Source organism: Caballeronia sp. J97, from assembly GCF_905220305.1.
Classification (GTDB): domain Bacteria; phylum Pseudomonadota; class Gammaproteobacteria; order Burkholderiales; family Burkholderiaceae; genus Caballeronia.
The window spans coordinates 113,990-226,766 of sequence record NZ_CAJMZL010000006.1; the positions used below are offsets into that span (position 1 = coordinate 113,990).

Sequence of the window (112,777 nt, forward strand, 5' to 3'; positions counted from 1 at the left end):
TCGTTCGTCATCTGTTTGTCCTCAGTGGTGAGCAATGGATGCATCCTGATCACCGGCTGGCTACTGGCTTCGCCGATGTACTGTGGAAGTCGCTTTCCAACGTGTAACGCTCATATTCGGCGACTGACATGGGGGTGGCGTTTGGATCTCCGAGCTTTTCGAGCGGAATGCGCGAGGTCTCCTTCGCCGTCCATGCTCCGATCGCGGCGAGCACACAACTGACCATGCAGATTGAGCCGACGGTCAGCGGAACGGCGTCGACGGAACCTTTGGTGGCAATCATGCTGCTGAGGGCAGGGAAGAACGCCGTGAGTGCATAGCCCACCTGGGTCGGGAATGCGACCGCACTGACTCGCACGCTCGTCGGGAACAATTCCTGAAAGAACGCGGGGAAGACGGCGTTATAGCCCTGATAAATAACCCCCCACATCACCACAGCCGTCGCCAGAGCCATATATGGCAGGCGTGCGTTGATGAAGTAGAGGAATGCGTACATGAAAAGGCCCGAGCCAAGAGCACCCGCAACAAATACGGGCCTGCGACCGACGACATCGGACAGTCGTCCCACGAACGGGATGATCAGCACCGCAACGGCGTTTCCGATCACCGGAATCCAGAGAAAAGTCGTTTTGTCGAGATTCAAGCCGTACGTCGGTTGTGTTGCATACGCAGTTCCGAACACGGTCACCGTCACGAACACCGCGCTCACGAAGATCATCAGGAAAACGCGGCCCATGTTCGCTTTGTGAGTACGGAATGCCTCGCGCAACGGACTAGCTGGAACGTCGTGACGTGATTGTTCCTCTTGGAATGCGGGAGTTTCATCAACGCTGCGGCGGATGAGATACCCGATCAATACGACGACAGCACTGAACATAAAGGGGATACGCCAGCCCCAGCTTTGCAGCGCAGCCTCTCCGAGGAGTTTGGGCATAGGAAGAAACGCGGCTGCGGCAAGCAACTGCCCGGCGATGTTGCCCTGGATGGTGAAGCTGCAGAAGTAACCACGCCTTCCGAACGGTGAATGCTCAAGCACCATCGCGGCTGCTCCTGATTGCTCACCGGCGACCGCAATGCCCTGGATCAGACGCAGAAGGACAAGCAGAACGGGAGCCCAGAGGCCGATTTGGTTATATGTAGGCAGACAGCCAACAAGGAAGGTTGCTGTGCCCATCATCAACATCGAGATGACAAGCACGCTCTTTCGTCCATGTTTGTCACCCCACTGACCCATGATGATTGCACCGATCGGACGTGCAAGGTATGCGACACCAAACGTGCCGAGGGAGGCAGCAACAGAAACCACGGGGTTACCCGTAGGGAAAAACTGCTGTGGGAAAATCAATGCAGTCGCGGTGGCATAGATGAAGAAGTCGTAGTATTCGAGCACACTACCAATCCAACCACTCCATGCCGCTTTTCGCGGATTTTTTTCAACGGTGGCGGCCGACATGGAACGCGCGGCCGATGGGAAATTGCGATTGTTTGGCACAAGCTGTCTCCTGTAACTGCTGACGGTGTGTATCGTTCCGGTATCGGACGAGGCACTTATTTTCTGCTTCGTTTTCGTGTATTCGAGTTTTTACGATAGCATTGGGCCGAGTGCGCCGACTTACCCAAAACGCCTCAAGTTCGCCTCAACACAAATCGTTGCCGTCGACGTGTCCGTTTAATGGACGTTCCCCTCCCGGGCGACCAGACAAACTTCCCGGTGCACCCACTCGATAAACGGGTCCAGACTTAATTTCGTCTGAGCCGGTGCTTTGTCCGTTATACCGCCAAACGCCTAAAGAACGCCTCATGCGACGCAAGTCCCGTTTTTCGGCAGATCCGGCTGATACCATCCCTATCAATTCGATTCGTTCGGACAACATGGGAGATGCTGTGATGCAGGAGCTGGTCGGTAACACGTTTGGATATTTACACCTCGCGTCTTTGACGAGCGCGTTCGATGCGCTCGCGGCTGCCGGATTCTCAAAAACGGAAATCGTCGTGTCGGAGCCCCACTTCGATATGTTGCGAGCCAGCGACGCGGAAATGTCCGCTTTGAAGCATTACGCGGACGACGCGGGGATCAAGGTGGTGTCGATTAATCCCGGGGGACAAGACCTCGTGAGTGCAAACCGCGACATTCGTGCGCTCGCGGCACAGACCTACGACAAGGGTCTCGATTTTGCTGCGACCATGGGGGCGGATGTCCTAGTCGTCGTGCCGGGGCGACGTAGTCCACTGTCTCCGATGCCGCTTGATCGTGCAATGGGCTACTTTGACGAGACGCTTGATCGGTTATTGCAGCGATCAAGGTTAATGGGCATCACGTTGGCGCTTGAAACATGCCCGTTCGATTTCCTTAGTTCCATTCAGGAGTTGCGTGTTGTGCTCGAACGCCACGGTAACACCGGCCTCGGATTGACACTCGACGTCGCGAATGTGTATTTCTCAAAGTTGGATGTAGCCGACCAGGTCGCCGCATCGGTTGGTGCCCTCAAGATGGTTCACGTCAGTGACACGACGAAAACGAGGTGGTCACATTCTGCGATCGGAGACGGGGAGATCGACTTTGCTGCGGTATCGCAAGCTCTGACGCGGATAGGCTACACGGGTGTCTCATCGTACGAACTCGCAGACGGGAAAAATCCCACCAGTCGGCTTGAGGGCGACCTTCAGGCATGGCGCGAAGCGGGTTTCGCACCGGTACGCTAAGCCGCCCTGTTCTTAAATACCCAGACATTTCCCCGATCTCAGCGAGGTTGGCGCCGACTAATCGTGCCCGGCAACGAAGGTCGGGGGAATATTGAAGGGTGTGACCACCTGTACCTGTGATAGGACCGTCTGAGGGGTTCCCGGCAAAATTCCCTTGGCTTGTAGCAGCATTCTGCATGCGCGGCGCAGATCGGCGTGCAGATCGTAGTGGAGAACCGCTGACAGTCGCCGTGTGCGCAGCGACTGTCGGCTATAGTCATCTAACTCATGCGAAACGAAGGCCACAGGCTTTCGACCAATCCGTTCGAAGGCAGTGAGCGGTCCAATATATTGCCCGCCGGGGCAATATACGGACTGGAGCTCTGGACGGGCCTTTAGAATCTCGGCGACTTTAACCTGAGCTGCGTCATCGCGACCCTCCGTGTCCATGAACTCGACAACTTCCCGCTTGGGGCTCAGTGACGCGAGGGTTTCTCGAAACCCCGATGTGCGCTCCTTTTGACCCAACATGTACGGCTTGCTGAGGACTACCAGCACTGGGGTCGCACATGCAGACCAGCCGCTGACGAGGTAGGCAGCTGTAGCGCCGGCCGAACGATTGTCGAGTCCTACAAATGCGATACGGTTACTGGTCGGCAAATCCGTAACGAAGGTCACGGTGGGAATTTTCGCGGCCGCCAGCCGCTGCACAGCTTCGTGCACGGCTGGCTCGTCGGGTGCCTTGAGAATCACACCGGCTGATCCGTGCTTTGCGATGCGGTTGAGATGCTCGATCGAACTGGCTGCCTCGTTCTGCTCGCTTAAGTGAGTGCGTGCGCGCAGATTACCCGGCTTCAGCAGCCGTAGTTCGGCCTCCAGGATTGCCTGCGACGCGTGCGCAAACCGACTGGACGATTGAATTACCAGATCAAAGATGACTGGCTTACGCGACAGTTGGATTTGCGACCGTTGTCGGTCAAGCTCTGCGATAGCGCACTCGACCTGCGCGACAGTTTCCGGTCGGACACCCTCCCGAGTGTGGAGAACCCGATCGACCGTCGCCCGGCTAAGCCCGGATTGGGTTGCGATGTCTGAGATCCGATGTCGATGAAGTCCGGCGGTCATAGCGTGCTAGCGGGTCGTCACAAATGATGAGGCTGTCGGATCGTACGTTCGTTGCGGAACCCGGGCTATCCGGCAATACACCAGTCCCTCCACACACACACACACACACACACACACACAGCGTGATAAAACGGGGCCAGAGCGATTGACTCCAAACCAGATGGTTACTGCAGTCTGGGCTCTTATGCCATGCGCTCGCCCCCGTTCAGCCGGAGTTAGATGATGTTTGTTCGTTGAGCCGTCTACCGGCTCAGTCGATCGATTTCGCCATATCTTCGATGATCTTCTTGGCATCGCCGAACACCATCATCGTCTTGTCCATATAGAACAGGTCGTTGTCGAGACCAGCGTAGCCCGCCGCCATCGAGCGCTTGTTGACGATCACGGTGCGCGACTTGTATGCCTCGATGATCGGCATGCCCGCGATCGGCGACTTCGGATCGTTCTTCGCAGCCGGGTTCACCACGTCGTTCGCGCCGAGCACCAGCACCACGTCGACCTGACCGAACTCGCCGTTGATGTCCTCCATTTCATGGACAATCTCGTACGGCACTTCGGCTTCCGCGAGCAGCACGTTCATGTGACCCGGCATGCGGCCCGCGACGGGGTGGATCGCGTACTTCACGTCCACGCCCTTTTCGATCAGCAGATCGGTTAGTTCCTTCAGCGCGTGCTGCGCGCGTGCGACGGCCAGACCGTAGCCCGGTACGATCACGACCGTTTCCGCGTTGCCGAGCATGAACGACGCGTCTTCCGCCGAGCCCGACTTCACCGGCTTCTGTTCGCCCGAGCCCGCCGCCGCTGCCGCGCCCGCCTCGCCGCCGAACCCGCCCAGAATCACGTTGAAGAACGAGCGGTTCATCGCCTTGCACATGATGTACGACAGGATCGCACCGGATGAGCCGACCAGCGAGCCCGCGATAATCAGCATCGCGTTGTTCAGCGAAAAGCCGATGCCCGCCGCCGCCCAGCCCGAGTACGAGTTCAGCATCGACACCACGACAGGCATGTCCGCTCCGCCGATCGGGATGATGATCAGTACGCCGAGCGCGAACGCGATCAGCGTCATGATAATGAACGGCAGGCACGATTGCGTGAGGAAGAAGATCACGCCGAAGCCGATCATCGCGAGCGCGAGCAGCAGGTTGATCAGATGCTGGCCGGGATAAACGACGGGCGCGCCCTGGAACAGCCGGAACTTGTACTTGCCCGACAACTTGCCGAACGCGATCACCGAGCCGCTGAACGTGATCGCGCCGACGAACGTGCCGATGAACAGCTCGATCCGGTTGCCGTACGGCAGGAAGCCGGGAACGCCTTCCTCGACGCCGAGGCCGAACGCGGCCGGTTCCGACACCACCGCATACGCGATACACACGGCCGCCATACCGATCAGCGAGTGCATCGCCGCGACTAGTTCAGGCATCTTCGTCATCTCGACGCGTGCCGCGACAAAGGCACCGATCCCGCCACCGACCACCAGCGCGACGAACACCAGCGAAAGACCCAGCGACAGATTCGACCCGAGCGCGGCCGTCTGCTCCGCGATCAGCGCGACGGTCGTGAGGATCGCGATCGCCATGCCGACCATGCCGAACATGTTGCCCGTGCGTGCTGTCTTCGGATTCGACAGGCCCTTGAGCGCCTGGATGAAGCAGACGGAGGCGATCAGATAAAGAAGCGTAACGACGTTCAGGCTCATTTACGCACCCTCCTTCGAGCCGCCCGGCGCCGCGACCTTCTTCGGCTCCTTCTTCTTGAACATCTCCAGCATTCGTCTCGTCACGAGGAATCCGCCGAACACGTTCACGGCGGCCAGCGTGACGGCGACCGTGCCGAAGAACTTGCCCGTGCCGCCGACCGTCAGGCCCGCCGCCAGCATCGCGCCGACGATGACGATCGCGGAAATCGCGTTCGTCACGGCCATCAGCGGCGTATGCAGCGCCGGAGTCACGTTCCAGACGACGTGGTAGCCGACGTAGATCGCCAGCACGAAAATGATCAGGTTGATCACGGTATGGGTGATGACTTCCATGATGCGTGTCCCTCAAGCCTTGCGCGTGACTTCGCCGTCACGGGCCAACAGCGTGGCCGCGACGATGTCGTCCGCGAGATCGATATTGAGCGTGCCTTCCTTCGTGATGATCAGCTTCAGGAAGTCGAGCAGATTGCGCGCGTACAGCGCCGAAGCGTCCGACGCGACCATTGCGGCCAGATTCGTATGACCCGCGATCGTCACGCCGTGCTTGACGACGACCCTGTCCGCTTCCGTCAGCGGACAGTTGCCGCCGCGCTGACCCTCGTACTCGGCGCCACGTCCCGCCGCGAGGTCGATCAGCACGGAGCCCAGCTTCATCGACTGCACGGTTTCGACCGATAGCAAGGTCGGCGCCGCGCGGCCCGGAATCAGCGCTGTGGAAATCACGATGTCGGCCTGTTTCGCCCGCTCGTGGACGAGCGCCGACTGGCGTGTGAGCCATGACGGGGGCATCTGCCGCGCGTAACCGCCTACACCCAAGGCTGCTTCGCGTTCCTCATCGGTCTCGTAAGGTACATCGAGGAATTTCGCGCCGAGCGATTCGATCTGCTCTTTCACGGCGGGCCGCACGTCCGACGCCTCGACCACGGCGCCGAGGCGCTTGGCCGTTGCGATCGCCTGCAAGCCCGCGACGCCCGCGCCCAGAATCAGTACGCGCGCAGCTTTCACCGTGCCCGCTGCTGTCATCAGCATCGGCATGAAGCGCGGGTACAGATCGGCGGCAAGCAGCACCGCTTTATAGCCCGCAATGTTGGCTTGAGACGACAGTACATCGAGACTTTGCGCACGCGTGGTGCGCGGCGCGGCTTCGAGCGCGAACGCGGTTATGCCTGCAGCTGCTAGCTTCGATGCGTTGTCCGCATTAAACGGCTCGAGCATGCCGACCAGTACCGTGCCTCGTTTAAGAAGCGCGAGTTCTGAATTAGTCGGGCTTTGAAGCTTGAGAACGAGCTCTGCGCCAAACGCGGCAGCCGCATCGACCATCTCTGCGCCTGCTGCTGTGTACGCGTCGTCCGGATAACTGGCGGGCGTTCCTGCCCCGCTCTGTACGCTAACCCTGTGGCCCTGCGACACGCACTTCCTGACCGTCTCGGGCGTCGCGGCGACGCGTGTTTCGTACGGCCGCGTCTCGGCTGGCACTCCAATGTGCATTTGACTCTCGTGATGACTTTATGGGAATTCGGCCCCCAAAGGCGTCCTCTGTTCGAGGCATATTTTCCACAACACATTAGGGGCGTGCGAGGAGCGCGGCGCGATTGAGGGGTATGCGGTGCTCGTTGAAAGACGTTCTAGTCGTCCGCCGAAACCAGATCCGAGGCTAGTGGGGCATGCTGTCCGTCATTAAATAGAGCAGAATGCTCAGCAATAAACCGTTCAGCCTCAAGAGCCGCCATGCAACCCATTGCTGAAGCCACCGTTGCCTGCCGAAACACCGAATCAGCACAGTCGCCGGCTGCAAAGACGCGCTCCACTGAGGTAGCGGTCGACCACGGAGCCACTTTGATGTAACCACCTTCGTGCATATCAAGAATGTCTTTGAATAGGCTCGTTGCTGGATCATGACCCACAGCAACGAAGATTCCATCGGTTGTCAGATCGGACGCTTCGCCGGTAACTGTGTCACGTAGCCGCAGACCTGTGACCGCCGGATTCGGCTGCTGATCGCCGACAACTTCCTCTACGACGGTATTCCAACAAACCGTCACCGCAGGGTGCGCGAGCAGGCGCTTCTGCATGATCGGTTCGGCACGCAATCGATCACGACGATGAATCAGAGTGACTTTAGACGCGTGATTGGTTAGGTAAAGAGCTTCTTCGACAGCTGTATTTCCTCCGCCCACCACAACAACTTCCTTACCGCGGAAAAAGAAGCCGTCGCACGTTGCGCAGGCAGAGACACCATAACCACCAAACTCTCTCTCCCCGGGAATCCCGAGCCACCTGGCCTGTGCACCGGTGGCGATGACGAGAGTATCCGACTCATACGCATCACCCGATTCCCCCCCGGCTTTAACACCATCACTTGAAACCTTCACGGACTTGATAGTGTCGTAAATGATACGGGTTCCGACGCGCTCGGCTTGGAGGCGCATCTCCTCCATCAACTGCGGTCCTTGGACGCCCTCCGAAAATCCCGGATAGTTTTCGACATCCGTGGTGATGGTGAGTTGTCCGCCCGGTTGCAAGCCAGTGACGAGGATGGGTTCGAGATTAGCCCTTGCAGCATAAATTGCTGCCGTGTAGCCGGCAGGACCGGCACCGATGATCAGTACTTTGGTTCGATGAAGTGTCATGTTGTCCCCACGTTTTACTTTGAAAAAAACTGGCCGGATCGGACCGACCGGGCTTCCGTGCACAAATACAGGCCGCTCTCGGGTTACCTTGATTAATGCCTCGCACGAGGCATTAATGGCTTATAGATTCCCGTCGATTAGCGCAGTTACCTGAGACTTTGTAAGAGCTCCGGATTTCTGCGCGACGATTTTTCCATCCTTGAAGAGAAACAGGGCGGGAATGCCTCGTACACCAAGCTTCATTGCCATACCCTGGTTTTTGTCCACGTTGATCTTTGCGATCTGCACCCGGCCTTCGTATGCTGTTGCAAGCTCGTCAAGGACGGGAGACAGCATCTTGCATGGACCGCACCATTCGGCCCAAAAATCAACCAGCACTGGATTTTGCGACTGAATAACGTCTTGTTCGAAAGAAGAGTCAGTTACCTGTTTGATCTGTTCAATCATCTCCGATCACCGTTTTGGTTTGTGTAAGTCAATTGCTTCAGTTAAACGACGCATGCCCCCGACAGAAGGGCCACGTCCCATCGTTCTGGCTGATCTAGGCTAACAGCAAACCGATGCCTGCCATCCCCCGGAATTGCCTAAAGAACGCATCAGAGGCGCATGGAAAAAATGTTGCGTGTGCGGATCTGAGTTTTCTTGGGGTAAATCGCCTAAAGAACGCCTCAGACCACTCCGACGCGTTTACGGCAGGTGAGGGCGCTGCTATCGTGAAATCGTTGATTGAGCGATTCGCTTGTTACTCACATAACGCTAAATCCTGAGACATGAACCAAACTCTTTCGATTCCGACGGAAGATGCCGTCGAATACATGTTTGAGCGCGGCTGGACTGATGGGCTGCCCGTAATTCCACCGACCCGAGACAAGGTGTCAGCGATGCTTGCCGCGGGCGGGCGGGAAGCCGACGAACTGCTTGGCAGTGTCCCTGCACGCCGCAGGTCGGTGAGCGCAGAGATACTGGCGGCGAACGCCGTGATGGCGGGCTGTCGGCCGGAATACTTTCCTATAGTTGTGACGGCGATGGAAGCTGTGCTCGATCCTGCATTCAACGTAAATGCAGTAGCAACAAGCACAGGCGGCGCTACGGTCTGCATGATGGTAAGCGGCCCGATGGTGTCGCAAATTGGGATGAATGGCGGTCACAATGCAATGGGGCCAGGAAATCGGGCGAACGCGACGATTGGACGGGCGATTCGCCTCACCATGGCAAATGCGCTCGGCGCAAAGTCAGGCATGCTGGACGCGTCATCGCTCGGGCATCCAGGTAAATACACATTCTGCTTCGCCGAACGCGCGCCTGTTGATCCCTGGCTGCCACTCAACGTTCGGATGGGCTACACGGCAGACGATACGACCGTGACGATTCTTGCCGCCGAGGGCCCGCGGCAGGTATCAAACCATCTCAATGAGGACCCCGAGAGCGTCCTGCTCACTTTCGTTGCCGCAATGAAGGCACCTTCCAATTTCATTGTCGGCAAAGGCGGCCAGGTCGCAATAGTGATGGGGTACGAGCACGAGCTCGCGCTTCGACAAGCTGGCTGGACGCAGGACAAAGCCGTCGATTTTCTCGTGGAACACAGCCGAGTTACTCTGGCTGAGCTTGAGGGCGGGGGGATCGCGCTCGACACAGCACAGCACAACATGCAGCCGGGGCCCGACGGTAAGTATCCGGTCGTTAAAAGTGCCGAAGACATCATCCTCGTCAGCGCAGGCGGCCCCGGCTCTGGCTGGTCAGCGATGATTCCTACATGGGCGCCGACAATTCATACGCGTGCACTGACGCGTCGCGTCCGACCAGTCGGTGAAGCGCAGCCGGACTGTGGTGAAGCTGGGTGTGAGGTTCCCTGGCTGCGGAACAGTACGCTTACGTCAAAGGAGAACGAGCATGACAATGATTGAAATCGTGGTGCCGGAAGTGACTGATGCGCCACCAGAGACACAACACAAGTTGGCTGCACGCGCAAAGGGTTTAAGCGAAGCAAGGCTTACGCTCATTGTTAATGGGAAGCCTAAGTCGAAGGAAATGCTGGAGATGATTGCTGAGCGACTTAAGAACAAGGTTAGTATCGCGGCCGTGAACTTCTATCAAAAACCGGCCGCCACGCATGTGATCGACGAAGAGGAAGTGGCTACTATCGTTGAATCATCGGATATTGTCATCGCAGGCCTCGGCGATTGCGGTGCTTGTTCTGCAAGCAGCCTCGCGGACGCAGTAAAGATGGAGATCGCGGGCGTCCCGGCGACGGTGCTCATTACCGATGTCTTCACGGGAAACGTGGCTTCGTTCGCAGCGGCAATGGGTATGCCTGGCTATCACACTGTTACCGTGCCGCATCCGGTGTCGTCGAAATCAGATAAACAGCTCGAGCAATACGCGAATGCCGTCGTCGATCAGGTCGTGACACAGTTGACTAACTTTGCTGACCGCGTAGAGATTGTGTAAACGTGAGGCGCTGGTCAGACGTCTCCGTTAATGAGACGTCGTTGTGGTTTTGCACGGTCACCGGTGCGATATATTGATAAATATACCTAGTAAATGGTTTTGCGAAATTAAAGGTGAGGACAATGGAGACAGGCTTGAAACGATTTGAGGGTTCGGTGGTTGCGATCACTGGCGCGGCTGGGGGACTGGGCAGTCAAATAGCGGAAGCATTTCGCGCTGAAGGTGCACGCGTATCGTGTACAGACATTCGCAAACCTGATTCGGTCGATCCAGCAGACTTGTGGACGGTCGGTAATATCGTTCAAACTAGCGACGCAAATGCCTTTGTTGAATCCACTCGAGAGAGATTCGGAGCATTACACGTCCTCGTGAACTGCGCGGGAGCAGTAGGGCGCTCAATGGTGCATGCGATCGAAGACGATGACTGGGACCGCGTGGTCGGGGTAAATCTCACGGCAACGTTCAAATGTACGAGAGCGGCACTCAAGATCATGCGCAGCCAAGAGGGCGGAGTAATTGTGAATGTGGCCTCTCAAGCTGGTGTTCGCGTCCAGCCTAATATGGCGCACTACAGCGCCTCGAAGGCGGCTGTGCTCCAGTTCACAAAGAGCGTAGCATTAGAATATGCGCCAAAGATACGATGCAACTCCGTCACGCCAGGCCTGATTGAAACTCCGCTCGTTCGGCAAGCATGGATCGAATTTGCCAATCAGGTTGGCATTACCTTTGAAGAAGCGCGGGCGCAACGACTGAGCGTTATACCGCTGCAGCGGTTTCAGACAGCGCAAAATGTCTCTGACGGCATCCTTTTCCTCGCATCGAAAGAGGCTTGCACAATCACAGGCACGAATCTCGATGTGAGCGCCGGAGAATTGATTCCTCGGTGAACAGATTTTCTCGAAAGTTTTCTTACGACAGTTAACTTTGTGCAAAACTCGCGATCTACGAGACCCATCCCGCCTATTGTTGCGTTGCAGCCGTGAATAGAGCACGCACTGACCCGACATGGGTCGTGTCAATCATGCGCTATCCCCGTCTTCACTGACGAAGCCTGTTACGGGCTGCATTATCGGCGGGGCTGACGATCCGGTGTGCAGCAAGGGGTCACCTTGATTTTGGCGCACTTTTTCGGTTAGAAGGAGCCCGGCTACGTGCGGTTTTGCGGGCTGATATCGGAGTTTAATCAAGGGTCTGCTGTCTGCCCCGAACCGTCCCGAGATGGGGTCGCCTTGATTTCGGTGTCAGAATCGGGTTAAGACGAGGACCGTCTGACAAGGGTTCGCCTTGGGGCCCCAAATAAATGTGATTTATAATCAGTGACTTGCTGTCTCCCCCTTTCCACGGGCACTTACCTTCGCAGCATGTCCGGCCGACGAGTGCGATTCGCCTCGCCTGTCACTCTCCCGATTGACTCGAGGACGGCTCCGAAATCGTAACGGCTTGCAGTCGACCATCTCAGCGCGGTTGAACGATGTGCCAGACCGTGTTGAGACCGTCACCTCCGTGATCACCGGGCTTCTTATCCATGAGGCCGCGATATAGCGGTTTTCCTTCAAACGCCCATTGCCGTTCCCCATGACCATTGTTGAGCAACTGTAGCGAGCCAGAAGGCACGTCACCTGGCGCTGCGAGGGCCGGAGGAAAATTTCTCGCGCAGTCTCCTTCGCAAGACTTTGAATCGGGGAATCCACTGCCATTGAAGACATACAACGTCATGTTGTGCTCGTCGACAAGCCTTCCATCGCGCTCGTGCGGAGGCGCCGCCCAACTTGCGGTGATGGTAAGGAATATTAAAAATGCAACGAGTGCTTTCATGTTGATGCTCCTGGTGTCAACATGGCGTCGGATCGATTGCGCCGACGGTTGGGGCGAAGATCATTGCCGGTCACTGCGGCGCCATGATGCGCAATACCGGATGGCCGGCCATGTTCTTGAGAGGAAAGTAGGATCGACGGGATTTTGCGTCGACATACAACACATGGGCATTCGAGCCGACTCGGCCGTCGCCCAGCTTCGAAACACGTGTTCCTTCGATTCGAAACATCGACACGACGCCTGCCTCGCCGGCCACATAGACGATCTTCGATGTAGGATCGAACGCAAGTACGTCCGGATCGCGGCCTAGATCGAAGAACTCCACGACCTTCATGGTTCGCATATCGAGCACGATCAGACGACTGTTACCCTCACAGGCGATGAACGCGAGGCGAGATTCAGGCACGATGAGCAGACCGTGATTGCCTTTTGCTCCAGGTAGATCTATGCGCGAAGCGATGGTGTCAGTGGCCGGGTCAATCTCGACCAATTGTCTACGTGTCTGAACGTTGACGAAGACATGTCGCGAGACGGGATCGTATTGGCTGTTACCCGCCTCGCCACCCAGCGCAATCGTGGCGATGCGCTTGTTCGTCGAAACGTCGATGACTGTCTCGGTGTTGCCGGTCTCGTCGGAGACGTAGAGCTTGTGGGCGCACGGTACATAAGCCATACCGTCCGGATAGACGCCCCCCGGTATGCGTGCCACAACATCAAATGTCTCTTCGTCGATAACGACGATCTCGTTCGTCCCCGTGGCCGATGCGTACACACGACCCAATTCCGGCACCACGAAAACACCATGCACGGATGAGATATGTGGGATCGTTGTGATCACGCGTGCGCTTCGGGTATTGACCACGACGATCTCACTGTCGCCGAGATGGGCGATGAAGAGGAGATCTGTCTGCGGGTCACCGCTCGCATAGTCCCAGCGGGTCGGTCGGCCTGGTAACGGCAGATCGACGACATGTCGAAGGGGTAGGGTGGCCAACTCGAGATCATCTGCCGCTGAAGCGCCTCTCGAAAACAGCGCCGCCGCTCCGCAGACGGCAAAGAGCGACAGCGTCGTCAAAATCACTGCGCGAGTGAGCGGCAGGACGAAGCGTAGCCTTATGCGCCTTGTCTTCATGATGAGCCGGCGTTGATTTCGACATGACGAAAAGCACTCAGCAGCGAGAGGTCGTAGATGATCTTGAGCGCCCCACATGCGATCAACGGTGCGCCAAGCCAGCCAAGTCCGATCAACCCGCCCGCAAGCGTCGGGGCGATGGCCGCGGCGAGGCTACGCGGCACGGCGGTAAAGCCAGCGGCCGCAGGGCGTTCCGCTGGAGTGACGACAGCCATGACGTATGCGCTGCGAGTGAGCACGTCGAGCTGCGAAAGTGCGCTGCGCATCAGCAGCATGAGAAGCGCGAGCGGCAGCGATGGCATGAATGCCGCGGCAATGAGGCACAGACTCGATGGAATGTGCGTGAAAACCATCGTATTCAGCAGGCCGATTCTGCGTGCCGGCGGCGCCGCCGCCAACTGTGAACCTGCGCTCAGCAAGCCGTCGCAGAATCCGCGCAGGCTGCGCGCCACGAGCAATCGCCAAACATGTGGATCGACGCCTTCCGGCGCAAGCCATGTCGAAGGGCGGGTGATGATCGAAAGCATCGCTGCACGCGCGTTTGACCTGGTTACATCCGGGTAGTGGTGGAGAGCATGGCGGAATTCAATCTCATCGCTGCGTCGTCCCAATTCACGATGTTGAAAAGCTGATTGACATACTCGGGCCGGCGATTCTGATATTTCAGATAGTAGGCGTGCTCGAAGACATCAAGCACAAGAATCGGCTCGATGCCCCCTGCGGTGAGTTTCTGATGGTTTTCACACTGGAGGATCATGAGCTTGCCCGTCGCCGGCAGGTAGCCGACGATGCCCCAACCCGACGCTTCGATTGCGATCGTTGCAGCGATGAGTTGAGCCGCGAATCGCGCGTACGATCCGAAATTCTTGTCGATGGCCTTCGCGAGTTCATTGCGTGGCTCGCCCCCCTTTCCGGACACGCTCGTCCAATAGACCGTGTGCAGGATGTGGCTGGACAGCTGAAACGCAAGCTCTCTTTCATGGTATTTGACGAGCGCGAAATCACTGGTATCGCGCGCCTTCGCCAAAGCGTCCTCGGCCTTGTTCGCGGCCGCGACTGCAGGTTTATGGTGGAAGTTGTAGTGAAGCTCGACCGTGCGCGCGTCGATGACCGGTTCGAGCGCGTCGTATGGGAAGGGAAGCGGCGCGGCCGCATACTTGCCGTCCGAATCGGTCAGCTTGTCCCTATACGCGCCCTGATCGGCGGCTTGGGCTAACCGCGTCTGCGCCAACATCATGCCTGTGCCGACGGCAGCGGAACTCTGTATAAAAGTACGACGGGTTGCCATGGTTTTCTCCTCGCAACGTCGCTCATGCGCGCCTTCACTGCGTGTACAGGTGAACCAGCGGATAGACGCCAAGCCCGATCAAGGCTGCAGCGGCCACGATGACAGGCTCTTGCAGCTTCTTCACTCGCCACAGCAGGAGGACGGTCGCCAGGGCCAGTAAAGCGGTGGGCCAGTCGACGATCGAACGCTTCGCAATGACAATGACTGATCCCGTGATGGCGCCGACCGCCGCAGCGGTAATGCCGTCGACAAATGCCTTGACAGCGGGAAGCCGCCCATACTTCTTGAAATATGGTGCGGGCAACACGGTGAAGAGGTAGCAGGGCAGGAAAGTCCCGGCTGCAGCGACGCAGGCGCCGGACAGGCCTGCGACCAGATACCCAATGAAGCCAACCGTGATGACGACCGGCCCTGGTGTGATCATGGCGACGGCTACCGCGTCGACGAACTGCTTCTCGTTGAGCCAGTGGTGCTCGGTGACCACTCCGCCATACAGAAACGGGACGATCGCCAGGCCTGAGCCGAATACGAAGGCGCCCGACTTGGCAAAAAAGACACCGATCTGCGCCAACAACGACAGGTCGATACCGCTCAGCACACCGCCCAACGCTGGTGCCTGTGCCGAAGCCAGCGCGTTGACTCCGCCCCTGCCCAGCCAATGCGGCGGGGACTTACGCAACCAGTTCACGACTCCGCCAGCAATGAAAAGCCAGGCAATCTCCGATTCGGTGATGACGGTAACAGCCGCGAGCACGACGAAGATGCACCACAACAGCTTGTCAGATCCAAGCGTCTTTTTCGTGAGCTTGTAGGCGCTCATGGCAATAATGCCTACGACAGCGGCTCCGACGCCGTAGAACACGGCCTGCATCCAGGACAATCCGCCGAAGCGCGAGTACGCCCAACCCAGTGCTACCACCATCAGAAACGAAGGCAGCACGAAGGCAATTCCGGCAATCGTTGCGCCCAAAATCCGGTAGTGAACGTAGCCCAGATACATTCCCAACTGAGCGGCGAGCGGACCAGGCATCATCTGGGCGAGCGCGAGACCTTCCCGATAGTCCGTATCGCTGATCCATCCGCGCCGCTCGACCAGATCACGGTGCATGTAGCCCACGAGCGCGACCGGGCCACCAAAGCCGAACGTGCCGAGCTTCAGCATGTAGAGCATCAATTGGCCAAGGGAATAGGAAGGCGCGGTCGCTGCGGTCGTGCTCATGCGCTGCCTCCGGATTCCGTGGTCTTCGCATTTGCCGCGAAGTGCGTGTACATCGAGTCGAGCACGCGACTCATCTCCTCGAGCAGCACGTCGTCGTCCGCCGAGCGCTCGCGGGCGCCCGACAGGATAGCTTCGAATCCCACCGCTTCAGGCACGGCAGGCCCACCCACGTCGAGCGCATGTACCATCGCGGCGAGTCGCAGCAAGCCGGTGTCACGCTCCAGATCGAAGCTCGCGAGCAACACCTCGAAGGTGACGCGCTCGCCGATGTGTGTGAATGCCGCGCCATCGAAATCGAAGCCGAGCGCATTGGGTGGACAGGCCTCGGGGGAGGTCACCCAGATGAAGCGGGCGTCCGGGTCGATGAAGCGCCGAATCAGCCATGCGCTCGCCACGCGATCGACCCACAGGCGACGGCGCGTCGCCCATGTGCGCCCTCGATAGTCCGTCCGAGACAAAACCCGAATCACGCGCTCCGACGAATGCGGTTCGCCGGGAGACAGCACGGTATCGACGTGCGCCATGAAATCCTGCCAGGCTGCCTCGGCGCGTGTGGTGGCCTCATTCGGAAAGTAGTCGATTGCAACGAGGGTCTCGTAATCCTTGCGCAAGCGGCGAAGCAGGCGCGCAAGCTCCGCTTCGGACTGGCTGGTCACCGATTTACGGGCATCTGCGAGGCTGCGAATCAGCTCCGCGTAGTCATCGGAGCGGTCGAACAGTCCACGAAACTCCTGCTCCTGCGTCAGATCGAGGCTCGGTGCGCGCAGCAGATGCGCGGTGCCCCCGCTTTCGCCTATCGCGGTTGCCAACTCTCGGAGCATGGCCTCCCGTTCAGGCGTATGCGGCAGAACGTAAATGCCGTCGCGAAGCACCGCGCATCCCTTGGCTTTGAGCGCGCGCCAGAAGCGCATGCGGGCCGTGGCGTTCTCGGTGGGCAGCGTCAGGACAAGAAGGGACCAAGTCGAAAATTCGCTCATGTAGACTATGTTACGAAACAGTTGCGTACTCTACAAGTTAATTTTCACTTGATCTTTTCTCACATGGGTCGATTCGCGATCTGCAGACGGTGAGAGAAAAACAGCGTTTGACGCACCGCATCTATCCATAGATAGATGAAAAGATGAGCCTACGTGGGCTAACTTCAACGTCGATTGCTGGGGATCTGAGACGGCGATCCCGATGTCACCCTCTGTTCTGGCAGGCGGAATGAAGTCATCGAAGCGACGGCGTCCTCGAGAACGGGAGCACTTCCACGAAAAGTCGAGAAGCGTGCTTTCCATTGCGCGATCCATGGCTGCAAACCGATACAGTCACGCCCGGACGCGGCCACAAAGCCAGAATCGCGGGTTGAAATTCGCTGCGGATCTAACGTGTCGATCATCTCGATGCCCGCGAACTTCCCCTGCGACGCGTGGAGACTCTCCTCGCCCACAGCGGCTTTCAGCGCAACGACACGGGGCGTCGATCGAACGGCTGGCCGCGAATGTTCATTTGCTACGCGGCCACTTCGGATGCTTCTCATCGATATTGAATGCATGCGAATGCTCCCGTGAGCCTCGTCTCTGACCCGACGCGAGATGTGCGTCATCCTCGGTGCTTGGATGCTCATGCGCGACGACGTCCGGATCGTTGGCGGGCCAGAGCCACCAAGCTGCACTCACACCCACCGCCGTCAGCACCGCCAGCACGACGAATGTCAATGGCATCCCGAGTCTCGCGCCGACAAACCCTGCGATCGGGTACGCGATCAGCCAGCCAACATGGGACAGCGAAAACTGTGCTGCGAACACGGCAGGGCGATCGGAAGCCGCAGCCGATCGCCGCAGCAGGCGACCACTCGGCGTCAGTGTCATCGAATATCCAACTCCAATGACAAACCACGCGACCAGAAACGCCGGCCATTCAATGCGTCCGCCGATGCTGGACACGATCGAACCGGCACCCAGCGCGACGGCCATCAACGACGAGCCAAAGAGCATCGCGGGTCGGTCGGGGCGCTGATCCAGAAGCCGAGGAAGCAGAAGCGCCATCAACATCGAACCGAAGCCAAAGGCTGCGAGAGCGAAGGGCACGTCCGAACTCGGCCGCCGGAGCTTGTCCTCGACGTAGACCACCGTATTGACGATAACCATGGAGCTTGCCGCCGCCGCGGAGAGATTCAGGCCCAACAGACCGAGGAGGCGGGGCGTTCGTAGATAGATGGAAATCCCACGGAACGTCTTCGCATAGATGCCACCTGCGATCTGCGCCGCGCGCGATTGCGGCAGCCGAACGGACACCACGAGCGCGGCGGAGCAAAGAAAGCCAATCACGGTACCGCCGAACAACCAGTGAAAGCCGATCACCGTCAACAAGGCGGCTGCCAGCATCGGGCTCACGAGACTTTCCATGTCGTAGGCGAGCCGGGAGAGCGAGAGCGCACGCGTATAGTCCTTCTCGTCAGGTAACACGTCCGGAATGGTCGCCTGGAATGTCGGTGTGAACGCGGCCGATGCCGACTGCAGGAGAAAGATCAAGATGTAGATCTGCCAGGTCTGCGTGACGAATGGCAGGGTGATGGCGACACCCGCGCGCACCAGATCCATGGCAACCAGGAACGTCCGACGCGGTAGGCGGTTCGCGAACGCGCCCACCACGGGAGCGATCACGACGTACGCCACCATCTTGATGGCGAGCGCGGTGCCCAACACACTGCCGGCTTGCGCGCCCGCGAGGTTGTAGGCGAGCAAACCGAGCGCTACGGTTGCAAGCCCGGTGCCGACGAGCGCGATGATCTGCGCGAGAAAAAGATGCCTGTATGTCCGGTTCGATAAGACGTCTAACACTTGTGGCTCCAGATTTTGCGTTGCGACGCGAGCGACGAAGTCATCCCGTTTCAGGCAGTCCGTCTTCCACGATCTTCGATGCGGCGAGCGTGCCGCAATGCGGATGGCGGAAGGATAGTGTATCCTCCCCCATAGGTTAGTTTGAGCATGCTGCTCGAAGGTTTCATAGACGCGTCGCATGAGGCCACCGGCGGAGCCGCGTGAATGCGGGGCACACCGAGCACCGTTTGTCCTTTCGAGTGAAGAGAAGGACTGGACACCAATAGAGCGGCCGGGTCACTCCGGACGCGAGCAAGCAGAGAACGATTCATGGGCATTCATACATCACATCCGGACATCGTGAAGCGTTTGAAGCGCGCCGAGGGTCATCTGCGTAGCGTGATTGCGATGATTGAGGAGGGTAGGGCATGCGTCGACATAGCCCAACAACTCCAGGCCGTCGAGAGCGCGATCAGCAACGCGAAGGCCACGCTCATTCACGACCATATTGATCACTGTCTAGAGCACTCCCTGCGCAACGAGGAGCAAACACCCGCCAGTGCAATCAAGGAGCTCAAATCGATCACGAAATATCTTTGAGTTTCTCGACGGCCGCGTTCGGGTCGTCGCATGCGGAGTTGGGTGCTGGTCGGACAGTCGAACGCGACGGGCCCGGCGTCATCTGGACTGCGAGTCGGCATTCCTCTACTCGTCTCAAATCGTCGACATGTTGACGTTCTCGGTCTACGGAGGGCTATTCCTTGCAGCCTTCGGTGCGGCCACGCTTCTTCCCCTGCAATCTGAAGCGGTGCTGGTTGGATTGCTGCTGAGCAACCAGTATTCGGTGAGCGCGTTGCTTGCCGTCTCCACGATTGGCAATGTGCTTGGATCGATCGTCAACTGGCTGCTCGGCCGCTACATCGAACGTTGGAAAACAAAACGCTGGTTCCCGGTTTCTGACGAGAGGCTCGAGAAAGCTCAACGGACCTATCAGCGTTTTGGACGGTGGTCTCTTCTTCTCAGTTGGGCGCCCGTGATCGGTGACCCACTCACGCTGCTTGCTGGAGTGATGCGTGAACCTTTCATGCGCTTCGCGGTGCTCGTCACGATCGCAAAACTTGGCCGATACCTCGTTTTAGTCGCAGTGACCGCCTCGTTTGTCTGAACTGCATCCACAGGGAGATCGCAGTTTGCTCTCCCGACGAGACCCCCGAATGTCGTCGTCGAACTTCGGGCTCGACGAATGCTGGAACCCCTACAGGCTTTGTTGAACCCGCCGCAACGCCGTTCACCAGGCTCTAATCTGCGTAGGCATGAGCGACGTAGTAAGCGACTGCTGCGCCTCCGATCGCTACGATCAGGATTGCGGCGATGATGATGGTGACGATCCCGCGGCATTTCATGAATGTGCGCCACGCGTAGGGGGAATCGCGGTGCCCGTCGGCCGAACGTGCTTCCACTCTAGTGTCGATTGCAAGGATCGGCAAGAAGAAAATCTACATACTATCCTCCTGGAGGGGAAAGACGTCCGACAGGGCTGGCACGTGTCTGCGTGTTTCCAGACGTCAGCTGATAGAGCCAAGTTTGGCCTTTTCGGCGCGATATTGTGACTAAGTGACGTTCAGACGAACACTTGGAGTAATGCCACGCGAAGACTCCGGAACGCGGAGATCGTGTATCATCCTATCCAGGGGGGGAGGTTATTGTATTTATGCTGAGATCGCAGAGAGCGTGGCCCAGTCGCCATTGCCTTCCAAGGCGCCCCCCCGCCGAGTCCAAAGCAACTTCCAAGACAGATGGGCATCTCATGACTGATTTTTCCGCCTTGCTGCAGCAGGGCGCCTCGAGTGCATGGCTTTTCATGCCGAGCGCCGTCTTCCTCGGCGCCTTGCACGGACTGGAGCCAGGTCACTCGAAGACGATGATGGCGGCATTCATTGTCGCCATCCGCGGTACGGTCGGACAGGCAATCCTGCTTGGCCTGTCCGCGACGCTTTCACATACTGCGGTGGTGTGGGCGGTCGCGCTTGCGGGGATGTATTTCGGCAGAAACCTGAATCCCGAGACGACTGAGCCCTACTTCCAACTCGCCTCAGCTGTGTTGGTTGTCTGCGTGGCCGTCTGGATGATCTGGCGCACCTGGCGGGATCAGCGATTGGCACTCGACCACGGTGATGCCCACCACCATCACCATGATCACGGCGATGAGACGAAGCGCATCGACACGGGGCACGGATTCATCCGCCTGGAAATTTTCGAGGAAGGCGTCCCGCCGCGTTTCCGCCTGTTTCAAGAAGGTCACCACCACGACAAAATTGGCCCCTATCAGGTGACTTTCGAGACAACGCGTTCTGACGGCACTATCCAGGGATTCAGTTTTGCTCAGCGCGACGGATACCTCGAATCGGTGCAGCAGATTCCCGAGCCTCACGAATTCAAGGCCCGATTGCAGATCGCTCATGGTCATCACAGCCACGACTACGAATTGGAGTACGTCGAGCACGATCATCACCACCACGACCATAGTGAAACGGTCGGACTGGACGTGTCCTCGGCAGACTATCAGGATGCGCACGAGCGCGCGCATGCAAACGACATCAAGCGGCGTTTCGCAAACAAGGACGTGACAACCGGGCAGATCGTCATGTTCGGTCTTACGGGCGGCTTCGTACCGTGCCCCGCTTCGATTACCGTGCTTTTACTATGCCTGCAACTCAAACAATTCGCACTGGGAGCGAGCCTCGTACTCTGTTTCAGCATTGGATTGGCGCTCACCATGGTGGCCTCGGGGACACTCGCCGCGCTCAGCGTGAGGCAGGTATCCCGGAGGTGGAGCGGCTTCGGCGAGTTTGCGAGAAAGGCGCCTTACTTCTCGAGCGCGCTCATCCTGCTCGTGGGCTTCTACATGGCCTACCAAGGGGCCAGCGCACTGAACTGGGTGTAACTCAAACATCCTCCCAAAAGGATGGCGCGAACGTGCCCCACCTGGGTGGGTTCGCGCGGTCTGCTTCGACAAACGCGCAGGCAGTTGAGTCGATGACGCCGGGCGCGATCGCCGATCATCGCACAGCAAGTGAGACACGTTCCGGGCGTGGCTCTTTGGCATTCGCCCCACTTTTCTAAGCCGCCCCTCGGCTCACGTGCCTGTTCGAGATCACCCGCTGTTGTGAGAAAAGCGTTCATCGCCTCGATGAGCGCCAAGTTACCGGTTTTTCTTCGCCAGCACCAACTTCTCTATCGCTAGCAGATAGCTGAAACCACGGGTCCCTAATGCGTCGTGGCGACGAAATCCATCCGCGACTAGCTCGAGTTCCCCGAAAGGTATAGGACGATTCTGCTGAAATAGGGGAAATCACATCGATCGGGATTCCTGATCGCGAATCGATTCTGCATGCAGTAGTCTAAATTCTCTCTGCGATCCTTGCCTCATGCTGGAGCCCTGAACTGCGCGCCGGCCCCTTTCTCGTGCATCGCCTGTCCATCTTGAAGCGGGCGTGCTCGGACCATTCAGGGTGCAGCACAATCTCCTGTTTGGACCACCAAAACGGCACTTCCAAATTGATTGCGCAGTGGCTTTAGTTATTTTTACCGTCCGTCTACTGTTGTAATCCATTCGACATCGACGCGAGTGGATAACGCAATATCTCGGTCGGTGCTCACGAGCGCGGGGTTCGATCAGAGCTCCATGCTGCTCGATACGGATACCTAACTGCATGCCACGACGGTGATGGCCCACGTATTCGATAAGCATCTGCGCCGCAGCATCAGCCGTGTCCGTTTCGCCAAATGACTCTTCAAAGGGACGACATGCAATGAACACCACAAACGGCAAGAAACTTCTGGCATCGCTCGCGATCGGCTTGGGAACCTTGTTCTCTGCAGTTCATGTGCAGGCGCATCAGATCTGGTTCGAGCCGACCCCGGATCGCACGTTCAAGCTGTACTACGGCGAGTACGACAAAAACATGCTGGAAGTCACGCCGGGCGGCATGGACCGGTTCAAGGCTTTGCAAGGCGCGTGGGTCAGCCAAAAAGGGGAGCAGCCGCTCGACCTCAAGCTGCACCGCGATTTCTTTTCGGTGGGGCAGGTGCCCGCCAAGGGCGACAGCCTGATAGCGGTCGACGAAAAATACCCGATCTTCAAGGTGCGCGATGAAGGCGCGGTGGTCGACACGCACTGGACCGTCGCGACGCGCTGGGTCGGCGATCTGCGCAAGCGTGATCCGGAACTCCTGCTCGACATTGTGCCGACTGGCGTGGTCGACGGTAAGCGCGTGCAGTTCCAGGTCTTCTACGACAAAGAGCCGCTCACCAACAAGCCGGTGACTTTGTCCTCCCGCGCGGGCTGGGACTATCTCGGGACGACCGACGGTGAGGGCAAGGTGTCGTTTCCTCTGCCGTGGAAGGGCATTTACGTGCTCGGCGTCGAATTCCGCGACCGCGTGGCGGGCGAGCGCGTCAACACGGAAAACGTGACGGAAAAATATGCCATCAAGAGCTTCAGCTCGACGCTCTCGTTCTACCAGCCCACGGGTCTGAAGCCGATGCCGCAGGCACCGTCGACACTTCCCGCATCGGAAATCGCGCGTCTGAACAAGAAGGAAGGAAGCTGACATGAAACCCATCACGCGAATCCTCGCCATTTCTGCAGTGGCGTTTCTGTCCAGCCAGGCTTGGGCCCACGGTGTTCCGATGCCGCAGCACGGCGGACTCGTCGACGATGCGGGTCTGGTCGCCGTCGAAATGGTGGCCAAGGGCAACACGGTCGAGCTTTATCTGACCGATGACGATGCGCCCGTGGACGCGCAGAACGTCAAAGGGACGCTCACCGTGACCGGACCCGACGCGAAGCAACAGTCGTCGATCGCGCCACTGAGCGGCAATCAGTTGCAATCCAAGGGCGTCACAGTGAAACCGGGCTCGAAGGTGACCGCATTGTTGACGATGGCCGACGGCGTCACGAAGGTCAGCGCACGATTCGTCGTCAGATGACATAGCGGAGGAGATGACTGACATGAGAGGCTTGATACGTCGCGCCACCGGATGGGCCGTTTCCCGGATCGACGCGAGACTGGTCGTTCTTTTGGGCCTGTTGTCTCTGACGGGCCTGGCGCTCGCGCACGGCGTGTCCGATGACGACAAGGCGTTCATCGAAGGCAGCAGCGGCCTGAACCTGATTCCGTACATCTACCTCGGCGCGAAGCACATGGTCACGGGTTACGACCACCTGCTGTTTCTCGTCGGCGTGATCTTCTTCCTGTACCGGATGAAGGATGTCGGAAAGTACGTGACGCTCTTTGCCATTGGGCACAGCACCACGCTGCTTCTGGGCGTGATCGGCAATATCCACGCGAATCCGTATCTGGTGGACGCGGTGATCGGCCTGTCGGTCGTCTACAAGGCGCTGGACAATCTCGGCGCCCTGCGCAGGGTGCTGGGTTTCCAACCTAATCCCAAGGCCGCTGTGCTCGTATTCGGCTTCTGCCACGGCTTCGGCCTGGCGACGAAGCTGCAGGAGCTGTCGCTGTCGAAGGAGGGCATGGTGCCGAACATCGTGGCGTTCAACGTCGGTGTCGAGATCGGGCAACTGCTGGCGCTGAGCCTGATACTGCTCGTGATGAACATCTGGCGTCGCTCGGCGTCGTTCGAGCGCACGGCGGTCGCGGCCAATGCTGCACTGATGGCGGCCGGCTTCGTGCTGATCGGCTTTCAACTCACGCAGTTCTTCGTTCCCATCGGGGCATGACATGAACCAACTCGAAGTGTCCAATCAGACGCTCGCCAAGGCTACTGCCGGTGCAGTGGCGACGGCCGCGGTCATCCTGACGCTGTTCGTGCTGCCTGCGGAACGCGGCATCGACGTGACGGGCATCGGCCGCGCGCTCGGGCTGACCGGCATGGCGGCGGGCGCGGCGCGTGCGGAGCCTGCAGCGCCCTCCTTGACTCCGCTGCCGGCAGCTGCGGGGGCGATGCCGAACAAGCTGAGCATCAGCAAGGCGACGCCATATCGCAGCGACGAAATGGAGCTCGTACTGCCGCCGAATGCAGGAGCGGAAATCAAGGCGCAGATGCACGAGGGCGATCATCTCGTGTTCCGGTGGGAAGCCACGGGCGGACCGGTCAACGTCGACATGCACGGCGAACGACCCAACGCTGGCAAGGCCTACACGAGCTACTGGAAGGCTGTCGAGCAGACCGGCGCGCAGGGCGCATTCAACGCGCCCTTCGATGGCACGCACGGCTGGTACTGGAGAAATCGCGGCGATCGGGACGTCGTGATCAAGGTCCGCACCGACGGGTTCTACGCAAAGCTCTTCCGTCCCGAGCATTGATCCACGCGCCCGCGCTCGCGGGCGTGATCGCAGTACAGCACTACCCACAGCAACAGCACGCCGGCAGGCGGACCCGAAAGGGCCCGCCGCGGGCGGAGCCATGTCTTTTACAAACGGATGTCCCCTTTTGCCGATTGCGTGAGGATCTCATGAGCCTTTCATCCGGAATATCCACTCGCGGGAGCGCGGTGTCCGCGTCAGCCGCCGCCAGCCAGCCCGTCAGTCTTTCGCGAACCCGCATGCTGTCGATCGATGCGCTGCGCGGCTTTGTCATGCTATGCATGCTCGTCGATCATGTCCGCGAGACGTTCTTCCTGCATCGCCAGGTGACCGATCCGATGGATCCGTTCACCATCGCACCGGAGTTGTTCCTGACGCGGATGGTGAGCGAGATCTGCGCGCCGGTCTTCATTTTCTTGACCGGTCTCTCCGCGTGGCTCTACGGTCAGTCGCACAGTCCCCGCGAGACATCCGCGTTTCTGCTCAAGCGCGGCATCTTCATGGTGTTCCTCGAACTGACGTTCGTCTGCTTCGCGTGGACCGCCGAGTTTCCGCCCAAGACCTTGTGGCTGCAGGTGATCTGGTGCATCGGCCTGTGCATGATGGCGCTCGCGCTGTTGCTGCATCTGCCGCGCAAATGGCTGCTTGGGATCGGCGTCGCAATCATTGCTGGCCATAACCTGCTGGACGGTGTGGTGCTGGGGCCTGACTCGTTCCTCTTCGTGCCATGGTCGATCCTGCATCAGCGCGTGTTCATTGACCTGGGCGGCATCACGCGGGCGCGCACGACCTATCCCGTGCTGCCATGGATCGGCGTGATTGCGCTGGGCTACGCGATGGGTCCGTGGTTCGCGAAGACGTTCGATTCCGAGCGTCGCACCAGCCTGCTGCTGAAAACCGGCATCGGGCTGCTGGTGGCGTTTTTCGTCATCCGCTATCTGAACTTCTACGGTGAAAAGCCGTGGGTGCACACGGGCGATACGGCGCGCACGTTGATGAGCTTCTTCAGCGCCCGCAAGTATCCGCCTTCGCTGATGTTCCTGCTTCCGACGCTTGGCCTCGGTCTCGTCCTTCTTGCATGGTTCGAAAAGCTTCAAGACGCGCGCGCCATTCCCATGCTCGCGACGCTGGGCGGCGCACCGATGTTCTTCTACCTGCTGCACCTGTACGTGCTCAAGGCGCTCTATCTGATCGCCTTCCATATCTGGGGAGCGAATCAGGGGCAATTCTTCGGCTTCGATCACCTCGCTGGAATTTGGCTGTGGTGGCTGCTGCTCGCGGTGCTGCTTTACTTTCCGGCGTGCTGGTTCGCAAAGCTCAAGCAGCGCCGCAAGGACGTCTGGTGGCTCAAATACCTGTGAGAGCGTAGATCCGAATGAACATTCACAAAATACGATGGGCTATGTCGCCGGCGCTGCTCGGTACGTTGCTGGCGAGTGTCCACACAGCACAGGCGCAAGGCGCGGTCACGCTCTACGGCATTGTCGACAATGGCATCGTCTACACCCATAACAGCGGCGGCGAGTCAACGCAGATCGGGTTGAATAGCGGAAGCCTTTCGGGATCGCGCTGGGGTCTGAAGGGCGCCGAAGATCTGGGTGGCGGTCTCAAGGCGATCTTTCAACTGGAGAACGGCCTGAATCTGAATACCGGGAAGATGAATCAGGGCGGACGCCTGTTCGGCCGGCAAAGCTATGTGGGCCTGAGCTCGTCGCGATGGGGCACGGTGACAGCGGGACGGGTGTACGATCCGCTGACCGATCTCGTGCAGCCGTCGCAAGGCGACAACTATCTCGGACAGACGTTCACGTCTCCAGGCGATATCGACAACGCCGACAGCAGCGCGCGCATCAACAATGCGATCAAGTGGACGAGCCCGACGTATGCCGGCTTCACCGCGTCGCTCCTGTACGGCTTTGGGGGCGTGGCGGGCGCAACCGGCTCGGGTCAGTCGTACAGTGCGGCACTCGCGTACAACGGCGGGGGCGTCACGGTGGCGGGCGGTCTGCTGCATATGGACCGAGGCAACGCGAGCGCATCGACGCGCGGCACGGCGTCAGCCGATTCACTTTTCAACAGCTCGGTGAACGCGGCTTACGCTTCGGCCAAGTCGATCGACATCTATCGTATCGCCGCGCAGTACAAGTTCGCGACGGTGACCCTCGGCGGGTATTACAGTGACTCGCGCTACGCCGCCGATGCCTCGTCCAGCTTCAGCCGCACCGAGGTGTATCGCGATGCGTCGGTCTTCGCTGTCTGGATGCCGACGGCGGCTGTCTTGACCGAAATCAGCTACAACTACCTGAAGAGCACGGGTGATTCATCGGCCCGCTATCACCAGGTGAGCATCGGCGCGGACTACCTCTTCAGCAAACGCACCGATATGTACCTGATTCTGGGTTACACGCACGCAGCGGGGCAGAACGGCAGCGGCGAAGCACAGGCAGTAATCGGCGCGACTGATATCGATGCCGGGCGGCCGTCGCAGGCTCGGGTGAATGTCGGTATCCGGCATCGCTTCTAAGCGGTGGATGCTGCGACTGCTTAAGCTTGATCTGGACGCGAGTGCCGCGTTGGCACTCGCGTCGGTTACCGCCCAGTAAAGCGCGACAGCCGGCGCGAGGCTCTTACCAGCTGCCTGTCGCTCGTTCGGCACAGCTTGGTGCAATGACGGGCGTGAAGCACGAAGCTCTCGCCCCGGTTGACGCAAATGAAAGCATAATGTAATTTTAAGGCCTTCAACTTCGCGAGGGTCAACCCGGTCGTGCCGGGGTACATATGGACAGTTCCCACTGTCGATTTTCTTCTGTTTCATCTCATCTGTCCGGCCCACGCCGATTGCCACAATCGGAAGGTGCGCCATGGACGTCCTGATCCTGATCGGCCTCGTCGCGCTCAACGGCATATTCGCCATGTCGGAAATCGCGCTCGTCACCGCGAGGAAGGCGCGGCTCATGAAGCTTGCCACCGAAGGCGACGGCGCCGCTCGCGTGGCGCTCGAACTTGGCGAAGACCCCGCGCGCTTCCTGTCCACCGTGCAGATCGGCATTACGTCGATCGGACTGTTGAGCGGCGTCGTCGGCGAAGCCGTCCTTGCCGAGCCGCTCGAACTCTGGCTCATCTCGCTTGGCGTGCCGATGACGACTGCGGAGATAAGCGCGACGGCCGCGGTCGTGGTCGGCGTGACGTATGTGTCGATCGTCGTTGGCGAACTCGTGCCCAAGCGTCTCGGGCAGATCAACCCAGAACCCGTGGCGCGCCTCGTTGCTCGCCCGATGCAACTGCTAGCATTGCTGACACGACCCTTTGTCGTGCTCCTGTCGGGCTCTACACATGCGCTCTTGCGATTGCTGGGGGTACGGCAGACTGGTTCGGCAGGCGTGACAGAGGAGGAAATTCACGCGCTGCTGAAGGAAGGCTCCGACACGGGCGTGATCGAGCGGCAAGAGCACGAGATCCTGCGCAACGTTTTGCGGCTCGACGAACGTCATATCGGGTCGCTGATGATTCCGCGCGCCGATATCGTGTACCTCGACGTGCGGCTCCCCGCCGAAGACAACGTCGGCCGCGTGATCGAATCGGAGCATTCGCGCTTTCCCGTGTGCGATGGCGGCATCGACAACGTGCTCGGCGTTGTTCATGCGAAAAAGGTGCTCGCGCGCGCTGCCAAGGGAGAGGGACTGGACTTCTCCGCGGACCTGGAGCCTGCCATCTATCTGCCCGAAACGCTCTCCGGCATGGACCTGCTGGAGCATTTCCGCAAGAACGGCCAGCAGTTGAGCTTCGTGGTGGACGAGTACGGCGACATCGAAGGCATCGTGACGGTGCACGATGTGCTCGAAGCGCTCACTGGCGAATTTGCGCCGAGCAATGCCAGCGACACGTCGGCGGTGATGGCCGAGCAGGGCGCATGGTTGCTGGACGGCGCGATGCCAATCCCGGAAGCGAAGGATAAGCTCGACCTGAAGAACGTCCCCGACTCGGCCCGTGCGCGTTATCACACGCTCGGCGGAATGATCATCTCGTTGCTCGGTCGCATCCCTGTCGCGGGCGATCGCACAGAATGGGAGGACTGGCGCTTCGAAATCGTCGCAATGAACTGCAAGCGTATCGACAAGGTTCGCGCACACAGATTGATTAACGGTGTGCCGAACGAATTTTCCGTGAACCCCTGACGGATAACACAACTATCCGTATGCTCCCCGAACTCTCGAGAGTTGTCGCGACGACGTTCCGCGTCCATCGATAACGCGGCACGACCGCTAAGCATGCACGAGGACAAGTGCAGGCACGGTGCCGCAGTGATACAACAACGCCCGACCCATCTCTGCCTTCTTCATTAAATTGCCAAAAGCAGACCGGTGGTTGATCGGAAAATCGCGGTAGATCTGCAGCATGAAGTCGTCCATTTCCTGTCGCGTGGCGTTTCGTAGGCGTGGCACCAGTTCGTTCATGCTCGTGCTGCCTTCGAGCACCGGCAGTGCCACCCAGTCGAAGGCATTGGCGAAACCACTTTCCTCGGCAGACTTTTCTTCCGGGGAGCGGAAATCGATCACTTCGTGAAGGCCAAACGTCCGTAGTCGCGCGATGTCGGCGACGCTTGCCATGCCAGGATTGCCGCTGCGGAACAGTCGACCAGTACGCACACGCCTGCCGTCTCGGCTGCGCAGGCCAGCCAAGTCGCGCAGGTTATGAATGTTGTCGAAGGGCATCAGGTGAAGGCTAGGAACGCCTTCGAGAGCGTGGTTCGCTTCAAGGTTTTCTGCGGAGGTGACACCAGACAGGAGCGAGGAGGTTTGGTTCGACATGCGTGCTTTCCGATTCGTTGATCGCCGCGTGGGAGCAGGAGCAACACGATACCGCGACCTGAGAGATAAGAAACCCGATCCATTATCGTGGGAGTGCGATTGAACCGCCCTACCAGTGCTTGCAGCCTGAATAATTCCAAACATAACTTGTTTGACATAAAGGAATTTATCGATATTGGTTAGACATCCTAATGTCTTCCAAGGTGCGAGTGATCGTCGGGGTCGCTTTCGGCCTCGACGTAACTTAACCCTCAGCTCCTTTGCTGACTTACGGTGCCGCTTCGCCGCGGCCTTCGACCGGAAGTCACATCCCGGATCTTAAGTTAACGAATGAGTCATGTCGACCCGAAGCCGGCGTTGTGGAAAAGCGAAGATGATTCGTCCGTTCCCGAGCGACAACGGTCAATCACTCCTTCGGCTGCTTGATAGTTTTTAACTTCCTACTCCCGTCGCAATCGCGAACTCAAGCCGGTGAAATACACCGAAACGGTTCCATCCGGCGCCTTCACCGATTTCTTCTTGAGAGCCATTGTTCGCTTCGTTTAGGTTCGCGTCGCGGTTCTGCGGTTGGACGTGCCTGGCGACAAGCTTTCGTAATCAGGGTTATCGGCACTCGAATCCCGATGGACCCCCGAAGCTCCGGCGGTCAAAAATACCGCCCAGCGCTGCCCGGTAAGTGGCGCAGCGCTGATGGGAATGCGTCCGAGCCCGAGAGTTGAGCGTCTCAGAACTTATGGCGGAATCCCACCCGCACTGTCGTCTGCCGATTGCTCGTCGACGGTGTCAGGTTATTGATTGCAGCGACTGCAGGTGCGCCGGTTGAGTCGGTACCTGAAGCCTTCTGGTAGACACCGACGAGATATACGTCGGTACGCTTCGAGAGGTAGTAGTCGGCCCCCAGCGCACCCTGATAATACTTCGCGCCATCGTTCGACCCTGTTGGAGTCGACACGTCGCTGCCCTTGGTGTAGATAAACGCCGCGCCAAGAAGCAGCGACGGCGTCACTTGATACTTGAAGTTCAACTCGCCCGTATTGAACGTCGCCTTACCGGAATAGCCAAGGGGATTGGGCCCCGATGTTGCCGTATCGCCCAAGTCTTTGAACTGGACGTTCGAGTAGGTTGCACCGATCGTTGCGGCACCGAACGTGTACGCCGCGCCAGCGCCAATCACCTCGTACGTATGCGCCGAGGCATAGCCACTATAGACAGGCGACGAGATGAAAGTGGCGCTCGACGTCGCCGCTGTACTCGCTCCGTTGTCGCCAAAGAAGCCGACGTTGGGATTACGGGCGTTGAGGTAGGCGGCTCCTAACGTCAACGGGCCACTAGAATACGTGGCGCCGACGGACCAAATCTGATTCCTCGAGAAGTCGCCCGCAATACCGCCGAGACTATAAAGTCCGCCAAATGTCAGTCCCGAGTAGTTCGCGCTGGCGAACTTGATCGCATTGTTTACGCGAAACGCATTGTTGAAATTGTCGACGTCTCCGGGGTGAGCGGCAATGTAGCCACCCCATTGATCACCCACGATGAATTGCCCGAGATTATCTACAACTGAGTCGTACTGGCGTCCTAGCGTCACGGTCCCGAAGTTGCTCGACAGACCGACGTACGCTTGACGGCCAAATTCGAGTCCTTGCGTACTCCCCCGATTCTTCTGGCCAAGGGAACCGGTATTCGGATCGAAACCGTTCTCCATTACGAAGATTGCTTTCGTGCCACCGCCGAGATCCTCACTTCCGCGAAGGCCCCAACGACTTCCCTGAATAACGCCGCTGGACAAGTTGTAGAGGTTGTGCCCGCCGACGTTCGATGTCCAGTTGGCACCGTCATCGATGACGCCATAGAGCGTGACGCTGCTCTGTGCGTTAGCCGCGATCGAGAAGGCGCTCAGTGACGCGAGCGCGAGAACAGTCTTTTTCATTGTGTCTCCAAATATTATGAGTCTTGCCGTGTGACTCTTGCCGAGCCTTTGATTTAAGTCATCTAACGGGACGAACATTCGCGATGGCGCCATCCGCCCTTCTATAAAGTTGATGCTCTTTCTCTTTTAATAGGAATACGAATTAGATTGCGCGCTTTATCGGCTTTGAAAATCGAGTGGTATTTGCCGCTCCCAGAGGAACCGGATTGTTTGGCGTTGTCTTCGGCAGCCTACCGAAGCTGACTGTCAGTCGGTGAAATTGCGAGGGGCACGATTGCCGAAGCGCAGTGGGTCGCCATGCGCCGAGGTGAAGCCATAGAGCTCAGGAGATGTTGGCCCGTCCATCCATGTCGAGGGTCCGTCGGCCCAGAGAAGAATGCTCGCGCCATAACGCGACGAGAAAGAGACCTGGGTCCCCGGTTCCATGACGATAAAATCGCCTGCCTTCGCGTTCGAAGCGACGTCACGCGCGGCAAACGAGACATCGCCCGACAGAATGAACGCGTCGACCAAGCCGTGCAAAAGATGCGCCGGCACAACGGTGCCGGGAAGAAGCATGATTTGTGTCACGCGTCGGCTGTGCGGCGTCTGCGCGTAGTCATACACGAGTTTGCGCGTCAAGCCGGGCACGCGCGTGCCGCTCGCCTGAACCTGATCCAGCGTGATGCTCAGGTCCGGAAGATGCTCAGGGAACTCATTGTCGAAATCGGCATGCCGGTTACCTGCATGAAGCGAGTGCGTGACATCATGACCGTAAGCGACGGGACCTTCCATGCGGCCCACAGTCAGCGTTGGCAGGTAAGCGATCGCGTCGTGCGTGGAACCGGCGAAGTTGATCCCCAGTTGGCCCATGCCTGTGGCGCCCTGAAAATCCGTGAGCGCGCCAGACAGAAAATAGCTGAAGGCGGTGCCCAGGTGCTGATGGACCCCTGTGCGCGCCATGGTGTCGAAGGACATGAAGCCAAACGAGTGCCCAGTACGATCGTCCCGACGCACGATTTTTTGTGCAAGGCCGCTTTTGCCGACCCCTTGCCATGGCTTTTCCGAGACATCGAAGACATAGACGCCCCTCTCCTGGCGTGCGAGCACGGCGCCATTCGGTTCATTCAACGTGTTCATCCGTTTCTCCGGGTTCAGCGGACCACCTGATTTCAGGTTTCCGCGTTTATTTACTATCATTTGATACAATCTACCGACAGTCTCAGCAGCCGTCAATGGGTGTTTGTCGGATGCTGGGCCTAACCTACAATGCACTACCACCTTTCTCGTATCGAGCCCATGCAATTCAAGGAACTACCTGCGTACCGTCTACGTCGCGTGGCGGAGTCAGTGCTGGATCTCGCTGGAGAGTTGTTCGATCGACATCTCGAGGTTCGTGTCCTCGACTGGCGGGTGTTGGTCAAACTGGCGGATGCACCGGAAAGCAATTCGACGGATATCGGTCGCGACATGCTGCTGACACCAGTGCAAGCGGGACGCAGCCTCGTGAAATTGCGCGAGCTGAATCTTGTCGCGGCAACGGCCGACCCGCTAGATGGGCGCGCTACACGCTACACGCTCACGGAAAAAGGGCGTATCGCTTACGAGAAGGGAATGAAAATCGTGCTGGAAGTACAGGCGTTCGCGCTACGGGACCTGACGGCGATCGAGCAGGTCGCACTCAATGGACTGCTCGATCGTCTGGTTCAAAGCACCGCGTATTCCCCGGAAGATGTGAACCGCCTGTCGGATACGCTCTTCGGTCAAGGCGTCGACAGCGCGATCTGACGCGTCGGGGCGCCACGTCCTCGGCTACTCCCGCGCCTGTTGATAGGCCGTGGGCGACGCGCCGGTGACCAGCGAAAGACCGCCATCGATGTCGAGTGTCGTACCCGTGATCATGCGTGCGGCCGGACTTCCCAGAAAGAGGATGGCCTGTGCGATGTCATTCGGCGATAACCACTCGCCCAACGGGACCATCGATGCCACCTTTTTTCGCTCTTCGTCGGAGACATTCTGCTGCGTCATCGCGGTCCAGACAGGTCCCGGACACACCGCATTCACTCGTATGCCGACACCGGCCAGTTCGAACGCAGCGTGTCGTGTCAGGCCTAACAAACCCGCTTTCGCAGCGGTGTAGCTGACCCCTCCCGTGTACGAAACCCGCTTTGCAGCGAGCGACGCCACGTTGACCACGGCACGCCCGACGCCCGCCTTCAATCGGGGGACCATTTTTTGCAGGCAGAAAAAGCTGCCGCTGAGATTGACCCCGAGAACCCGCCGCCATTCTTCGGCGGTCGTAGCCTCGAATTGTCCGCGTGACACGATGCCTGCGCTGTTGACCAGTAGATCGACGCTCTTCACCGACGCCATGTCTATGTCTATCGCGCGCTCAATAGACGATTCATCGCCGATGTCGACGACGACCGCCATCAGACGCCAATTGTTGCGCTCGAATGCGATGCGCATCGCGTTGAGTGCCCGCTCGTCGCGATCGAATGCAATGATCCGCGCGCCGAGTCGCGCCGCCGCCTCGGCTGTCGCATAGCCAATGCCGCTCCCTGCGCCCGTGACGGCGACCGTCTTTCCACTGAACTCCATGCTCGTCTCCTTATGAATCACTGATGAATGAACACCGCCACGCTTGCTAGGGATAGACCTGATGCACTAACCGTTCCCCTGGTGCGCGTTCGCGTATATATTATCAAGTGATAATAGTTTGCGCCGGCGAAGCCGAGCGTGTCAACGGAGACAAGCGTGAATCGAACTCTCGAATCCCCCGCCATTGCACAGGTCGATCGTGCGACCGACTCCAGGGTTTTCTGGCGGCTCATCCCGATCATCCTCATCAGTCTGATCGTCAATCAACTCGACAAGGTCAATGTCGCGTTCGCGAAACTGCAGATGGCGCCCGATATCGGGCTATCCAACACTGCCTACGGCCTGGGCGCGGGAATCTTCTTCATCGGCTACTGCCTCTTCGAAATCCCGAGCAACATGCTGTTGCACCGGATCGGCGCGCGCACCTGGATCACGCGGATCATGGTGAGCTGGGGCGTGCTCTCGGCCTGCACGATGTTCGTCTCGGGTCCGACTTCGTTCTACCTCGTGCGCTTCCTGCTCGGCGTTGCCGAAGCGGGATTCGCTCCGGGCGTCATGCTCTATGTGAGCCAGTGGTTCCCGATGAGAACCCGAGGGCGGGTGATTGCCCTGTTCATGACGGCGTTGCCTATATCCGGTGTCATCGGGAGTCCGTTGTCGGCTTTCTTGATGACCGCGACGCCCGATTTCCTACCGATTCGTGGATGGCAGTGGATGTTTCTGTGCGAAGGACTTCCCGCGATTCTGTGTGGCGTGGCCTTCTGGATACTCGTTCCCGACAGGATCGAAGATGCGAAGTGGTTGAGCAACGCGGAGAAGGTCGCGCTCAAGGCTGAAGTGGGAGGGAGTTCCGCCCATCATCTGGGGAGTTTCAAGGCGGGGTTGCTGGACGTACGTGTATGGCTTCTCTGTGCGGTCTACTTCTCCTTTGTAGCCGCCCTGTATGGCGTCAGCTTCTGGCTGCCCACGCTGGTCAAGGCGCTTGGCTTCGTTGGCGTGCGGCAGATCGGTTTCATGTCGGCACTGCCCTATGCAGCGGCAATCGTGCTGATGTTAGTCCTCGCATGGAGCTCTGACCGGACAGGCGAGCGGCGCAGGCATCTTGCGTTCGCAGCGGTGATTGGCGCTACTTGCCTTGCGCTGACCGTGATGCTTCGTGCAACCCCGACTTATTCGTTCGTCGCGTTGATCGTTGCGATGGCTGGCATCGTGTCCACCATTCCGCTGTTCTGGAATCTTCCGACGGCTTTCCTGAGAGGCGCAACTGCTGCCACGGGGTTCGCCTTGATCACATCGATCGGAAATCTTTCGGGATTCGTCGCACCCTATCTTGTCGGCGTCGTTACAGACGCGACAGGCAGCACCGCGGTCGGCCTGTACTCGCTGTCCGCCGTTGCGATCTTTGGCGTACTGCTTGTTTTCATGGTACCGAGCGCTCTTGTGGAACACAGTCAACAGACCTCCTAAAGGAGCACGAGATGACAAGCAATACACGCGTCGCGGTGGTGACGGGCGGTGCTGCTGGAATCGGCGCCGCCATCGTCGAACAACTCGTTACGGACGGATTCATCGTCGCGGTGGCCGATGTCAACGAACCTGCCGCCAGAGAACTAGCTTCGAGACTGTCCGAATCGGGTAGTCGGGCTTTTCCCATTCATATCGACGTGAGCGATGCCGCATCGATCGAGTATGCATTCGAATCCGTCGCCCAAACCTACGGTCGATGCGACGTGCTGGTGAACAATGCCGGAATCGCTGGCACGTTCCCACTGATCGATTATCCGTTGGAACATTGGAAACGTGTCCTCGACCTCAATGTCAGCGGTCCCTTGTTATGTTCCCAGGCAGCCGCTCGAATGATGCGCAACGCCGGATGGGGACGCATCGTAAGTATCGCTTCGGTCAGCGGCGTGCGTGCGAGTGTCGGTCGAGCGGCTTATGGCACATCGAAGGCGGCACTGATCGGCCTTACCCGCCAGATGGCGGTTGAGCTGGCTGCGCTCGGAATTACGGCCAATTGCGTCGCACCTGGACCTATCGAGACGCCACTGACTCGCGAAGGCCACTCTCCGGCAACGCGTGAGGCTTATCATCGCGCGGTCCCGCTCAGAAGGTACGGTCAGCCGTCCGAGATCGCCGCTGCAGTCAGTTTCCTGTGTTCCGAAGGTGCTTCGTATGTCAGCGGGCAGGTTCTAGCCGTGGACGGCGGATTTCTTGCGGCAGGGCTTCTCGAAATCTGATACTTCGGCGGTTGCAAGCGCCTGACGATGCACGCTCGGGTCTTTCGTGACATCCATGCGGAGGTCGGTCTCCAGTCACAATAGTTTCCAGCGGAGCAAGTCCAGCCGTTCCGGCGGCGAGAGACATGTCGGCGGAACGCCACATAGGGGTAGTCTTGATTTCCGTGCGAAGTGTGCCAAGAACGCGGGCATCAGCTGATCGATGCTTGCGATGCTTTACCGAAGATGAGGGACGGCCCCTCGAAGTCGGCTTGCAGGAGCAGGCTTCAAACCGCCACAAGCTGCGTGGGTAAAGAGCCCCCGTGGTGACCGTTGTTGGAAAAGTCGGGGTTTATCCCGGCAGGTGGGAGTCAAAGAGACGAACGTGAGTGAACCGCTGATGACGTGTCGTAAAAGTCATGATCGATGTCAAAACCGGAGGGTTTGCACGCTCCGGGACGAGTCTGGGCGATGCCTGCTGACGGCCCATTCGGCATCCGGCATATAGGCGGCGTGACTTTGACTCAGGCTTCGGTAAGGAACTTGGGAACCTGTCGTCCTGATGCCAAGGGAGAATTCCAAGTCGTGCTGACGGATCGCAAAGTCTTCATTACGCCGATGGACACGGGTTTGCGAATCGCGGGCACGGTCGAGTTCGGCGGACTCGCACGAGAGCCGAATCACCGCCGAGCCGCTCTGCTGGCCAGGCATGGGAAGGAGGGGTTGCCGACCCTGAATCTGCTGCGCGGTTCGACAACGTGGATGGGGCATCGCCCCTGCATGCCAGACTCGATGCCCGTGCTGGGCGCCGTTCCGCGGTATGCTGGACTTTGGCTGGCGTTCGAACACGGTCGTCTGGGGCTAACGTCTTCTGCGACGACCGGACGGCTGCTGGCCGAGGCTATATGTCAGCGCGAGTCGCCCTCCGTGCTTGCTCCTTTCTCGACAATGCGCTTCGACAGTTCGAAGGACTGACCATTCCCCACATGGCCAAACGGCACGTCGCCGTCCTCGGAAAGCTTCAGGCTGAAGGCGAAAAGCACGGCCTTGACCCTCACGGCGACTCCGACACGACATTCCTGATTATCCAGTTCGACATCTTCATGCTTTACGCCACGGGCATCAGGGGCGGAGCATGCGTTTCGCCTAGCTGGCGTGACTAGTGCGGAGTTTGCTTACGCCGAACGGTCAACGCCGCGGTTGATGAGGCCGTGACGCTTGCCGCCTATTGGGGCGTCGCGAGCGATGTAAACTCCGGCTAAGCGTCCCGAAGCAATCTGGCCATCGAGCGATCAGGGCTCTGATGTCTGTGAATCGCACATCTGATGAACCCTGATTTCTAAGTGAGCCCAAGTCTTCGAACTCGTCCGCGTTTCTCATAGAAAGCGCAACGCCCATTGATAGAGTACTTGTGCAGACGTGAATGAGGCATAGTCATGCCAATCATCATCTTTGCGTTCGTCCGCGAAATCCGAGACGCCTTTCAAAATGAATACTTCAGGCCGCCCGTGTCCGAGGTACTTGACGGCGCACGCAACTCCGTAGCCCTCCATCTCCACGCCAATTACTTTCCGATGTATGGCTTCAAGTCCCTGTGCAACGTCACTATCCGCAACGACAGCGGTACCAGTGAACATCGGACCGACGCGTAGCGCAGGAACTTGCTCCGGGCGTTTGGGTCTGAAGCTATCGGCAATACTTTTCATGACGCCTTCGCCTCTACAAAGCCGCTGTATCTGTGAAATCACAACGGGATCAATGTCGATAACTCTTGGAGCGGGGCGGAACGCTGGCTTGCCGTCTAATACTGCGTGCTTTCCATTTGTGTAATCCCAAACGGCCTCCGCCATCACAACATCTCCGAGGTTGCAACTATCACGCATTCCTCCGGTGATCCCGGTCATAGCGACATATCGAGGCCGGAACCGCGCTATCGTCGTTGCAGTGAGAGCAGCAGCAGCCGACATACCGGGCTCCATACATGCAGCCGCAACAACATGGCGTTCTCCACTTTTCGACTTAAGTACACCTTCAAAGTAAACAATCGAATCGTTGGATTCTTCTAGTTCATGCCATGAACAAGGAAGTTCGAGGATCGCTTTCAGCTCCGGCTCATAAAGCGCACAGATGATCACAAGATCCGTTCGGCTTTCGGCGTCCTGGGGAACTACTCCTTTCTCAACATGCTGTAAGAACTTTTCCAGCGTCTCTTTCCACACGCTCGAGGAGTGATCGTAGTGGATGAACCCAAACGCGCTTTCGGACAGAGCTTTTCCGCATCGTTCGTCTGCGTCATCATATTGCGATATACCGACGAGGTACTTGGGCCTTCGTAAAGTGGAGTTATTCTCAATCTCCCTGATGAGTCGGCCACCGCCCCCAACGTCTGGAGTTTCCCCGGTTCGAATCGGAATTTGAATGTCGAGTAGAGCAGCATCATAGCTCTCTCTTGTGAGCAGTCGCTTTGCTTCAACCAAGTCTGACGCTCTCTCTAATGAGTGTCCTTGACCCGCGACCACATCCTCGATCTCTCGCGCCTTTTTGTCGTCGTCTTCTACGAGTAATACCTTGATTTTCATTCTTGAGTTCCCGATTTTTCAATTAGTTCGCGAACACGATCCTTCCAATCGCTAGAGGCGGCACTATAGGAAGCAAGTCCTAGATAATTGTCGCAGTATGTGTCTTTCAACTGCCTATCAAGTTCGTTTGCCGTCACCTGACTCTCACCTTCACCAAGCACCTCAAACATCGTGAAAACGATTATCGGCTGGCGAATCCTTCGGCTCGACACTTGCGCCAGGATATCGCGCCCAGCGAACGGTCTGATTCTGCCGCCGCCTTCAGCTGGAGTTCTGTCGAAAGTGGGCATCGTCATATCCAAAAATACAACGTCGTACCGGCTTTGAAGCATTGCTTTCAGTCCGCTTTGATATGAGCGAGTCTCTGTGCAAACGCAATCGGGATAGGCTTCTCGAAGGTAATCGGTCAGTTGCTTTCGCTTGTTGTCATCATCTTCAACGACCAGAATATTCATCAAAGGGGCTCCCACCTGTCATGTTAAGTTTTAGAAGGAAGTGAGTTGGGTTTTCGTATCCAAACCAGAGTCCTAGTTGGCTTGCGAAATCGACTCTGACAATCTTGGCGATCTTGAAAAAACCGGAACCTCCTTCTCTCCGCACTGTGTCGGTGCTCTTATCTGACAACACAGCCTCCAGTCTCTCTGCTAGCTTAACATTCTGCTCTGTTAGCTGAACAGGCTCCGCGACAGCACTCGCAAGTCGAATTTCTATCTTTTCGGCGTCCACTGTACATTCAAGTTCCGCGCTGATGCGTCCGTCCGGCCGGCCACAATGCTTTAACATATTGTCAAACGCGATAAAAAGAATTTCGACAATTCCTTTCCACGTGGTTCCTGGGAATATCTTGACCGGAACACTCCGCACCTCGAGGTCTAATGAGTGTTGCGGATAACAGCGACTAACCATTTCAAGAGCGACGTCAAGCGCAAACTTGAATTGATATTCTGAGAGGCTAGCGTCGGAGCTCCGCGTAAACCACTCAGCAATATCGTCGATCTCGCTTTGCATGTCTGTCCGTGCACGAAGCAACGTGGATCTTAAACGCTGAAGACTCGATTCATCTTGACTGTATCCGATCTCATTTAGGCAGCTGTCAATGACGGCCGCAAATTCTGCCTTAAATTCATCTTTCAAAACGGATCGGATATTCGTAAGAGCGACATCCGTCTTTTTCCAAAGGAAATGGAACACTGCCTCCAGCGCCTGCTGGTGACCCGAAGTTGCATCCAGTGCTCGACTAAGTTCAGCGACATCCGACGTGGAAACAGTAAAGTTAAAAAACCCCTCGGGATTCTTGTCCTCGGTCCTGATTTGTATCCATTTATCGCGGAGCTTTGCGATCAGCTTGTCTGCTGATTGGGATAGGTCGCGAAGCGCACTATCGGCACGGTCGATGTCCACCTCGTCGACATCGTCCTCCGCGAGTGCGCCTCTCCAAAAATCGTTTCCGTCGTAGGTTCCTCGTTTGTTCTTCTGAGAAACCAAATGCGATTTTTCTAGAACACTTCTCAATTGACCGGACAGTGTACCGTGCCGAATTCCCACGCTAAGATAGACGTCAAGACCATGCTCGTTGCTCGAAACAAATCTATCTCGCACCAAGTGCAGTAATTGAAGAAGGGCGCTCCGTCGTTCGTTTACCGGCAGTACAAGCACCACACTTCCAAGTTCACCCTCAGGGCTTAGGCGAATAACTACGTCCGACTGGGCCGGGCCATCTTTAGGCAGCGTTGTGTACCGTGTATAAAGTTCAATAAAATCCTTTTCCACGGCATCTTGTATGCCGTCGATATCCACTTGAATACGACTTTTCTCAATTAGCTGGACCCCTTTTCGGATCAGTTGTCGCTGCGTTATCTGGGCAATTTCCTCTGTGTACAAAAAGCGCCGATCCTCGTCAAGTTCAATCAACCATTGAAGAATCGCGACGCGCTCGTCAAACACCTCCGTTGGGGTGTCATAGGAAACATGCGAGTCCAAGATTTCCGGCTTGCACATAGCGTGAAGGAAAAATATTAAAACGTGTACGTTCCAACCGGAAACACGGGTCCGAAGTTCGGTAGGTTTCCCAACACCAATCCCGCTCAAAAATTGTTCACATTTGATTGAAAGGTCGTTTTCTGCGTCGGGAGAATACAATTCGGCCAAAAGTCCGAAGCAAGCAGTAACGAAAATATCCGGCACAGGTTCAGCGTCGTTTATTATCGATTCTTTGTAACGGTAAATTACTTCGCCAAGTTCAATACGCATGGACATTCGGGGCCAATTGCAGAGAGCCTCGGCTGCAACTCGAGCCGCATGTGCAGGTTTGCCTTTCTCCAAGTACAAGCTCAAGAGCAAAATGATCGCAGATTGAGCGTCCAATGTGTCACTAGGATAGGGCGGCGTCGCCAATGAAGATATCTCGTCGATCGCTTCGTCAAGTTGATTCGCCTCGCGAAGCCTGTTCGCCCGATAGCGCCGTGCCCGAAATGAGGGAATCGCCGTGGCATCAATCACAGGCAGGCCGCTTTCTCCTTCAGTCCCAAAAGCTAGAAATCGGAAAGTCAATGAACTCGATATCGATGATTCGCGCGCGTCGGCACCGAAAAGATGGAGATGGAGCCTCGGACTCGCAGCATGTCCGTTAAACATCCCAATTTCAAAAGTATGCTCGTGGTATTCCTGTCCCGTCGCAACAGTTTCTCGGGAGATTACCGCAAGTAATTCTGCGGCCCATTGACTGTAGTGAAAAGTTTGGACTATCTTTGCCAACTGTCCGTACGCAAGATCGGCTCGGTCGGTCTTCCGCAAAAGGTTGATATAAGGGTCGAGAAGAAAGGAATAAGCGGAATTTTTACCATCACTATTTCTCGGGGTTCTGGCCGCACTTCGACAAAAGAGTTCAACCCCGCGCCCATATTCATCTAGCGGCAGTGACTCGGTCATGAGTTGTACATTCTCATAGTCGCCGCGCGTGTAGCTGTCTACAATTGAGGCATATCGAGTTATTGAATCTTGTTTTTGAGACGAGTAACCTTTATGGAGATGTTTCGTGCCAGCGAAGCGCATTACAAGGATCGCGATTCTGTCGTCACATATTTTATCTGCCAGCGCTTGCATTGGCTCACGAAAATAGCTCCAAGCTGCGCGATTGTACTCGGTTGCCGCAACCGCCTGTGCCACTCGAATGAAAGTCAAGTACCTGTCGATTATTGAAGAGCCCCGTTCAAAATTTATTGCGGTTATTAAATTCGGGAGGCCTCTTACGGGAAATATATTCAGATGAAAATCTAGGTACGAGACGCTGGAACGTGGCTCAGAGGGGTCGTTCTTATACGCGCGAGCAACCGCAGCCTGATATCGCGCTGGCGAGACGGTTTTTTCGGCCCGCAGACTGAAAAAGTAGACTAGAGATCGGAGCGCGCCGCTGACGGCGTCTGAATTTCGTATCTCGTTCGCTACTGCCTTCTGCGCATCTACTCCGTTAAGTTGCTCAAGAATCGCAAGACGGTTTGATAGCGACCAGAGAGAAACTCCAGATTCATCATCGAGGAGATCGAGGACGGCAAGCGCCTCTTCAAAATTCTGACTCAGTACGTGTCCATCAAACGCAGCCTCGCATTTCAGAAAAGTCTTTACAACATCATAAAAGGCTCGTATTTCGGCGGCTGCAAGTTGAATGTCATCTCTTGGGTTGTCCGAATAGAAAATATGTTTCCAGACGCACAATTCAGAATAGGTCGCTGGTCGTACGATCCCAAAAACCTGATTACGCTCGGGGGTCGTGCGTCGGAGCTCGCTTAGCGCGGCGCACATAACATCAAAGGGAAGGGCGGTCAGTTCGGAGTAGGCAAGGCTCGCACCCTCCTCGACGTTGAATGCGTATGTATGCAGCTTCTCATGTTTGTTTTTTCGGCTTTTTGGTATAAATAGCTTTGAACGTGCCACACATGCCCCCATGCAAAACAGCTTTTTGAGTCATTAAGTCGATTTCGCGAACGCTTCGGATATTCACGGAGGAGCTCCGGTCCTTGCACGAGCGCCGCGGGGTCTAGATCAGTTCGCCAGCTTCACGAATTCTCTGAGCGGTCACTGGCAGCTCATTTTGTTCGAGCACTGTCGCGAATTCTTCCACTGAACTTTGTGGTCGTTTGCGTCGAGCCCGCATTCGTTTGAATGATGAGATCGTGACTAGCGGCTCAAGATCCCATTGGTTCACGATGAATCGATCGGGATGTACGATTTCAATTCCGTACGGCGCAACAGCGCTTTGAGGGAAATCGCGGACATTAGCGGTAACGATGCAATCCGCGTGACCGGCTAGCGCGGCCGCTAGAACATGCCTGTCTTTAGCGTCGGGGAGATTGAGACTTTCGACCAGCGGAGACCACGCTTCATCAAGCACTTGCCAGTCGGGTACGGCGTCGCGCATGGCGTCTCGTCGTACCCAAAGCCTATCCTTCAGATCCGGGCGACGCTGTACAAGCGCCAGCATCCATTCTTCTTCGATTCTACTCGACCATTTGGCGCCGAAAAGCCCGGCAGTCGCCAGACTGAGCAGCGCATCCGTCTGGGCGATGGAGTAGAGCACACAAGCATCAAGTATGGCTGTGTAACGCGCATTCCCCGCCATCAGTAGTCCAGGCCCAGATCGCGTGCGTTGTCGGCCATACGGTCCAATGCGGATTCTTGCCGCTCGCGCATTTGATTGGCGTACGCCATCAAATCTCCGAAAGCAACTCGCCGATGCGTCCCGACCATCCGATGCGGAAGTCTTCCCGCTTCGATTTCCTTGATCACGAAAGGCCGTGAAACATTCAGGAAGTGCGCCGCTTCGACGGTCGTGAACTCTTTCTGGCTTGGCACGACCGAAATCGCCCGCCCTTCGCTCATCGCGCCCAGAAGCTGACCAATTAGCTTGAGCGCCGCTGGAGGCACGTCGATAGAAGGATGCTCGCCCGTATCTGTAGTCAATGTAATCGCGGCCGCACGCGAGTGATCGAGCGCTTCCATAATGCAACGCTGGGCAACCCGCGCCATTTCGAGATCACTCTGACTCATCGGTGGCGGAGACACCTCCCGGATTCGATTCGTCGTTGTCATGGGGATACCCTCGTTGAGTTTTCTAAACCAGCATACGCGATAAATGCAATAAGTGCAACAAGTGAAACATCTGTCCGCCGTTTGGTCTAGTCGGGCCGCGCCCGGTACCGATGTGGGTGCCGGACGCGCGGCGCGATGGATTTGCCAAGGAACGTCGTCGTCGGTGCGACGAGCGCCCATGAGAACTTGCCCCCGTTTCCGAGCCAGCTTCTCCGCGGTGAGAAGAACGATTTGAGCGAGCAGTCTGCACCATATCGGTGACAGGGAGGACGCGGACTAACGGCGGCGATGTTTTAAGGCGACTGGTAAAATCAGCAGACTGATTTAAGGCACGCCCGATGGGATTCGAACAGCTCACTATGCTCAAGGCGCGGCTGAACCAAAGCGCGACCAGCAGAACGGTTGCTTCACGCTCGACGTCATCGCCAGTGGACGTCGAGCGGGAAATCAAGCAGCCACCGAAGCCTCCGCGAACGTCTGCTGACGCGGCCGCGCGCGCAGTTGCCACGCTGCAACGACATTTTCCGCACGCCTTTCCGCGCAGTCCCGCGTCAAAGGTTCCTCTGAAGGTCGGAATTCTCAAGGATGTGCTTGCCCGAGCGGCGTCGCTTGGACTGAGCGAGCGAGACGCTCGTAACGGCGTAAAACTCTGGTGTCGTGGCCAACGCTATTGGACCTGTCTGGTCGAAGGCGAAGTACGCGTGGATCTCACCGGCGCAATCGCCGGCTTTGTCACGGCTGTCGAAGCGGAGTACGGCGCAGGTCAGGAGAAGACCCGGCTCGCGCGTAGGCGGGAGCAGATTGCGAAGAATCGCCTTGGTCAACTGCGTTGACCGGCCAAACATCCATCAACTGCGGATCAAATTTGACATAACTGTTTCTATCAACTTTTCGCAAGACTCTTAATTTGAGGCGTCGGTCGAGCTAGCATGTATGCTTGCAACTCGCCGTTGGGTTTTGTCAGGTCGGCAATTTACGATCTGTGGGGCAAAAACTCGTTGTTCTACCACGTGGTAGAAACGTTCCATGCACGACCGAGGAGTCGAACGGCACTTGGGGCGCCTTATGCGGATGTCTGGACACGACTAGGCTCCGGCCGGGCGTGTTTCGTTGGACGCCGCGAGGCTAACGCGTCTCTATGCAGACAGCGAATCCTGGCGATATGCCGCGAACCCGCCAAAAACGCTCACTCAACTCGCCGCCAGGGCACAGGTGTGATTGAGATTATCATTTTTATGGCATAATAATGATCATGATCTGCGGGAGGTTCGCCATGAGACTCGATGATGTCAGCAACGTTATGCGCTTTAGCGCGTTGACCGGTTCGGCCACGGCCGTCGGGAAAGAACTCGAGAAAATGCGCGACGAAACGATCGTGACGGTGACCATCCGCGGCCCTGTCGAGCGAGCAGCGGCGCTCGCTGAAGCGATCCAACGTCTGGGCCCGCTCGCGGACGCGCTGTTCAACGAACAAAGCGAAGAACAGCAAAAGCTGTTGCTGCGGGCCGTCACGCCCGTCGTTCCCCTGCCCGAGCATACGCTCAGGGAAGCGGCGATGCGTAAGGCCGCGATGAAGGGCGTTCTGGAGGCCAGTGACTGGCTGACAGCGGCACAGATCGCCCAGCTGGCAGAACTGAGCGGCAGCAACCCAAGCCAACAGCCGAATCGCTGGAAACATGACGGCCTGATTTACGCTGTTGACATCAATGGAAAGGATCACTTTCCCGCCTACGGTCTCGATCCCGACCGGAAATACCGACCCCGGCGCGAGATGACCGACGTGCTGAAAGTTTTTGGCAACAGCAAAGACGGCTGGGCGCTCGCCTTTTGGTTCGCATCGGTCAACAGCTATCTAGGGGGCGCCCGCCCACTGGACGTTTTGCAGTCTGATCCGAAACGCGTGATTACAGCGGCGGAGGCTGAGGTCGAGGGCGTCGTACATGGATGAAGGTGTCACGGCGCCGGCAAGACGCTTCTTGCCGTCGCCACCGGATGATCTGAAAGCCCTGGTCAAGCGCACACGGTGGGACACCTCTCGACTGATCCATCGCGTGCATCACCAGCAGTATGCAGGCAACGCCTTCAATCCCGGCATCAAAGGAAACGCTCGATTCAGCCCCATCAAAACTCGCGCGGGACACCCTATTCCGACACTCTACGGGGGCACCACGGTCGAGTGCGCTGCGATGGAAACCGTCTTCCATGACGTTCCCTACGCTTCGGGCCTGAAGACATACGAGAAGTCGAAGCTCGAGACGCAGCGACACACCGTACTGGCTCCGCGGCGCGATCTGATCTTGGCGGACCTGAGCAATGTTCCACTGCGCAAGCTCGGCATCGAGCGCTCGCAACTGATCGATACGGAAGCGGATTGCTACCCCTACACCCGCAGTTGGGGCGCTGCACTGCATGAACAGTGTCCGGATATCGACGGACTCTGTTGGGTCTCGCGTCAGCACGACCGGGAACTCGCCTTGATCATTTTTGGTGATCGGGTTCGCGTCGAAGATCTTGCGCATCTCGATGGCCCCACGCATTTGACGAGCGATGTCAAACTCTACAACTTGATCCTTTCGCTTGCTTCGGAGTTGGGCGTAAATCTGGTCTAGAAGCCATTGTCGAACGATCCAGGCCTGCGTTCGCGAGCCAAGGCTTGGAGACCTTCGGGCTCGACGCACTCGCTACCGCGGCAGCGGGTGTTCAGCAAAAGCACGCTCACACCCAAACTGGGCGGTTCGTATCAGCGGAAGCTTAAGAAGTTCGCTCCAGCGCCGATATCTAGCCATGGAACCGGACCGCCGCCCTGCCCCCAGTGCTTATGAGTTGTTGCTGACTGACGCCGATCTCGTGCATCTGCGCAGCGTTATTTCGGTGGAAGTCGCCTACCCCAACCAAGTCCTTCCGCTCTTTTACTGGCGGCGTCGCGTCACTCGGCTTCTGGAAACACGGCACCTCCTGCCTGCACAGTTGGCGGCTGCTTCTTCGCTGCTGGATCTGATTGAGTCGGCCAACCCTGATGTTCGCCCGCTCGCCAAGGCAAGCTGAATGCCGCTAGGTACTCGTGCGCGACTAATTTCAACCGATCGGACAAAATGCGGCAGCGAGCTTCCGAAGCGCTCGAACCAGCATCGTCCGAGCGCCGGCGGGCGCCGCCATTCTTTGTTTGACTGAATCTCCTGGACATCCGCCAGGGACGCTATCGCCCTCAACACGTCGCCCATTGAAGCTCCGCGTTTGTGCAGTCGAGGGCGTCAATAGGCGGCTTGCCCCAATGAGCCCCGAAGCGGAGATGCGATAAACGCGTCGACTGCCCTTGATGAACTCATGTCGTGCGTCTAGTCGGCCTTTGCGGTCATTGGGCCGATTCCCAACTGAGGCCCGCTACAAGATGACTTTCAGTCGTTGAAGACCGAGACATGGCGCCAGGCTACCCGTCCGCCGACCCGTCGCTGGCAAGCGTCACCAGCCGCTTTCGAACCCCGACATCGTTCACATGACCCAGGCTAGAGGTCGGTTGGCCATCTGCGGTCATCACCTGCGCATCAAAGAACGGTTAATTTGCTTGCTTCCGATCGGCTATCGGCATCGGATGCACCGTCACGTACCTATTTGATTGCATCGCGTATTTGCGATCTGATTGTACTGATCGGCCTCTCTTCTCCTTCGAAAAGCTTTGGTAAAGAATCAGCGTTTGCTGCCGATAACCTAGGTTCGTGTGCGGAGACCGGAAGCCGAACTTCAAGACCGACCAGTCTGCGCGGCAGACCTGCACGGTCCAGAGATTCTAATGATCGAGATCCGCGCAGCCACCCCGCCGAAGCATGTAGCAATAGATTAAAGGTCGTCGTTACTCCGGGATGGATGTGCTAAGTGCATGTTATGCGCGGGGAATGAGCGTGCGCCGTATAAGACACGTATCCATTGGTAGCTGGATGCTGTTACATCCAGCAAGTAAGAATGCGCGCGAACGCTCATAGGAACGCTGCCGGCCGGCGTGCTCAACGCCAAGCCACCCCGGCAACAATTGATAAGAGGTGGTCATGAAACTACAGGCATATCGGCTGCAGAACTACCGTCGACTGCGGGACGTTGTCATCGAGCTCGATGACGAGATTTCCATCTTCGTCGGCGCTAACAACAGCGGGAAGACGTCCGCTGTCCAAGGGCTGTACTCGATGCTCCGAGGCGATGCGAAGAAGCTTGAGGTCTTCGACTTCAGCGCTGCGCTGTGGGCTGAAATCGACGCCATCGGTAGATCGGCTCAAGAGGATGAGGAAGCGCCTGGGAGGTTGCCGTCCATCCTCTTGGATCTCTGGTTCCGTGTCGGTGAAGACGATCTCGCCACCGCAATGTCGCTGCTGCCGAGCACGGAGTGGGACGGCAAGTGCGTTGGGATCCGTGTTGCGTTCGAGCCACGCGATGCCTATGAGCTTGTCCGGAAGTTCCATGAACTGCAACAGAAAGCCAACAACGCGGCGCTTGCGCTGGCGGCCAAGCGCAAGGCAGCCGGTGGGCCTGCCGCCGAGGCGGACGCGAAAGATGCGGTTGAGGTGGAAGCCGAGGCCAGCGAGTACAGGCCCTGGCCGGAAAGCCTCACGAAATACCTCGCCAAGGAGCTGCACAAGGAATACGTTTTCCGCTACTACGTGCTCGATGAGCGGGCCTTCGTCGGCTATCACGCAGAGGCTGACTACGAGCCGCTACCCCTAGGCAAGGAGCCGGGCGGCGCGGCCATCCTCAGATCACTGGTGAGGGTGGACTTTCTGCGCGCGCAGCGGCACCTCGACGACCCGGATGCTGGCAGCTCTGACCGCGCCGAGAGCCTGTCGCGGCGCCTAAGCCGTTTCTATCACCGCAATCTGGAGAAGCGTGGGGACGATCACGCGGCCCTCAAGGCGCTCGATACCTCAGAGAGGGAACTAAATTTCCACCTGGAGGAAGTCTTCAGCGACACCCTCAAGCGCCTAGCCAAGCTCGGCTATCCGGGCGTGAATAACCCCGAGATCGTGATTCGGGCGGATTTGGATCCCACCACCGTCCTGGGGCAGAACGCCAAGGTTCACTACATGGTTCCGGGCGCGGCAACCGCACAACTGCCCGACAGCTACAACGGCCTAGGGTTCAAGAACCTGGTTTACATGGTGGTTGAACTGCTCGACCTTCACGAGCAGTGGAAGGCCGAGGAGGAGAAGCGGGCGCCGCTGCATCTGGTCTTCATTGAAGAGCCTGAGGCGCACCTTCACGCGCAGATCCAGCAAGTCTTCATCAGGAACGTTTTGCGTCTGCTTGAGGATGCTAAGGAACACGCGACGTTTTTCCATACGCAGTTCGTCATCACTACGCATTCCCCGCATATCCTCTATGAGCGCGGGTTCTCCCCCATCCGGTACTTCCGCCGCGTCAGCGACCAGCTGGACCATCATACGGACGTGCGGAATCTTTCCCTTTTCAAGACCGACGCTGACGGCGCTCCCGCGCGCGAATTCCTGCAGCGGTATCTGAAGCTTACGCACTGCGACCTCTTCTTTTCCGATGCAGTGATCTTGGTCGAAGGCAATGTCGAGCGCCTGCTCTTGCCAGCCATGATCGAGTCGGCTGCCAAGCGGTTGCGGTCTTCCGCCCTGACCATTCTCGAAGTCGGTGGCGCGTTCGCGCATCGCTTCCAGGAACTCATCGCCTTCGTCGGGCTCACGACACTGGTCATCACGGACATTGATAGTGTGATGGTCAAGTCGGATGCGGAGAAGGCCGCTGCGAACGGCGCCGGCGCTGGAGTAGTCCTCGACGGTGATAACGAGGACGACGACGACCTGAAGCCGTTTGAACTCGAAGACGACGACACGGCGGAGCCGAGCGGCAAGAAGAAGTCCAAGAAGCGCGGCAGCACCTGCCATGCGCACGTGGAAGGCGCGGTCACGTCCAACCAGACCCTCATCAGCTGGATCCCGAAAAAGCGGTCGGTGGCCGAACTCTGGGAAGTCACGGCCGAGCAAAAGACGTTGTCGCTAGCCGGCGGTTCCAGCGCAGCGGTCCGAGTGGCCTATCAGACAAAAATTTCGGTGACGGTGGGTACGGCAACCTCGCAGCTCTGCGGCCGCACGCTTGAGGAGGCCTTTGGCCTTGAGAACGCCGACTGGTGCCAGGCCGAGACCAACAGGGCGGTCGGCCTCAAGCTCAAACGCGCGCCGAGCAGCCCCGAGGAACTGGCTGAGAAGTTACATGACAGGGTGGTCGGCAAGAACTTCGACAAGACCCGCTTTGCGTTAGAGGTCCTCGCAAGTGGGCCGCTCAATGGCTGGAAGGTTCCCGCGTACATCTCCGAGGGGTTGGCCTGGCTTGAAGCGAAGGTGGCCCATGAACTTGAAGCGGACGCGACCATCGCCGCCGAGGTCAGAACGATTGAGCCGACTGCGGCCGTCGCCGTCGCCGTCCTCGCCAAAGCGGAGCAGACGGTATGAGCAGACGAGTCGATAGCCCGGACACCGACGCCGACCGCGAGATCCATGCGTGCATTGCCGCAACTCCTCCGCAGCCCTTCGTCGTTCGAGCCGGAGCAGGCTCCGGCAAGACCACCTCCCTCGTCAAGGCGCTGGATTGGGTGATGACGGAGCACGGCGCCAGCATGAGGGCGAAGAAGCAGAAGGTCGCCTGCATCACCTATACAGACCTCGCCGCCAACGAAATCCTGGCGGACGTCAACGATGACCCGCTTGTTCATGTCTCGACCATCCATAGCTTTTACTGGGCCATTACCAAGACGTTTCAGGCCGACATCAAAATTTGGGTGAAGAACGACATCCGTAGGCGGATCTCCGCGCTGGAAGAAGAATTCGAGAACTACGGCCCGCGCGTTCGGCAGCCGACGCGCGACAGGAACAAATCCGACCGGGAGCGCTATGCCCGAAATTTTGAAGCTCTGGACGGTATCAAGACGTTCAACTACGGCGTCGGCAGTGACTACGCGAAGGGCATCCTCGGCCACGAAGACATCCTTCAACTCGGTGACTTCCTTCTGCAAAACCGCCCGCTATTCCGGAGGGTGGTTGCACTGAACTACCCGTTCGTGTTCATTGACGAGAGTCAAGATACGTTTCCGGGCGTGGTCCAGTCTTTCAAGGAAGTGGAAGCCCAGATGCAAGGCAAGTTCTGCCTCGGCTTTTTTGGTGACCCGATGCAGTCGATATTCATGAGAGGCGCGGGGGACATCCCGAGAGCAGACCATTGGCGGGCCATCACCAAGCAGGAGAACTTTCGCTGCGCAAGACAGATCCTTGACGTCGCCAACGCCGTGCGCGCACAGGGCGACGGCATGGAGCAAGTCCGTGGACTGCACGAGAGGGTCGATGGTGAGCTTAAGCCCGTGGAAGGCTCGGCCCGGATGTTCGTCCTGCCGAACACGCTGAACCGGACTGAGGCCCTGGCAAGGATACGGGCATGGAGCGCGGTAGCGAACAACGACGAAGGTTGGACGACCCCAGACTTAGCGGTCAAAATTCTTGTTATCGTGCACCGAATGGCCGCAAATCGGCTCGGATTCGGCGGCATCTACTCGGCGCTGAACGATAGGACGTCGGACGCCATGAAGCAAGGGATGCAGGACGGTACCGGGTGGCCTGTTCGACCTTTCCTCAGTTTCGCGCTGCCGACCGTTGCAGCGATGAAAGCCGGCAACGAGTTCGCAGCGATGAACCTGCTCCGGGAGTTCAGTCCGCGCCTGGCGCCTGGTGCCCTGACCGGCCGCCGTGCTGCGGAAGTTTTGCGTGAGCTGCACGCGGCCGTTTTGAGACTCGTCGCCATGCTGGATGAAGTCGGCACCACTGTTGGCGACATAGCCATCCATCTTCGCGATGCCGGCCTATTCGATTTCGACGAGCGCTATAAGCGTGCGCTTGGCTTTGTCGCAGATGTTTCCGACGCAGTTCAAGAGGTCGCGGCGGCTGATGCCGCTCCGGCCGAAGGGCGGTCCTCGGACGCTGCGATGAACAAGTTCTTCAAGTGTTCTGCGCAAGAGCTTCGGCCCTACGAAAGTTACGTCTCAGAAGGATCACCCTATGCCACGCAACACGGCGTGAAAGGCGCCCAATTCGACCGCGTCGTCGTAGTGATGGACGAGGAGGAAAGTGACTACCGAACGTACAACTACGAGCGGATCTTTGCCAGCGCTGAGGCCCGCGCGGCAGATCATGCACGGGCTCGGGAAGGTGATGAAAACACGTGGAGTCGAACGCTCCGACTGCTGTACGTCTGTTGCACCCGGGCCAAGCGAGGGCTAATGCTGGTGTTCTTTGTTGCTGACCCAGCAACCACACTAGAAAACGTCGTGGCGAGTGGGATCCTGCCGCGGAGCGCAGTCTTCACGTACGAGGCGCTATCTGGAGGGTCATAGCCAGACGATTGTGTGACCTGCTTGAAGAAGGCGCACAACCTGCTTCGAGGTTCCGTTAAATTCGGAGAGGCGGCCGTGGCGACCAATTGAATATTCTTTCAGCTTGCTGCCCTTCTTCAAGTTGTTATCTTGGCCTACGGATGGCGGCCTGTGGCCGCTTTCGCGAAAGCTGACCGTCTTTTGTGGCTCGTAATAGCCTCTTCACACCTGGCTGAACTTGACGTTCGCTTGCACCGTTGAGTCGACGACAGCGATGCGCGATGAAGCAGCCGCAGGGCGATCGAACTGCGAGCGTCGGCTAAGGCCGAACACGCGTCCTGCATGTCAGTCATAAGCGATCAGTCGGGGCGGGGCTCGTCACATTACGCACGCCTCAGTCAGCGCGCCGCCGTGCGTATCAGCTTACTGTCGGACCGGCTTCGCTAGCGCGCCTGCTTGGTCGGCGGCGACGCGCCAGGCTCAGTTCAATGCCATTCGTGACAATGTCTGTCCGCCGTATCTCGATGGCCGTACCACGCACAATCGAGGCCTGCGTGGTCAACTTGCTGTAGCTTGCACTTCAGCCGGGGCGGACTGCACCGAACTCTCAACCTCCGGCACCGCACTTTGCGTCGTCAGCGGAGTCTTCCGAGCAGAACGCCCACCAATCGATCGGGCGCGTTTCGATGCAGCCGATTTACCTTCCGATTGTGCTGGCGCGCCCTTCTTTGCGACGGCCGCCTTCTTTGCCGACACCTTTTTTGACGCGACTTTCTTTGCCGTTGCCTTCTTTGCCGCTGCCTTCTTTACTGCCGCTTTTTTGGCGGAAGGCGTTCCCTTCTTGGCAGACGCCACCGCCTTTGTCTGAGACTTCTTAGCGGCCTCGGCCTTCTTTACCGGAGCCGCTTTCGCTTTCTTGCCGTCCTCACTCTCGACGCCATTCACGGCAATGAGAAACGCACTACGATCCTTGGCAGCCGCGATCCAGGCCGGCGCACGACCGAATCCGCTCCAGGTATTGCCTGATACCGGATCGCGGTAGAGGGCGGGTTGAGGTCCCTTGCGAGTCGCCTTCTTGCGCGCCACTGGGGCCTTTGCGACTCCGCTGGACGCTACCCCCTCCACCAGGAACGCATTTCGATCGCGCGCGTTCGCAATCCATGCGGGCGCCCTGCCCCGTCCGCTCCAGGACGCGCCCGTTTTCGGATCGACGTATTTAGCTGCAACGGCCTTCCCCGTTGCCTTCGCTTTGATACTACGTGCAGCCTTGCCAACGAATGCAGAGACATCCTCCATCGAAATCTCGTGCCGAGCCATTAGGTCATGAATCTGCTTGAGTACGCCGCTCATGCTTTTGGCTTTGAGCGCTTGCGCCTGTGCTTCAAGCTTTTTGATGCGCGCTTGAATTGCATCTAGAGTTGCCATCTCATCCTCCGCATTCGAAAAGTATCGGCACTATGCCACGAATGCAAACAATCGAGCTAGCGGTGTCGCACAAACCGTCACTGAAATGGGCTCAATGCATAGACAAGTCGCAATACCTTTTGGAGCATTCGTCTCTCGGTGGGCGAACTTTAGAGCCTTCCGCTTAAAGACAGGTGTTGGCGAAGCGTGAGCTTCGCGTTAGATTGGAGGTTGGCACAATTCAGTATATCGATTTTTATGCCGATAGATTTGTGGATTTCCGATCCCGAGACAGCCTATTCGCAATGGCAACGTGACGAAGCCACCGGAGCGGATAGGCATGCGTTTGCCGATCAATCCGTCATCCAGCATTGCTCGATGTTTTCCCGATTCAACGACTATCTGTCTGCGCGCCGACAAAGCGTGGTCACCTTCGGATCTGACCATATCCAGGGATTCTTTGAGGAGCTTGCTCACGACTGTCAGCCAGGGACGACCACACGGCATCGGTATCTCAAGTTGATCGATCGATTCGCTCGGCATCTGGTCGCGATCGAAATGCGCTCGGAAAATCCCGCGGCCGAGATGCTGATTCACGAGCACTGGCCGGAGGACGAACCCGTACCGATCTACCTGTCGGAAGGAGACGACAGGCGGCTGCAGGCGGTTTGCGAAGGGAGGGACTTTCAATCCTCGAAGGACTTGCGGAACACGGCGATCGTGGCGCTCTTTCTCGCCTGCGGCGTGACGGCAGCCGAATTGAGCCTGCTGCGCGTGCAGGATCTGGACGTTGAAAGCATGCGGCCGAGCCTCTTGGTGCAGAAGCACGGTCCACGGCTGGCCAGACGTGTACCGGTCGACACCTTCGCACACGGCGTGCTGCGCACGTACAGCGAGTTCCGCGCAGCATTGAATTGTCCGACCGAGTGGCTTTTCGTGGCGACAAGTAGCGGTAAGCCAATGAAACCGGACACCCTGGTCAAGTGCGTTCGCGCGGCTCTGGAACGCGCCGGTCTTTCGGCCGCGGACGAAAGTCCCCGACTGCTCCGTAATACCTATGGCCGGCGCCACATCGCTGCGGGTGGCACCAACGAACAGGTCAGCAACCTGCTGGGATTATCGAGCCACCGCACGGTGACTCGGCTGCGACAAACATGGGAACTGACGAGTATCGTCGGGTAGCGCCTTACAAGAGGAAATGACCGATGAAGAAGAATGAGAAGAAGATCCTCGACGACCAAATTCAACGCTGGAGCGACGAGATGACGGCGCTCGCCGAGAAGATCTCTGCCGCGAAAGGCACCCCGTGTGCGCTGTTGCTGATCACGCCGCATGGCGACTACGACGACGTCGCCCCCGAGGTGATCGCGGAGGAGGCCTTGCGCGTCGTGAACCAGGGATGGCCTGATGGCTTTGACGTCAAAATCCTCAATCGGTCGAAATAGAACCTGGCCGACAGGTAGGACGCAGAGGCACAGCTGATGGGCACGGCGTCTCGGACAACAGCAGCAACCGATGGCGCGCCGCTCTGGATCGAAGCATGTACAGTCAAATTGTCACGATCGCGCGAGCTCCTAGCCCGGCAGATCAGCGCGACTTTTGCAGCATGCCGACGAACGGCAGTATTCAATCGACGAGCGCGGCTTCGGGCTCGTCTGGTTCGTCGCGGGGCGGCGGCTTCAACCCAGCAAGCGCGTGGTGCCGCAGACTTTGCTCCATGAGCAATAGTCGGATCTTCTCCAACGCAACGAGTTGCCCCAGATTCTCTTCCTCCCATGCCTTTTGCACCACGGAAAAGTAGTCCGCGATTTCACGAACGGCTTCGCGCGCCTGCGCGATCTCCAACAGCATGCGCTGAACGTCGGAGTTTCCTCGATATTTCAGCCAGAGCGCCCTCCCCTCGTCCACGCCGACGGGCTCAAAGCGCGGCAGCTTGCGTTTCATCGCGGCCGCACCGCGATTGAAACCAGCATCGGCAACATCATTTGGACGTCCTCCCGTTCCTTCGGAATCTCATTGGGCAACATCCTATGAAAGAACGAGACAGATGCCGTCTCCATCACGGAATTCAAAGCCTACCGTGGAGCAGCGCAAGATAGAAAGGTCGATGGTGGCGCCGGACGGTACCCGACGGACTTGAAGGTGCGAGCGTCCTTGACTTCGGTGAGGCAGGAATAGCCTGAGAGCTGTGCCGGGTTGTGCGGACTAGACCGGCACGCAACCTAACGCTCTCAATCAGGCCGACATGACTTACACCATTGATCCCTTTACCATCCAGTTCACCGAGACAAGACGTGGCGTCAATGCGACGGCCAAGATCCTGCTCGACGGGCAAGTCGTTGGGACAATCGACGACATTGCCGAAAGGATCGTCACCGATGTTTTCTTCGACTCGGAACAAAGCCGGGTCGCCTTTGCGGACGAAGCGCGACGCGTGATGGTGAGCGTTTTCGGGAAGACCGATCACAACGACAGCGCATTCGTTTCCGAGTACGCTCGGCGCCTGCTCGAGCAGGCGGAAGAATGGCTGCTCACTCCGTCACAAGGTCACCCGCCTCCCGACCTTGATGATTGACTGCATAGCGGTTTTGACGAGCGTCGCATCGGCTTCAATCGCCCAATCGACCACGACTGAATCGATGCTGGATCACCACAGAGCGCCACGAACCGCCTAACTCGCCGTCAAGATCATCTTGTCCAAACGTTCGGTCGCCGAGACGATTTCTGAGATTCGCACTTCTCGCAGTTGGCGATCGTGTTCGTTGACGACAACCGTGAGCGACTCGATGATCTCCTCGTTGACGCTCCATCCACCCGATTTCTTGCCGGCGTCGAGTATCGCGAGCACGGCTTCCTCGACCTGACGAACCAAGCTCAGCGGAAGCAGGCCGTGCCCGGATTCAGTGACGAAGCTCGTCAACAGGACGGCCTGTGCCAGAACAGTTATTTCCCGACCTGCGGCACGTCCCGATCGCGCCGCTTCCAGTGCCAGCCGCGTCTGGAGACAGAGTCCGTCCGCCTCCTGTCGCGGCATCGGCAACAGATATCGCTTGGACGGAACGCGGGCAGGCCGCTTCGGAGCCTTCCGCTTCTTGGATACGGGCATGATTTCGAATACTTTCTCGCTTGCTTGACTCACTAAGTTGACTCACTGCGTTGACTCAGTGAGTTGACTGAGTGCGATGGCTCACAGCGTTGACTTAGTGCGCTGGCTCAGTGAGACGCCACCGCAGGCTCACCGGCGGCCGACGCCGAGCGTGTCGGCCACTGCACAGGCCGGTGCGGGGCGCGATGATCTTGCTGCGCGTGACGCTTCTCACTCGCGCTGGAAATGAAGATCAGCAACTCGCGAGTTAGATCCGCATCCTTCGCACCCGGGCGCCACGGCACGCAGCCGTGCTTCTTTCGGGTCTCTCGTGCCAGGAGCAGCGCATCTCGCGCCGCCTTCGCGCTTTCGACACTCACCTCGTCGCAATACGCGGACGGCTCGCCGAATTCGGCGAACGCGTCCAGATCATTCCGAGCCGAATGGACGCTGGCTGGGAAGTCACGCAGTTCTGATACGACGCGATGACTGAGCCTGATCCACTGGATACGTTCAGGAAACGAGAAGGCCGGCAGCGTCGCGCTTTTTGCTGCGTCGCGGCTTCCCGAGCGCGCGATCTCCTCACGTGCCCAGTCGGCGCGGTGCATCATGGAGCGGCATTCGCGCGCATAGCCTTCGAGCGAGATCGCAACTTCCAGCGCGACATCCCGCCGCTCCCGTCGCCGGACGATTCGATTCCTCACCCCCTGCAGCGACAGCACGACAATGGAACTCACGGCACTCGAAGTGCCGACGATCCCGAGCCAACTCGACCAACTCGACCAACTCGACCAGCTGGGCCAATCGATGTGCGTCAGAAATGCCGGCAGCTGCTGCCACTGCGCTGGCCACATGGCGAGTCCTCGAAGTTTTGGAGACGAAAGTATAAGGACTTCCGCTCACTCAACTTACATCCGTGAAAATACCGGGTATCTAATGGATGGAGGATTCGACGGCGATGCTTTCCGCAATCCGCTCATGATGGGGTTCGCAGGATGACGGATTGACGAGCGCGCAGCAGGATCGAGCGGCGGTTCAAAAAAGGGAAATCTCCGACCGTTATATTTTTGTCCGCAGTATTGCTAACTTGACATGCACGACATAAAGGGGACAGATAGAATGATCTTCTATCACCATGGTGCAGCCATCCAGCCATCGGTCACCCGCGTCGGACGCGCCTTCGTGGCCCGCGCATCCATCCTCGAACAAGACGGGCAGGCGACTTCCCTGGGCGATCTTGGGTTGTTTGCGAGCAAAGACGGCGCTTACCGCTTCGCGATTCGCTGCGCGTTTGCGTTCGTTGACGGCGAGACCCTTCCGCTCCCACCTTTCAAGATCACGCACCAGTAGGCGCGTGACGGTCGCGTGAATGGCGATTACATAGGGCACGCACGCAATCTGAACGGGCCGATTTGCGCGGCCATCTCAAGCAGCAAGGCGATGCTCGTAATAGGGTCGATCGCGGTCGGCCAGAATGGCGTAGAGCGCATCCAGATTCGACGCATCGGGATTCAGCCACGCTTCGACGTGCTCCGGCTTGACCGGGACGATACAACGGTCATGGCCGGCAGCCGCGACTTCAGGCGGTGGCTCGTCCGTGATGGCTGCAAATGACAAGAGGTCAGGCTGATCCTTGGCCATCCAGCGCGACCACAGGCACGCGACCAACATGTCGCCACCCGAATCCGGCGTGAACTCGAGTACGACGTTCTCGTCCTTCTCGCCCTCCCCGAGCGTGCGCCCTTCCATGCGAGCGCGACTCACGTTCTCGTAGAACCGATTCACGATCATGAGCCCGTGCGAATAGCCGAACAACGGCCGCCAGTACTCTTCGAGCCGATCGAGCCGCGCGTTGTACGTGCCTGGGAAGCGCGCGTCGTAGTTCGCGGGTTTGCCGGCGATGCGGCACTGGTAACGCATCGGCTTCACGACATACTGCCCGTTCTCAACGACAAGCACCGGCGCGTAATGGCCGGGAAAAATCCGCGAGTCGCGATCTTGGGGCATCGTGCGTCGCAAGTCGTCGAGCCGACCTAAGGTCCAGTCGATCTTGTCGGTCGCGATGCGCCGGCTTTCTGTCGCGGCCTTGGTCACCTTCGTCTGCAGCGTGCGCTCAGCATCGGCGAGACGCTTACGCTGTTTGAAGAGATCCTGTTCGAGCGTGGCCGCCTGATCGGTGTTGAACCGATCGATGAATTGCTTGATCTGGCGCTCGTCGTCGGACTGGGGTTCGCGGAAAGCGTCTTCCATCGCTTTCGGAATCTTCGCCTTGCTGCCTTCGGCGCGCTCCCAGAACAAACGCGCGAACTCTCGAATGTCCATCTGCGCGCCGAACATCTTCACGTACTTGCGATAGTCCGCCTGAATCTGCGCCGAGTAACACACCGCCACCCCCTTCGATATCGATTCGGTTAGGTTGCCGTGCCCGTCGCCGTGCGGCACAGCCTCATCATCTTTTGGACCACGGTGCTCGCATGGTTCAGCCCCATGTCCCCGCTAAAGAGCGCTTGTACGTCCGATTGGCGCACGGCGATGCCCGCCCCTTTTAGGTCGCGGCGAGCGATTTTAAGGGCCAGTTGGCCAATACGGATCCGCTCGAGCCAGTTCATCGTGACGAGGTTGCGCTTGAGCCAGATCCGGCAGCTCTCGACGACATGGTCGACGCGCCATTCCTGGGTCAGCGCGTAGGAGGCGGCGACGGTCGCCACCAGGAAGCACAGTAGATCGGCACGCGCGCCTGTCAGTTCATCAATATCGGGTTTTTTCATCTGGCTCCCTGCATGTTCTCGAAACATCGGCGTTAAACGCAGGTGCGGACGAAGCTCGGGACTTTCAACCGCGGGCGCCCGGAGTTCGCTCGCTACAACGCAATCCCGTCCCGACGCACGAACCGTCGCACCCCTTGCGATAATGCCGGTCACGCACGCTGGCGTCGACCGGCCAGCAATTGAAGTGTTCCATCGACTTCGTCCCGACCGTCCGCCCATTCTCTCGCGCGAAAAACGCGGGCTCCCCCGCCTTGCCGCAGGTGACAGCCCCGTCGATGGTCACGTCGCCGAATGCCTCGCGCAACTTGGCGACGAAGTCCGCGAACTCCGGCATCGGGTGTCTCGGTGTCATCAGCTAAAAGGGAGCAATTCACCGCTTCAGTTTTTGAGCTAAGATACCACTGTATATTTATACAGTGTTCTTGCCAGCCCCAATTACCATGGCCGCTCTGCCTCAACACATCACATCGCTGCACCCCGGTTTGTGGCTCGGGTCTGAACTCGCGCGTGCGTACGGCAAGACGATCGACACCGGCTACGCCGCGCTGTCAGCCGAACTGCCCGGCGGCGGCTGGCCGATCGGCGCGCTGGTGGAGTTGCTGGTTCAGCAGCCGGGGATCGGAGAAATGCGGCTGCTCAAGCCCGCGCTGGTGGCCGCAAGTCAGCGCCCTGTCGCACTGCTGCAGGCGCCGCACGTACCGAACAGCCTCGCGTTCTCCTACCTGGGTTTGCCGCTGGACAAACTCATGTTGCTGCGAGCCTCGAAGACGGCCGACGCGCTGTGGTGCGCCGAGCGCGTGCTGAACGCGCGAAGTTGCGGCGCGCTGCTCTTCTGGCAACAGCACATCCGGTCTGAGGCGTTGCGGCGGTTGCATCTGGCGGCACAAGCGACCGAAACATTGCTGATTCTTGTTCGACCGCTCGCCGCCGCCCAGGATTCGTCGCCCGCGACCTTACGGCTGGGTGTGCGGCCCGCCGACGGCGGAATCGTCGTCGATGTCATCAAGCGACGAGGTCCCACCCGAACCGACCCACTGTCCATTCACCTTCACCCGTCTCCGATTCTGCTCAGCCCTCATGGCCGTGTTCGTCGCCATCTTCCTGCCCCGGCTTTCGCTGGAGGTGTTTCGTCCGAGATGGTCATCTCCGATTGAACACGGCTGTGTGGTGCTCGAACGCGACAAGGTGATCGTGCTCGATCAGGCAGCAAGAGACGCAGGGGTGATGGTGGGCATGAAGCGCGGCGGGGTGACGACACTCGCGGCCGACGCGTTGATGGTTGACCGCAGCCCCGCACGTGAGCTCGACGTGCAGCGCGAGGTCGCGTTCGCGCTGCTGCGTTTCTCCCCTCAGGTCGCCGTGCGCGAGGAAGAAACCATCATTGTCGACGTGACGGCAAGCCTCCGGCTCTTCGGCGGCATCGTGCGCATCTGTCGACAGATCCGGGAGGTGATCGATGCGATCGGCGTGACCGCGCGCATGAGCGTGGCGCCCACGGGCCAAGGTGCATGGCTGCTTGCCAAACGCGGCCGGCGACGCGTACTCAAGATGCGCTCGCTCGAACGCCATCTCGGGGAGCTGCCATTCATGGTGGTTCCCGAGGTTCGGTCGTTCGCGGAGTGGTTCAACGGCCTCGGCTGCCGAGTGCTCAACGATATTCGGCGCCTGCCGCGTGCAGGGCTTAAAAAGAGGTGTGGCGTGGACTTACTGGATTCTCTTGACCGCGCCTACGGCCTGTCGCCCGAACTCTACGAGTGGCTGGAATTACCGCCCGCTTTCAGCGCGCGCACCGAACTGCCCGATCGCGTTGAGCATGCGGAGGCCGTTCTGTTTTCCGCGCGGCGCCTGATCGTGCAGTTGTGCGGCTGGTTGAGTGCACAGCAACTCGCGCTCACGCAAGCGACGGTCACGCTCGAACACGAGCGCGGCCGCCAGGCCATCCAGCCGACGGTGATCGACATCGCGCTTGCCGAACCCACCTGGCACGAGGAGCACCTCGTTCGTCTCCTGAAAGAGCGACTCGGGCGCATCGAGCTCGAAGCAGCCGTCATTGCGGTGCGTCTCACGGCATCGAAAGTGCAGCCGGCCGAGCCACCGAGCGACTCGCTGTTCCCCGACCCCGGCGGGTCCGCGCAGGATCACAATCGCCTCCTCGAATTACTGGTGGCTCGCTTGGGTGCCGAGAACGTGCTGCGGCCCGCGCCGACGTCAGATCACCGCCCCGAACAGGCGAATCAATGGGTGCCGGTCCAGGACACCGCCAAAGCATGCCCCGTCCCAGCCGAACTTCCCCGTCCGACGTGGTTGCTCGACACGCCCGTGCGGCTGATGATCAAGAACCACCGACCGTTTTATGGCTCGCCGCTCAAGCTGGTCTCGACCGGCGAGCGTATCGAAGCGGGCTGGCACGACGGAGCGCTGGTCACGCGCGACTACTACGTCGCGGAAGCCACCGATAAAAGCTGCTACTGGATCTACCGCGAGCGGCCGAGCGTCAAGACTGAAGAAGTGCGTTGGTTCCTCCACGGGCTGTTCGGATAATCGGTGTCGCCGTGGATCTCTTCTCGTCGGTCTTGCCCGACTACGCGGAGCTTTTCGCGTTCACGAACTTTTCGTTTCTGCACGGCGCCTCGCATGGCGAAGAACTCGTGTTGCGTGCGTCGCGACTGGGCTACTCGGGCCTCGCGATCACGGACGAGTGTTCGCTCGCGGGCGTCGTGCGCGCCCACGTCCAGGCGAAAGAAGAAAAGCTGCCGCTGATCATCGGCTCCTACTTTCGGCTGGTCCATGCGGACAAGCGCCCGGCGTTCGGCCTCATCCTGCTCGCGCAGAATCGCAACGGCTACGGCAACCTGTCCGAGCTGATCACGCTCGGCCGCATGCGTGCGGCGAAGGGCACTTATATGCTCACACCGCACGATCTCTCGAAGCCCGAGAAGGAGTACGCCCATCTGCGCGGCATGCCGGACTGCCTGGCGATCCTGGTGCCGGATTTTCCCGCGAAGGAAGACGCGCTCTCCGCGCAGGTCGAGTGGCTCAACGAAACCTTTCCTGCACGCGCGTGGGTGGGCCTCGTCCTGCATCAACGCGCGATGGATGATATCCACCGCGGCAGCGTCGAGTACGTCGCCGAACGCCACCGCGTGCCCGTCGTGGCGCTCGGGAACGTCGTGATGCATGTTCGCTCCAGGAAGCCACTGCAAGATACGATGACGGCGATTCGGATTGGCAAGCCAGTCGCCGACTGTGGATATGATCTCGCGCCCAACGCGGAGCAGCACCTCCGTTCTCGCCTGCGCCTCGCCAACCTGTACCCCGCGCACGCGCTCGCCCAGACACTCAACATCCTGGAGCGCTGCACGTTCTCGCTGGATGAACTGCGCTATGAATACCCCGATGAGCTCGTCCCGGATGGCTTCACGCACGAGGCGTATCTGCGGCAGGAGACGTACATCGGCGCGCATAAGCGCTTTCCGGCTGGCATTCCGCACGAGGTCCAGCAGCAAATCGAGCATGAGCTGCAGTTGATCCACGAGATGCGCTACGAGGCCTATTTCCTCACCGTCTATGACATCGTGCGCTTCGCGCGAAGCCAGCACATCCTGTGTCAAGGCCGGGGGTCGGCGGCAAACAGCGCCGTCTGCTATTGCCTGGGCGTGACCGAAGTCGATCCGTCGCGCGGCAACATGCTCTTTGAAAGATTCATTAGCAAGGAGCGCGGCGAGCCGCCCGACATCGATGTCGACTTCGAGCATCAGCGGCGTGAGGAGGTCATCCAGTACATTTATCGAAAGTACGGCCGCGATCGAGCCGCGATTGCGGCCGCCGTCTCGACCTATCGGCCGCGCGGCGCACTGCGTGAGACCGGCAAGGCACTCGGCATCGATCCGCAGATCGTCGACAAGGTCGCCAAGTCGCACCAGTGGTTCGATCATTCGCAGGACCTGTTGCGGCGCTTCGAAGAGTCCGGTCTCGATCCGACCAATCCGCTGATCAGGATGTGGGCGAAGCTGGCCGCGGAGATACTGAATTTTCCGCGCCACCTGTCGCAGCACTCGGGCGGCTTCGTCATCAGTCGCGGCAAGCTTACGCGGCTCGTGCCGGTCGAGAATGCGGCGATGGCGGATCGCAGCGCGATTCAATGGGACAAGGACGACCTCGAAGCGTTGGGCCTCTTGAAAATTGACGTGCTCGCGCTCGGCATGCTGTCGGCGATTCGCCGCACACTCGATATCGTCTCCGAGCAGCGTGGTGAGCAGTTCGAAATGCAGGACATTCCACCTGAGGATCCGGTCACCTACGAGATGATCTCGCAGGCGGATACCATCGGCGTCTTCCAGATCGAATCCCGCGCGCAGATGAGCATGCTGCCGCGTCTACAGCCCCGGACCTTTTACGATCTCGTGATCGAAGTCGCGATCGTGCGGCCGGGGCCGATTCAGGGCGGCGCAGTCCACCCCTACTTGCGACGCCGGCAAGGATTCGAGCCGGTGACGTATCCGAGCGACGCGTTGAAGACGGCGCTCGGCCGCACCCTGGGTGTGCCAATTTTTCAGGAACAGGTCATGCAGGTCGCGATCCTTGCCGCCGGCTTCACCCCGGGCGAGGCGGATCAACTGCGACGCGCAATGGCCGCGTGGAAACGCAAGGGCGGCCTGCAGCAGTACTACGATCGCATTGTCAACGGCATGCGAAAGCGTGGGTACGAACTCGCGTTCGCCGAAGCCATCTTCGAGCAGATCAAGGGCTTCGGCGAGTACGGCTTTCCGGAGAGTCACGCGGCGAGCTTCGCGCTGCTGGTATATGCGAGCAGCTGGCTCAAGTGTCACGAACCGGCCGCCTTCCTTGCGGCGATGCTCAATTCGCAGCCAATGGGCTTTTACTCGCCTTCACAGTTGGTGCAGGACGCGAAGCGCCATGGCGTCGAAGTCGTGCCGATCGATGTCACGATCAGCGGCTGGAACTCGGTGCTTGAGCCACGGAGTGATCGTGCGAAGCCGGTTGTTCGTCTCGGACTGTCGTTGCTTAAAGGCATGCGTGACGGCGCCGCGGAGCGCATCGAGAACGCGCGTGCCGTGAAGCCCTTCGCAAGCGTGAGCGATCTGGCAAGACGAGCACAGCTCGATCGGCGCGATCTTCAGGTGTTGGCAGCGGCGAACGCGTTGCGATCGCTTGCCGGCAACCGTCGCGAAGCACTCTGGCAATCCGTCGCGGCCGTGCCCGATCGTGACATCCTCGCCGAAAGCCGGATCGATGACGAGACGCCTGAGCTCGGCGCGCCGTCTGAGGCTGAGGACATCGTCAGCGACTACAACGCCGCAGGACTGACGCTGGGCCGGCACCCTCTCTCGCTCTTGCGGCCGACGCTCCTCGAACAACGACTGATGCCCGCTTCTACGCTTCGCAGTTATCGAAACGGTCGACTGGCACGGGGTTGTGGGCTCGTCACGGTGCGGCAAAGGCCAGGCACCGCCAAGGGCGTCATGTTCGTGACGCTCGAGGACGAGACAGGAAACGTCAATGTGATCATCTGGCCGTCCCTCCTCGAGAAGCAACGAAAGGAAGCGCTGGGGGCGGCACTGCTTGCCGTGTATGGCACCTGGCAATGTGAAGGCGAGGTCCGCCACCTCGTCGCTCAGCGGCTCGTCGACATGTCGCATCTGCTGGGCGGGCTCACGACCGTGAGCCGCAACTTCTGCTGAGATCCACTCGTCCGAGGTCGAGTCCATTGACCCGGTTCAGCCGCCGGTCATCCGTACCTGTCGAAGATCGATCCGTCGCTTCCGACTACGGCGCTTTGCTTGCCTCCGCTTGCCCGGCGTCTTCTTTGGTACGTCGCGACTTCGTCGCCTTTTTCGGAGCTGCAGCAGGCGCCATCACCTTCTCCTTCGTTTCCGTCTTTGCCTTTGTTTTTGCTTTCGCCTTCGCCTCAGTTTTCGTTTGTGCTGCGGCGTTGGACCTCGTGTCCGGTTTCATGTCAGATTCGGCGCTGGCCTTTATATCGCCCTTCCTATCGGCCTTCGTACTGGTCTTCTTCTGACGCTTCGCCGCCACCTGGCTACTCTTCCCGGCGTTCTCTTCGTCATTCGTCACTGAGCCAATTCCTTGGCGAACATTGTCAGGCGTGGCTTTATCGACCATTGCCGCTCCTCTTCGCTTCGCTGTCTTCGGCTTCGGAGCGTCGGGCGCCGTGGCAGAGTCAATGCTCGCGCTTTCGGGCGCCGAAACACGCTCATGTTCGAGTTGATGCGTCGCCGCGTGCCAATAATGGTCGCCACGTCCTTGCTGGCAACCTTCAGCCTCCCACAATAAATAGGCACGGACACGAATTTCGTCTATAGATAGCGGCGTAGGCATGGGAGCCGTCCCAAAAGTTGAAGTGCAGCAAACATAGCAGTTCCGCTTCCGATGCTCAACGCGCCGCGGTCTTCCCCAGTCGAGCCCACTCGCGCCGCGATAAATGGAATGTTCTTTGCGCTGTTTCGGCAATACACTTCGGAGGAAACTATGATGGCCACGACACCGATCGAGCAAAATCCAAACAGCGAAAAAGTCGGAGGACCGCGTCGATAGGGCGGTCGAGGATACGTTCCCCGCAAGCGACCCTCCGGCGACCGGAGGCACGACGCGGATCGAGACGGACGACGGCGACAAAGCGGACGAGGACGCCAAAAAAAAATCGCCCTAGCCCCGACATTGGCGTTCGAAACGAACTGTGACCGCGCGCGCGGTTGATATCCAACCGTGCACGCGGTGCTGCGGGTGATGACCATCGGCCCCCAGGCACTCATACCGATTGACTCAATTGCCCTCATGGCCTCGCCCCGCGACACCGCCGCGCCTCCTCTCGCTCACTACAGGAAGAAGCGGAACTTCAGCATCACGCGCGAGCCGCCTGCGTCTACCGCAGAAAGTTCCGCCAGCGCACTCCGCTTTGTCGTGCAAAAGCACTGGGCGAGCCGGTTGCATTACGATTTCCGGCTCGAACTCAACGGCGTTCTACTTTCGTGGGCCGTTCCGAAGGGTCCCTGCTACGATCCGAGCAAAAAGCAGATGGCGATCCATGTCGAAGACCACCCTGTGTCTTACGCAGGCTTCGAAGGCACGATTCCGCCGAAGCAATATGGCGCCGGCACGGTCATTGTGTGGGATCACGGAACATGGGAGCCCGTCGGCGATCCCGTGAAAGGCATGGAGGCCGGGAAGCTCGTCTTTCGCCTGCACGGTGAGAAGCTTGCCGGTTTATGGGAGTTGGTGCGCATCTCGAAGCCCGACGACAAGCAGGACCAGTGGATGTTGTTCAAGAAGCGGGACGAGTGGGCCCGCCCCATCGATGAGTACGACGTGATCAAGGCGCTCCCTGATAGCGTCGTTGCCAATCCGTTGGGGCTGCTCGAAGAACGCGAACCGAAGACAACGCCACGCCCCGGCGCCCACGACTTGGCGATCGACCTATCCGCCGCAGTGCGTGTGCCGCTACCGGCGAAACTCGAGCCGCAGCTTGCCACACTCGCGAGTACGCTTCCCAGAGGCGGCGACTGGATTACCGAGGCAAAGTTGGACGGCTATCGCCTGCTGGCTCGTATTGACAAGGGGCGAGTCAAGCTCTTCACGCGAAACGGGCATGACTGGACCGCGAAGTTTCCGGCAATCGCCGCCGCGATCAAGGAACTACCCATCGTGAGCGCCTGGCTCGACGGCGAGATCGTCGTGCTCAAAGACGGGATTCCGAACTTCTCTGCACTTCAAAATGCCATTGATGGGCGAAACAACCAGGACATCGTGTTTTTCCTGTTCGATCTGCTGTACCTGGACGGGGAAGACCTCAGGAAGGTACCGCTGTGGGCGCGCCGAGCTCGACTGGCGACTGTTCTCGAAGCCGCGGGAGAGCAGCTCCTGTTCAGTCAGGATTTTGACGCACCGCCCGCGCAGGTGTTCGAAGCGGCTGCCGGATTAGGACTGGAAGGTCTTGTACTCAAGCGGCGCGATGCACCGTACGAGTCAGGACGGACGGAATCGTGGTTAAAGGCAAAGGCCCGGTTGAGGCAGGAACTGGTCATCTGCGGCATGACCGGACGCGGCGGCAAGTCTGGCGAGGTCGGCAGCCTGTTGCTTGGCTATTACGTGGATGACAAGCTGCATGACGCGGGAAGCGTTGGCACCGGATGGGACTCAAAGACCGCGCGGGATCTCTGGAATCGCCTCATCCCACTGGAGGTCGACTCGGCGCCCTTCGACGTGCTGGTCACCAAGGCGCGGCGATGGTCCAGACGGGCTGCAGGCAGCGAACGGTGGCTCAAACCGACCATGGTCGCGGAAGTCGAGTTCGCCGATTGGACAGGCGACGGTGTCATACGACAGTCGTCTTTCAAGGGTCTGCGCCTTGATAAGCCTGCACGCAGCGTCGTCCGAGAGGGAGGAAAGACACAGCTCCCGGAGCCCTCCCTGCAGCTGAAAATCACTCACCCGGAACGTGTCATTGATGCGTCGGTGAACATTACGAAGGCGGATCTTGTTCGCTACTACGCGAGCGTAGCCGAGTGGATGTTGCCGCACCTCAAGGACCGGCCTGTAGCCCTTGTCCGCGCGCCCGATGGCGTGGCGGGCGAGATGTTCTTTCAAAAACATGCCGAGCGAACTGCGATGCCGGGCCTCACTGCGCACAACCGCGAACTCTGGCCCAACCACCCGCCGTTGTTGACGGTTGATACGGCAGACGCTTTGCTGTCCGCCGCACAAATGAACACGATCGAATTCCATACGTGGAATTCGATCGTCCGTCAGCTCGACAAGCCGGACCGAGTCGTGTTTGACCTTGATCCGGGCGAAGGCGTGAAATGGGTCCATGTTCGGGAGGCGGCCCTTCTCGTTCGCACGCTGCTCACAGAACTCGACCTGAAGGCATGGCTCAAGACAACCGGCGGGAAGGGTCTGCATGTTGTCGTGCCGCTCAGGGCGGAGCTGAATTACGTGAGCGTCAAGTCATTTTCTCAGGCGTTCGTCCGTCACCTTGCGAAGACGATTCCAGAGCGCTTCTCTGCGATATCTGGACCCGCGAACCGTTTGGGCAAGGTCTACGTCGACTACCTGCGCAACGGGAAAGGACAGACGACCGCAGCGGCATTTTCGGCGCGCGCCCGGCCGGGAATGGGCGTTTCAATGCCCATCGCGTGGGAACAACTCGCTGACCTGAAGAGTGGCGCTCAGTGGAGCGTCCAGACGGCGCGCGAATATCTGAGCTTCCAGTCGCGGGACCCCTGGGCGGATTTCTGGTCGACCGGACAATCGTTGTCGTCGGCAATCGAGCGTCTGCCGTGAAGCCCGTCGTCGCCCAGGTCACCTTGTGCTTCGGGCACAGGAGAAGGCGTGTCCTCGCTCAGCACAAGTCTGAAAATAACTCCGGCTGCACCTGCTGGAGAGCGCCGCTCGTCTTGTCGGCGAGAAACCGAAGCAAAAACCCGCGATGGAGAAATTGCGCGCTTCCCGCACCCAACTTCGATGAATTCGATTTGCGAAAAAATCCCGGGGGTTTAGCCCGGGATTCGTGAAAAGGTGTCGCTTGCAGCTAAGCCGCGTCTGCAAAAAGGCTCAGCTGCTGCCGGTCATGACCCAACAGCGCGTCATGCTCCGTATCGCTGATTGCACTCGACACAAGATGCGCGTCCAGCTCAGCCGGCGTCAGGTTCAGTCGTTGTGCGACCCTCGCAAAATACTGCCCGCGCTTGGCCATGTCCTGATAGCGCTGCGCCATGCCGGTCGGCAACTTCACGATCCCTTCGTTCAGCCAGAACCGCGCTGATTCGATGGCGTCGCGATGCTGGGTATCGAGCATGAACGCGGTGCCATACGTGCACGTGACGAAGAGGCAGGCCTCTTGCGCATCGACCTCGAACTGCGAGGCTTCCTCGAAATACACCGTCTGTTCGCCGCCGGTGGTCCTGGCATAGCGCCCAGGTCGATCCGGATGTCGATACGGATTCCATCGCTCCGCGTCGTGATCGCGTAGGCCTTCGACCGGCGCATCGCGGTCGTACTGTCCGACCGGATACCAGCCGTGCAGCACGATATCCGCCTTCGGCAGCGCTTCCAGCTTCGGAACCGGATAACGCCGACCCAATACATTGACATCGTGCCAGACCGCGAGCGCGGGAAACGCGTGAGGCGCGTAGTGATGCATCGACAGGAAAAAATCGATGGCGACCAGCTGCTGCGGTGTCACGAACTCGAACTGCGGCTCGCACAACGCCCTGTTCTCTTCCGTGTCCGGGATACATCCCATCGCCAGATCGCCAGAGTGCGCTTCGGCACGATCGCGCTCAGACGCATCGATACTCAACAACAGTTTGAGCATTTCGATGCGGGATCCCCACGCATAAGTATCCGCCTGGATTCGGGTGTAGCCCGCATCACTTAGCGAGCGCCCCACCAACTCACGGCGCGACAGATCCCACTGAATGGCCAATAGATAGTTGCGGAAGTCATTGAGCGGTCGCAGATGCGCGTACTGAGCATCCTCTATCATGGCTTCCAGCGACTTGTCACGCTCACCGGCGACACAACAAAATGCACACCCGAACCGGCTTCCGCACGCGGCGCGCGCACCAGATTCGCCCGCAATTACGCCGCATGTACCACCATTGCCGGCTCGATAGATCTCCGACAACTGCAGGATAGTTGCGGGCACCAACGGCGAAGCGAAGGGGAGATCGTGCGGATCAGCCAAAAGCGCCAGCATGGTCCACACCGTGTCCGTATCCCACTCGGCCAGCGGGCTAAGTGTGAGCGCGCCGGCCTTGTTGCGGACAGCGTGTTCCGCGCTTTCCTGTCGCTCCAACATCGCCGCACCGCGCGAGGCGCTTTCCAGCCGTCTCGTGCCAAGCACAGTGATCACCTCGCGTGCCCCGTCACTTGCGGCTTGACGCTCGAGCAACACACGCAGACGGCCTCCCGGCTTCACTTTCCAGCTGTCCGCGCACGCCCGCATCCGTCTACCGTCCCGAACGCCATTTTCCGGCGTTCTAACGAGCGTGCCGCGACCGATGGTCGAGACCACGAACTGACTGGCCAACGAAGGGCGCGTCACGTGGATTTGCACGGGCAGTGCCGACCCTTCGATGTATAACTGCAACTCTTCCAGCACGGCGTGCAGGAAATTCGCAATGCTCGGGTTCTCGATTGTCGTGTCTGCGCTTTGCACAAAATGCTGGCCAGCACGGCCACGCGCACGACGGATCGCTTCGAGCATCAGCACTAACGTGCAGGTCGAATCCTTCCCACCCGAATAGGCGCAGCTCAGGCTGTATCCCTGCTCGACGTAGCGCTGCATCACGCCGATCGCCGCTTCCACCTTCAACAAGACTTCATGTTCCATTTTTCGCTCCAAGAGAGTAGGAGCGCCCTTTCGGGAAGCTCCCGAAAGGGTTAAAGGAAAACTCAAATCACAATGTCTGCGGTCGCGTGCTGGGCCTCCTCGAGCCCCTCATGCGCCGCGGCAAACAAATCGCCCTGCCGTGTTGCGCGATCAAGGCGCGGCAGCGTCTTCGCGTAGCGGCTCACGCTCGTGCCATCGAAGCTATTGGCGCCCGCGGCCGCGCAGATGCGGATGCGCCGAACCGAATTCACGCGGCCCACATGCAGGTAACAGTGCCGGCGCCGTGCAAGCGAGCCCCACACATGCGCGGTCTGCTCTTTCCATTCCGTCGAGCCGCCGACAAAGATGCCGACAGCCGGAGACAGGAACGATGCGACGTCGTCTACCTGCATGTCGTTCTGAACCGCGATCAACATGCGACAGGGCATGCCGCGAAGCCGCTCCAGCCACTTCAGCGAATAGTCCAGCGACGCCATCCCGCCCATGACGATGTCAGGGAGAACGAGCCAGTCAGCCCGCTCGCCCAGACGATCGACCGCAACCGCGAAGGCTCGCTCATCGAAAGCCTGTCCCTGCTGAAACGCGGTCCACGCACCGTTGTCCAGTGCGTAACGCAGCTTCGGTTCGCAATTCGCCTTTGGCCGATACCAACAGCCGCCAATCAGCGCCCTGTAACGCGGCGAGATTACGTCGCGTGCCGGTTCGACTGGCATATCCGACGATCGGCGGCCGATGCATCGCAATGCGCTCCTCGACTTCCGGATCATCGTCAGCCGACCCGTCGACGCCGTAGTACTCCGCGTATGCAATGAAGCTCTGGGCGAAGCCGAGCCGCTCTCCGCTCGCGTACTGCTCGAGCCAGGGCGGCGTCATCGCTGCGCCCCTTTTGCCGGCTGCACTCTGCCGCCGACGATCACGAACACCTGCGTTTCGATGTTCAGCACCCACGGCCGAACCTCGTGCTCGCAGGCAGGCGAGCCTGCGATGTAGTCCATCGCCGCTTCCAGGTTGGGAAACCGCTCGGGTGCTGCGCCGAGCTTTGCCGCTTCAAACATATCGATGCTCCACATGGATTACGCGGAGCGACCCCGGCGGGGTCGCTTGCCCGCAGGGGTAGATAGAAAGTGGGGAAATTACGTGACGCTCAACTACCGAAAGCTTCGGTCACGTCGACGTGTTTCCACCAGCGACCGCCCGATGGCAAGTCTCTGACGAACGACAACGACGCCGCTTCTTCGCGCGTCAGCTCGACCAACGTGCCTTTCAGGATCGCCATCTGCAAATAGACCAGGTGCGCAAGGGCCACAGGTCCGTGCTCCTCGCCGATGGCAGTCAACGTTTCCACGGCGTCAAGCAGCTCAGCGTGAAATTGCTTCGCATCAGCCGCAAGATGAAGCGCCCGATCCGCATCGCCAATCGCCGCCAACACGGCGCCGCACTGTGCTTGCATATCTTCGGGTCCAAATTGCGCAGATTGGATCCAGCTACGGATGAGAAGGTCGTTGAGGACATCGTCTGCAAAATCGGTGCATGAGTAGGCCATGTGAGGCTCCAGGAAAAAAGGATGGTGGATGCCAGCGTCAAATCCGACGCAGGCGACCGTTATCGAAAGCAGAAGCGCGACGCGTAACTGGCGTGTGCGGGTGCTGCGGCGACTGGGTGGCAGCGGGTGACACCTGTTGCGCGGGTGGTTGCTCCGCCGTGTTGCGGTGCGAGCCGCACTGTGCACAGGACGAACTGCCGGCTGCCGCGATGAGCAGCATGAGAAGGTTTGCCATAGAGCGACGGCGCCAAGCGGTACCCTGTGGCGCGAAGAAAGTTGAAACGACGGGAAGCGCCCTTGTGGGGCGGCTCCCCACAAGGGTTAAAGAGAACTCAGGTGGCAAGCGCCTGAACGTCGATGACCGCGTCGGCCTCCGCGACCAACTCAGGCGTCTGCGAGATGAAAAACTCTCGCTGATACCCGCCCTGTCGAAGGACTTCGCGTTTCATGCTCATGAACTGCACTTTGCGCTGCGGATCCAGCGGCCCGTCCGACTCGTCACTGAACAAGGTCTGATACGGTTGACCGGTGTTCTGTGCGAGATACAGCGCAATGCCGCGCGTGAGACACTCGTTGATCCAGACCTTCTGTCCGCCCGACATCACCGATACCGACTTGCTGCTGTCGGCCTCAGCGTCGTGGACGAGGATCTCGAAGCCTTCACGCAACTCACCACTGGCAAGAGCACGTTGCGTACGAATCTCGACGGTGAAGCGCATGCCGTAGCAAGCGAGCAAAAGCTCGTTGACGGTATGGGTGAGCGCCGGGCCCGCGTCATCGATGGTGAGTGCGATCACACCATCGTTGCCCAGTCCCTTGGCGAGCAGCTTCCAACGGGCGATTTCATCGGACAGACGGTCCGCGCGAGACTGCGTCGCGGAAAACTTCTCCAATTCAATCGCCAACGCTTCGCATTCGGCTTGGAGCACGCTCTGCGAACGGATCAGTGCTTCGATCCGTCCATTGAGCGCCGCCACGGCTTCCCGATTGAACGCGAGGTCCCGATCCAGCTTCGCGATCGCCGTCGTCACATCCACGGCTGCAAGTCGCGTCATCTCATCGGCAATGCGAGCCACTTCAGCGGTCATGCGCGCCTTTTCAGACTCGTACCGGGCTACTCTCGCTGTGCCCTCTTCGGCGATCGAACGAGACTCCGCTTGCGCGGTTTCCAGCCCTAAGGCAGCAGAGTCGAGAAGCGGCTTGCTCGCAGCGAGTTCCGTCGCCGCCTGCAGCGCGCGGCGAAGCTTCGCGACATCATCCCTCACACTCAACATCTCCACACGCTTTGCCGCCAGTTCAGCCGGAACCGCCGTCAATGCTTCGGCTTGTGCCTTTTTCTCGCGGTACTTTGCGCGAAGATCGGCCACCGAAACCCGCTGCGCTACCGCCTGTGTCTTGGCCTGCAGCGCTTGTGTAAGCAGAGGACATTGAGCATGCATCGCGTGTCCAACGCACGGAACCTGCTCGACGACGGCCGCCTGCTTACTGAGCGTATCGAAATGCGCGGCCTTCGTCGTACCCTCGCTCATCAAGCTCGAGATCGAGACGCCCAACGCACTGAGGGTTGCGTGCTTCACCTCAAGATCGGCTATCGCACGCTGCAGCGGCCCGAACTTCGCCTCTTCACGCGCGATGGAAAGCTCCGCCTCTTCGCGCTTCGCGGCTGCGCCCAGGATGGCCTCCCGACGCGCGAGCGTCGCCTGATGTGTGGCGATGGTTCGATTAAGCAGCGTGACGCGTTGCTGGCTTCGAGCATGTGCTGCTTGCTCGTCGTCGGCAGCGCTTCTCAACGACCTCGTCAGCTCCTCTCGACGCACGCCCAACTCACGCAGGCGCGCTTCGACCGAGGCCGACTCCGCCTGTTTCGCTGCGAGCGTAGCCCGCTCCTGAGTCAGCTTGCCCGATTGCTCGAGCGCGGCTTCACGCTGCTCGCGAGCCGTACGCAAGGCGGCACCCTGCGCGACAGTGGATTGCTCCGTCTCGGCTTTGCGCTGCCGCTTACCGGCGAGGGCGAGAAGCTCCGACTGAATATCATCGAGCGACTTGCCGAGCACCTTCACGACATCGCCTGCTTTGGCCGACAACGCCTTCAGATGGTCGATGCCGAGCAACTCAGCCAGAAGCGTCTTGATCTCGCCGGCGCCATAGGATGCGAGCGGCCGGCGATTCTGCGCCGAGAACACGCTGGTGAAGAACGTTTCGAGCGAACCGTTGATCGCCTCGACGCAGCGGTTGTACGACTCCGCCTTGCCGTCCGACACGGTGCCATCGGGCAGCGACACCGGTCGCCACGTGCCGTCGACGCCGCGATAGACCAGGTAGTACTCCGCCTTGCCCGTCTTGCCAGGCTTGCGGAACGTGAACGAGGACCGATAGAGAATCCCATCGTGTTCCCATTCAAGCTCCTTCAGCGCGCTGGTGCCACAGATATGATCCCAGTACGAAAAAGCGTCGACCGAGAGCTTCGAGGCGCGCGACGGCATGATCGGATACGGATGCAAGTTGTCCATGAGCGTCGTCTTGCCCGCCCCATTCGGGCCGGTCAACGCGATCAGTCCATCCGGCAGCGACTCCAGATCGAGCGTCACGCTCTCGCGCTTCATGCCATCTCGAACGCCAACGAACCCTTCGAGCGTGAGTTTCAGAGGCCGCATGACGCACCCTCCACGACCGCTGCCATCTGCGCATAGAACGCATCGTCATCCTCGTTGGGAAACGACGCGTTCAGATCCGCTGCGACAACCGCGCGCTGCGGGGCACATATCGGGGCACACAGCGTCCCAGCGAGCGCGGCCGACACATGGTCGCACGCTCTACTGAACTCGCGTCGCGCGTTCGTCAGCAGCTCCGACCAGCCGCTGTAGCCGCTAAGGCCGTGAATTTCCGCAGCCGACCATTGACTCGCATACCCCTCCTGATAGGACCAGAGGAGATGCTGCATCTGCACGGACGGCGTGATCGCGATTTCGGTCGCACCGGGTGTGGTGGCCAGCAACAGCAAGGTCTGCCCGAGTTGAGCCAGGACCGCGCCGCGATCGTGGCCGAACGGCTGATGCTGGATCGCAGGGGTGAAACCTGCGAAATCCACCAGCGACTTTTGGATATCGCGCGCGGCGTTATTCGCGAGCGAGAACGAGCGGACCCATTCGGGACCCGCGGGGTAAAGACCAAACATGATGCACTCCGTTTGGAAAAGGCGGAGTGCGTCCCCAGTGGGGATCGCGCCCCGCCAAGGTGAAGAAACAATTGAACGGCCAGAGAAAGGTGCTGCAACAACGAGTCGATGCGTCGACGACGCGGTGAACCTCTGTTTCGATAGCGACGAGCAGGACTCGAGCTATCGGAACACGGCTACGGTGTCCGAGACAAAGGAGCCATACGGGCCTCCCTTGCCAACGCGCGGCAACCTATGCCGCGAACAAATCATCATCGACCCACGACAGCTGCGCTGACGAGGTCGATGCAGATACCGGCTCGACGATCTCGATCGTCACATCGGGCATCGGCATCTCGATCTCAGCGGCTGTGCATTGCGCCAATCCGTCCGGTACGACATCGGGCGACTGTTCGGCTGCAACGTCATACTCGATCAGACCGGCCAACACGCGCGCAGCGATCGCCTCGGCATCGCCCGTTTCGAGAAGCTGAAAGCGATCGAGCAGCGGACCTGCGGACACGTCCGTAAGCGCGCACCAGCGCTCGATCTTGCGATCGATCGTGGCCTCCAGGCTGATGCCTTGCGCGCGCGAACGCACGACCGGCAGGATGCGGGCCTCGACCTTCAGCTCGGCCGCGTTCCCGAACAGCGCGACAATCGCATCGCGATCGACGCTTTGACGGTGTTCTTCGTCCACTTGCCAACGAATGCGCACGAACTTGTCGGTCGCATCCAGCGCGATCTCGGCGAGCCGTTGCATGTCCGGCGGGCCATCGAAGTCGATACAGAGCGTCTGCCGAGCGGGCGTCACGATGAGTTCCGCTTGCGCGGCGCCCACCTTCACGTCCCACATCAGAAAACCCTTGTCACCCTCTTCGTCGTAGTGAAAGCGCCCGATCGATCCCGGGTACGCCACCACTCTGCCTGCTCGCTCCCACTTCTGAGACTTGTGGATGTGTCCGAGCATGAACGCGTCGCATTCGGCCTCGAACAGACCCCCGAGCGAGAACTCGTGATCGAAGCCCGCCATCGTCACGCCGTGCTCGGTCGTGCAGCCGTTGACCGTGCCATGCGATACGCCGACCGTGCGAATGCCCTTCGCGCGAAGCTGCTGGTTGATGCGGCCGGCCGATCTGAGGTAGTCGGCGAGCACGGCCTCCAGTCCCGTCGCCGCTTCCTTCGCGCCGACCGCGGCCGCCAGTTGCCCCTTGTTGATCGTGGGCAGACAGGTGAAGACCACGTCGGCGCCGATCGCCAGCACTTCGCGAAGCTCCTCTTCGGAAAACACCGGGCCGCTCGATGCATAGAACCGGCCTTCGTGAAGACTCACTTGTTGCACGCGTTCGGCGACATAGATTTGATGCGTGGTAGCCATCAGCTCGAAGTTGCGAAGCGTGCCCGGTGGCTCGTGCGAGAACGTGCCCTGCAACATCAACACCGGCATGCTGCCGCTCAGGCCGTTGATGCGTCGCGCGAGGCGGTGCAAGGACGGCGCGTGCGCATCGAGACGATGATCGGTCGCGTCGCCCGAAATCACAGCAACATCAGCACCTGCAAGTACGGCATGATCCGTTGCAAAGCCGAAGCATCGATCCGCCTCCTCGAGATTGCCCGGCGCATAATGCAGATCGGAAAAATGTGCGATTTTCATCTCGCCTCCAAAAGAAAAGAGCCGCCCCGTTTCCGGAAGGCAGCTCAGTTAGTTCCAACGCCAGGAAGCGGCGTGGTTTGCTCAAAAAACGGTGATGATCCCGTCACCTTCACCCCCTTTCGATCTGCAATCGAGCGGGTTCGGGTCCGATATAGGAAGTGCCCTTGCATCCCTGGCATTCAACGACGATGCGCATCGTGCGATCTGCGGTATAGACCTTGAAAATGTCTGCACCGCATCCGCCGCAATGCATCTGCTTCTGATCAGTCAACATAGGTGTAGTACGTCATTTAGGCAGTTGAACAGACAGCGTGTCACGAACTTTCATCAGCGCCAGGCCGAGAAGGTTCTGGCCTCGCCACTTTGATTTGTCAGTGATGTCCGGATGGCGCTCGCTCAGGCCCACGCCCCAGATGAGATCGTAGGGGCTGGCTTCGACCAACTCGGTTGGAGCCGTCGCGAGCAACAACGCGCGCAAGCCGGGATGCTGCGCGAACTTCTCGCGGCACCCGACATAGACGATCGATTCGCGTTTCGCCTTCCATGTTTCGAGGTCGAAACCTTTGACCTTACGGCCCAGGGCTTTTTGCTCCTTCGGAAGGTGCGTTTCGAGCACCGCTTGCGCGATCGCCTCGTCACCGAAGAGCTTGGCCTTCGAGAACATCATGAATTGCTCCCCGCATGTGAAATCCACACCGCGATAGGAGAAACGGCACGGATGCCAGTTGCTAAACGCATCCTCCGCGCCGAAAAACAGCGTGAAGTTGCCGACTCGACGCATCGGGGACTCCTTTGCGTGAACAGGTAGATGGGCCGCCGTAGCGGGCGAATTCGATGCGCATAGCGGGCGCGGTCGAAAACATTTGAGCAAGCGGTTCTTGCTGAAATGCTCTCATGCGCGAGCGGAGAAGAAAAAAGAGCAGCCAGCCCCCGTGAAGGAGACTGGCCAAGGTTAGACGTAGGCAGCTTGCGCAACCGCGTCCTGAATTTCCGCGTCGAGCGAGGCTGGATCGTCGAGCGCGGTTTTGAGGCGCGCATTCATCGCATCCACATCGGCGACGCGTTCGATCCAGCCGCGCCCGTACGTCAGATGCGCGTATTTGCGAAAGTGGTTCTGCCGCTCCGGCTGACTCAAGCCCAAACGGTGCAGCAGATCGGACATCTTGTGACGCTTGTCCTCCAGCGTCTCGTTGGGGTCGGGACGGTCCACTTCGTCACCCTTGTCATCCTCGTCGACGCGGGATGACGTGCCCTCACCCGTGGATTGCCCGTCGGGTTGAAGCGCCGGCTCGGTCATCGACTCTACCGTTCCGTCAGACTGGATGAGCGCCACGGCACGATTTGCGCTTTCCAGTGCCGGTTGCGGCTCTTCCGCACCGTCGAGCAGCGCACCCAGGTCGATGTCGGCATCCAGCACCGACAACATCTGTTTTTGACGAACCGGTTGCCCGTTATCGTCGATTCGCGTGATGTCGAATTCCTTCTTCGAGAGCCAGAAGCGCGTGCCGGTGAGACGGCCGCGTGCCAGCGACACGGTTTGCATCGCCGAGTACGCTTTCTGCAGCACGTAGATGGAATTGGTCGGCAGCTCGATCAGACCGAGCCCTTTGACATCAGGAATCGCGAACACGAAGTTCGCCGTGAGGTTGCACTTTCGGTCCTGATACTGCGGACAGACGTGCGGATCGCAAACGCCATCGGGAATGTCGTCGTCCTGCCGATGCACGACGAGTCGACCACCGAAGGAGCGGCGAGCACGTTGGGCGCGGGAATTCCGTTCGACCGGCGCGTACATCTTGCAGTAGCGCTTGCCGTCGCGGTCGTACTCGGAGAAGTACTGCCGCCCCGCTGTCGTGTAGGCCGCCATCTGATTCGGCACATTGCGCAGCCAGTCGTCGAACGCGAACATGACCGGGAATCGGTAGAGTTTGATGCCCTGGCCGCGATCCTCGCCATACAGCCTCAGGATTTCGTCCGCGGTGTCGGGATTCGAGAAGTCCGATCGTCTGCAGACGAAGTAGTCGACGTTCTTGGGTACGAGCGCATTGCGAAGCTTCAACGACGTCTCCAGCACCTTGCTGATTGCCTCGAACGACTCGCCCGCGGCCACCATGTCGGCGTAGAGCTTGACGGCCTTGTCGTTGGCCTGATGGGCGCGAGTAAGCACCTTGATACCGGGTCGAATCTTGCCGATCGTGGGCGGCCGGATGGCGCGTTCTTCAACGAGACTGCGCGGCGCGTGATCGAACATCTGAACAACAGCGTTCATGAGGGTTTCCTTGCGAGAAAGAAGATGGCGTTGGTCCGCAGCGTGTCGGCCTGAGATTGCATCTCCCGGGCTGCCGCACTGCCGCGACGTTCGCTCACGTGGTGAATAAAGACGGAGCGCTCGGCGTCGCTGAACATCGCGACTCGGGCCACTTCGCAGCGCGCGCGCCAAACAGAGGACGTGGTATCCGCTTGCTCGCGCTCGTGATCGATCTGATGCTTGATGGCCTCGGCGATACGCTGATTGAGGCGGTCGGGCAACAACATGAACGGCACCTCCGTTGAGAAAGGTCCGTTTGGTCCCTTTGCAGGACGCGACGGACGAAAAAAAAAGCCCGCTCCGGTAACGGAGCGAGCTTCGGGAGATCGATAGAGAGGACAGACCTACGCGCCACGTCCCTTCCGGGGACGTGGCGTGCAGGGAGCGGCCGGCAAAGCCGGTGTCGCTCAGCTCAGAGAACGTAAAGTCGTTCTCGCGCGGCATGGTCACGCCGCGCAACAGCCCTTTTCGGAATTGCTTCCGCCGCAGGATTCACGGATCAGCCAACTCGATCGTTCTACCCAGATCAGGCTCTGGAGAGAGAACACCCGAAAACCCGGGTTCGAACGATGTACCGGCGCAAATGAATGCAGGCCAAGGTACGAGTATCACGGCTGAAATTGGGGAGTGGGTAGCGAGCGCACTCAGCACAAGGAAGATGTCCACACCGGTAGCTATCCGATCGGAGCATGCCAGACGCACGAGGCGGGCACGGCTTGGAGAAAAAAGACGGACTCCGGGCTTGGAGTCGAGGTCGATGCGTCAGTGACGCGGGGAATGGATTTGAGTATCCGGGTTATCGGTGCTCATGTGCGGTGGAAAGCTCACGAAATTCGTATAGCTTTCGCCGCCTTGACACTTGTCTAAACAATGAAAATCTTATGCGAGAGAGAACACAGACGAAACCGACACGATCATGGCCGTAATCGATATGGATGTGCCCGACGAAGATCCAAACAAACTGACGCCGTCTCGCAACGATAGCGCGGATCAGAGCGGTCTTCGTCCCCTCAATCGCCTGACCAGCGATAGCCGCCTTGCCCGGATCAATGGCGACACGCTTGCGCAAACCGAGTTGCCCTATTACTCACGGTTCGCTCGCGAGTTTTTGCGCTCAGACTTCAACTTTGCGGCCGCGAAGATGACCGTCGCGCGTGGCGGCAAGCTCATCGCGATCGAAGCGGAGTTTCGGGTTGCCGAGGCCTTTTTCAGGAAGGCGCTCGATTGGGCGAACAAGCTACCGGGCAGACGTACCCCCACTCAGCCCGAGATGGTGACGCTTGAGATCAAACACGCCATGTCTGGCCGGCTGGTTCGAGTTCTCTCCATGTATGACCAGCTCTTCCTCAAAACGATGGAAGCGCTGATGTTGCGCTCGGTGACGCCGCAAACCCGTCAGGCCGCGCTGGACGCCGCCGAAATTCGCGTCAAGCAGATCCCCTTCTTGTGCATCCCGGACAACAACCGGTTCGCGCCGGAAGGTGTGTTGCTTCCCGCTCTCGACGAGGCGCACTGAGTTTTCCGTGTGTGATGCCTTCACGCGCGCGACTCGATTGGCACAGCGCTTTCCAAGCTCGATCAAACACGGTTCGACCAAACACTACGACAGGAGGCTCCCGCATGGACCTGCGCGAAATTCAGAGACTGCATGCGCAGTTCGCATCGGATTCGATGACCATCGACCTGCCGCGCCAAATCGCGGCATTGCCGGCGCCGACAATGTTCGAGAACTATGCCAAGTCGGCCACGCTGCGCTCGGGTATCCTCTCGGGCATCGCCAAGTCCGCGCCGATTCTCCGTAGCTGCGCGAAGCCGGTGCTTGTCGCACTGGTCGTCGCGCTCGCGGGTATCGGCGCGGCCAAGCTCTTTCGCGCCATTGGCGCGAGCTCCGTGCCGCACACGAGCGCGGAGAAGACTGTGCAGACGACCAGCGATACGGCATCTCAGCCTGTTGCTGCCAGCGACGCCGGACTTCGTACGATCGACGCCTCTCCCGCCCGGCCGGTTGCAGTCGCCCCGATGTTGAGCGCGAACGACGTCGGCGGCACCTCAAATATTGGCCTTACGGCTGAGCAGTTCCGCAATTCGCTGGGCACCACAACCACGAGCACTTCAGGCAATGCAGGCGTGGCCAAGCCTGCGCCGCCCGTCTCCAGCGAGGCCAAGCTCGCTGCGGTGTCACCGATCCGCCAGAGTCATCGTGAGCCGGAGACTGCGCATTCGGTCGCCGCCTCGCGAGTCGCCTCGGCACAACCAGAATCGCGGGCCGCCTCGGCCGCATCGCAGCCGGTGTCACAAGCGTCGACGGCCACCGCCGCTACGACGGCCACGACAGCGCCGGCTGCACTGGCCGCCGCGGTCGAACGCAGCGCGTCAGCATCGGGCGCTACGACCCGGTCGCACGGCTATCGTCACCACGCCGCACGTCTACGCGAGGAGCAATCCACCGAAAGCGAAACGCCATCGTCCGCGTCGAACAAGAAGCCCGCGCCGACGACCCGCGCCGGGTCTAACGAAGTGCAAATGTTCTGAGAATCTGACCATGAAAACCGAACTCAACATCACGCTCATCGCGCCGGGCTGCGCCATCACTGGCGATATCGTCGTCGATCACGGCATCTCCTGCTTCGGCCTGCTCGACGGCGGCATCATCTCGACGCAGGGTCTCTTGCACATCGGCGAAGGCGGGCTAGTGAAAGGCACGGCACAGGGCGAGCACGTGCGCATCGATGGTCGCGTCGACGGTGACGTACACGCGCGCGGCTCGCTCGAGATCAACGGGCAAGTTTCGGGCGACATCTTTTACTGCGGCACGATCCGGCTCGGCCCGCGCGCCGCGCTTAACGGCACGCTCAAACGCGTCGCGCGCATGTTGACGATCGAGATTGAGTCCGCGGAAAAACCGGGCGTCATCGGCGCGCGCGCATCCGAGCTCGGCGCGGATCAGAACGGATCGAACGTGACGGAGATTTCCCGGGCCATGGCCTGAGGTGGATGGCGAGTTAGGCGGAACGCTTCATACATCAGACGAAATGCCTATAACTGGGTATTGCTTCCGAGACGCCGACCGTGAAATCGAGCGGGCTTTTTTTCGTCGGTACGTCAGCTTGGCCCGATCTTTGCGGGGCTCGAGACGTGGAATCGTCCACGTCATCGATGGAGGTTCAGGATGAACAAGGACCAGGTGAAGGGCACCGCCGAAAAGGTGAAGGGCAAGATCAACGAAGGCGTCGGGAAGATGACCGGCGACACCACCCAGCAGGTCAAGGGGCAGGTGCAACAGGGCGCGGGCGAAGCGCGCAAGCAGTACGGTGACGCGAAGGAAGAAATCAAGAAGAGCCAGCCGTAAGGCACCCTCAGGGATAGCGCACTAGAGCGCAATTCAGCAAGCACCTCAGGGAGCGCCGCACGCGCGGCGCTCCCATTTGAAATCTGGATGACGCCACGAGGCTGACAAGAACCAACCTCACGTGCTTGATTTCATTCACACCCGCAGCCAGGGCCTGCAACGGGCCTGCAAGGTGACCTTGAACGTCACACGGTTATCGTGCGGCGCCTTCGCGTACGAATCCTGGATCCATCACGATGGAATTTTCAAGGGGAACGGGGTAGTGTTCCCGCTCGCGGCGACGAATCTCGATGATGCGGTGTCGGACCGCTCCGGACAGCCGCATCCCAGCGCTCCGGCGCCATCACCTAGGCGGCCCGAGCCAGTCCTTGTATTTTCGCTTCTGCCACGAACCGTGACTCGAAGTTCTTGCTGGTGCCGGAGATCATCAGCGATTCGCGCGCGCGCGTCATGGCCACGTAGAACAGCCGCCGCTCCTCGGGCTCGGTCGACTTCGGGTCGGGGACGATCGTCTCCACGCTGCGTACGATCCAGACATGATCCCATTCCAGCCCTTTCGAGCTGTGCATCGTCGTGAGGATAAGCGCGCCCGGCGTCGGCTCGTTATTGGACTGGCGCAAAAACAGCAGCCGCTCAGCGAAAGAGCCACTCAGCCGCGAAAGCACGTCATCGGTGGCCTGGATCGCGCGGATGGCGGCATCTTTCTTCGCGTACTTCATCATCCATTCGGCCACACCCGAAAGGGTCAACGAATGGAACTTGCGATCGCACAGACTTTGCCACTCGGCAAGCCGCTTCATGAATTCCCGGTAGTTCGTCGCGACGTCCTCGGACAGGCCAAGCGCCACCAGTTCGGCGCGCCCCTTTTGCGTCAGTTCTGGACCCATGTCGGCATGCAGGGCGCGCAACTGCTGCGCGGTCAAGCCCAGATGCGCCAACACGGCATCGAGGCCGGTCTCTTTCACCCGCTCGACGATCTCGAGCAGATTGCACATCAGCGCGCCTTCAGGGCGGCTGAGCACCGATGCGCCAGACGCCCGATAGTATTTGATGCCGTGGGATCGACACACCGATTCCAGCGGGTCGAGGATGCGGTTCGTGCGCGCGAGGATCGCACAGGACTCGCCCTTCGCGAGAAGCGGACCGAGCACCTCGACAGCCGCCACAGCCTCCTCGTATTCATCGGCATGACGCGAGCTCAGCACACTGCCGCCCGGCCCCTTCTCCGCGCGCAGTGTTTTCGCGATCCGGTCGACGTTGTGGCAGATGACCTGATCCGCGGCCGAAAGGATCTCCGCGCGGCAGCGATAGTTGCTCCCCAAGACCACCGGCTTGGCATCGAACGCCTGAATGAACGACACCATGCCGCGATAGCCGAGCGCTTCCCGAAACGCGTAGATGCTTTGGTCATCGTCGCCGACGACGGTGACGACGGAGCCCGCCTTCGCATGCAGTTCGATCCATCGGTACTGAAGTGGGTCCGTATCCTGGAACTCGTCGACGAGCAGATAGGTGAATGGGTAAGGCAGGATCGTACCGTTTTCCATGCCCTCAACCGCCAGACGCAGCATGTCCTGAAAGTCGATCTTGCCGTTGCGGGCGAGCGCGTCTTGATAGGCGTGGTACAGCTCACCGTCATCCGTGTTGGGATCGCATCGACCGAAATTCGTCTTGATCTTCTCGATCGTTGGAATGACGTCCTCTGCCTTCCCCTCACGCCCGAGTTCCTGCATCACGCGAATCAGCAGGCCCAGCCGATCGCCATCGGAAGCGATATCCAGCGGCCGCGCGCCGGGGCGCTTGAGTTGCTTGAACGCGAGCGAATGGAAGGTGCCTGCGATCAGGCGCTTTTTCACGACGTCGCCGGCAGACTTCAGAATGCGCTCGCGCAGTTCGATCGCCGCATCCTTGGAGAAGGTCACCGCGCCGACCATCGCGGCGCTGTCTTGCAGCAGCAAGGCGGCTTTGGTGGCGATCGTCTTCGTCTTGCCCGCGCCCGGGCAGGCGATCGCCACGCAGTGCTGACGCAACTGGGCGACTTCCCGTTGCTGGGGATTGAGTTCGTCCAGCATGCCGACCTCCTTTACTGGCCGCGAACCGTCGTCATCAGCTTCAGGTGCGTCATGTATCCGCGAATGCCCAGCGGATTGAACTTCTTCAGGAAGTGAACGGTTTCGTCGTCGACGTCGGACTGATCCCGGATGCCGTTCCACACCATGAAGTCGAAGTGGTCCATCGCCCGGTCAAACTTCATGATGGCGCTGAGCACGCGCATCGAAAAGCGCGAATACGCCTCGACTTCGATATCCATCGACGGCATCGGGATCGTCGGCTCAAACACAAGTTCCTGGTTCGCGCGCAGTTCGGCTTCCTTTTGCTGGCGAAAGCCTTCGGCGACGCGCAGTTGCTCATCGACGTAGCCCTCAATGCCTGCAAGCAGCTTTTCCAGCGCGCTGTTGACGACTTCCTTGTCGCTTTCGCCGAACGTCGAACGGCCGAAACGCTGCATGTTGATGCTCATGCGATTGATATACGGCCACCACTGTTCGAACAGCGGCTTCAGGCGGGTATGGTTCAACCGCACGCGGGCGGTCACGACTGCGGCACCGGACAGTTGGCGCTCCATCAGTTGGCGGCCGATCTCACGGCGGCGCTTGATGATGGCGATGCGTTCGGCGGCCGGCAGATCACGGAACAGCTTGCGAGTTTTCGCGACTTCGGCACGCTTCATGTTCGCGTCGTCAGTCGAGATCACGCCTTCCTTCTGCAGACGATCCGCGTCCGCTTCCATCTGGGTGAGCTCGCGCTCCAGTTCGCCGTCGTCAGCCCCATCCGTCACGAGCGGAGCTTCAGTCGCGTCGGCCGCGCCTTGTTCCAGCGCGGCCAATGCCACCTTGTTTTCCTTCTCGGTTTCGACCGCAGTGCTCATTCGCCACTCCTGTTCGGACCCGTCGGTCCACTTTGTCATTGGGAAATAGGCAAGCGAATCGCGCTGCCCGTAGTTCTCATTGTTGCGGGAGCAGGCGAGCGGGGACGGTCAAAACAAGGGCAATTTGAAGCGGCTTTCGTACTCTCGAGCGTTGCGCGTCGTCGGTACTGTCGGGGGGAAGACATTTGAACTGTAACCTAGTAACAGTTACAACCACCCGAGACGTCCCCGCGTACGTCACGAGCAGCAGAGGAATGGATGGCCAGCTCGATGCGCCAGAGGACGCGCAAAAGAAAAGAGAGCTATCCAGATAGCTCTCCCAACGAAGAAAGACGCGGTTTTTTGCGAGCTTTTCGCTCCCAAACATCACATCGCGCTTTTACCGCGAAGACTGGAACGACTCGGCCGCCTTCCAAAGCAGTGCGCCCAGTAGTGCAGCCACGGCCACCCAGTAGCCGGCAAGCACTGGCAACGGTACGACGAGCACCCCAAAGAGCGTTCCGCAAACAAGCAGCAGACCGTGTCCGGCGAGATGGAAAGACAGCGGACTCACGAAGCCCGCGGCCGACGCCTTAATCTTACGCCGCGCAGTCCCGTCGACGAACATGCCGAACGCGAACAGCAGCGTGCCCACGATCCACATCTTCATCACCATCGCGCGGAACAGCATCCGGTAGACGAGCAGCCAGAAGTTTTCCGTCCACGTATGGGCGAAGGTGGAAAGCCCGCCGTCATTCATGCCGCCGACGCTCCCAGACGCATTGAGCGTTCGATGCAGCAACCCATTGTCAACGAACGCATGTCGGAACGTCTCGTTGGCGTGGCGCACGGCTGCATCAGCGCGTTCCTGCCCGACCGAGGCAACGAGCGAACTCGTTTCGGCCTCCGGCACCTCGAACAGGCTGCGTTCGGGAATCGCCGGCATGACTGCGATCGCGAGCACCGGCACGAGCAGAAACCAGACTTTCAGGTGCGATCCGAAGCGGCTAGCCATGGAGCACCTTTATCAGCATGAGTATCGGCACCAACACGATCGCGCCAAGCCCGCCCCAAAAGAGCGCGGGCCGCGTCTGCATAATCGTCGCAAGCGCGTAGCAGCGGGCGCCCGCCCCGTAGGTGAACTCCTCGGGCACGGCAGCATCGACTTCGCCGTCGAACGCACCTGCCGTGTCGCAAGCGCGTTGCGCCGTACGGGAATCAACTGCCGACAGCTTCGCTATGATCGTAACGGTGAGCGACATCGTATTCCTCAAAGTAGCGACGGAAGGCCTCGCCCTGCAACACCCGCGAGGCGAGCTGGAAAGCAGCGGTGCGCTCGGTGATGTGCTCCGGGCAGCGTTCGTCGACCATCTCGAATTCGAAATTGGCATGACGCTCCTCGAAAGCCGGAATCGCATCGAGCATGGGACACCAGACAGCGACTTTTTCCCCGCGCCGTGCGACGTACCGGCGCGCATAGAGCAACTTTGCTGGCTCGAAGAGCCCCTGCATGAAGGCAATGTGGGCATTACCCGCGCGCTTGGCAAGCCTGAAGCCATCGAGCGCCGACTCAATCATCTCGGCGGCGAGCGGCCGTTTGTCTCCCATAAACCGCTCGCCGATGAAATCGGCCACACGCGAACAGGCAAGCTCGAGCTCCGGCGCGACGTTGAAGACCGGGACCAGCCTGTGCGACAGTTTGTGATCGCGAATGATGTTTTTGTATGCAGCGGACATAGTGTTGAGTTTTAGCCTTCGATGATGGGAATCCGACCCTGGTACACGGCACCGCCCGAGATGCGCATGAAGTACTGCAAATTCGGCAGACTGTGGATCAGCCGCACGGGAATCAGCGGCACCTTCTCGAGTTGAAGCGAGCGCGATTGCGAGCCGCTGAACTCAAGCGCATGGGCCTCGGTCGTGGTATTCGTACTGTTCGACACGTTGACCACCCGGATCGCCGTCTCCCCGACCTTGTCCGAGAACCACTTGGCGGTATCCGAGTCTTCCAATCTTAAGACCACCTGATTATTAAGGTTTCCTAAAACCTGTAGCATTTTCGCCGCGTTTCCAAGTTTCGCTTCGAGGTCGGCCCGTGCCTGGAAGGCGACGAACGCTTTGAACCCCGCCCCGCGCCCCTTGTTCAGGATCTGGATCACCTGTTCGTTGATCGCCTCCGCGATCTCATCGATGATGAGCACGACGTCGGGCTTTTCAGCGTAGAAGTTGTAGATCGCTCCGCACACCGCCGCGACATCTGAGAGCGCCATTGAGGCGATCGCTTTCTGCACGATGTTGTTCGACAGCGAATCCAGCCCCATGTACAAGACCGCCTTCTGTTTGATGATCTTGTCGATATCCCAGATCTCGCGCTCGTCCTCGAAGTCGTCGGCCTTCGGCGCGAGCATCAAGCCGGTTTCGCCCGTGGCCAGCATCTGGAGCAGCGGCAATGCCGACGCGATGATGCGCATGTAATGCTCGCGGTCGTGCGTGTGGGTCGCAATCAGGCCATCGATCGTCTCATGACCCTTGTCGTGCGCGGCAAATCGGTCCAGATACAGCTTGGCCATGCCATCGGTCATTGAAACGTCGTTGCGGCGTTGCGCATCTTTGACGGTGGCGGCCACGGTGAGCTCTTCCCAGTTCGGCACGCCGTTTTCAACGAAGAAGCGGCGCAGGCAGCGTTCGAGCAAAGTGCCGATACCCGATTGCGCGTACTTCAGGATCGAGCGCAGGTTCGGCTTGTCGCCGACATACAGCTCGCCCTTGACCGCCCGGTCGATGAAGAGGAACGCGAAATCGCGGAACGGTCCCTCATCCATCAACTGCGCGATGCGCGAGGGGATTTCTGAGGGTTGCGACCAGTTTTCGAGGGGATTGAGGCGGATCGACTCGTTGGGTTTGGCCTGGTTGAAGTACAGGAACTTCCGGCCGGCCCGCGCGCACTCCTTCTCGACACGCTTTTTCCACTCATCGTCGTTTTTCGGATCGACGATAATGAGCACGTCTTTCGGGTTGTGGATGACCTGGGTCGAAATCACCTCGTAGGTGCGGGTCTTGCCCGCGCCCGTCGTGCCGCCCACCAGCGTATGGCCGCCCATCGCCTTGTAGTGAAACGGCACGCGGACCTTCTTCGGCTCCATGCCGTGGATCCACGAGGAGCCTTGCGGCATCCGATCGCGAATACTGTCGGTCGGCCCGAACAGCTTCTCAATACGCGCCTCGACGGTGCGCCCAATCTCCGTTTTCGACAGCCACTTCGGTAACGAGGGGATGTCGGTCACCGGCATGCGCAGGATTTCGTGGGCGATCTGCGTGTGCTTCTGCGTCCACTCGAAGCCGGTGCCGAGGTACATCGAGTCCTCTTGCTTCTTCATGACCTGCTGCGTGGCAAGCAGCGTGTCGATATGGATCTTGCTGAGCCACTTGGTTGAAATCGCCATCCGGAAGCTCAGTGCCTTCCAGACCTGATACCCGCGAATCAGCCAGAACGCAACGCCGGCAAGCGCAAAGGCCCACGCGGAAGGCATGCCCGAGACAAGGAGCCCCACGATCACGGCCGGCCAGATCAGAAACGGCCTGAACTCGTAGATCGGTCGGAAATGATTGACGTAGCTCACGCTGTTGGCCGCTCCATGATCAGACGCCCCGCGCGCTCGACGATGCAGATGTCATTGCCATGTGCACGTAGGAGCAGGCTGCGCTTTCTGAGTTGCTCGACTAGCGTGTCGCTGGTCATGCCGTATGCGCCCACAAGCCGCTTCTGTACCGCCAGCCCCTTCTCCTCCCACGTCACTTTCGCCTTTCCGGTCGCCACATCGCCCGCCAATGCTTTGAAGAACTCTTTCATCATTGCCGCGCCCGGACCCAGCACCTCGTTCAACTGTTCATCCGTTGGGCCGAACTTGGGAGACGCGCTGCTGCGCGTAGGCGCACCGGCAGCCGCAGGATCGACAGGCGCGGGACGCGGCGGAGAAGCAAGGTCCTGCGCGGCGGCTTGGCCAGCGGGTTCAATCGAGGCCGCTGAAACGGCCTGTGCTTCGCTACGCTCCAACGCATCGAGCAACGATTGAGAAAGTTGCGGGCCAGCGCCGGGCGGCGCCGGGTTCACGTTGGACGCGGGTACGTTCGGCGCAGCCCACGGAGTCGCCGGAGGCACCGGCGTCGCAGGGCTCTGCGGCGCGGCCACAACGACCTGTGGCTCCAGCGCGAGCGCCACGTACACCGCAGACGGAACGTCGAACTTCACCGGTGCGAACACCGCGCGCTGCGCCTTTTGCTCGAAGTCCACCGAAACGTCCATCGCCTGGCGCACGACCTTATGCACCAGCGCTTCGAACCCTTGCGGACTGCGCTCGGGGTTGATCGCGTTGAACAAGTCCGAAAGCACCGCGGTGTCGAGCCCTTCAAGCAATTCGGGCGTGGTGACGGTCTGCGCGAACATCGCCGTGCGCATCCGTTCGTTCCTCAGGGGCGCCACGCGCCGCTCAACGGCGTACTGTCCCGCTCCGATCCAAGCGCCGAACGCCCCATGCGCTGCCGGGTTCCATTTCTCGCGGTCTGACTGCCGGACAAACTCGAAGTGACGGAACGGCTCGTCGAGCAGCGAACACGCGGCCGCCAGAAACACAGCGTAGTTGTACTGCGGCTCAAGCTTTCGGCGTTTGTCAGAAGTCAGATCCGCGGCGAACTTCTGCCCGCCCGCCAAGCGCATGGCGTAGAACGTCGACTCGATCGTGGCCCGGAATGCGCCCCCCGGCTCGCAATGCAATTCCGGCGTGAGCGGCATCGAGGAGAACCATTTCGCACACCGGCGAAGCACCGCCACCCACTTTCGGGCAAATTCCGTCTCGGTGCTTTCATTGGCGCATTGACGAACCAGCTCGATGCGCTTCTGGTGCGCCGTGAAAAGCGCTTCGACCGCGATCGGTTCGTGCAGCACGCCCATTACAGCGCTCCCCTGAGGAGTTTGAGCGCGCCGGTGCCGGTCGCGTTGGCGCCACCGCCGAAGATCGTCGCCAGCTTCGGAATCTCGAACGACAGCAGGAGGATGAAAATCGAGAGATCGAAAACATATGCGCCATTTACGGTCGTACTCCCGCCAACATTTGTCGCGGCTGTCACCGCGTTCGTGATCGAGTTGCCGACCAGCTTGATCAGTATCGCGACGATGACCACGTACATGCCCGCGCTGATCATCCAGTCGAGCCATTTCACGAAATAATTTCGCGTATAAGACGAGAATCCGAGCGCGAGCGCGATCGGTCCGAGCACGATGCCGATCGCGGCCTGGATTTGACCGACCGCCGAGAAGTACACGAAGACAATCGACGCCAGGCACATGAAAAAGGCGGCCAGCACGAGGACAAAGATGTCGGCAAGCGTGCCGCCGAGATTCAACAAACTGCCGAGGCCAAACTTGCTTTTGATGGCCTCGAAAATGGTACCCGCCAGTTTTGCCATCGCAGCGCCCGTGCTGCCGTTATTGCCTCCGCTGATATTCGCCGCGAGTTGCTCAAACCATGTCCAGAAGCCTGATGCGGTGGTCGTGTAGCCAAGATACAAAGCAACGAAAATCCCGAGGATCGCAACTTCCTCGAACAGATTAACCCAGGCCGAGACCGGGTGATGGGTCCCGGCAAAGCGGACCCCGACGAGCACAAGCGAAATGACCCCCAAGCCCCACGCGAACTTATTCGCCTCGTTCATCACCCCCGCGCTTGTCGCGATGGCGGACGGAATGAGCGAGCCCAGCAGTACGCGAATCTGTTCGGCGGCTTGCGTCGCGCCGTTTGCGAATTCCCCGGGTTTGCTTTGCAGCGCCGCAGCGCCTGCCGAGCCTGCGGGCGCGTCCGAGCCCGTCGTCGCGCTTTCCGCTTGTGCGACCGCGACGCTCGACGAACCAATCGCGCCGCAGAAGATCGCGAGCGCCACGCACAGCGCACGAAGTATCATCATGACCCGGCGCGTCATTATTGCCCCAATGTCTTAGACGAGCCGATCTGCGCTTCAAATGCGGCCCGTTCTCGGTCCTGCTGGGCCTTTAGGGCAGCTTTCGCGGAGTTGTTCGCCTGTTGCTCGGCAACCGTGGCCGAATCCTTGACCGCGTCGCTGCGTTGTTTGGCGGCCATCATGCTGATCAGGTCACCGTTCTGGCTCGAAATGATGTCCAGCATGTGCGTGGTCAATTGGGCGGTCGCCTCCATCGTCGGCGACATGTTCAACTGATCCTGAATCTCCTGACGGCGCTTGGCAAGCGTGCTGACGTGAGAAATGACGTCGTTGCCTTGCTGAAAAAGCTGTTTGGCTGTCTTGTCGTTGTTCTGCAGCAGGGTGTTTTGATCGGCGAACCACTGCTCAGTCGTCTTGCCCGATTGGGTGATCAGCGCCTGAACCTTGCTGGCATATTCGGCATTGCTCTGCAGGCCGCCGTACAGATCCTTCAGCACATCGGTGTACTTCGACAGGTCCGCGATATCGCTCGTGATGCTCTTGAACTGCGCCAGCATCGCGGTCGGATCCAGATTGGTCGCCTGCTTAAGCTGGTTGAGCATCATCTGATACTGGTAAATCAGGTTGCTGTCCTGATACGCCTCGCCCTTCACGGCTGCGATCGCGGTGGCCGTGTTCTGAATGAAGTTTGACGCGTCAAAGACGGGCAGGTTCGCGTTCGCGTGTTGGATTAGGCCGAGCGTCAGTACGCCCGTAGCGGCGATGCAGCGAATGAGTTTTTTCATCATAGCGGTAGCCTTCGTTTGGGCTCGATCGAGCCCTGGTCTGTCGGTTATGCGTTGGCGAGAACGTCGCGCACGTAGTCCTGTTGCCACTGGGCACTGCCGGACTTCACGTGCTTGTCGAGGAGCGCCTGTGCGCGCCCATCCGAGCGCAGGTACGCCAGTGCTTCCTTCGGGAACTGGGCCTGCAGCATGCGGGTCTGGGTAGCCGTGACCCATAGATAGTCGCGATTGGGCACCGCATCGGAGATCATTCGGATCTGATGCGCGGTCAGTCCGAAAATGTCGCGATAGAGCGACTGGTTGTTGATCGCGTCACTGTTGGGCAGGTAGATGATGTTCGGGATGTTCTCTTTGAGAATCTCGAAGTTCGGCACCCGCGCGAGTTGCCCGAGCGACTGTGTGGCCATGAGCAGTGCGGCGTTCAGCTTGCGGATCGTGACCGCCCAGATTTCCAGACGCGCGTAGAACTTCGGGTAGGTGAAGAAGAAGCCCGCCTCCTCGATCTCGATCACCGTGTAGCGCTTGCCATCCAGAATCTGCGCGATGCGGTAGAACGCGTAGTCCATGAACAGGGCGGCGGCGACCGGGAAATTCTGGAACAGGTCCCCCATCTCGATCGACAGGTTGTCCGAGATCGTGAAGCCGTCCTCGACGTGGTCGAAGAAGCGGCCGTTCTTCTGCCCTTCCGTCCACACGAACAGCCGATCGCGGAGGTCGGCCGACAGCAGCGTGATCAGGCCCGAGAGCCGCCAGGTCTCAGGCGGGTAACCCATCGCGAGCGTGCGGATGCGCTCGTAAATCTCCGTTTCTTGCTGCGGTGTGCAGGTGTAGTCCTCGCCTTCGATGACGAGTTGCACCCAGTCCGCCACATACGACCAATGCTTTTCGTCGCCGATCATCGAGAGCGGATTGACGGAGGTTGCCGCTTCGAAGCGGCCGGTGGCATCGATAAAGCGACCGCCGGCGAGCAGTGTCGGAATGCGCGTCGAGCGATCCTTGTCGAAGCGGACACGGCGCGCACCGTGACGCTCCGTCTGCTCCATCAGATAGTTCAGGAAGATCGACTTGCCGCCGCCAATCGGCCCCACCACGAGCAGGTGGGCTTTCCCGCCCGGGTGGTGCAAATCGAAATACTGCAGCGTCCGATGGCGGGTCGGCAGGCAGGTCAGCGGGCCGGTTTTTGTGCCGGACTGCTCGGTCAGCCAGTCGTTGACTGTCTTGCCTTCGCCGACGCTACACAGCGGCGCGATGTCGGAAACCGCGGGTGTCTCGACGAATTGCAGGCGCTTTTGCTGATCCCAACGGCCCGGTAGGGTCGCGCTCCACGAGGCGAAGAGGTTCGTCTTTTCCTGAATCACGCCGAATCCGGCGTTGCCGATCACGCCGACGACTTGTCGCGTCGCGTCCTCGCACTCTTCGGACGTGTTGCCGTACACCACCACGGAAATGTTGGCAAAGCCGTACTGCTGGCCTTCGGCGTCCAGCTTGGCGAGCGCGTCGCCGGCTTCCTTGGCGAGCAGCTCGCGCCCCTCGTCGTTTTTCTGCTCTTCCTTCGTTGCCCACTGCTTCAGGATCGCGACCGGATTGAACGCCGCGACCTTGTAGAAACCCCGGATCTTCTTGATGTAGCCGCTCGCGCGCGATGTGTCGAGAAAGCGAAACATCACGCAGACGTCCAGTTCCGCGTCGACCTGCGCGAGCACGTCGAGGGCGGCCTCCTGAAAACCCATCCACTCCTTCACGCCGATGATGCGCGCGTACACCTTGCCATGTGCCGACTCGAACATGAGTTCGGTCGCGCCGATCGTCACTTCCGTCTCCGTCAGATGCGTGTCGAGCATCGTGACCGGATAGCGCACCCGGCGCTTGGGGCTGGAGGGATTCGCCCGCTGATGCAGGAACGACAGGATGTGCTGCAGCTGGAGGCGCTTCATGTTAAGGCGCGTGACGCCGCCCACAAACCCGTCAATGACGGACTCGAAGCGCTTGATCTCGTTCTGGATTCTCGTGAGGTCAAACGCGAAGGCGCTGCGCGCGAGAATCGTGTCTTTGGCGGCTTCGAACATCGCAACGAACAGATTCTTGCCGCCCACGGTCATGTGGTAGCTGATCTTGTCGAAGATCCGTGACATACCCGTCTCGGGCGTAAACGCCAGCGCGAGCGAATGCGAATTCTTGAAATACTTGCCGCTGCCGATGTTCGCCTGATTGATCGCATCGATCCGCGCGGCGGCCGCCGAGGAGAAGGTGCCGTCGATTCCACCCTTCACACGCCGGTGCGACATGCGCCACCACGCCGTCACCCGATGATCGAAGTTGCGGCAGGCGTGATCCAGATTGTCGCGGGCGGCCGTGATGTCGCCCGGATTCGGCGAATCCGCATCGATACCTTCGAACTCGAACACGGTCAGCAGCGACCCGTCCTTATTGAGCACGAGTTCGGGCGTCACCAGCGTCGCCCACGGCGCGATCTCCTGCACCGCGCGCTTGGTGAACATCATTTTCAGCATTGAAGATCCTGATCGAATCCGTAGGGCCGCTTGAAGCGCGCACTGAATTTCTTGCTCGGGCCCGGCTCGTAGACGTCCGGATACCGGTTATAGACCAGCATGACGATGCGCCACCACGGGTCGGTCGAGCTTTTCCAGCGCAGGAACACATGCACGAGGACGCCCACGACGAGGAACGCGGGGCTCCAGCTCGTGTAGCAGAGCAGCGCCGTCAGCGTGCCGTTGAAGATCGCCAGACCCCGGTCTGCGCCGCCCATCTGGCGTGGCAGCGAGAGCCCGCGACTCACTTTGTGCTGGCGCATCTCAGCAGGCGACAGCCATATGGAAGTGATCGCGCATGATCGGCACCGCCACCGAGGCGATACCAAGACCCATCAGTACCACCGAGAACGTCTTGGCGATATTGCTTTCGGTGTTCGCGACCGCGACGCCGCCGACCGTGATCAGCACGATGCCGATCCCATACAGGTACGGGCCGCTGATCAGGTTGCTGATCGTGCAGATGATGTCGGTCAGGCCTGTGAGCGACGAGTAGTCGCCGGCAGCCATTGCGGCCATCGATACGCCGCTCAGCAAGGCGCCGACGAGCATCGACTTGCCCGGAAGCAGTCGTTTGGCAACCGTAGCGGCGTGAATCAAAACCTTCTTCCCCTTCATTTGTGATGCTCCCGTTAAAAAACGCGTTGTAGGTCGTAATCGTCATTTTTGAAGCCCCGGATTTCGAGGATCTCGGAGACGTGCCGCATCTCGCCGGTGCGTTTGAAATGCACGACGTAGTTGAAGCAATCGGCAATGTTCTTGCGCATATCCTCCAACTCCCAGCGCGAGCCGTTGGGGATGCCGAGCATGGCGAGGGATTCGAGGCGGCTGAGCGCGCTGCGCGCGTTGTTAGCGTGAATCGAGGCCAGGCCGCCGTCGTGCCCGGTGTTGAGTGCCTGCAGGAGGTCGTACGCCTCGCCGCCGCGCACTTCCCCAACGATGATGCGGTCCGGCCTGAAACGCAGACACAGCGCGACGAGCAGTTGGGTCGTCACGTTCGTGTCAGCATTCGACAGCAACCGGACGCGGTTCGGCACGTGCAGCTTCAGCTCCATCGTGTCTTCTATCGAGATGACACGTTGGTCAGCGGGAATCTGTTCGATGAGGGCGTTGAGAAACGTCGTCTTGCCCGCGGAGGTGCCCCCTGCGACCAGTACATTCTTGCGGGACTGAACGAGCGCAACCAGCGCGCGCATCAGCGCCTCGTTCTCGATGCCTGCCTCGAAGTGAATCGCCTCGGCGAACTCCGGGCGCGCGTTGCCGGCCGCGAACGCGCCCATGCTGACGTAGTCCGAGAGTGCGAGCTTCGATTCGCGATGCTTCCGGATGCTGAGCGCGTGGCCGTCGATGGAGGTCGGGCTCATGACGGCGGCAATACGCAAGTTCTGGTGACCTGCGTTGATAATCCCTTTGTCACTGCCCGCCTTCGCCGACTTCTCAACCGATGAGGCGAGCGAGTAAATCGCGCCTTCGAGGTGCTCCGGTCGCAAATCGACGTTCTCCCGCGTCATCACGCCGCGACGCTCCACCCACACATTGCGGTAATCGTTGATCATGATTTCCGCGAGGTCAGGCGCATCCAGGAGTTCGCGCAGCGGCGCCAGCGCCCGAAAAAACATGCGCACTGCTTCCGCTTCGAGCGGACGCAGCTTCAGCAGATGATTGTCGGCAGTGTCGGACATGCGATGCTCAGTGCGCGATCTAACATGTCGAATATTGTTCGTGTTGCCGAGCGCGCGCGGGTGCTGAAAGAGGCGTCAAATTGTGCGGCTTTCGATGACTAGAACTGGCGTACTAAGATCGCCCCTAAGATGCAAAAACGCTTGCTCCGCATCAAGACCGGACCAGAGCTATCCAGATAGCGCTGCCAAGCGACAAAGACCGCGAAAAACATATCGCTTTCGCCGGAACAGTCGGTCCGACCTGCGTTATGGGTTGGCTATATTGGCCCATCGCGTATGCCGCCACGCAGGACGTCACAAATCACCGAACCCTTCGATATGCCCCCGTCTGCCCCATTCAAACGTTCTGCTCAGGCGATGCGCGCGCAGATGGACAAAAAGCGACTGCTGCCGCTATCCCGCTCAAGCGCAGACACACTGGCGCTGCAGGCTGGGGCAGGAAAGGCTGCTTGCTGCCAACCGGGCGATGACCGAGGTCTACGATAAGGGCCGCGCAAGGAAGAAATGGATCGTGACCTCCCAAGCCGCGTTCGCGATGTTGGAAAAGATCGTCTGCCTGTATGACTGTCAGGTCCATGCAGCAACACTGGGCGAACTGGAGGGCGTAAACGCCCGATTGGCTCGTTTCAAATCCGGTGAACCCTATCGCTCAGTGCAAAAGCGGGGCGCATGAATAAAAAAAGCCCGGCATGCCGGGCTTCGTTCGTCAGCAGATTTACGGGCACCGCCCGGGTTTAACAAATCACCTCCATGGATTCGCCAAACGGCGCTTTTCTGGCGCGCGTTAAGGGCGTGGTCGACGCCCAGAGCACCGGGTAATGTGGCGCGACCGCCGGAAACCGCCCATCCATGTCTGTGAGATAGACTAGGAAAGCCGGGTTCATGCCGTCTTGCGCCACGCGGTTGAACGGATCGGAAAACGCTGTTCCACCTCCGCCCTTCACTGGTTTGATTTCCGGCGAGTCGCCCCGCTCGAAAATTTGCACCTGGGTGACCCGCGTATCGCAGTCCATCACGATCAGGCGTGCCGGTTTCAACGAGTGGAAAACCGAGAGGATTTCCGCATCGAACTGCGCCTGCGTCTCGTCGAACACCGAACCGCTGGAGTCGCGCACGAACACTGCGTCGCCGATCGCCGGCGTGTGCAGGGCGGGCAGGTAGAACCCGAGGTGCAGATATCGGCGATTTGGCGTCGCGAAGCTGTAGTCGGACGGTGAGCTCTGTTGCGCGAAGCGATGCAGCACCGCACGCCAGTCGACGACGGGCCGCACCGCCTCGCCCGCCATCGCCTGCAACTCGCCCGGCAGCTTGCCGCGCATCGCGGCCGCTTTCGCGGCTTGCGTGACGGCAACCTTCCACTCGGCTTCCTTCACCGGTTTGCCCGGCCCCTTGTAGGGTCGAACTTCTCCGAAGGAGGCCGGCTTTGACGATGGCGTTAGATCCGGTTGCACGCCCTGCTGCTGCCCGGCTTGCTGTCCTCGCTGCGGCGCCTGCTGCCCGCCCTGCTTCCCATTCGACTGCGACGGTTGGTTGGGCGGACTCGGTTGCTGCTGCCCGTGCGGATCCGGCTGCGGCTGTGGAGACTGAGCTTGCGGCTGAGGCTGAGGCTGAGGCTGAGGCTGAGGCTGAGGCTGAGGCTGAGGCTGTTGCTGTTTTTGCTTGGCCTCTTGCGTGAGCAGCCCGTAAATCTCCTCCGCTGACTTTCCCGTATAGCGCGGATCGATCAGCGCGCCTTTCGGCAGAATCATCCGCGAAGCGACGACAATCGGATTGATCGCGTAGTCACAGGCATCGTTCCACCGATCGGGATCGCGCGCGCCCTGACGCCAGCAGTGACCGTTGGCTACGTGCAGGACCAGGTGCGCCACGACGCCCCGCACTTCCAGGTCGCTCAGCGAATCGAGATAGTCAGGGTTGTAGCCCATCGTCTCGCCATCCACCCAGAACGTCTTGGCCGACGGATCTTCGCGCACCGCGAGCCGCAGCGCGAGCGCGCCGAAGAACGGATGCGAGAGCACGAGCTCGGTGCGCTGCCGGGCAATGCGCGGATCGACCGCGCTATTGCCTAGCATCAACGTATTGCGGTCCATGACGCCCCCTTATGCGACGAGGCGCAGCTGCTGCGAACGTTCCGATTCGATTTCCATCGGCTCCGGTTGCATGCCCATGAACGCGGCCATCAGCCCTTCAATCTCCTGTGCCTTGCTGGCCACCTGAGAACGCAGCACGCGCGAATCCTTCAACTCCGCGCCCGTGTGCACCGTCAGGTGCGTCTTGGCCTGCTCGAGGATGTGCGTGAGCTGCGGGTCGTTCGAGAAGTTGAGCTTCGGCAGCAGCGCGCACAGCTCCCGTACGTTGTTGGCGACGTCCAGCCGGACGTTGCCCGTCGCGTACAGGCGGTTGGCCATCTGCGACACCGCTTCGTACAGACGCCGCACCAAGTCCTCGTTCGCCGTCGAAATCGAAGCCAGAACGTGCTGGTCCAGTTCGCCTTTCAGCGTGGTCAGCACATTCGCCGGCAACTCGACACCGAACTGGCTGGCGTCGGGAAACGGCAGCACGGCCATCTTCACGCCGAACTTGGTGGACAGCTCAGCGAGGGTCGGATAGTCCGCCTCGTTGAACAGCCCATTCAGTTCCGCGCGAGCGGCTTCCTTGAGGTTCAGGTAGTCGGTCAGGAACACGGAGACCGCCAAGTCGAACTCGTCTTTCAACGAGCGCATTTTCTCGGCGAAGTCCATGTAGACCATCGTCGGCAGCAGCCGCACGCCCAACTGGTCGTACTTCAGCGTGTGGTCGTAGAAGTAGGAGCGGATGCGACCGGCGAGCGTCATGACTTCCGCGAAGCTTGGCGCATGCTCGGGCAACAGGCGTTTATTGAATCTGCCGATGCCCTTCGTGTGGTGCTTGTTCTCAACCTCCTCCGTCACCTTGCCGTCGAAACGGCGGGCAACCCAGGTGGAAATCGTGACCGAGCACAGCATGACCTTCGATTGGATAGAAGTGATGTCCATGAGAAAACTCCGTATAGAAAGGGAATAGATGAAGCCAAGAAAAAGGCCCTGCGCGTCCGAAGACGCGACAGGGCCGAGAGGTGAAGCTAAGAAGGTGAAGCGGTGAACCGGCTTATTCGCCGCGGATGATCTTGCCGATCTCCCCGCCTTGCGCCGCGATGAACGCATACGAATTCTGGATCTGCGGCGAGCGCTGGACAGCATCTCTCACCAACAGCGCCGCGAACTCGCGATGGCCCTCATCGATCAGTCGCTCGGTGTAGCGGGCCACGCGATCGAAGTTCGCCTCGGTCGCGCGCGCAGCCAGCGCAGCCGCGATCGCATAGAGCGCCGAAGGCGTTGTCGGGATCATGGCCGTGTCGGGCGCGAGTAGAATCGCGTCCGGCTGCGGCAACTCGCGAAAGATCTGCAGGAAGGCGACGAGTTCGGTCGCCGCACCCTCACCCACCGATCCGGCGTACGAGATGTGCTCCAGATGCTTGGGGACTACATCCATGGTTCTCGCCACGAATCCCCAGCTACGCGGACTCGGCGCGTTCTCGATGTCGCGCGAGGTCTTCTGCACGGACAGCAAGTCTGGGCGGAAACGCAGGAACGCGATGAGTGCGGGCGGGATGTTTTCGCGCACGGCCCACTGCGTCCAGCCATCGATCGACGGCTCAAGCTCGACCACCGTTGCGAAACGGGAGATCACCGGATCGAGAATGCCCGACACGCCGGCGTTGTCGGTCCGGCGGTTCGTCGCCGCGAGAAACGTCACCTGCGGCGGCAGCACGTGTTCACCGACACGCCGCGCGAGCAGCAATTGCATCTTGGCGGCTTGCACGGCGGGCGAGGCCTGCCCCAGGTCATCCAGGAACCAGATGAGCGGGCGTCTGGCGGTCATCGCGCGCTCCAGATCCCCGAAGGGCAGGAACTTGGCGGTCGTGCCGTCGGCCGAGGGGAACGGCAACCCTTTCGAGTCGGTCGGATCCTCGACCACAGGATGGCTGATGAGCAACTCGTGATCAGTCGCTTGCGCGGTCTGTTCGACGATGTCGCTCTTGCCAATGCCGGGGCGGCCAGTGATGAGCACCGGCAGGCGCTTCGGCACGTACAGCGAGAGGAGTTCAGTGAGTTGTGCGGGGGTGACTTTCATGAAGGCTTCCAATGAGAAGCCCCATCAAGACTACGCCCGTAGGGACGTGGTCCCTAGGGGCAGATACGGCGATGAGAAAAACGCCGGCGTGTTGCCGGCGAGGTCGATGCGTCAGCGACGCGGTTGATGAATGCAGTGTAGGCAGACGTGGGTGCGGGCAACGGCGGAATGATCGCTTTTTTGGGGTGTCTTATCCGCCCGTGGCCATGCCGACGGTCAAAAAAAACCCGGCACGAATGCCGGGTTGGTCAAAAGGAAGTATTGAAAGAAAGAAGTCGTCAGCTGGCACGCTGTTCCAGCGAGGCGCGCGCGTAGGCGAGCGTGCCGTCTGTCGCGCGAAGCGACACCTGCAGATGGCGCACAGGATCGGCGAGCGCGTAACGCACACTTGTGCCCTGGCGGACGCTGACGATCTGTGAAAATCCTTCCGCGATCGAGCGATCGACCCACTCGGCCCCGGTCAGGACAGCACCATCTGCTGTTCGGACCCGCGACATCTGAGCCGCCTCACGGGCACAAGCGATTTCACGCGCGACACGCCGCGCCTCACGCTGCGACACTGAAAGCGACTCCCATTCGGCCTGCTGCACCGAATCCATGCCCGCCAACTCGAAGATCGCCCGGCGCCGCGACGCGGCGCGAACGCCGATGAGCTTGATGCCGAACACTTCGCGGACCGCCTGCTTGGTCGAGCGGTTTGCATCGTCAGGCCGATCGAGCACGCTCAGCAGGTACGACATGTCGGCCGCCTGAATCGCTTTCGCGAGGCCATTGCCGTACGTGTGCGTGGCCCTGCCGTGATCGAGAATGGCCAACTGCTTGCCGAGTTCGATATCGCGCTTACTCAACGTGCCGGCTGCGCGCGCATTGTCGAGCTCAGCCAGGCGCCCGTCACGCGCGTGATCGGCGAGCGTGCGCCTGAGCACTTCCGCGAACTTGCATGACGGCTGTCCGATGTCGACCGGCTTCATGTACAACTCTGGCAACGGGTGCGATTCTAGGACGCCCCTCTCGTAAAGCAGATCGTCGACTTCGACGGTAGTAGGCTCGTTAGGAGCCAAGCGCATGAGCATGACCAGCAGCGCCGCATTCTCCGACGTGATCGCCTGTTTCGAATGCCGCATCACGTTCGCGAGCGGCACGAGCTTGGACAACGGCAGCGCACCACGCAGTTCGAGCACGGCAAGCAGCGGCTTGGCCCACTGCAGGTCCGAGTCAAACTTCGACAACGAGGTGTAGTCATCGATCACCGGTTGCGGAACGGGCTTGCCCGCGGCGAGCGCGTAGGCCACATGAACCTCGTGACGGCCGTTGCGCTGGCCGCCTCCGCCCTCCACCACCGGACCTGCGTAGCGGAATCCGAAACGACGTTCGCTCTCTTGCTGCAAGAGCTCGAAGAGATTTAGACGGTGGCGGCCAGACCTCCCCGCCTCCTCGTTGGCTTGCGCCACCTGGTCGGACGAGAACAGATACAGCGGCTCGCGAGCGAGATCGAACGCGAGATAAAGCAGTTGCCAATGTTCGCGGCGGATCTGCCACGGCACCAGCGCGGCAAAAGACGGTCTGAAATAGGCGCCGTCGATTTCATCAAGGAGCGACAGGAAGATGCTGGTCGCGGTGCCGGGGCTGCGTACCGTCAATCTGCCGTTGAAACGGGTGACGGAAACGGGATGGCCGAAGAAAGCGAGGGAGATGTCGGCTGCATCGACGCCGGCGGCAAAAGTGTTGCTTCGCAAGAAGCTCAACACCTCGAGCATTGTGCGGAAGGACTGGGGAAAAGCCTGCGAAGGAAAGCGCGTACATGATCGATTGCCTCAAGAGAAGAGCCGGGCAATCGATCCTCGTCGGGTCGATGCCCGGCAAGGGTGGGTGCGCCTGTGTGGCGCAAGGGAGGAAGCTTTAAGCAGCGTCGAGCAAACCGGCCATCAGACGCGCGAGCGACCACGCGTGGTCGCTGGAGAAGACCTTCGCGCGCAGCAACGGCATGACGGCGTGGGTCCGCTCGATCGAATCGGCAGCCGAACGGCGGCCAATCCAGTCAACGTGGATGATCCACCCTTCCGAATTGCCGGTGCACACAGACACAGAGATCCGGTCGTGCGAGAACGACTCTGGCCAGCGCCTGCTATGGCGCGCGCCGTGAACGGCTTCGTTGGCATCGTCGAGCATGTTGGCCGGACACAACCACTCCGGTTCGAGCTCGGTCTTGCACAAAAAACGGCTCAGTTCAGAAAAGACCTGATTCACCGTTTTGCCTTCGGTGTCCAGCCGCCCGACCGCTTTGATGTCGACTGTGCCGCCGGCGCTGATGCCGATCGGCAGTGCGGCGGTGATGGGTTGAGGCATGATGGGGCTCCTTAAATGCAAAACGCGCCCGCAGGCGCGCAAAACGGTGGACGAAAAAAAAACCGCACCCCTAGAGGTGCGGCTTAGTGTGTGTGTGACTCAGCTTGCGCTGCATCGAATCATTTGCCCCAATCGCGTTCGCGATCGCGTTTTTGACCGTTGTTCCCGCTCCACAGGAAATACGCCGAGATCACTGCGCCGATGCACAAGACAAAAATTCCGGTTCCCATCTTAGTTGCCTCCATCCATATGGCGAAAACCGATAATCCATAATACCACCGCGAAAACAACAAGGCATGTCAGGTTGACCACGGCTGCCGCATCCCAGGTTCTGGTCGAATGCCACAGCGCCACGGCGCCACCAAGCGACGCCGCCGACAGGGTATGCAAATAGCGAGCGTTTTGCTGCCGTTGATTCTCAGTCGGGAAGCTCAGAGAGTGTTTCAGGTGCTGGACAACTCCCTCATCCGGCTCCGGCAGTAGATCGATAAAGAAAGCACCGTCGTCCGTGAGTCGCACAGAGAGATCGCGGCCTCGGTAATCGAGCACGATCGCAGGTGGATATTCCGACTTTTCCATCTCTGCCATCAATGCTCGAAGGCGCGGCGGCAAGCTGACTGCGCCTGTTGCAACGTCCAGCGTTACCTTGTCCACTAGCGTCAGCCCGCAGGTGTATTCCACCTTCACTTTTGCCAGCTTCATCGGCGAACTCCGCACTTCAGGTCGATGCCGCCGGCCAGACGCAGGCCTTCCAGCATCGCCTGATAGCCGCCTGGGGTTTCAAGCTGCTTCAAGGAGACGTAGTTTTCACCGCCGCCAGTGAGGTCAAAACGACCGCGGCGAGTTCTGAAACTCAACGCCACGCCCGTTCCACAGTGACGCTCGGCCACATCTACAAACAGCGTCTCGGTACGCAGCGACACCCGCACCGTCGAAGTGCCACGGCGCGAATCGGCGACGATTTGGTGTGCATTCGCACCGAGCCGCAAATCGTGCGCGACACGTCGCAACACGCGGGTTGCGTGTCGCTGGAGAGCCGCTTTGGCGCCGGAGTTGGCGCTGCTGCGGTCCGCGTAAAAAACTCGGGGAAATTTCATGATTGCCTCGGCAATGACGAGGCAGGTCCCTTTGCGGGGAGCCTGCCCCGCAACGGTTGAGCGCGGTTTGCACCGCGCGAAGGGAAATTGACTACGAGGCCTGTGAATTCAGGAATCGCGCTTTATAGGCCGCGAGCTCTGGTTTCAGCCGCGCAACATGCGCGTCGCCGTAGTCATCGCTCAGACGCCCGACTTCCGCGAAGTAGTGCGGTCGTGCGCCCGTTGGATCGAAATCCGGATGCGAGACGATTGCCGTGAACTCGTCGACGTTGCCTGCCTGCGCCGCCACTTCCACCGGACGCATCCCGTAGAAGTTCACCGCGTTGACATCATCTGTTGACGGGTTCCAGCCGTTCGTACGTCCGTTGCAAACCAACTCATAGCGAGTCATCTAAAAGCTCCTAGCGGGTGAGGTGATGCCGCAGCGATCAAGAAAGCAGCGACATAAGGGATCAATGGGTGATCCGGTAGCCGGACCCACTGGAGACGAGAAAGACTTGCTGACCTGGAACAAACTGCTGGTCATCGACCTGCGTCACCACCACGGTTGTCCCGTTGGCGCGGCGAAGGAAGACTTCCACGCCGCTGTGACGCGACATGACCGAACTGACGCGCTGAGCGACCAGTCCCGAAGCGGAGCCGGATAAGGCTCCGGCGATGTAGCGGCCGCGACCGTTGCCGATCACCTGCGAGCCGAAGAAGGCGCCAGCTGCGGCGCTCACGATCGACGTGATACCCGACGTGTCAGACGTGTTCTTGATCGTGATCGGACGCACTCGCAGGATGGTTGCCTGTTCGAACTGACCGAGGTGCTGAACGTCGTATCGCTGGTACGTATTCGGCGAACCGAAGTCAGCGGTAGCACAGCCAGTCAGCGCCGAAAGAAGCATGACGTAGCAGAGTAACTTGAACATGGATCGCCTCGAATGAGAGTGGGGCAATCCATCCCCGAAGGGCTGGTTTGCCCCATAGGGAAGAGAGAACAACGAGAACTGCAAGCGACGCGCGTCAGTGAGTGACTGATGCAAAGATCGAGACAGACACGACGCCGACGAGAAACGACAGCATCTTCCAGGCTTCAGCATCCTGCTTGGCGTACCAGGCAAGACTGCTGAGAGCGTGTTTAATCACCGGGAACATGGGCAACTCCTGAGAAAAGGCAGGGCGTCGCCCGCGATGGGAGACCCCCAGCGGGAAAAGGATCGGAAACGAAGAAACGGCGTCCAGGCAAGTTGCCCTGGACGCGTCTTTCAAAGGGGCCTACGAGGCTGCTCGGTTGAGGTGATGCAGTCTGACACGACCGCTCTGCACCAGATGCCGCTCGGCTTGTGCATTGAGCGCATAGTCCCAATTCACGATGGCCGTACCGTCGCTCCACACCGAACTGATTCGACCGGTGTAGTGCTGCGGCGGACTGGCCTCGACGTCCTGGCCGACGACACGCTGATTAGCCATGAAACCGTTGTTGCTGGAAACCATGACGACAGGTGCGAGATTGCGAGGCATAGACAGCTCCTAAAAAAAAGGGAGCCGTCTCCCATTGGGATTGGCTCCCAAGGGGACGAAAAAAGGCGATCAACGAGGATCGCCAGAAGATTGCCGTCAACGACGGCTGGAGAGAAGCTGGGCCTCCAGCACGCTGGAGGGGTAGGTCGATGCGCAGGAAGCGCGGGGAATGACGATAGTCTAAGGAACAGACGGCGCGCCGAAGATCGGAAACATCGCGATTTTGCTATCTCTTTCAACGGCGAAACCCAAGAGCCGTGACGAACGAGAGAGAGACCACATTGTAGGGCGCTGGGCATGAGGCCCCGTTCAGAAGCCCGCCGCTCCGTTGACCCCACCACCGCTCTAGACCCAGCGAGCTTTCTCGCCGGTCGCCCCGCCCATCGGCGCATTGATCGTGGACGACGATCAGAATGTCGCCGACGCCCTGCAGGCCGTGCTCGAAGCGGAGGGTTTCGAGGCACGGACCGTGGACGCCGCATGCCTTCATGCTTATTGGCCGCTGGATTCCTCATATCGTCAAGGTTGACATCGAGATGCCGATCCAGAACGGCTTTGACGTCACCCGCGCGATCAGATAGGTCGCGCGCATGCGCCTGGTTCCCATCATCGCCCACACCTCGCTCCTCGAGGAAGACATCGTCAAGGAGGGCGTCGCGGCAGGCGTGGATGCCTATTGCAGCAAGAGCAACGCGCCGACCGTGCTGTTGGCGCTGCTTCGCCATGTCGCGCCCTTTGAGCTCACAAAAAAAGCGCCACACCCCCTTGCGGGAGCGTGGCGCTGCGAATCAAGAATCAGGCGAGGCAAAGCGACATTTGCGACTCGGCGGCAAAGAACTCGGGCTGCGGCATGGCCGCTTCGCGCGGCACGTCCCACAGCGTTTGCGCGTCGCTCAGCCCACCCACCGCGTACAGCAGCTCGTCGGTGTCTTCTCGTTGGAGCAGATCGCCGAACGCGAAGCTGAAAACGTCCGGCGCGGCGTCGCCATCGCCGACGATTCCGAGCTTCTGAGCCAACTCATCCGCGCGTCGAACCCGCCATGGGTCCTCGCCCTCGGGCGATCGCGTCACGGTGATTCGAGTGGCCGACGGGATGGGCGTCGCACTGCGTAGCGCCTCGCGGAAAGCCGGGATCGCCTTCTTCGCGAATCCGGGCGCCTCCATCTCGATCGGATAAGCGACCTCCGTGATGAACGAGCCAACCGCGTTGTACTGCCAGCCGGCGTGCCGCCAAGCAGCAGAACCGATTGCGACCAACCGATTTTCGTTGTCGATCGCATGGCACCGCAACTTGGGCATCCGATCCATCGCCGTCTTCGATGCCGACGGCACCGGAACGTCAATCTGCACCGTACCGCTGTCGTATTCCTTGAGGATGTGCCAGATGCTGAGGGGCCCGCGGTGACCGTAGATGGACAGCAAGAGTTCGATGTCCGCGTGCAGTGAGACCTCGAGACTGCCGACCGCCAGTTTCTCGGCTTGCATTTCGAAACCAGACCGTATCAACGACAGCCGCACTGCGTCGAATTGCGATTCCGGCACCGCTGCATACATCGATCTCGAAGACGACAGCGTAATTCGCCGATCCGCGAGCGTGAACGGCTTGGCAAGCTCTCGCTGCCAGCTTGCGATGAAATTTTCGGGCTTGATCGAGCCCGTCTTGCTTCTGAGCATGCCACCTTCGCAGCTTGCGGCATGCGAGAACACCCGGCGCATGACGTCGGCGTAATTGCCGAACGCCACCGCCGACCAGTTGTCCTGGTGCGGATACACGTTCGACTCGTAGCCACGCTCGAACAACACGTAAATCCACTCGCCATCCGCCTTCTGAAAGGCGGCCGCGCGCTTGCCCGTGAGAATCGAAGAACCCATGATTTGCTCCGATGTATGGTGCGGAGCAACCCTTGCAGGGCTGTCCCGCAGGGGTAAAAAAAGCGGCTGTGATCCAGCCGCCAGACGCGCCCGCCGTCAGGCGAGGCGATAAAGCGAATCAACGACCCGCGCGCGCGTGAGCCAGTACGCCGCCGAAACGATTCCGACGACATCCCCCGCCATCTGAGCAAGCTGCGCCGGGTCATGCGTGGCGCGATACTGCTGGTAGTCCCAGCCGAGCGTCGTCAGCAGGAAATACGCAACCCCGCCGATGACGCAGGCGAGCATCCGCTGACGCGTCGTCGGCTTGGTCCAGCACACCGGCAGAACCGGAAGTGACAGCACGCCGAACGCAGCGAGCACGTGCTCGAGCGTCGAAGGCAGCGCCGTCCAGATTCCTGCCTCCCAAGCCCGAAGGCCTTCGTGCGCGAACTCATAACCGAGCAGGCGATGCGCCATCGCGATGGCGATGGCCGCGAGCGCGATAGCCATGCATCGTGCGATGCCCGAAACATCATTGCCGAATTGCGCCTGAGCGCCGCCACAGAACCAGTTACTACGCTTTTTCATCTCGTTTCCTTTGTGAAGATGAAGTTGGAAAAGGTGTTGCACATGCGTATAGCGCAGCGCAGCGCAGGCACCATAAAAAATGCCGACCCCTTGCGGGAGTCGGCATCCTTGAGGACATCTAGGCCGCGAGCTTGGCCTTGCGGCTCTTTCTCGCTTTCTTCTCGGGCGGCCTCGACGGGTCATAGCCGAAGCGCGCCCATGCAGCAGGATCAAGGGGTATCGGGTTCGTACGCCCCGTTTTCAGATTCACGAAGACCCCTGAAAACGGAATCGTGCCCGTCCTGAACATCGTCCAGAGCAGATTGAACGCCTGTACCGCGATCGCCTGGTTGATGACCAATGACTGCTTGCGCAGCGCCTCGGACATCGAGCACGAAGGCGTCTCGTCTTTCGCATCGAACGATGGGTCGACGAGTTCCGGAAACAACTGGCCGACGTGCGGCAGACGTTCCGGATTCGCTTTCTTCACCTTCTGAAAGCCAGCCGGCTCCGCCTGCCCGATAACGACCTGCCCTCGATCCGTGTCGTTGCCACAGTCGAGGTAGTACAGATTGCAGGACTTGGTCGCATCGACAATCGCGCGGCGAGCCGCGCGCGTGTCCACGCAACCGATGACCAGGTCGACGTTGTAGCAGGACACGCTTTGGGTGAAGCGTGTCGTCTCGGCTCGCCAGTTCGTGCCCATGAGCATGTTCAAGCGATTGACGAGCAACGACGCCTTGTACTCGCCCACATCGTTCGGATAAAAGCCCTGCCGTCCGACATTGGTCGGGCTCACCCGGTCATCGTCGTAGACGGTGCACTCGATGCCGCCTTCATGCCCCAGTTCCAGCATGGCATGGTGCAGCCGGGCGAGACTGGGTAGCACGGCACTGCCCGTGCCGCCCGCACCCACCACAATCACGCGCCAGGCTCGCTCGACCATGCACGCCGGCAACGGATGACGCAGAACGCCGTTCATGCCGCCTCCGTTACGATCGTTGCCAGCGCCGCTTTCACGGCTGCATACCACGCTGCCGGTACGCGTTCCACGGTCTCAAAGATGCCTTTCGCGCATAGACGCAGCGCCATGCCAGGCGTCGCCGACAGACAGTTGCCGATCACGAGCGAGAACTTGATCTCGTGCCGGTCATCCGCGTCGTCCGTGTTCGAAAAAAACGCCGGATGCAGACCATGCGAGTGACAGTCCACCACTCGCACCTCGTTGGCGCCCAACGTCGGCGGCTCATAGCGGAGCGCCGCCCCCGAATGCGACAGGATCGTCACGGGAGCCAGCCGAAACTGCTCCGTCTCACGATTCCATACGATCCATGCACCGGTCTCATTGGGCGAGGCCTCGCGGGCCATGCACGCGAAGTCCCCGACGAGCGATGCCGGAAAGTGCTCGCAGACAAGCCGCGTGGACTCGGCAACGTCGCCATAGGGAATGGCGGTGGGAACGGCGTACGACGCAATGCGTCGCACCAACGACAGCCAAGGCTGATTGACTTCCAGAAACACGCCGTTAGCGGCGATCAGCAATCGCTCCCCGAACACCTGCATCGGCGCCACCGGCTCGCGCCGGGGCACCATGACGGCGGGAAACGAACGCTGCAACGCCAGATCTGCTGCGTTCATTGCGGTGTGCATATCAAGCTCCAAGTTTCCCGCGGATCAGATCGCCGAGGGGTTTGTTCATGGGGATAAGAAGTTCTTTCGGAAAGGCACTGGCGTATTGGCCATCGAGCATCGCTTGCCAGAAGGCAAACTCACCCTTCGGATGGTTCACGCGCTTGCCCCCGTGATTCGGGTGCGTGAACGCCGATTCGAAGAAGCCGCTCTCCCAGCCGGCGATCGACGCAATGTCGATGCGCTTAGGCACGTGGGCGGTTCCGATACAAATCTTTCCGAGATCCCAGGTGTTGAAGTAAGGCGGTTCGTGCAGCGTCGATTCCGGCGACGGGCGGCTGTCCTCCTGCAGCGCGAACACGCTGAATCCGTTCGACGCTGCGTGGAACACCAGTCCCGGGTGCGGCACGATCGCGGTGCGTTTGCCCAATTCCTGACAATCGAAGAAAACGCGCCGCAAGCCCGGTCTGCACCACCAGGTGACCGCGCTCTGACTGACGGCGAGCACCGTCTCCGGCAAGAACTCCGCACGCGGCGCCGTATTGGCCGCCAGCTCATTGAGGCAACTGAGCAACGCGGCACGATCGATCGGCCGTCCCGCACCGATCGAGGAACGCGCCTCATCGCTGGTGCTATCGCTGCTGTCATTGCGGCTAATCGGATGAACGGTGCCATACACCGTCTGCCCGCCTTCCTGCGCGTACAACACGATCGCGCAACTCGCTGCGACCTGCGCGCCCTGTCCGGGCCCGAGGTTCAATTTCATACGTCACCTTGAAGGGTTAGTGTGTGACGAGCGTGAGCACGCGATCGACACTATTGAGAATGGAAAGCCCGAGCGCCCAATCCGCGTACTGCTGGCGAATCTCGTCGGAGGACTCCGCGAAGGGCACGAAGCCGAGATAGACCGAGCCGTCCCCACCCGAGTTGAAGTACTCGTAGTGGCTGTCGAGCAGATCGCCGATGTGATCGTTGTCTTGCGCAATCACGGAACACGCCGGATAGATGCTTTCCGGTCGAACGCCATAATCGAAGAGCGAACGGTTTCCGGCGCGGCGCAGCAGCAACGTCAGCGTTTCGAGTTCCCGGCAGAGCCGGCGAACCCAGCCGCACTGGAAGCGTCGAATGCGGCGTAAGGCAGCGATGCCGAGTGCCGCGCTGGGCAACCATCGGCCCTTGGCGGGCGACCAGGCACCCACATCCATGTCGGCCGGACAAAGCTCAGCGCGCACCGTCGAGGGGAGGTAATGCTCGATGGCATCTTCCTCTTCGCCGAAACGATCCTGGAGCACCTCACGCACTTCCTTGTCCTCCGCATGGGGATCCCCATCCCAGTAGAACTGGGCGAACATGCCGAGAAACTCGTCTGGCGTGCGAATCCATACCGTGCGGCTCGAGGCCCGGTTGATCAGCACCAGCACCGTCTGCAGAAGGCGAGGATGCACACGACGCAACTCGCCGGCACGCGCACCCAGTTGCCAGAGCTGCTCGCCGTCGTTCTCGACGCCGAGGTACAACGACGAGGTCGGCGTGAATTCGTGCGCGTCGTAGTGGTACTGGATCTGCTCGCGCACCGCTTCGACGTCGCACAGCGTGAAATCGACCTCGAGCCGCCGCCAGTCGGTCCGGTGGCGGTTGACGAAGCCGAAGAAGCCCCGCGCAAGTGCGTCGCCGGCGCTTTGAAACACCGGGACATCACGCGCGCGCAATGGACCGGACGCGAAATGCGCCTGAGCGAGCACGGCCAGATCGGGCGATGCGCCCCACTGCATGACCGCTTTGGCGGGAACATCGTGAGAGACGGCCGGCAGCGTCAGAAAATCATCGGCAGGTTGGTGTCGGGCAGCGGCAACGCGTGGCGGTTGCCACTGCTCTCCTGCGTCAGCGATCGCTGAACCAGCCGGGCGAGGATCGAAGAACATGCTGCGATCTCCTTGTCATGAAAAAAAACCGCCCTTTCGGGCGGCTTCTGATGGTTGAGCGCTGGATCCGGATCGGATAGCGCTTTGAACAGGTCGCGCTTACGCATGGACGCCCTTGGCACCGGCCGCACGCACGAACGTAAAGCGCATCACCTCGCCTTCCATTGCCGGGCCATCGACGGCCGCGGTCGTCAACTCCGGGTACTGCGCGGAGTAGAGATCGCGCACATCGTCGGGGGTGAAGCTGGGACCCGGGTCGGCAAGGGCAACACCGTTGTAGATGAACTCGCGGATGAGTTTCGCAATCGAAATCGACATGACGTGCTCCTCAGAACAGCGATGCGAGATCGGTGCCGGTGTTGGCCGGCGCGGGCGGCGTCACGTTCGAAGCGATGCACGGCTCTTGCGTGACGCTGGCGCTCGTGTTGCCGCTGTCGCTGGCGCCCTCGCCG

112 protein-coding genes and 2 pseudogenes (1 of these 114 only partly in view) are annotated in these 112,777 nt (G+C 59.7%); 39 read left to right on the plus strand and 75 right to left on the minus strand.

The genetic code is table 11. From position 1 onward, the window contains the following. Window positions 1–11, minus strand: the 5' end (the start) of a protein-coding gene (locus tag U4Y90_RS11580; protein ID WP_321794705.1) for a carboxymuconolactone decarboxylase family protein. Its footprint begins 670 nt before the window's first position; only the first 11 of its 681 coding nucleotides appear in the window; its start codon is at window positions 9–11; its stop codon lies beyond the left edge, outside the window. 38 nt (window positions 12–49) lie between these two features. Then, window positions 50–1,492, minus strand: a complete 1,443-nt coding sequence (locus U4Y90_RS11585) for an MFS transporter (RefSeq protein ID WP_321794706.1) — start codon at window positions 1,490–1,492, stop codon at window positions 50–52. 308 nt (window positions 1,493–1,800) lie between these two features. On the opposite strand from U4Y90_RS11585, the gene U4Y90_RS11590 reads away from it, so the two are divergent. After that, window positions 1,801–2,703: a sugar phosphate isomerase/epimerase family protein gene (locus U4Y90_RS11590; RefSeq protein WP_321794707.1), complete on the plus strand. Its 903-nt coding sequence runs from the start codon at window positions 1,801–1,803 to the stop codon at window positions 2,701–2,703. 57 nt (window positions 2,704–2,760) lie between these two features. Here the strand turns inward: U4Y90_RS11590 and U4Y90_RS11595 are convergent, their stop codons facing one another. The 6 genes from U4Y90_RS11595 to trxA all read right to left on the minus strand — a co-directional run bounded on the left by U4Y90_RS11595 (window position 2,761) and on the right by trxA (window position 8,586). Next, window positions 2,761–3,807, minus strand: coding sequence for a LacI family DNA-binding transcriptional regulator (locus tag U4Y90_RS11595; protein WP_321794708.1), 1,047 nt, complete (start codon window positions 3,805–3,807; stop codon window positions 2,761–2,763). 250 nt (window positions 3,808–4,057) lie between these two features. Next, window positions 4,058–5,509, minus strand: coding sequence for an NAD(P)(+) transhydrogenase (Re/Si-specific) subunit beta (locus tag U4Y90_RS11600; protein WP_321794709.1), 1,452 nt, complete (start codon window positions 5,507–5,509; stop codon window positions 4,058–4,060). Next, the gene (locus U4Y90_RS11605; protein WP_321794710.1) at window positions 5,510–5,842 is read right to left on the minus strand and encodes an NAD(P) transhydrogenase subunit alpha; all 333 of its coding nucleotides are present in this window, start codon (window positions 5,840–5,842) and stop codon (window positions 5,510–5,512) included. Window positions 5,843–5,854: 12 nt separating this feature from the next. Next, on the minus strand, window positions 5,855–6,997 hold the full coding sequence (locus U4Y90_RS11610; protein WP_321794711.1) for a Re/Si-specific NAD(P)(+) transhydrogenase subunit alpha: 1,143 nt from the start codon (window positions 6,995–6,997) through the stop codon (window positions 5,855–5,857). 137 nt (window positions 6,998–7,134) lie between these two features. Continuing rightward, entirely contained in the window at window positions 7,135–8,139 is a 1,005-nt protein-coding gene (trxB, locus tag U4Y90_RS11615; protein ID WP_321794712.1) for a thioredoxin-disulfide reductase, read from the minus strand. Window positions 8,140–8,259: 120 nt separating this feature from the next. Further along, window positions 8,260–8,586: a thioredoxin gene (trxA, locus tag U4Y90_RS11620; RefSeq protein ID WP_321794713.1), complete on the minus strand. Its 327-nt coding sequence runs from the start codon at window positions 8,584–8,586 to the stop codon at window positions 8,260–8,262. Between the two features lie 323 nt (window positions 8,587–8,909). On the opposite strand from trxA, the gene U4Y90_RS11625 reads away from it, so the two are divergent. The 3 genes from U4Y90_RS11625 (at window position 8,910) to U4Y90_RS11635 (ending at window position 11,474) form a co-directional block, all read left to right on the plus strand. Then, window positions 8,910–10,043, plus strand: a complete 1,134-nt coding sequence (locus U4Y90_RS11625) for a hypothetical protein (protein WP_321794714.1) — start codon at window positions 8,910–8,912, stop codon at window positions 10,041–10,043. Continuing rightward, window positions 10,030–10,587: a UGSC family (seleno)protein gene (locus U4Y90_RS11630; protein WP_321794715.1), complete on the plus strand. Its 558-nt coding sequence runs from the start codon at window positions 10,030–10,032 to the stop codon at window positions 10,585–10,587. The genes U4Y90_RS11625 and U4Y90_RS11630 overlap by 14 nt, the downstream gene beginning before the upstream one ends. A gap of 134 nt (window positions 10,588–10,721) precedes the next feature. Then, window positions 10,722–11,474: an SDR family oxidoreductase gene (locus U4Y90_RS11635; protein ID WP_321794716.1), complete on the plus strand. Its 753-nt coding sequence runs from the start codon at window positions 10,722–10,724 to the stop codon at window positions 11,472–11,474. A 568-nt stretch (window positions 11,475–12,042) separates the two neighbouring features. On the opposite strand, the gene U4Y90_RS11640 is transcribed toward U4Y90_RS11635, so the two are convergent. From U4Y90_RS11640 to U4Y90_RS11670, 7 genes and pseudogenes are all read right to left on the minus strand, one after another. Beyond that, window positions 12,043–12,402, minus strand: a complete 360-nt coding sequence (locus U4Y90_RS11640) for a transcriptional regulator (RefSeq protein WP_321794717.1) — start codon at window positions 12,400–12,402, stop codon at window positions 12,043–12,045. A gap of 70 nt (window positions 12,403–12,472) precedes the next feature. Then, the gene (locus tag U4Y90_RS11645; RefSeq protein WP_321794718.1) at window positions 12,473–13,534 is read right to left on the minus strand and encodes a YncE family protein; all 1,062 of its coding nucleotides are present in this window, start codon (window positions 13,532–13,534) and stop codon (window positions 12,473–12,475) included. Further along, window positions 13,531–13,965, minus strand: a pseudogene (locus tag U4Y90_RS11650) (MFS transporter); the annotation flags it as partial. The pseudogene U4Y90_RS11650 and the gene U4Y90_RS11645, both read right to left, overlap by 4 nt. Window positions 13,966–14,084: 119 nt before the next feature. Then, window positions 14,085–14,822 (minus strand): superoxide dismutase, encoded by a 738-nt coding sequence (locus U4Y90_RS11655; protein WP_321794719.1) that lies wholly within the window; start codon window positions 14,820–14,822, stop codon window positions 14,085–14,087. 34 nt (window positions 14,823–14,856) lie between these two features. Continuing rightward, the gene (locus U4Y90_RS11660) at window positions 14,857–16,041 is read right to left on the minus strand and encodes a chromate transporter (protein ID WP_321794720.1); all 1,185 of its coding nucleotides are present in this window, start codon (window positions 16,039–16,041) and stop codon (window positions 14,857–14,859) included. After that, window positions 16,038–17,018: a chromate resistance protein ChrB domain-containing protein gene (locus U4Y90_RS11665; protein ID WP_321794721.1), complete on the minus strand. Its 981-nt coding sequence runs from the start codon at window positions 17,016–17,018 to the stop codon at window positions 16,038–16,040. Before U4Y90_RS11665 ends, U4Y90_RS11660 begins: the two co-directional genes overlap by 4 nt. A 510-nt stretch (window positions 17,019–17,528) precedes the next feature. Beyond that, window positions 17,529–18,866: an MFS transporter gene (locus U4Y90_RS11670; protein WP_321794810.1), complete on the minus strand. Its 1,338-nt coding sequence runs from the start codon at window positions 18,864–18,866 to the stop codon at window positions 17,529–17,531. Window positions 18,867–19,175: 309 nt separating this feature from the next. Between U4Y90_RS11670 and U4Y90_RS11675 the strand changes: the two genes are divergently transcribed. From U4Y90_RS11675 to U4Y90_RS11720, 10 genes are all read left to right on the plus strand, one after another. Continuing rightward, window positions 19,176–19,445 (plus strand): metal-sensing transcriptional repressor, encoded by a 270-nt coding sequence (locus U4Y90_RS11675; protein ID WP_321794722.1) that lies wholly within the window; start codon window positions 19,176–19,178, stop codon window positions 19,443–19,445. A gap of 127 nt (window positions 19,446–19,572) precedes the next feature. Next, entirely contained in the window at window positions 19,573–20,010 is a 438-nt protein-coding gene (locus tag U4Y90_RS11680; RefSeq protein WP_321794723.1) for a YqaA family protein, read from the plus strand. A 642-nt stretch (window positions 20,011–20,652) separates the two neighbouring features. Next, window positions 20,653–21,789, plus strand: coding sequence for a nickel/cobalt efflux protein RcnA (locus U4Y90_RS11685; RefSeq protein WP_321794724.1), 1,137 nt, complete (start codon window positions 20,653–20,655; stop codon window positions 21,787–21,789). 868 nt (window positions 21,790–22,657) lie between these two features. Next, complete coding sequence (locus U4Y90_RS11690; RefSeq protein ID WP_321794725.1) at window positions 22,658–23,458, plus strand: DUF4198 domain-containing protein; 801 nt, start codon at window positions 22,658–22,660, stop codon at window positions 23,456–23,458. Between the two features lies 1 nt (window position 23,459). Further along, on the plus strand, window positions 23,460–23,837 hold the full coding sequence (locus U4Y90_RS11695) for a hypothetical protein (RefSeq protein WP_321794726.1): 378 nt from the start codon (window positions 23,460–23,462) through the stop codon (window positions 23,835–23,837). Between the two features lie 22 nt (window positions 23,838–23,859). After that, window positions 23,860–24,591, plus strand: a complete 732-nt coding sequence (locus U4Y90_RS11700; RefSeq protein WP_321794727.1) for a HupE/UreJ family protein — start codon at window positions 23,860–23,862, stop codon at window positions 24,589–24,591. A 1-nt stretch (window position 24,592) separates the two neighbouring features. Further along, window positions 24,593–25,177, plus strand: coding sequence for a transmembrane anchor protein (locus tag U4Y90_RS11705; protein ID WP_321794728.1), 585 nt, complete (start codon window positions 24,593–24,595; stop codon window positions 25,175–25,177). A 239-nt stretch (window positions 25,178–25,416) separates the two neighbouring features. Beyond that, the gene (locus U4Y90_RS11710) at window positions 25,417–26,538 is read left to right on the plus strand and encodes a DUF1624 domain-containing protein (protein WP_321794729.1); all 1,122 of its coding nucleotides are present in this window, start codon (window positions 25,417–25,419) and stop codon (window positions 26,536–26,538) included. Window positions 26,539–26,552: 14 nt separating this feature from the next. Next, window positions 26,553–27,701: a porin gene (locus tag U4Y90_RS11715; RefSeq protein WP_321794730.1), complete on the plus strand. Its 1,149-nt coding sequence runs from the start codon at window positions 26,553–26,555 to the stop codon at window positions 27,699–27,701. Window positions 27,702–28,038: 337 nt separating this feature from the next. Then, window positions 28,039–29,352 carry a hemolysin family protein gene (locus tag U4Y90_RS11720; RefSeq protein WP_321794731.1) on the plus strand — a complete coding sequence of 438 codons (1,314 nt, stop codon included), beginning with the start codon at window positions 28,039–28,041 and terminating at the stop codon, window positions 29,350–29,352. Window positions 29,353–29,439: 87 nt separating this feature from the next. Here the strand turns inward: U4Y90_RS11720 and U4Y90_RS11725 are convergent, their stop codons facing one another. The 3 genes from U4Y90_RS11725 to U4Y90_RS11735 form a co-directional block, all read right to left on the minus strand. After that, window positions 29,440–29,985 (minus strand): tyrosine-protein phosphatase, encoded by a 546-nt coding sequence (locus U4Y90_RS11725; RefSeq protein WP_321794732.1) that lies wholly within the window; start codon window positions 29,983–29,985, stop codon window positions 29,440–29,442. Window positions 29,986–30,709: 724 nt separating this feature from the next. Then, the gene (locus tag U4Y90_RS11730; protein ID WP_321794733.1) at window positions 30,710–31,912 is read right to left on the minus strand and encodes a porin; all 1,203 of its coding nucleotides are present in this window, start codon (window positions 31,910–31,912) and stop codon (window positions 30,710–30,712) included. A 246-nt stretch (window positions 31,913–32,158) separates the two neighbouring features. Continuing rightward, complete coding sequence (locus tag U4Y90_RS11735; RefSeq protein ID WP_321794734.1) at window positions 32,159–33,031, minus strand: cupin domain-containing protein; 873 nt, start codon at window positions 33,029–33,031, stop codon at window positions 32,159–32,161. Window positions 33,032–33,190: 159 nt separating this feature from the next. Here U4Y90_RS11735 and U4Y90_RS11740 point away from each other — a divergent pair, with 159 nt between their 5' ends. Beyond that, window positions 33,191–33,679 carry a MarR family winged helix-turn-helix transcriptional regulator gene (locus U4Y90_RS11740; RefSeq protein ID WP_321794735.1) on the plus strand — a complete coding sequence of 163 codons (489 nt, stop codon included), beginning with the start codon at window positions 33,191–33,193 and terminating at the stop codon, window positions 33,677–33,679. 24 nt (window positions 33,680–33,703) lie between these two features. Here the strand turns inward: U4Y90_RS11740 and U4Y90_RS11745 are convergent, their stop codons facing one another. Beyond that, window positions 33,704–34,492: an SDR family NAD(P)-dependent oxidoreductase gene (locus tag U4Y90_RS11745; protein WP_321794736.1), complete on the minus strand. Its 789-nt coding sequence runs from the start codon at window positions 34,490–34,492 to the stop codon at window positions 33,704–33,706. 156 nt (window positions 34,493–34,648) lie between these two features. Here U4Y90_RS11745 and U4Y90_RS11750 point away from each other — a divergent pair, with 156 nt between their 5' ends. The 3 genes from U4Y90_RS11750 to U4Y90_RS11760 all read left to right on the plus strand — a co-directional run bounded on the left by U4Y90_RS11750 (window position 34,649) and on the right by U4Y90_RS11760 (window position 37,686). Beyond that, complete coding sequence (locus U4Y90_RS11750) at window positions 34,649–35,959, plus strand: MFS transporter (RefSeq protein WP_321794737.1); 1,311 nt, start codon at window positions 34,649–34,651, stop codon at window positions 35,957–35,959. Window positions 35,960–35,970: 11 nt separating this feature from the next. Beyond that, window positions 35,971–36,732, plus strand: coding sequence for a 3-oxoacyl-ACP reductase FabG (locus U4Y90_RS11755; RefSeq protein ID WP_321794738.1), 762 nt, complete (start codon window positions 35,971–35,973; stop codon window positions 36,730–36,732). Window positions 36,733–37,182: 450 nt separating this feature from the next. Next, complete coding sequence (locus U4Y90_RS11760; protein ID WP_321794739.1) at window positions 37,183–37,686, plus strand: FAD-binding oxidoreductase; 504 nt, start codon at window positions 37,183–37,185, stop codon at window positions 37,684–37,686. On the opposite strand, the gene U4Y90_RS11765 is transcribed toward U4Y90_RS11760, so the two are convergent. From U4Y90_RS11765 to U4Y90_RS11790, 6 genes are all read right to left on the minus strand, one after another. Further along, entirely contained in the window at window positions 37,620–37,769 is a 150-nt protein-coding gene (locus tag U4Y90_RS11765; protein ID WP_321794816.1) for a hypothetical protein, read from the minus strand. The genes U4Y90_RS11760 and U4Y90_RS11765 overlap by 67 nt on opposite strands. A 318-nt stretch (window positions 37,770–38,087) precedes the next feature. Continuing rightward, window positions 38,088–39,290, minus strand: a complete 1,203-nt coding sequence (locus U4Y90_RS11770) for a hypothetical protein (RefSeq protein ID WP_321794740.1) — start codon at window positions 39,288–39,290, stop codon at window positions 38,088–38,090. Then, complete coding sequence (locus U4Y90_RS11775; protein ID WP_321794741.1) at window positions 39,287–39,745, minus strand: response regulator; 459 nt, start codon at window positions 39,743–39,745, stop codon at window positions 39,287–39,289. The genes U4Y90_RS11770 and U4Y90_RS11775 overlap by 4 nt, the downstream gene beginning before the upstream one ends. Further along, entirely contained in the window at window positions 39,726–43,220 is a 3,495-nt protein-coding gene (locus U4Y90_RS11780) for a hypothetical protein (RefSeq protein ID WP_321794742.1), read from the minus strand. The genes U4Y90_RS11775 and U4Y90_RS11780 overlap by 20 nt, the downstream gene beginning before the upstream one ends. A gap of 103 nt (window positions 43,221–43,323) precedes the next feature. Next, the gene (locus U4Y90_RS11785) at window positions 43,324–43,905 is read right to left on the minus strand and encodes a PIN domain-containing protein (RefSeq protein ID WP_321794743.1); all 582 of its coding nucleotides are present in this window, start codon (window positions 43,903–43,905) and stop codon (window positions 43,324–43,326) included. Next, on the minus strand, window positions 43,905–44,375 hold the full coding sequence (locus U4Y90_RS11790; protein ID WP_062257660.1) for an excisionase family DNA-binding protein: 471 nt from the start codon (window positions 44,373–44,375) through the stop codon (window positions 43,905–43,907). Before U4Y90_RS11790 ends, U4Y90_RS11785 begins: the two co-directional genes overlap by 1 nt. A gap of 68 nt (window positions 44,376–44,443) precedes the next feature. Here U4Y90_RS11790 and U4Y90_RS36100 point away from each other — a divergent pair, with 68 nt between their 5' ends. From U4Y90_RS36100 to U4Y90_RS11820, 7 genes are all read left to right on the plus strand, one after another. After that, window positions 44,444–44,557, plus strand: coding sequence for an antitoxin MazE-like protein (locus U4Y90_RS36100; RefSeq protein ID WP_415749329.1), 114 nt, complete (start codon window positions 44,444–44,446; stop codon window positions 44,555–44,557). A gap of 156 nt (window positions 44,558–44,713) precedes the next feature. Then, a complete protein-coding gene (locus tag U4Y90_RS11795) occupies window positions 44,714–45,208 on the plus strand; it encodes a ProQ/FinO family protein (RefSeq protein WP_321794744.1) in 495 nt (164 codons plus the stop codon). Between the two features lie 440 nt (window positions 45,209–45,648). Beyond that, window positions 45,649–46,323: a hypothetical protein gene (locus tag U4Y90_RS11800; RefSeq protein WP_321794745.1), complete on the plus strand. Its 675-nt coding sequence runs from the start codon at window positions 45,649–45,651 to the stop codon at window positions 46,321–46,323. Further along, window positions 46,316–46,984: an RES family NAD+ phosphorylase gene (locus tag U4Y90_RS11805; protein ID WP_321794746.1), complete on the plus strand. Its 669-nt coding sequence runs from the start codon at window positions 46,316–46,318 to the stop codon at window positions 46,982–46,984. The genes U4Y90_RS11800 and U4Y90_RS11805 overlap by 8 nt, the downstream gene beginning before the upstream one ends. Before the next feature lie 175 nt (window positions 46,985–47,159). Further along, on the plus strand, window positions 47,160–47,420 hold the full coding sequence (locus U4Y90_RS11810; protein WP_321794747.1) for a hypothetical protein: 261 nt from the start codon (window positions 47,160–47,162) through the stop codon (window positions 47,418–47,420). 995 nt (window positions 47,421–48,415) lie between these two features. Beyond that, window positions 48,416–50,833: an ATP-dependent endonuclease gene (locus U4Y90_RS11815; protein WP_321794748.1), complete on the plus strand. Its 2,418-nt coding sequence runs from the start codon at window positions 48,416–48,418 to the stop codon at window positions 50,831–50,833. Next, the gene (locus tag U4Y90_RS11820; RefSeq protein WP_321794749.1) at window positions 50,830–52,761 is read left to right on the plus strand and encodes a UvrD-helicase domain-containing protein; all 1,932 of its coding nucleotides are present in this window, start codon (window positions 50,830–50,832) and stop codon (window positions 52,759–52,761) included. The genes U4Y90_RS11815 and U4Y90_RS11820 overlap by 4 nt, the downstream gene beginning before the upstream one ends. Window positions 52,762–53,298: 537 nt before the next feature. Here U4Y90_RS11820 and U4Y90_RS11825 read toward each other — a convergent pair. Then, window positions 53,299–54,165, minus strand: a complete 867-nt coding sequence (locus U4Y90_RS11825; RefSeq protein ID WP_321794750.1) for an H-NS family nucleoid-associated regulatory protein — start codon at window positions 54,163–54,165, stop codon at window positions 53,299–53,301. 210 nt (window positions 54,166–54,375) lie between these two features. Here U4Y90_RS11825 and U4Y90_RS11830 point away from each other — a divergent pair, with 210 nt between their 5' ends. Both U4Y90_RS11830 and U4Y90_RS11835 read left to right on the plus strand, forming a co-directional pair. Further along, entirely contained in the window at window positions 54,376–55,326 is a 951-nt protein-coding gene (locus tag U4Y90_RS11830; protein ID WP_321794751.1) for a site-specific integrase, read from the plus strand. Window positions 55,327–55,349: 23 nt separating this feature from the next. Continuing rightward, window positions 55,350–55,589 (plus strand): hypothetical protein, encoded by a 240-nt coding sequence (locus U4Y90_RS11835; RefSeq protein WP_321794752.1) that lies wholly within the window; start codon window positions 55,350–55,352, stop codon window positions 55,587–55,589. A gap of 181 nt (window positions 55,590–55,770) precedes the next feature. Here the strand turns inward: U4Y90_RS11835 and U4Y90_RS11840 are convergent, their stop codons facing one another. Continuing rightward, the gene (locus U4Y90_RS11840; protein WP_321794753.1) at window positions 55,771–56,088 is read right to left on the minus strand and encodes a hypothetical protein; all 318 of its coding nucleotides are present in this window, start codon (window positions 56,086–56,088) and stop codon (window positions 55,771–55,773) included. Window positions 56,089–56,389: 301 nt separating this feature from the next. Here U4Y90_RS11840 and U4Y90_RS11845 point away from each other — a divergent pair, with 301 nt between their 5' ends. After that, a complete protein-coding gene (locus tag U4Y90_RS11845; RefSeq protein ID WP_321794754.1) occupies window positions 56,390–56,719 on the plus strand; it encodes a hypothetical protein in 330 nt (109 codons plus the stop codon). A 96-nt stretch (window positions 56,720–56,815) separates the two neighbouring features. On the opposite strand, the gene U4Y90_RS11850 is transcribed toward U4Y90_RS11845, so the two are convergent. After that, entirely contained in the window at window positions 56,816–57,250 is a 435-nt protein-coding gene (locus tag U4Y90_RS11850) for a Fis family transcriptional regulator (RefSeq protein WP_321794755.1), read from the minus strand. A gap of 107 nt (window positions 57,251–57,357) precedes the next feature. After that, entirely contained in the window at window positions 57,358–57,966 is a 609-nt protein-coding gene (locus U4Y90_RS11855; RefSeq protein ID WP_321794756.1) for a hypothetical protein, read from the minus strand. A gap of 382 nt (window positions 57,967–58,348) precedes the next feature. Here U4Y90_RS11855 and U4Y90_RS11860 point away from each other — a divergent pair, with 382 nt between their 5' ends. Further along, window positions 58,349–58,579, plus strand: coding sequence for a hypothetical protein (locus tag U4Y90_RS11860; protein ID WP_321794757.1), 231 nt, complete (start codon window positions 58,349–58,351; stop codon window positions 58,577–58,579). Window positions 58,580–58,654: 75 nt separating this feature from the next. Here the strand turns inward: U4Y90_RS11860 and U4Y90_RS11865 are convergent, their stop codons facing one another. The 3 genes from U4Y90_RS11865 to U4Y90_RS11875 all read right to left on the minus strand — a co-directional run bounded on the left by U4Y90_RS11865 (window position 58,655) and on the right by U4Y90_RS11875 (window position 60,331). Continuing rightward, window positions 58,655–59,614, minus strand: a complete 960-nt coding sequence (locus U4Y90_RS11865) for an SOS response-associated peptidase family protein (protein WP_321794811.1) — start codon at window positions 59,612–59,614, stop codon at window positions 58,655–58,657. A 26-nt stretch (window positions 59,615–59,640) separates the two neighbouring features. Next, window positions 59,641–59,997, minus strand: coding sequence for a hypothetical protein (locus U4Y90_RS11870; RefSeq protein WP_321794758.1), 357 nt, complete (start codon window positions 59,995–59,997; stop codon window positions 59,641–59,643). A 64-nt stretch (window positions 59,998–60,061) separates the two neighbouring features. Next, window positions 60,062–60,331, minus strand: coding sequence for a hypothetical protein (locus U4Y90_RS11875; protein WP_321794759.1), 270 nt, complete (start codon window positions 60,329–60,331; stop codon window positions 60,062–60,064). Between the two features lie 106 nt (window positions 60,332–60,437). On the opposite strand from U4Y90_RS11875, the gene imuA reads away from it, so the two are divergent. The 3 genes from imuA to U4Y90_RS11890 are packed head-to-tail and all read left to right on the plus strand — an operon-like array spanning window position 60,438 to window position 65,699. Further along, window positions 60,438–61,151, plus strand: coding sequence for a translesion DNA synthesis-associated protein ImuA (gene imuA / locus U4Y90_RS11880; RefSeq protein ID WP_321794760.1), 714 nt, complete (start codon window positions 60,438–60,440; stop codon window positions 61,149–61,151). Next, window positions 61,075–62,538 carry a DNA polymerase Y family protein gene (locus U4Y90_RS11885; protein WP_321794761.1) on the plus strand — a complete coding sequence of 488 codons (1,464 nt, stop codon included), beginning with the start codon at window positions 61,075–61,077 and terminating at the stop codon, window positions 62,536–62,538. Before imuA ends, U4Y90_RS11885 begins: the two co-directional genes overlap by 77 nt. 11 nt (window positions 62,539–62,549) lie before the next feature. After that, entirely contained in the window at window positions 62,550–65,699 is a 3,150-nt protein-coding gene (locus U4Y90_RS11890) for an error-prone DNA polymerase (protein ID WP_321794762.1), read from the plus strand. 85 nt (window positions 65,700–65,784) lie between these two features. Here U4Y90_RS11890 and U4Y90_RS11895 read toward each other — a convergent pair whose 3' ends face one another. Further along, window positions 65,785–66,138, minus strand: coding sequence for a hypothetical protein (locus tag U4Y90_RS11895; protein WP_321794763.1), 354 nt, complete (start codon window positions 66,136–66,138; stop codon window positions 65,785–65,787). Window positions 66,139–66,246: 108 nt separating this feature from the next. Then, a pseudogene (locus U4Y90_RS36105) lies at window positions 66,247–66,354 on the minus strand (DUF2934 domain-containing protein); the annotation flags it as partial. Between the two features lie 456 nt (window positions 66,355–66,810). Between U4Y90_RS36105 and ligD the strand changes: the two are divergent. Next, a complete protein-coding gene (gene ligD / locus U4Y90_RS11900) occupies window positions 66,811–69,315 on the plus strand; it encodes a DNA ligase D (RefSeq protein WP_321794812.1) in 2,505 nt (834 codons plus the stop codon). 247 nt (window positions 69,316–69,562) lie between these two features. On the opposite strand, the gene U4Y90_RS11905 is transcribed toward ligD, so the two are convergent. From U4Y90_RS11905 to U4Y90_RS11950, 10 genes are all read right to left on the minus strand, one after another. Continuing rightward, complete coding sequence (locus tag U4Y90_RS11905; RefSeq protein ID WP_321794764.1) at window positions 69,563–71,368, minus strand: phosphoadenosine phosphosulfate reductase family protein; 1,806 nt, start codon at window positions 71,366–71,368, stop codon at window positions 69,563–69,565. Between the two features lie 62 nt (window positions 71,369–71,430). Further along, a complete protein-coding gene (locus tag U4Y90_RS11910; protein ID WP_321794765.1) occupies window positions 71,431–72,081 on the minus strand; it encodes a hypothetical protein in 651 nt (216 codons plus the stop codon). 156 nt (window positions 72,082–72,237) lie between these two features. Further along, window positions 72,238–72,438 carry a hypothetical protein gene (locus U4Y90_RS11915; protein WP_321794766.1) on the minus strand — a complete coding sequence of 67 codons (201 nt, stop codon included), beginning with the start codon at window positions 72,436–72,438 and terminating at the stop codon, window positions 72,238–72,240. A gap of 74 nt (window positions 72,439–72,512) precedes the next feature. Further along, complete coding sequence (locus U4Y90_RS11920; RefSeq protein ID WP_321794767.1) at window positions 72,513–72,911, minus strand: hypothetical protein; 399 nt, start codon at window positions 72,909–72,911, stop codon at window positions 72,513–72,515. 332 nt (window positions 72,912–73,243) lie between these two features. After that, window positions 73,244–75,565: an SMC family ATPase gene (locus tag U4Y90_RS11925; protein WP_321794768.1), complete on the minus strand. Its 2,322-nt coding sequence runs from the start codon at window positions 75,563–75,565 to the stop codon at window positions 73,244–73,246. After that, a complete protein-coding gene (locus tag U4Y90_RS11930) occupies window positions 75,553–76,086 on the minus strand; it encodes a hypothetical protein (protein WP_321794769.1) in 534 nt (177 codons plus the stop codon). The genes U4Y90_RS11925 and U4Y90_RS11930 overlap by 13 nt, the downstream gene beginning before the upstream one ends. A 232-nt stretch (window positions 76,087–76,318) precedes the next feature. Continuing rightward, a complete protein-coding gene (locus U4Y90_RS11935; protein ID WP_321794770.1) occupies window positions 76,319–77,719 on the minus strand; it encodes a metallophosphatase family protein in 1,401 nt (466 codons plus the stop codon). Between the two features lie 286 nt (window positions 77,720–78,005). Next, a complete protein-coding gene (locus U4Y90_RS11940; protein ID WP_321794771.1) occupies window positions 78,006–78,500 on the minus strand; it encodes an NADAR family protein in 495 nt (164 codons plus the stop codon). 171 nt (window positions 78,501–78,671) lie between these two features. After that, entirely contained in the window at window positions 78,672–79,988 is a 1,317-nt protein-coding gene (locus U4Y90_RS11945) for a hypothetical protein (RefSeq protein ID WP_321794772.1), read from the minus strand. After that, window positions 79,985–80,251, minus strand: a complete 267-nt coding sequence (locus U4Y90_RS11950) for a hypothetical protein (RefSeq protein WP_321794813.1) — start codon at window positions 80,249–80,251, stop codon at window positions 79,985–79,987. The genes U4Y90_RS11945 and U4Y90_RS11950 overlap by 4 nt, the downstream gene beginning before the upstream one ends. A 692-nt stretch (window positions 80,252–80,943) precedes the next feature. Between U4Y90_RS11950 and U4Y90_RS11955 the strand changes: the two genes are divergently transcribed. From U4Y90_RS11955 to U4Y90_RS11970, 4 genes are all read left to right on the plus strand, one after another. Then, the gene (locus U4Y90_RS11955; RefSeq protein ID WP_321794773.1) at window positions 80,944–81,543 is read left to right on the plus strand and encodes a DUF1845 domain-containing protein; all 600 of its coding nucleotides are present in this window, start codon (window positions 80,944–80,946) and stop codon (window positions 81,541–81,543) included. A gap of 104 nt (window positions 81,544–81,647) precedes the next feature. After that, complete coding sequence (locus tag U4Y90_RS11960) at window positions 81,648–82,559, plus strand: hypothetical protein (RefSeq protein ID WP_321794774.1); 912 nt, start codon at window positions 81,648–81,650, stop codon at window positions 82,557–82,559. Between the two features lie 10 nt (window positions 82,560–82,569). Beyond that, a complete protein-coding gene (locus U4Y90_RS11965; RefSeq protein WP_321794775.1) occupies window positions 82,570–83,016 on the plus strand; it encodes a polymer-forming cytoskeletal protein in 447 nt (148 codons plus the stop codon). A gap of 180 nt (window positions 83,017–83,196) precedes the next feature. Continuing rightward, a complete protein-coding gene (locus U4Y90_RS11970; RefSeq protein WP_321794776.1) occupies window positions 83,197–83,376 on the plus strand; it encodes a CsbD family protein in 180 nt (59 codons plus the stop codon). A gap of 347 nt (window positions 83,377–83,723) precedes the next feature. Here the strand turns inward: U4Y90_RS11970 and U4Y90_RS11975 are convergent, their stop codons facing one another. The 13 genes from U4Y90_RS11975 to U4Y90_RS12035 form a co-directional block, all read right to left on the minus strand. Beyond that, window positions 83,724–85,448, minus strand: a complete 1,725-nt coding sequence (locus tag U4Y90_RS11975) for an ATP-dependent helicase (protein ID WP_321794777.1) — start codon at window positions 85,446–85,448, stop codon at window positions 83,724–83,726. Between the two features lie 11 nt (window positions 85,449–85,459). Beyond that, the gene (locus U4Y90_RS11980; RefSeq protein WP_321794778.1) at window positions 85,460–86,305 is read right to left on the minus strand and encodes an ATPase; all 846 of its coding nucleotides are present in this window, start codon (window positions 86,303–86,305) and stop codon (window positions 85,460–85,462) included. A 379-nt stretch (window positions 86,306–86,684) separates the two neighbouring features. Further along, the gene (locus U4Y90_RS11985; protein ID WP_321794779.1) at window positions 86,685–87,299 is read right to left on the minus strand and encodes a DUF4400 domain-containing protein; all 615 of its coding nucleotides are present in this window, start codon (window positions 87,297–87,299) and stop codon (window positions 86,685–86,687) included. Further along, complete coding sequence (locus U4Y90_RS11990) at window positions 87,292–87,546, minus strand: hypothetical protein (protein ID WP_321794780.1); 255 nt, start codon at window positions 87,544–87,546, stop codon at window positions 87,292–87,294. The genes U4Y90_RS11985 and U4Y90_RS11990 overlap by 8 nt, the downstream gene beginning before the upstream one ends. Beyond that, window positions 87,503–88,021: a hypothetical protein gene (locus tag U4Y90_RS11995; protein WP_321794781.1), complete on the minus strand. Its 519-nt coding sequence runs from the start codon at window positions 88,019–88,021 to the stop codon at window positions 87,503–87,505. The genes U4Y90_RS11990 and U4Y90_RS11995 overlap by 44 nt, the downstream gene beginning before the upstream one ends. Window positions 88,022–88,032: 11 nt before the next feature. Continuing rightward, a complete protein-coding gene (gene traD, locus U4Y90_RS12000) occupies window positions 88,033–89,904 on the minus strand; it encodes a conjugative transfer system coupling protein TraD (protein WP_321794782.1) in 1,872 nt (623 codons plus the stop codon). Then, window positions 89,901–91,232 (minus strand): TraI domain-containing protein, encoded by a 1,332-nt coding sequence (locus U4Y90_RS12005; protein ID WP_321794783.1) that lies wholly within the window; start codon window positions 91,230–91,232, stop codon window positions 89,901–89,903. The genes traD and U4Y90_RS12005 overlap by 4 nt, the downstream gene beginning before the upstream one ends. Beyond that, window positions 91,232–92,242 (minus strand): type IV secretion system protein, encoded by a 1,011-nt coding sequence (locus tag U4Y90_RS12010; protein WP_321794784.1) that lies wholly within the window; start codon window positions 92,240–92,242, stop codon window positions 91,232–91,234. The genes U4Y90_RS12005 and U4Y90_RS12010 overlap by 1 nt, the downstream gene beginning before the upstream one ends. A gap of 14 nt (window positions 92,243–92,256) precedes the next feature. Then, window positions 92,257–93,024, minus strand: a complete 768-nt coding sequence (locus U4Y90_RS12015) for a type VI secretion protein (RefSeq protein WP_321794785.1) — start codon at window positions 93,022–93,024, stop codon at window positions 92,257–92,259. 44 nt (window positions 93,025–93,068) lie between these two features. Next, window positions 93,069–95,531 carry a type IV secretion system protein VirB4 gene (locus U4Y90_RS12020; protein ID WP_321794786.1) on the minus strand — a complete coding sequence of 821 codons (2,463 nt, stop codon included), beginning with the start codon at window positions 95,529–95,531 and terminating at the stop codon, window positions 93,069–93,071. Next, entirely contained in the window at window positions 95,525–95,788 is a 264-nt protein-coding gene (locus U4Y90_RS12025; RefSeq protein WP_415749330.1) for a conjugal transfer protein, read from the minus strand. The genes U4Y90_RS12020 and U4Y90_RS12025 overlap by 7 nt, the downstream gene beginning before the upstream one ends. Before the next feature lie 46 nt (window positions 95,789–95,834). Then, a complete protein-coding gene (locus U4Y90_RS12030) occupies window positions 95,835–96,188 on the minus strand; it encodes a conjugal transfer protein TrbC (RefSeq protein WP_321794788.1) in 354 nt (117 codons plus the stop codon). Window positions 96,189–96,202: 14 nt separating this feature from the next. Beyond that, window positions 96,203–97,252: a CpaF family protein gene (locus U4Y90_RS12035; RefSeq protein ID WP_321794789.1), complete on the minus strand. Its 1,050-nt coding sequence runs from the start codon at window positions 97,250–97,252 to the stop codon at window positions 96,203–96,205. Window positions 97,253–97,718: 466 nt separating this feature from the next. Between U4Y90_RS12035 and U4Y90_RS12040 the strand changes: the two genes are divergently transcribed. Continuing rightward, a complete protein-coding gene (locus U4Y90_RS12040; protein WP_321794790.1) occupies window positions 97,719–97,925 on the plus strand; it encodes a hypothetical protein in 207 nt (68 codons plus the stop codon). Window positions 97,926–97,986: 61 nt separating this feature from the next. On the opposite strand, the gene U4Y90_RS12045 is transcribed toward U4Y90_RS12040, so the two are convergent. From U4Y90_RS12045 to U4Y90_RS12095, 11 genes are all read right to left on the minus strand, one after another. Then, window positions 97,987–99,342, minus strand: a complete 1,356-nt coding sequence (locus tag U4Y90_RS12045) for a DUF2201 family putative metallopeptidase (RefSeq protein ID WP_321794791.1) — start codon at window positions 99,340–99,342, stop codon at window positions 97,987–97,989. A 9-nt stretch (window positions 99,343–99,351) separates the two neighbouring features. Continuing rightward, window positions 99,352–100,266 carry a hypothetical protein gene (locus tag U4Y90_RS12050; protein ID WP_321794792.1) on the minus strand — a complete coding sequence of 305 codons (915 nt, stop codon included), beginning with the start codon at window positions 100,264–100,266 and terminating at the stop codon, window positions 99,352–99,354. Between the two features lie 112 nt (window positions 100,267–100,378). After that, the gene (locus U4Y90_RS12055; protein ID WP_321794814.1) at window positions 100,379–101,404 is read right to left on the minus strand and encodes an ATP-binding protein; all 1,026 of its coding nucleotides are present in this window, start codon (window positions 101,402–101,404) and stop codon (window positions 100,379–100,381) included. 278 nt (window positions 101,405–101,682) lie between these two features. Next, window positions 101,683–103,140: a hypothetical protein gene (locus tag U4Y90_RS12060; protein WP_321794793.1), complete on the minus strand. Its 1,458-nt coding sequence runs from the start codon at window positions 103,138–103,140 to the stop codon at window positions 101,683–101,685. Between the two features lie 163 nt (window positions 103,141–103,303). After that, entirely contained in the window at window positions 103,304–103,750 is a 447-nt protein-coding gene (locus U4Y90_RS12065) for a hypothetical protein (RefSeq protein WP_321794794.1), read from the minus strand. 231 nt (window positions 103,751–103,981) lie between these two features. Continuing rightward, window positions 103,982–104,452, minus strand: coding sequence for a hypothetical protein (locus U4Y90_RS12070; RefSeq protein WP_321794795.1), 471 nt, complete (start codon window positions 104,450–104,452; stop codon window positions 103,982–103,984). Then, entirely contained in the window at window positions 104,449–104,847 is a 399-nt protein-coding gene (locus U4Y90_RS12075; RefSeq protein WP_321794796.1) for a hypothetical protein, read from the minus strand. The genes U4Y90_RS12070 and U4Y90_RS12075 overlap by 4 nt, the downstream gene beginning before the upstream one ends. Before the next feature lie 91 nt (window positions 104,848–104,938). Continuing rightward, complete coding sequence (locus tag U4Y90_RS12080) at window positions 104,939–105,238, minus strand: hypothetical protein (RefSeq protein ID WP_321794797.1); 300 nt, start codon at window positions 105,236–105,238, stop codon at window positions 104,939–104,941. A gap of 61 nt (window positions 105,239–105,299) precedes the next feature. After that, a complete protein-coding gene (locus tag U4Y90_RS12085) occupies window positions 105,300–105,761 on the minus strand; it encodes a hypothetical protein (protein ID WP_321794798.1) in 462 nt (153 codons plus the stop codon). 94 nt (window positions 105,762–105,855) lie between these two features. Continuing rightward, window positions 105,856–105,987, minus strand: a complete 132-nt coding sequence (locus tag U4Y90_RS12090; RefSeq protein ID WP_321794799.1) for a hypothetical protein — start codon at window positions 105,985–105,987, stop codon at window positions 105,856–105,858. Between the two features lie 120 nt (window positions 105,988–106,107). Beyond that, the gene (locus tag U4Y90_RS12095; protein WP_321794800.1) at window positions 106,108–106,353 is read right to left on the minus strand and encodes a hypothetical protein; all 246 of its coding nucleotides are present in this window, start codon (window positions 106,351–106,353) and stop codon (window positions 106,108–106,110) included. Window positions 106,354–106,750: 397 nt separating this feature from the next. Here U4Y90_RS12095 and U4Y90_RS12100 point away from each other — a divergent pair, with 397 nt between their 5' ends. Then, window positions 106,751–106,882 carry a hypothetical protein gene (locus tag U4Y90_RS12100; protein WP_321794801.1) on the plus strand — a complete coding sequence of 44 codons (132 nt, stop codon included), beginning with the start codon at window positions 106,751–106,753 and terminating at the stop codon, window positions 106,880–106,882. 266 nt (window positions 106,883–107,148) lie between these two features. Here U4Y90_RS12100 and U4Y90_RS12105 read toward each other — a convergent pair whose 3' ends face one another. The 7 genes from U4Y90_RS12105 to U4Y90_RS12135 all read right to left on the minus strand — a co-directional run bounded on the left by U4Y90_RS12105 (window position 107,149) and on the right by U4Y90_RS12135 (window position 112,643). Further along, a complete protein-coding gene (locus U4Y90_RS12105; RefSeq protein ID WP_321794802.1) occupies window positions 107,149–108,225 on the minus strand; it encodes a hypothetical protein in 1,077 nt (358 codons plus the stop codon). Window positions 108,226–108,321: 96 nt separating this feature from the next. Next, window positions 108,322–108,795, minus strand: a complete 474-nt coding sequence (locus tag U4Y90_RS12110) for a hypothetical protein (RefSeq protein WP_321794803.1) — start codon at window positions 108,793–108,795, stop codon at window positions 108,322–108,324. 118 nt (window positions 108,796–108,913) lie between these two features. Continuing rightward, window positions 108,914–109,756, minus strand: coding sequence for a PRTRC system ThiF family protein (locus U4Y90_RS12115; protein WP_321794804.1), 843 nt, complete (start codon window positions 109,754–109,756; stop codon window positions 108,914–108,916). Next, complete coding sequence (locus U4Y90_RS12120) at window positions 109,753–110,412, minus strand: PRTRC system protein A (protein WP_321794815.1); 660 nt, start codon at window positions 110,410–110,412, stop codon at window positions 109,753–109,755. Before U4Y90_RS12120 ends, U4Y90_RS12115 begins: the two co-directional genes overlap by 4 nt. Before the next feature lie 13 nt (window positions 110,413–110,425). Beyond that, on the minus strand, window positions 110,426–111,169 hold the full coding sequence (locus U4Y90_RS12125) for a PRTRC system protein B (protein ID WP_321794805.1): 744 nt from the start codon (window positions 111,167–111,169) through the stop codon (window positions 110,426–110,428). Between the two features lie 16 nt (window positions 111,170–111,185). Continuing rightward, window positions 111,186–112,325, minus strand: coding sequence for a PRTRC system protein F (locus U4Y90_RS12130; protein ID WP_321794806.1), 1,140 nt, complete (start codon window positions 112,323–112,325; stop codon window positions 111,186–111,188). Window positions 112,326–112,424: 99 nt separating this feature from the next. Next, on the minus strand, window positions 112,425–112,643 hold the full coding sequence (locus tag U4Y90_RS12135; protein ID WP_321794807.1) for a PRTRC system protein C: 219 nt from the start codon (window positions 112,641–112,643) through the stop codon (window positions 112,425–112,427). Window positions 112,644–112,777 lie beyond the last annotated feature (134 nt).

Excerpts from the sequence above, each read along its gene's own strand:
- U4Y90_RS11590 (WP_321794707.1), top strand. The coding sequence starts at position 1,801 with ATGCGACGCAAGTCCCGTTTTTCGGCAGATCCGGCTGATACCATCCCT.
- U4Y90_RS11595 (WP_321794708.1), bottom strand. The coding sequence starts at position 3,807 with ATGACCGCCGGACTTCATCGACATCGGATCTCAGACATCGCAACCCAA.
- U4Y90_RS11600 (WP_321794709.1), bottom strand. The coding sequence starts at position 5,509 with ATGAGCCTGAACGTCGTTACGCTTCTTTATCTGATCGCCTCCGTCTGC.
- U4Y90_RS11605 (WP_321794710.1), bottom strand. The coding sequence starts at position 5,842 with ATGGAAGTCATCACCCATACCGTGATCAACCTGATCATTTTCGTGCTG.
- U4Y90_RS11610 (WP_321794711.1), bottom strand. The coding sequence starts at position 6,997 with ATGCACATTGGAGTGCCAGCCGAGACGCGGCCGTACGAAACACGCGTC.
- trxB (WP_321794712.1), bottom strand. The coding sequence starts at position 8,139 with ATGACACTTCATCGAACCAAAGTACTGATCATCGGTGCCGGTCCTGCC.
- trxA (WP_321794713.1), bottom strand. The coding sequence starts at position 8,586 with ATGATTGAACAGATCAAACAGGTAACTGACTCTTCTTTCGAACAAGAC.
- U4Y90_RS11625 (WP_321794714.1), top strand. The coding sequence starts at position 8,910 with ATGAACCAAACTCTTTCGATTCCGACGGAAGATGCCGTCGAATACATG.
- U4Y90_RS11630 (WP_321794715.1), top strand. The coding sequence starts at position 10,030 with ATGACAATGATTGAAATCGTGGTGCCGGAAGTGACTGATGCGCCACCA.
- U4Y90_RS11640 (WP_321794717.1), bottom strand. The coding sequence starts at position 12,402 with ATGAAAGCACTCGTTGCATTTTTAATATTCCTTACCATCACCGCAAGT.
- U4Y90_RS11645 (WP_321794718.1), bottom strand. The coding sequence starts at position 13,534 with ATGAAGACAAGGCGCATAAGGCTACGCTTCGTCCTGCCGCTCACTCGC.
- U4Y90_RS11655 (WP_321794719.1), bottom strand. The coding sequence starts at position 14,822 with ATGGCAACCCGTCGTACTTTTATACAGAGTTCCGCTGCCGTCGGCACA.
- U4Y90_RS11660 (WP_321794720.1), bottom strand. The coding sequence starts at position 16,041 with ATGAGCACGACCGCAGCGACCGCGCCTTCCTATTCCCTTGGCCAATTG.
- U4Y90_RS11665 (WP_321794721.1), bottom strand. The coding sequence starts at position 17,018 with ATGAGCGAATTTTCGACTTGGTCCCTTCTTGTCCTGACGCTGCCCACC.
- U4Y90_RS11675 (WP_321794722.1), top strand. The coding sequence starts at position 19,176 with ATGGGCATTCATACATCACATCCGGACATCGTGAAGCGTTTGAAGCGC.
- U4Y90_RS11680 (WP_321794723.1), top strand. The coding sequence starts at position 19,573 with ATGTTGACGTTCTCGGTCTACGGAGGGCTATTCCTTGCAGCCTTCGGT.
- U4Y90_RS11685 (WP_321794724.1), top strand. The coding sequence starts at position 20,653 with ATGACTGATTTTTCCGCCTTGCTGCAGCAGGGCGCCTCGAGTGCATGG.
- U4Y90_RS11690 (WP_321794725.1), top strand. The coding sequence starts at position 22,658 with ATGAACACCACAAACGGCAAGAAACTTCTGGCATCGCTCGCGATCGGC.
- U4Y90_RS11695 (WP_321794726.1), top strand. The coding sequence starts at position 23,460 with ATGAAACCCATCACGCGAATCCTCGCCATTTCTGCAGTGGCGTTTCTG.
- U4Y90_RS11700 (WP_321794727.1), top strand. The coding sequence starts at position 23,860 with ATGAGAGGCTTGATACGTCGCGCCACCGGATGGGCCGTTTCCCGGATC.
- U4Y90_RS11705 (WP_321794728.1), top strand. The coding sequence starts at position 24,593 with ATGAACCAACTCGAAGTGTCCAATCAGACGCTCGCCAAGGCTACTGCC.
- U4Y90_RS11710 (WP_321794729.1), top strand. The coding sequence starts at position 25,417 with ATGCTGTCGATCGATGCGCTGCGCGGCTTTGTCATGCTATGCATGCTC.
- U4Y90_RS11715 (WP_321794730.1), top strand. The coding sequence starts at position 26,553 with ATGAACATTCACAAAATACGATGGGCTATGTCGCCGGCGCTGCTCGGT.
- U4Y90_RS11720 (WP_321794731.1), top strand. The coding sequence starts at position 28,039 with ATGGACGTCCTGATCCTGATCGGCCTCGTCGCGCTCAACGGCATATTC.
- U4Y90_RS11725 (WP_321794732.1), bottom strand. The coding sequence starts at position 29,985 with ATGTCGAACCAAACCTCCTCGCTCCTGTCTGGTGTCACCTCCGCAGAA.
- U4Y90_RS11730 (WP_321794733.1), bottom strand. The coding sequence starts at position 31,912 with ATGAAAAAGACTGTTCTCGCGCTCGCGTCACTGAGCGCCTTCTCGATC.
- U4Y90_RS11735 (WP_321794734.1), bottom strand. The coding sequence starts at position 33,031 with ATGAACACGTTGAATGAACCGAATGGCGCCGTGCTCGCACGCCAGGAG.
- U4Y90_RS11740 (WP_321794735.1), top strand. The coding sequence starts at position 33,191 with ATGCAATTCAAGGAACTACCTGCGTACCGTCTACGTCGCGTGGCGGAG.
- U4Y90_RS11745 (WP_321794736.1), bottom strand. The coding sequence starts at position 34,492 with ATGGAGTTCAGTGGAAAGACGGTCGCCGTCACGGGCGCAGGGAGCGGC.
- U4Y90_RS11755 (WP_321794738.1), top strand. The coding sequence starts at position 35,971 with ATGACAAGCAATACACGCGTCGCGGTGGTGACGGGCGGTGCTGCTGGA.
- U4Y90_RS11760 (WP_321794739.1), top strand. The coding sequence starts at position 37,183 with ATGCCTGCTGACGGCCCATTCGGCATCCGGCATATAGGCGGCGTGACT.
- U4Y90_RS11770 (WP_321794740.1), bottom strand. The coding sequence starts at position 39,290 with ATGAAAATCAAGGTATTACTCGTAGAAGACGACGACAAAAAGGCGCGA.
- U4Y90_RS11775 (WP_321794741.1), bottom strand. The coding sequence starts at position 39,745 with ATGAATATTCTGGTCGTTGAAGATGATGACAACAAGCGAAAGCAACTG.
- U4Y90_RS11785 (WP_321794743.1), bottom strand. The coding sequence starts at position 43,905 with ATGGCGGGGAATGCGCGTTACACAGCCATACTTGATGCTTGTGTGCTC.
- U4Y90_RS11790 (WP_062257660.1), bottom strand. The coding sequence starts at position 44,375 with ATGACAACGACGAATCGAATCCGGGAGGTGTCTCCGCCACCGATGAGT.
- U4Y90_RS11795 (WP_321794744.1), top strand. The coding sequence starts at position 44,714 with ATGGGATTCGAACAGCTCACTATGCTCAAGGCGCGGCTGAACCAAAGC.
- U4Y90_RS11800 (WP_321794745.1), top strand. The coding sequence starts at position 45,649 with ATGAGACTCGATGATGTCAGCAACGTTATGCGCTTTAGCGCGTTGACC.
- U4Y90_RS11805 (WP_321794746.1), top strand. The coding sequence starts at position 46,316 with ATGGATGAAGGTGTCACGGCGCCGGCAAGACGCTTCTTGCCGTCGCCA.
- U4Y90_RS11810 (WP_321794747.1), top strand. The coding sequence starts at position 47,160 with ATGGAACCGGACCGCCGCCCTGCCCCCAGTGCTTATGAGTTGTTGCTG.
- U4Y90_RS11815 (WP_321794748.1), top strand. The coding sequence starts at position 48,416 with ATGAAACTACAGGCATATCGGCTGCAGAACTACCGTCGACTGCGGGAC.
- U4Y90_RS11820 (WP_321794749.1), top strand. The coding sequence starts at position 50,830 with ATGAGCAGACGAGTCGATAGCCCGGACACCGACGCCGACCGCGAGATC.
- U4Y90_RS11825 (WP_321794750.1), bottom strand. The coding sequence starts at position 54,165 with ATGGCAACTCTAGATGCAATTCAAGCGCGCATCAAAAAGCTTGAAGCA.
- U4Y90_RS11835 (WP_321794752.1), top strand. The coding sequence starts at position 55,350 with ATGAAGAAGAATGAGAAGAAGATCCTCGACGACCAAATTCAACGCTGG.
- U4Y90_RS11840 (WP_321794753.1), bottom strand. The coding sequence starts at position 56,088 with ATGAAACGCAAGCTGCCGCGCTTTGAGCCCGTCGGCGTGGACGAGGGG.
- U4Y90_RS11845 (WP_321794754.1), top strand. The coding sequence starts at position 56,390 with ATGACTTACACCATTGATCCCTTTACCATCCAGTTCACCGAGACAAGA.
- U4Y90_RS11850 (WP_321794755.1), bottom strand. The coding sequence starts at position 57,250 with ATGCCCGTATCCAAGAAGCGGAAGGCTCCGAAGCGGCCTGCCCGCGTT.
- U4Y90_RS11860 (WP_321794757.1), top strand. The coding sequence starts at position 58,349 with ATGATCTTCTATCACCATGGTGCAGCCATCCAGCCATCGGTCACCCGC.
- U4Y90_RS11870 (WP_321794758.1), bottom strand. The coding sequence starts at position 59,997 with ATGAAAAAACCCGATATTGATGAACTGACAGGCGCGCGTGCCGATCTA.
- U4Y90_RS11875 (WP_321794759.1), bottom strand. The coding sequence starts at position 60,331 with ATGCCGGAGTTCGCGGACTTCGTCGCCAAGTTGCGCGAGGCATTCGGC.
- imuA (WP_321794760.1), top strand. The coding sequence starts at position 60,438 with ATGGCCGCTCTGCCTCAACACATCACATCGCTGCACCCCGGTTTGTGG.
- U4Y90_RS11885 (WP_321794761.1), top strand. The coding sequence starts at position 61,075 with ATGGCCGTGTTCGTCGCCATCTTCCTGCCCCGGCTTTCGCTGGAGGTG.
- U4Y90_RS11895 (WP_321794763.1), bottom strand. The coding sequence starts at position 66,138 with ATGGTCGATAAAGCCACGCCTGACAATGTTCGCCAAGGAATTGGCTCA.
- ligD (WP_321794812.1), top strand. The coding sequence starts at position 66,811 with ATGGCCTCGCCCCGCGACACCGCCGCGCCTCCTCTCGCTCACTACAGG.
- U4Y90_RS11905 (WP_321794764.1), bottom strand. The coding sequence starts at position 71,368 with ATGGAACATGAAGTCTTGTTGAAGGTGGAAGCGGCGATCGGCGTGATG.
- U4Y90_RS11910 (WP_321794765.1), bottom strand. The coding sequence starts at position 72,081 with ATGCCAGTCGAACCGGCACGCGACGTAATCTCGCCGCGTTACAGGGCG.
- U4Y90_RS11915 (WP_321794766.1), bottom strand. The coding sequence starts at position 72,438 with ATGTGGAGCATCGATATGTTTGAAGCGGCAAAGCTCGGCGCAGCACCC.
- U4Y90_RS11920 (WP_321794767.1), bottom strand. The coding sequence starts at position 72,911 with ATGGCCTACTCATGCACCGATTTTGCAGACGATGTCCTCAACGACCTT.
- U4Y90_RS11925 (WP_321794768.1), bottom strand. The coding sequence starts at position 75,565 with ATGCGGCCTCTGAAACTCACGCTCGAAGGGTTCGTTGGCGTTCGAGAT.
- U4Y90_RS11930 (WP_321794769.1), bottom strand. The coding sequence starts at position 76,086 with ATGTTTGGTCTTTACCCCGCGGGTCCCGAATGGGTCCGCTCGTTCTCG.
- U4Y90_RS11935 (WP_321794770.1), bottom strand. The coding sequence starts at position 77,719 with ATGAAAATCGCACATTTTTCCGATCTGCATTATGCGCCGGGCAATCTC.
- U4Y90_RS11940 (WP_321794771.1), bottom strand. The coding sequence starts at position 78,500 with ATGCGTCGAGTCGGCAACTTCACGCTGTTTTTCGGCGCGGAGGATGCG.
- U4Y90_RS11945 (WP_321794772.1), bottom strand. The coding sequence starts at position 79,988 with ATGAACGCTGTTGTTCAGATGTTCGATCACGCGCCGCGCAGTCTCGTT.
- U4Y90_RS11955 (WP_321794773.1), top strand. The coding sequence starts at position 80,944 with ATGGCCGTAATCGATATGGATGTGCCCGACGAAGATCCAAACAAACTG.
- U4Y90_RS11960 (WP_321794774.1), top strand. The coding sequence starts at position 81,648 with ATGGACCTGCGCGAAATTCAGAGACTGCATGCGCAGTTCGCATCGGAT.
- U4Y90_RS11965 (WP_321794775.1), top strand. The coding sequence starts at position 82,570 with ATGAAAACCGAACTCAACATCACGCTCATCGCGCCGGGCTGCGCCATC.
- U4Y90_RS11970 (WP_321794776.1), top strand. The coding sequence starts at position 83,197 with ATGAACAAGGACCAGGTGAAGGGCACCGCCGAAAAGGTGAAGGGCAAG.
- U4Y90_RS11975 (WP_321794777.1), bottom strand. The coding sequence starts at position 85,448 with ATGCTGGACGAACTCAATCCCCAGCAACGGGAAGTCGCCCAGTTGCGT.
- U4Y90_RS11980 (WP_321794778.1), bottom strand. The coding sequence starts at position 86,305 with ATGAGCACTGCGGTCGAAACCGAGAAGGAAAACAAGGTGGCATTGGCC.
- U4Y90_RS11985 (WP_321794779.1), bottom strand. The coding sequence starts at position 87,299 with ATGGCTAGCCGCTTCGGATCGCACCTGAAAGTCTGGTTTCTGCTCGTG.
- U4Y90_RS11990 (WP_321794780.1), bottom strand. The coding sequence starts at position 87,546 with ATGTCGCTCACCGTTACGATCATAGCGAAGCTGTCGGCAGTTGATTCC.
- U4Y90_RS11995 (WP_321794781.1), bottom strand. The coding sequence starts at position 88,021 with ATGTCCGCTGCATACAAAAACATCATTCGCGATCACAAACTGTCGCAC.
- U4Y90_RS12005 (WP_321794783.1), bottom strand. The coding sequence starts at position 91,232 with ATGGGCGTGCTGCACGAACCGATCGCGGTCGAAGCGCTTTTCACGGCG.
- U4Y90_RS12010 (WP_321794784.1), bottom strand. The coding sequence starts at position 92,242 with ATGATGATACTTCGTGCGCTGTGCGTGGCGCTCGCGATCTTCTGCGGC.
- U4Y90_RS12015 (WP_321794785.1), bottom strand. The coding sequence starts at position 93,024 with ATGATGAAAAAACTCATTCGCTGCATCGCCGCTACGGGCGTACTGACG.
- U4Y90_RS12020 (WP_321794786.1), bottom strand. The coding sequence starts at position 95,531 with ATGCTGAAAATGATGTTCACCAAGCGCGCGGTGCAGGAGATCGCGCCG.
- U4Y90_RS12025 (WP_415749330.1), bottom strand. The coding sequence starts at position 95,788 with ATGGGCGGCGCAGACCGGGGTCTGGCGATCTTCAACGGCACGCTGACG.
- U4Y90_RS12030 (WP_321794788.1), bottom strand. The coding sequence starts at position 96,188 with ATGAAGGGGAAGAAGGTTTTGATTCACGCCGCTACGGTTGCCAAACGA.
- U4Y90_RS12035 (WP_321794789.1), bottom strand. The coding sequence starts at position 97,252 with ATGTCCGACACTGCCGACAATCATCTGCTGAAGCTGCGTCCGCTCGAA.
- U4Y90_RS12040 (WP_321794790.1), top strand. The coding sequence starts at position 97,719 with ATGACCGAGGTCTACGATAAGGGCCGCGCAAGGAAGAAATGGATCGTG.
- U4Y90_RS12045 (WP_321794791.1), bottom strand. The coding sequence starts at position 99,342 with ATGGACCGCAATACGTTGATGCTAGGCAATAGCGCGGTCGATCCGCGC.
- U4Y90_RS12050 (WP_321794792.1), bottom strand. The coding sequence starts at position 100,266 with ATGGACATCACTTCTATCCAATCGAAGGTCATGCTGTGCTCGGTCACG.
- U4Y90_RS12055 (WP_321794814.1), bottom strand. The coding sequence starts at position 101,404 with ATGAAAGTCACCCCCGCACAACTCACTGAACTCCTCTCGCTGTACGTG.
- U4Y90_RS12065 (WP_321794794.1), bottom strand. The coding sequence starts at position 103,750 with ATGCCTCAACCCATCACCGCCGCACTGCCGATCGGCATCAGCGCCGGC.
- U4Y90_RS12070 (WP_321794795.1), bottom strand. The coding sequence starts at position 104,452 with ATGAAGCTGGCAAAAGTGAAGGTGGAATACACCTGCGGGCTGACGCTA.
- U4Y90_RS12075 (WP_321794796.1), bottom strand. The coding sequence starts at position 104,847 with ATGAAATTTCCCCGAGTTTTTTACGCGGACCGCAGCAGCGCCAACTCC.
- U4Y90_RS12080 (WP_321794797.1), bottom strand. The coding sequence starts at position 105,238 with ATGACTCGCTATGAGTTGGTTTGCAACGGACGTACGAACGGCTGGAAC.
- U4Y90_RS12085 (WP_321794798.1), bottom strand. The coding sequence starts at position 105,761 with ATGTTCAAGTTACTCTGCTACGTCATGCTTCTTTCGGCGCTGACTGGC.
- U4Y90_RS12090 (WP_321794799.1), bottom strand. The coding sequence starts at position 105,987 with ATGTTCCCGGTGATTAAACACGCTCTCAGCAGTCTTGCCTGGTACGCC.
- U4Y90_RS12095 (WP_321794800.1), bottom strand. The coding sequence starts at position 106,353 with ATGCCTCGCAATCTCGCACCTGTCGTCATGGTTTCCAGCAACAACGGT.
- U4Y90_RS12105 (WP_321794802.1), bottom strand. The coding sequence starts at position 108,225 with ATGGGTTCTTCGATTCTCACGGGCAAGCGCGCGGCCGCCTTTCAGAAG.
- U4Y90_RS12110 (WP_321794803.1), bottom strand. The coding sequence starts at position 108,795 with ATGAAAAAGCGTAGTAACTGGTTCTGTGGCGGCGCTCAGGCGCAATTC.
- U4Y90_RS12115 (WP_321794804.1), bottom strand. The coding sequence starts at position 109,756 with ATGAACGGCGTTCTGCGTCATCCGTTGCCGGCGTGCATGGTCGAGCGA.
- U4Y90_RS12120 (WP_321794815.1), bottom strand. The coding sequence starts at position 110,412 with ATGAACGCAGCAGATCTGGCGTTGCAGCGTTCGTTTCCCGCCGTCATG.
- U4Y90_RS12125 (WP_321794805.1), bottom strand. The coding sequence starts at position 111,169 with ATGAAATTGAACCTCGGGCCCGGACAGGGCGCGCAGGTCGCAGCGAGT.
- U4Y90_RS12130 (WP_321794806.1), bottom strand. The coding sequence starts at position 112,325 with ATGTTCTTCGATCCTCGCCCGGCTGGTTCAGCGATCGCTGACGCAGGA.
- U4Y90_RS12135 (WP_321794807.1), bottom strand. The coding sequence starts at position 112,643 with ATGTCGATTTCGATTGCGAAACTCATCCGCGAGTTCATCTACAACGGT.